The 98461-nt window shown below is 39.5% G+C and carries 95 protein-coding genes, 6 tRNA genes, 1 other RNA gene and 1 riboswitch; of the genes, 38 read left to right on the top strand and 64 right to left on the bottom strand.

Annotated features, from left to right (window positions below; all coding sequences use genetic code 11):
* The 5 genes from J582_RS0104600 to coaD form a co-directional block, all read right to left on the bottom strand.
* A partial coding sequence (locus J582_RS0104600) for a porin (protein WP_228131708.1) occupies positions 1–614 on the bottom strand: 614 nt, incomplete at its 3' end.
* Between the two features lie 148 nt (positions 615–762).
* Positions 763–839 (bottom strand) — tRNA-Met (locus J582_RS11290).
* 64 nt (positions 840–903) lie between these two features.
* Positions 904–1258, bottom strand: an RNA gene (gene rnpB / locus J582_RS11295) — RNase P RNA component class A.
* Positions 1259–1285: 27 nt separating this feature from the next.
* On the bottom strand, positions 1286–1549 hold the full coding sequence (locus tag J582_RS0104595; RefSeq protein WP_001979799.1) for a YfhL family 4Fe-4S dicluster ferredoxin: 264 nt from the start codon (positions 1547–1549) through the stop codon (positions 1286–1288).
* 1 nt (position 1550) lies between these two features.
* Positions 1551–2042: a pantetheine-phosphate adenylyltransferase gene (coaD, locus tag J582_RS11285; protein WP_000047853.1), complete on the bottom strand. Its 492-nt coding sequence runs from the start codon at positions 2040–2042 to the stop codon at positions 1551–1553.
* Positions 2043–2177: 135 nt separating this feature from the next.
* Here coaD and smpB point away from each other — a divergent pair, with 135 nt between their 5' ends.
* On the top strand, positions 2178–2654 hold the full coding sequence (gene smpB / locus J582_RS11280; protein WP_001029798.1) for an SsrA-binding protein SmpB: 477 nt from the start codon (positions 2178–2180) through the stop codon (positions 2652–2654).
* A 41-nt stretch (positions 2655–2695) separates the two neighbouring features.
* Here the strand turns inward: smpB and J582_RS11275 are convergent, their stop codons facing one another.
* The 3 genes from J582_RS11275 to rluD form a co-directional block, all read right to left on the bottom strand.
* Positions 2696–3247: a flavodoxin family protein gene (locus tag J582_RS11275; protein WP_019456634.1), complete on the bottom strand. Its 552-nt coding sequence runs from the start codon at positions 3245–3247 to the stop codon at positions 2696–2698.
* A 221-nt stretch (positions 3248–3468) separates the two neighbouring features.
* Complete coding sequence (pgeF, locus tag J582_RS11270; RefSeq protein WP_032047889.1) at positions 3469–4206, bottom strand: peptidoglycan editing factor PgeF; 738 nt, start codon at positions 4204–4206, stop codon at positions 3469–3471.
* Positions 4207–4216: 10 nt separating this feature from the next.
* A complete protein-coding gene (gene rluD / locus J582_RS11265) occupies positions 4217–5269 on the bottom strand; it encodes a 23S rRNA pseudouridine(1911/1915/1917) synthase RluD (protein ID WP_032047888.1) in 1053 nt (350 codons plus the stop codon).
* Between the two features lie 71 nt (positions 5270–5340).
* On the opposite strand from rluD, the gene J582_RS11260 reads away from it, so the two are divergent.
* Together J582_RS11260 and J582_RS11255 are read left to right on the top strand one after the other, a co-directional pair.
* Positions 5341–6462, top strand: coding sequence for an outer membrane protein assembly factor BamD (locus J582_RS11260; protein WP_004888487.1), 1122 nt, complete (start codon positions 5341–5343; stop codon positions 6460–6462).
* Between the two features lie 158 nt (positions 6463–6620).
* Positions 6621–8486 (top strand): DNA primase, encoded by a 1866-nt coding sequence (locus J582_RS11255; protein ID WP_002050427.1) that lies wholly within the window; start codon positions 6621–6623, stop codon positions 8484–8486.
* Here the strand turns inward: J582_RS11255 and hemA are convergent.
* The gene (hemA, locus tag J582_RS11250; protein ID WP_002050406.1) at positions 8483–9766 is read right to left on the bottom strand and encodes a glutamyl-tRNA reductase; all 1284 of its coding nucleotides are present in this window, start codon (positions 9764–9766) and stop codon (positions 8483–8485) included. The two genes, J582_RS11255 and hemA, sit on opposite strands and share 4 nt — an antisense overlap.
* A gap of 88 nt (positions 9767–9854) precedes the next feature.
* On the opposite strand from hemA, the gene J582_RS11245 reads away from it, so the two are divergent.
* The 12 genes from J582_RS11245 to panD all read left to right on the top strand — a co-directional run bounded on the left by J582_RS11245 (position 9855) and on the right by panD (position 16097).
* Entirely contained in the window at positions 9855–11564 is a 1710-nt protein-coding gene (locus tag J582_RS11245; RefSeq protein ID WP_004888494.1) for a tetratricopeptide repeat protein, read from the top strand.
* A 4-nt stretch (positions 11565–11568) separates the two neighbouring features.
* Positions 11569–12147 carry a lipoprotein insertase outer membrane protein LolB gene (gene lolB / locus J582_RS11240; RefSeq protein ID WP_002050400.1) on the top strand — a complete coding sequence of 193 codons (579 nt, stop codon included), beginning with the start codon at positions 11569–11571 and terminating at the stop codon, positions 12145–12147.
* A gap of 18 nt (positions 12148–12165) precedes the next feature.
* Positions 12166–12999: a 4-(cytidine 5'-diphospho)-2-C-methyl-D-erythritol kinase gene (gene ispE / locus J582_RS11235; RefSeq protein WP_025466192.1), complete on the top strand. Its 834-nt coding sequence runs from the start codon at positions 12166–12168 to the stop codon at positions 12997–12999.
* Positions 12998–13072: transfer RNA gene (locus tag J582_RS0104590), tRNA-Gln, on the top strand. Before ispE ends, J582_RS0104590 begins: the two co-directional genes overlap by 2 nt.
* Positions 13073–13098: 26 nt before the next feature.
* Positions 13099–13173 (top strand) — tRNA-Gln (locus tag J582_RS11230).
* A gap of 20 nt (positions 13174–13193) precedes the next feature.
* Positions 13194–13268, top strand: a tRNA-Gln gene (locus J582_RS11225).
* Between the two features lie 92 nt (positions 13269–13360).
* Positions 13361–13435: transfer RNA gene (locus tag J582_RS11220), tRNA-Gln, on the top strand.
* Positions 13436–13527: 92 nt separating this feature from the next.
* Positions 13528–13602, top strand: a tRNA-Gln gene (locus tag J582_RS11215).
* A gap of 36 nt (positions 13603–13638) precedes the next feature.
* Positions 13639–14589, top strand: coding sequence for a ribose-phosphate pyrophosphokinase (locus tag J582_RS11210; RefSeq protein ID WP_002050293.1), 951 nt, complete (start codon positions 13639–13641; stop codon positions 14587–14589).
* Between the two features lie 98 nt (positions 14590–14687).
* Entirely contained in the window at positions 14688–14984 is a 297-nt protein-coding gene (gene rplY, locus J582_RS11205; RefSeq protein ID WP_002050375.1) for a 50S ribosomal protein L25, read from the top strand.
* A gap of 20 nt (positions 14985–15004) precedes the next feature.
* Complete coding sequence (pth, locus tag J582_RS11200) at positions 15005–15586, top strand: aminoacyl-tRNA hydrolase (RefSeq protein ID WP_002050315.1); 582 nt, start codon at positions 15005–15007, stop codon at positions 15584–15586.
* Positions 15587–15716: 130 nt separating this feature from the next.
* Entirely contained in the window at positions 15717–16097 is a 381-nt protein-coding gene (panD, locus tag J582_RS11195; protein ID WP_005129474.1) for an aspartate 1-decarboxylase, read from the top strand.
* 52 nt (positions 16098–16149) lie between these two features.
* On the opposite strand, the gene J582_RS11190 is transcribed toward panD, so the two are convergent.
* Both J582_RS11190 and J582_RS11185 read right to left on the bottom strand, forming a co-directional pair.
* Positions 16150–16710 (bottom strand): GDYXXLXY domain-containing protein, encoded by a 561-nt coding sequence (locus tag J582_RS11190; RefSeq protein WP_022575870.1) that lies wholly within the window; start codon positions 16708–16710, stop codon positions 16150–16152.
* Entirely contained in the window at positions 16710–18491 is a 1782-nt protein-coding gene (locus tag J582_RS11185) for a DUF2157 domain-containing protein (RefSeq protein WP_032047887.1), read from the bottom strand. Before J582_RS11185 ends, J582_RS11190 begins: the two co-directional genes overlap by 1 nt.
* Before the next feature lie 176 nt (positions 18492–18667).
* Positions 18668–18818, top strand: a riboswitch (FMN riboswitch).
* Positions 18819–18908: 90 nt separating this feature from the next.
* On the opposite strand from J582_RS11185, the gene ribB reads away from it, so the two are divergent.
* Positions 18909–19568, top strand: a complete 660-nt coding sequence (gene ribB / locus J582_RS11180; RefSeq protein ID WP_004710300.1) for a 3,4-dihydroxy-2-butanone-4-phosphate synthase — start codon at positions 18909–18911, stop codon at positions 19566–19568.
* 60 nt (positions 19569–19628) lie between these two features.
* On the opposite strand, the gene J582_RS11175 is transcribed toward ribB, so the two are convergent.
* Positions 19629–20303, bottom strand: a complete 675-nt coding sequence (locus J582_RS11175; protein ID WP_032047885.1) for an HAD-IA family hydrolase — start codon at positions 20301–20303, stop codon at positions 19629–19631.
* 97 nt (positions 20304–20400) lie between these two features.
* Here J582_RS11175 and J582_RS11170 point away from each other — a divergent pair, with 97 nt between their 5' ends.
* The gene (locus J582_RS11170; RefSeq protein WP_032047883.1) at positions 20401–21168 is read left to right on the top strand and encodes a hydroxymethylpyrimidine/phosphomethylpyrimidine kinase; all 768 of its coding nucleotides are present in this window, start codon (positions 20401–20403) and stop codon (positions 21166–21168) included.
* 45 nt (positions 21169–21213) lie between these two features.
* On the opposite strand, the gene lysM is transcribed toward J582_RS11170, so the two are convergent.
* From lysM to J582_RS11140, 6 genes are all read right to left on the bottom strand, one after another.
* Entirely contained in the window at positions 21214–21687 is a 474-nt protein-coding gene (gene lysM / locus J582_RS11165) for a peptidoglycan-binding protein LysM (RefSeq protein ID WP_002050305.1), read from the bottom strand.
* Positions 21688–21875: 188 nt separating this feature from the next.
* Entirely contained in the window at positions 21876–22112 is a 237-nt protein-coding gene (gene acpP, locus J582_RS11160) for an acyl carrier protein (RefSeq protein ID WP_001279871.1), read from the bottom strand.
* A gap of 84 nt (positions 22113–22196) precedes the next feature.
* Entirely contained in the window at positions 22197–22931 is a 735-nt protein-coding gene (fabG, locus tag J582_RS11155) for a 3-oxoacyl-ACP reductase FabG (RefSeq protein ID WP_032047882.1), read from the bottom strand.
* The gene (fabD, locus tag J582_RS11150; RefSeq protein ID WP_001274818.1) at positions 22928–23914 is read right to left on the bottom strand and encodes an ACP S-malonyltransferase; all 987 of its coding nucleotides are present in this window, start codon (positions 23912–23914) and stop codon (positions 22928–22930) included. The genes fabG and fabD overlap by 4 nt, the downstream gene beginning before the upstream one ends.
* A gap of 152 nt (positions 23915–24066) precedes the next feature.
* The gene (gene rpmF, locus J582_RS11145; RefSeq protein ID WP_000290730.1) at positions 24067–24252 is read right to left on the bottom strand and encodes a 50S ribosomal protein L32; all 186 of its coding nucleotides are present in this window, start codon (positions 24250–24252) and stop codon (positions 24067–24069) included.
* 74 nt (positions 24253–24326) lie between these two features.
* Positions 24327–24887 (bottom strand): YceD family protein, encoded by a 561-nt coding sequence (locus J582_RS11140; RefSeq protein ID WP_002050389.1) that lies wholly within the window; start codon positions 24885–24887, stop codon positions 24327–24329.
* Between the two features lie 96 nt (positions 24888–24983).
* Here J582_RS11140 and J582_RS11135 point away from each other — a divergent pair, with 96 nt between their 5' ends.
* The 5 genes from J582_RS11135 (at position 24984) to rluB (ending at position 28925) form a co-directional block, all read left to right on the top strand.
* Positions 24984–25646, top strand: a complete 663-nt coding sequence (locus J582_RS11135) for an elongation factor P hydroxylase (RefSeq protein ID WP_032047881.1) — start codon at positions 24984–24986, stop codon at positions 25644–25646.
* An 89-nt stretch (positions 25647–25735) separates the two neighbouring features.
* Positions 25736–26353, top strand: a complete 618-nt coding sequence (locus tag J582_RS11130) for an L-threonylcarbamoyladenylate synthase (RefSeq protein WP_002050309.1) — start codon at positions 25736–25738, stop codon at positions 26351–26353.
* A gap of 225 nt (positions 26354–26578) precedes the next feature.
* Positions 26579–27370 (top strand): segregation and condensation protein A, encoded by a 792-nt coding sequence (locus tag J582_RS11125; RefSeq protein WP_016805462.1) that lies wholly within the window; start codon positions 26579–26581, stop codon positions 27368–27370.
* Complete coding sequence (gene scpB, locus J582_RS11120) at positions 27367–27960, top strand: SMC-Scp complex subunit ScpB (RefSeq protein ID WP_002050325.1); 594 nt, start codon at positions 27367–27369, stop codon at positions 27958–27960. Before J582_RS11125 ends, scpB begins: the two co-directional genes overlap by 4 nt.
* Before the next feature lie 41 nt (positions 27961–28001).
* Entirely contained in the window at positions 28002–28925 is a 924-nt protein-coding gene (rluB, locus tag J582_RS11115) for a 23S rRNA pseudouridine(2605) synthase RluB (RefSeq protein ID WP_032047880.1), read from the top strand.
* A gap of 62 nt (positions 28926–28987) precedes the next feature.
* On the opposite strand, the gene bioD is transcribed toward rluB, so the two are convergent.
* The 5 genes from bioD to J582_RS11090 form a co-directional block, all read right to left on the bottom strand.
* Positions 28988–29632: a dethiobiotin synthase gene (gene bioD, locus J582_RS11110; protein WP_032047879.1), complete on the bottom strand. Its 645-nt coding sequence runs from the start codon at positions 29630–29632 to the stop codon at positions 28988–28990.
* Positions 29633–30382, bottom strand: a complete 750-nt coding sequence (gene bioC / locus J582_RS11105) for a malonyl-ACP O-methyltransferase BioC (protein ID WP_032047877.1) — start codon at positions 30380–30382, stop codon at positions 29633–29635.
* Positions 30379–31536, bottom strand: coding sequence for an 8-amino-7-oxononanoate synthase (locus J582_RS11100; protein WP_032047876.1), 1158 nt, complete (start codon positions 31534–31536; stop codon positions 30379–30381). The genes bioC and J582_RS11100 overlap by 4 nt, the downstream gene beginning before the upstream one ends.
* A 1-nt stretch (position 31537) precedes the next feature.
* Positions 31538–32818 carry an adenosylmethionine--8-amino-7-oxononanoate transaminase gene (gene bioA / locus J582_RS11095; protein ID WP_032047875.1) on the bottom strand — a complete coding sequence of 427 codons (1281 nt, stop codon included), beginning with the start codon at positions 32816–32818 and terminating at the stop codon, positions 31538–31540.
* 90 nt (positions 32819–32908) lie between these two features.
* On the bottom strand, positions 32909–33643 hold the full coding sequence (locus J582_RS11090) for a hydrolase (protein ID WP_032047874.1): 735 nt from the start codon (positions 33641–33643) through the stop codon (positions 32909–32911).
* A gap of 354 nt (positions 33644–33997) precedes the next feature.
* Here J582_RS11090 and otsB point away from each other — a divergent pair, with 354 nt between their 5' ends.
* Together otsB and J582_RS11080 are read left to right on the top strand one after the other, a co-directional pair.
* Positions 33998–34849: a trehalose-phosphatase gene (gene otsB, locus J582_RS11085; RefSeq protein ID WP_032047873.1), complete on the top strand. Its 852-nt coding sequence runs from the start codon at positions 33998–34000 to the stop codon at positions 34847–34849.
* Positions 34837–36267: an alpha,alpha-trehalose-phosphate synthase (UDP-forming) gene (locus J582_RS11080; protein WP_032047872.1), complete on the top strand. Its 1431-nt coding sequence runs from the start codon at positions 34837–34839 to the stop codon at positions 36265–36267. The genes otsB and J582_RS11080 overlap by 13 nt, the downstream gene beginning before the upstream one ends.
* A gap of 67 nt (positions 36268–36334) precedes the next feature.
* Here the strand turns inward: J582_RS11080 and J582_RS11075 are convergent, their stop codons facing one another.
* The 7 genes from J582_RS11075 to J582_RS11045 form a co-directional block, all read right to left on the bottom strand.
* On the bottom strand, positions 36335–37528 hold the full coding sequence (locus J582_RS11075) for an MFS transporter (protein ID WP_080746732.1): 1194 nt from the start codon (positions 37526–37528) through the stop codon (positions 36335–36337).
* A gap of 293 nt (positions 37529–37821) precedes the next feature.
* Positions 37822–38286 (bottom strand): heteropolymeric bacterioferritin subunit Ftn, encoded by a 465-nt coding sequence (gene ftn / locus J582_RS11070; protein ID WP_001214863.1) that lies wholly within the window; start codon positions 38284–38286, stop codon positions 37822–37824.
* A 254-nt stretch (positions 38287–38540) separates the two neighbouring features.
* Positions 38541–40577, bottom strand: coding sequence for an NAD-dependent DNA ligase LigA (gene ligA, locus J582_RS11065; protein ID WP_032047870.1), 2037 nt, complete (start codon positions 40575–40577; stop codon positions 38541–38543).
* 94 nt (positions 40578–40671) lie between these two features.
* Positions 40672–41706, bottom strand: a complete 1035-nt coding sequence (locus J582_RS11060) for a cell division protein ZipA C-terminal FtsZ-binding domain-containing protein (protein ID WP_032047869.1) — start codon at positions 41704–41706, stop codon at positions 40672–40674.
* 1 nt (position 41707) lies between these two features.
* Complete coding sequence (gene smc, locus J582_RS11055; RefSeq protein WP_032047868.1) at positions 41708–45157, bottom strand: chromosome segregation protein SMC; 3450 nt, start codon at positions 45155–45157, stop codon at positions 41708–41710.
* A 10-nt stretch (positions 45158–45167) separates the two neighbouring features.
* Entirely contained in the window at positions 45168–45863 is a 696-nt protein-coding gene (locus J582_RS11050) for a GntR family transcriptional regulator (protein WP_022575884.1), read from the bottom strand.
* A gap of 249 nt (positions 45864–46112) precedes the next feature.
* Positions 46113–46916, bottom strand: coding sequence for a sulfite exporter TauE/SafE family protein (locus tag J582_RS11045; RefSeq protein WP_004710335.1), 804 nt, complete (start codon positions 46914–46916; stop codon positions 46113–46115).
* Positions 46917–46946: 30 nt separating this feature from the next.
* On the opposite strand from J582_RS11045, the gene J582_RS11040 reads away from it, so the two are divergent.
* Together J582_RS11040 and J582_RS11035 are read left to right on the top strand one after the other, a co-directional pair.
* The gene (locus J582_RS11040) at positions 46947–47699 is read left to right on the top strand and encodes a biotin--[acetyl-CoA-carboxylase] ligase (RefSeq protein WP_032047867.1); all 753 of its coding nucleotides are present in this window, start codon (positions 46947–46949) and stop codon (positions 47697–47699) included.
* Positions 47700–47714: 15 nt separating this feature from the next.
* Positions 47715–48449: a pantothenate kinase gene (locus J582_RS11035; RefSeq protein WP_032047866.1), complete on the top strand. Its 735-nt coding sequence runs from the start codon at positions 47715–47717 to the stop codon at positions 48447–48449.
* 49 nt (positions 48450–48498) lie between these two features.
* Here the strand turns inward: J582_RS11035 and ffh are convergent, their stop codons facing one another.
* The gene (gene ffh, locus J582_RS11030) at positions 48499–49908 is read right to left on the bottom strand and encodes a signal recognition particle protein (RefSeq protein WP_022575887.1); all 1410 of its coding nucleotides are present in this window, start codon (positions 49906–49908) and stop codon (positions 48499–48501) included.
* Positions 49909–50048: 140 nt separating this feature from the next.
* Between ffh and J582_RS11025 the strand changes: the two genes are divergently transcribed.
* Both J582_RS11025 and J582_RS11020 read left to right on the top strand, forming a co-directional pair.
* Positions 50049–50858 carry a cytochrome C assembly family protein gene (locus J582_RS11025; RefSeq protein ID WP_000624644.1) on the top strand — a complete coding sequence of 270 codons (810 nt, stop codon included), beginning with the start codon at positions 50049–50051 and terminating at the stop codon, positions 50856–50858.
* A gap of 84 nt (positions 50859–50942) precedes the next feature.
* Positions 50943–51887 carry a tRNA dihydrouridine synthase gene (locus J582_RS11020; protein ID WP_032047865.1) on the top strand — a complete coding sequence of 315 codons (945 nt, stop codon included), beginning with the start codon at positions 50943–50945 and terminating at the stop codon, positions 51885–51887.
* 77 nt (positions 51888–51964) lie between these two features.
* Here J582_RS11020 and J582_RS11015 read toward each other — a convergent pair whose 3' ends face one another.
* The 7 genes from J582_RS11015 to J582_RS10985 all read right to left on the bottom strand — a co-directional run bounded on the left by J582_RS11015 (position 51965) and on the right by J582_RS10985 (position 61509).
* A complete protein-coding gene (locus J582_RS11015; RefSeq protein WP_031982382.1) occupies positions 51965–52918 on the bottom strand; it encodes a DUF6160 family protein in 954 nt (317 codons plus the stop codon).
* A gap of 159 nt (positions 52919–53077) precedes the next feature.
* Entirely contained in the window at positions 53078–55489 is a 2412-nt protein-coding gene (locus tag J582_RS11010) for a DUF6160 family protein (RefSeq protein WP_032047864.1), read from the bottom strand.
* Between the two features lie 32 nt (positions 55490–55521).
* Complete coding sequence (locus tag J582_RS11005) at positions 55522–56247, bottom strand: DUF6160 family protein (RefSeq protein ID WP_032047863.1); 726 nt, start codon at positions 56245–56247, stop codon at positions 55522–55524.
* A gap of 15 nt (positions 56248–56262) precedes the next feature.
* Complete coding sequence (locus J582_RS11000) at positions 56263–58395, bottom strand: hypothetical protein (protein WP_032047862.1); 2133 nt, start codon at positions 58393–58395, stop codon at positions 56263–56265.
* Between the two features lie 225 nt (positions 58396–58620).
* Entirely contained in the window at positions 58621–59922 is a 1302-nt protein-coding gene (locus J582_RS10995) for a hypothetical protein (RefSeq protein WP_022575893.1), read from the bottom strand.
* A 310-nt stretch (positions 59923–60232) separates the two neighbouring features.
* The gene (gene dcd, locus J582_RS10990) at positions 60233–60802 is read right to left on the bottom strand and encodes a dCTP deaminase (protein ID WP_002120290.1); all 570 of its coding nucleotides are present in this window, start codon (positions 60800–60802) and stop codon (positions 60233–60235) included.
* Between the two features lie 113 nt (positions 60803–60915).
* Positions 60916–61509: a LysE family translocator gene (locus J582_RS10985; protein WP_022575894.1), complete on the bottom strand. Its 594-nt coding sequence runs from the start codon at positions 61507–61509 to the stop codon at positions 60916–60918.
* Between the two features lie 355 nt (positions 61510–61864).
* On the opposite strand from J582_RS10985, the gene J582_RS10980 reads away from it, so the two are divergent.
* Complete coding sequence (locus J582_RS10980; protein ID WP_001979937.1) at positions 61865–62431, top strand: DUF2062 domain-containing protein; 567 nt, start codon at positions 61865–61867, stop codon at positions 62429–62431.
* Between the two features lie 30 nt (positions 62432–62461).
* Here J582_RS10980 and J582_RS10975 read toward each other — a convergent pair whose 3' ends face one another.
* The 3 genes from J582_RS10975 to J582_RS0104585 all read right to left on the bottom strand — a co-directional run bounded on the left by J582_RS10975 (position 62462) and on the right by J582_RS0104585 (position 65473).
* Positions 62462–63334 carry a 5'-methylthioadenosine/S-adenosylhomocysteine nucleosidase gene (locus tag J582_RS10975; protein ID WP_032047861.1) on the bottom strand — a complete coding sequence of 291 codons (873 nt, stop codon included), beginning with the start codon at positions 63332–63334 and terminating at the stop codon, positions 62462–62464.
* Positions 63335–63476: 142 nt separating this feature from the next.
* Complete coding sequence (gene apbC, locus J582_RS10970; protein WP_004888584.1) at positions 63477–64706, bottom strand: iron-sulfur cluster carrier protein ApbC; 1230 nt, start codon at positions 64704–64706, stop codon at positions 63477–63479.
* A gap of 146 nt (positions 64707–64852) precedes the next feature.
* A complete protein-coding gene (locus tag J582_RS0104585; RefSeq protein ID WP_227556609.1) occupies positions 64853–65473 on the bottom strand; it encodes a hypothetical protein in 621 nt (206 codons plus the stop codon).
* A 286-nt stretch (positions 65474–65759) separates the two neighbouring features.
* Between J582_RS0104585 and metG the strand changes: the two genes are divergently transcribed.
* On the top strand, positions 65760–67826 hold the full coding sequence (gene metG, locus J582_RS10965) for a methionine--tRNA ligase (RefSeq protein WP_032047859.1): 2067 nt from the start codon (positions 65760–65762) through the stop codon (positions 67824–67826).
* An 82-nt stretch (positions 67827–67908) separates the two neighbouring features.
* On the opposite strand, the gene J582_RS10960 is transcribed toward metG, so the two are convergent.
* The 3 genes from J582_RS10960 to J582_RS10955 all read right to left on the bottom strand — a co-directional run bounded on the left by J582_RS10960 (position 67909) and on the right by J582_RS10955 (position 69199).
* Positions 67909–68244, bottom strand: coding sequence for a hypothetical protein (locus J582_RS10960; RefSeq protein WP_016804218.1), 336 nt, complete (start codon positions 68242–68244; stop codon positions 67909–67911).
* Positions 68225–68413: an NF038215 family lipoprotein gene (locus J582_RS27075; protein WP_022575896.1), complete on the bottom strand. Its 189-nt coding sequence runs from the start codon at positions 68411–68413 to the stop codon at positions 68225–68227. The genes J582_RS10960 and J582_RS27075 overlap by 20 nt, the downstream gene beginning before the upstream one ends.
* A gap of 162 nt (positions 68414–68575) precedes the next feature.
* On the bottom strand, positions 68576–69199 hold the full coding sequence (locus tag J582_RS10955) for a LysE family translocator (protein ID WP_002050276.1): 624 nt from the start codon (positions 69197–69199) through the stop codon (positions 68576–68578).
* A 177-nt stretch (positions 69200–69376) separates the two neighbouring features.
* On the opposite strand from J582_RS10955, the gene J582_RS10950 reads away from it, so the two are divergent.
* From J582_RS10950 to J582_RS10930, 5 genes are all read left to right on the top strand, one after another.
* The gene (locus tag J582_RS10950; protein ID WP_022575897.1) at positions 69377–69946 is read left to right on the top strand and encodes a TetR/AcrR family transcriptional regulator; all 570 of its coding nucleotides are present in this window, start codon (positions 69377–69379) and stop codon (positions 69944–69946) included.
* Positions 69943–71586 carry an MFS transporter gene (locus tag J582_RS10945; protein ID WP_032047858.1) on the top strand — a complete coding sequence of 548 codons (1644 nt, stop codon included), beginning with the start codon at positions 69943–69945 and terminating at the stop codon, positions 71584–71586. Before J582_RS10950 ends, J582_RS10945 begins: the two co-directional genes overlap by 4 nt.
* Positions 71587–71626: 40 nt before the next feature.
* Entirely contained in the window at positions 71627–72742 is a 1116-nt protein-coding gene (locus tag J582_RS10940) for an HlyD family secretion protein (protein WP_032041318.1), read from the top strand.
* A gap of 65 nt (positions 72743–72807) precedes the next feature.
* Positions 72808–73689 (top strand): 1-aminocyclopropane-1-carboxylate deaminase/D-cysteine desulfhydrase, encoded by an 882-nt coding sequence (locus J582_RS10935; RefSeq protein WP_032047857.1) that lies wholly within the window; start codon positions 72808–72810, stop codon positions 73687–73689.
* Positions 73690–73805: 116 nt separating this feature from the next.
* Positions 73806–75005: an NAD(P)/FAD-dependent oxidoreductase gene (locus J582_RS10930; RefSeq protein ID WP_032047855.1), complete on the top strand. Its 1200-nt coding sequence runs from the start codon at positions 73806–73808 to the stop codon at positions 75003–75005.
* 12 nt (positions 75006–75017) lie between these two features.
* Here J582_RS10930 and J582_RS25900 read toward each other — a convergent pair whose 3' ends face one another.
* From J582_RS25900 to J582_RS10915, 3 genes are all read right to left on the bottom strand, one after another.
* Positions 75018–75188, bottom strand: coding sequence for a hypothetical protein (locus J582_RS25900; RefSeq protein ID WP_000742881.1), 171 nt, complete (start codon positions 75186–75188; stop codon positions 75018–75020).
* A 128-nt stretch (positions 75189–75316) separates the two neighbouring features.
* Positions 75317–76987, bottom strand: coding sequence for a mechanosensitive ion channel (locus J582_RS10920; RefSeq protein WP_032047854.1), 1671 nt, complete (start codon positions 76985–76987; stop codon positions 75317–75319).
* Between the two features lie 227 nt (positions 76988–77214).
* Positions 77215–77442 carry a hypothetical protein gene (locus J582_RS10915; protein ID WP_002050410.1) on the bottom strand — a complete coding sequence of 76 codons (228 nt, stop codon included), beginning with the start codon at positions 77440–77442 and terminating at the stop codon, positions 77215–77217.
* 292 nt (positions 77443–77734) lie between these two features.
* Here J582_RS10915 and J582_RS10910 point away from each other — a divergent pair, with 292 nt between their 5' ends.
* Positions 77735–78154: a hypothetical protein gene (locus tag J582_RS10910; RefSeq protein WP_170318166.1), complete on the top strand. Its 420-nt coding sequence runs from the start codon at positions 77735–77737 to the stop codon at positions 78152–78154.
* A 46-nt stretch (positions 78155–78200) separates the two neighbouring features.
* Here J582_RS10910 and J582_RS10905 read toward each other — a convergent pair whose 3' ends face one another.
* A complete protein-coding gene (locus J582_RS10905; protein ID WP_032047853.1) occupies positions 78201–78962 on the bottom strand; it encodes a ferredoxin--NADP reductase in 762 nt (253 codons plus the stop codon).
* Between the two features lie 85 nt (positions 78963–79047).
* Between J582_RS10905 and gigC the strand changes: the two genes are divergently transcribed.
* On the top strand, positions 79048–79935 hold the full coding sequence (gigC, locus tag J582_RS10900; RefSeq protein WP_002050411.1) for a LysR family transcriptional regulator GigC: 888 nt from the start codon (positions 79048–79050) through the stop codon (positions 79933–79935).
* Positions 79936–79946: 11 nt separating this feature from the next.
* On the opposite strand, the gene J582_RS10895 is transcribed toward gigC, so the two are convergent.
* The 16 genes from J582_RS10895 to ndhC all read right to left on the bottom strand — a co-directional run bounded on the left by J582_RS10895 (position 79947) and on the right by ndhC (position 96772).
* On the bottom strand, positions 79947–80423 hold the full coding sequence (locus tag J582_RS10895) for an excalibur calcium-binding domain-containing protein (RefSeq protein ID WP_227556610.1): 477 nt from the start codon (positions 80421–80423) through the stop codon (positions 79947–79949).
* Between the two features lie 155 nt (positions 80424–80578).
* Positions 80579–80872 (bottom strand): cold shock domain-containing protein, encoded by a 294-nt coding sequence (locus J582_RS10890; protein ID WP_032047851.1) that lies wholly within the window; start codon positions 80870–80872, stop codon positions 80579–80581.
* Between the two features lie 117 nt (positions 80873–80989).
* Positions 80990–81625 carry a uracil phosphoribosyltransferase gene (gene upp, locus J582_RS10885; protein WP_032047849.1) on the bottom strand — a complete coding sequence of 212 codons (636 nt, stop codon included), beginning with the start codon at positions 81623–81625 and terminating at the stop codon, positions 80990–80992.
* Between the two features lie 100 nt (positions 81626–81725).
* A complete protein-coding gene (gene nuoN / locus J582_RS10880; protein ID WP_002050422.1) occupies positions 81726–83222 on the bottom strand; it encodes an NADH-quinone oxidoreductase subunit NuoN in 1497 nt (498 codons plus the stop codon).
* Positions 83223–83224: 2 nt separating this feature from the next.
* A complete protein-coding gene (gene nuoM / locus J582_RS10875; protein WP_019457080.1) occupies positions 83225–84823 on the bottom strand; it encodes an NADH-quinone oxidoreductase subunit M in 1599 nt (532 codons plus the stop codon).
* Between the two features lies 1 nt (position 84824).
* On the bottom strand, positions 84825–86714 hold the full coding sequence (gene nuoL / locus J582_RS10870; RefSeq protein WP_004888613.1) for an NADH-quinone oxidoreductase subunit L: 1890 nt from the start codon (positions 86712–86714) through the stop codon (positions 84825–84827).
* Positions 86711–87019 (bottom strand): NADH-quinone oxidoreductase subunit NuoK, encoded by a 309-nt coding sequence (nuoK, locus tag J582_RS10865; RefSeq protein WP_000529822.1) that lies wholly within the window; start codon positions 87017–87019, stop codon positions 86711–86713. The genes nuoL and nuoK overlap by 4 nt, the downstream gene beginning before the upstream one ends.
* A complete protein-coding gene (gene nuoJ, locus J582_RS10860) occupies positions 87019–87537 on the bottom strand; it encodes an NADH-quinone oxidoreductase subunit J (RefSeq protein ID WP_014205902.1) in 519 nt (172 codons plus the stop codon). Before nuoJ ends, nuoK begins: the two co-directional genes overlap by 1 nt.
* The gene (gene nuoI / locus J582_RS10855; protein ID WP_000276693.1) at positions 87537–88079 is read right to left on the bottom strand and encodes an NADH-quinone oxidoreductase subunit NuoI; all 543 of its coding nucleotides are present in this window, start codon (positions 88077–88079) and stop codon (positions 87537–87539) included. The genes nuoJ and nuoI overlap by 1 nt, the downstream gene beginning before the upstream one ends.
* Positions 88080–88097: 18 nt before the next feature.
* Positions 88098–89114 carry an NADH-quinone oxidoreductase subunit NuoH gene (gene nuoH, locus J582_RS10850; protein WP_002050372.1) on the bottom strand — a complete coding sequence of 339 codons (1017 nt, stop codon included), beginning with the start codon at positions 89112–89114 and terminating at the stop codon, positions 88098–88100.
* A 3-nt stretch (positions 89115–89117) separates the two neighbouring features.
* Entirely contained in the window at positions 89118–91802 is a 2685-nt protein-coding gene (nuoG, locus tag J582_RS10845; protein WP_032047848.1) for an NADH-quinone oxidoreductase subunit NuoG, read from the bottom strand.
* Between the two features lie 11 nt (positions 91803–91813).
* Positions 91814–93145 carry an NADH-quinone oxidoreductase subunit NuoF gene (gene nuoF / locus J582_RS10840; RefSeq protein ID WP_017394179.1) on the bottom strand — a complete coding sequence of 444 codons (1332 nt, stop codon included), beginning with the start codon at positions 93143–93145 and terminating at the stop codon, positions 91814–91816.
* Complete coding sequence (gene nuoE / locus J582_RS10835; protein ID WP_002050341.1) at positions 93142–93651, bottom strand: NADH-quinone oxidoreductase subunit NuoE; 510 nt, start codon at positions 93649–93651, stop codon at positions 93142–93144. The genes nuoF and nuoE overlap by 4 nt, the downstream gene beginning before the upstream one ends.
* A 13-nt stretch (positions 93652–93664) precedes the next feature.
* Positions 93665–95452, bottom strand: a complete 1788-nt coding sequence (gene nuoC, locus J582_RS10830) for an NADH-quinone oxidoreductase subunit C/D (RefSeq protein ID WP_002050296.1) — start codon at positions 95450–95452, stop codon at positions 93665–93667.
* Between the two features lie 84 nt (positions 95453–95536).
* On the bottom strand, positions 95537–96214 hold the full coding sequence (locus tag J582_RS10825) for a NuoB/complex I 20 kDa subunit family protein (protein WP_002050353.1): 678 nt from the start codon (positions 96212–96214) through the stop codon (positions 95537–95539).
* A gap of 6 nt (positions 96215–96220) precedes the next feature.
* The gene (ndhC, locus tag J582_RS10820) at positions 96221–96772 is read right to left on the bottom strand and encodes an NADH-quinone oxidoreductase subunit A (RefSeq protein ID WP_002050273.1); all 552 of its coding nucleotides are present in this window, start codon (positions 96770–96772) and stop codon (positions 96221–96223) included.
* A 427-nt stretch (positions 96773–97199) separates the two neighbouring features.
* On the opposite strand from ndhC, the gene J582_RS10815 reads away from it, so the two are divergent.
* Positions 97200–98461, top strand: a 1262-nt coding sequence (locus J582_RS10815; protein ID WP_032047847.1) for a diguanylate cyclase, incomplete at its 3' end; no start/stop codon positions are given.

Below are 98461 nucleotides of genomic sequence, written 5' to 3'. Positions count from 1 at the left end.
TTTTTTTCTTCAATATTAGTGCCATTGGACAAGTCATCAGCTTCAACAAAATTACCACTATATCGGCTTGAGTCCTTTGAAGTACCCTTATAATTTCCACCATCAGATGGATAAAAACCTAAGGTCAAATTATATTTATCATCTGCAAATTTATATTTAATTCCTAAATTATCAATATCTTCTAAACCAACCGTATTTAAAAGTGTCTCGTAATAACTGCTGCCCCAAAATTCTCCAAAGCCAAAATCAACAGGTTGTAAACCTACTGTAACTCTTTGTTGGTCAGATAGTTTATAACCTGCCCATACTTTTTTGAGAAAAATTGCGTCACACAGGCGATTATATTGGTAACAACGAGCATCTAAGCCCGCAATCCAATCTGGATTTTCGTAACCCAACACTAATTTAATATCTGTGAGTCGCCAGTCATCATTTTGAGAGCCTTCATTGGCCCCAACCACATAGTCCTTATGTAAATAACGGGAACGTACCGCACCAGACACTTTAAATTGACCCGAATCTAAAGTTGGATCACCCCAACTCAAATCAGCCGCAGAGACTTGTGCTCCAGCAGTTAAGCTTAGAATTCCTAAAAATAATAATGACCTTTTCATGTCTTCAACATCCTTGTTAAGTGTTATAAGAACATGAAGAAATTGGGTTAGACAAACAATGCCAGAACTATAAAGTCGGTCTTTACAAACTGTGTTTAATCAAAAAATAAGCATAAAAAAAGACCACGCAGGAGCGTGGTCTGTAAAATGGTGGCTATGACGAGACTTGAACTTGTGACCCCCGCATTATGAGTGCGGTGCTCTAACCAACTGAGCTACATAGCCGTAAACTGTGCGCGCATTATCTTAGCTTCTTTACCGCGCGTCAAGAAAAATTTTAAATAAAATGAGGTGAAGTGAGCCTATAAGCCGGGTTCTGTCGAGGATGGTCATTCCTCTAGGCGTACAATCACTCATACGCTCAAGCGACCTACCCGAATCCAGTACGGGCCGCACCTAGGATTCCTATTTGGTCTTGCTTCTGGTGGGGTTTGCCATGCCGTGAACTGTTACCAGACACGCGGTGCGCTCTTACCGCACCCTTTCACCCTTACCTCACGAATGAGGCGGTCTACTCTCTGCTGCACTTTCCGTCGGCTTTCACCGCCCAGGCGTTACCTGGCACCCTGCCCTATGAAGCCCGGACTTTCCTCTCCTGCTTCAGTCACGGAGACCTCCACAGCAGCGACCATCCGGCTCACTTCGAGGGCGCATATTAACAAATTTATTCACTAATTGCTTGTGCTTTTTTGAGCAATTAATCTTTTATATTTGTCTAATAGCTGTTCTTCCGTTTCCTCATGCTGCGGATCTTTAGGAATACAGTCGACTGGACAAAATAATTGACATTGTGGCTGATCATGGTGACCAACGCACTCGGTACATAAATCTGGATTAATTTCATAAATCACTTCACCCATAAAAATAGCTTCATTTGGGCAAACTGGTTCACAAACATCACAGTTTATGCACTCATCGGTGATATATAACGACACTTTACCAACCTTGTTGATGTTTACGTTCAAAAGCTTCAACCACAGCTTGCGGAACAAACTTGGTTACATCCCCTTTCAAACGTGCAATTTCTCGGATCAACGTCGAAGAAATAAAAGAATACTGTTCCGAAGGTGTTAAAAACACGGCTTCAAAATGTGGGTCCAACTGGCGATTCATATTAGCCAATTGAAACTCATATTCAAAATCAGATACTGCTCTTAAACCACGAAGTACTGCTGTAGCCTTTTGTTCTTTGAAAAAATTAACCAATAAACCATCAAAACCTACAAATTCAACATTTGATAGATGGCCTAATGATGACTGTGCCAGTGCAACTCTCTCTTCTAGACTGAACAAAGGATTTTTATGATGTCCAATTGCAATCGCTACTACGACCTCATCAAACATTCTTGATGCTCTAGTAACTAAATCAACGTGCCCATTTGTGATAGGGTCAAATGTTCCAGGATAAATTACACGCGTTTTAGACATCCGCTAGTACTCTAATTGTATTGTGCACCTATTTTAGCAAAAGTTATACACGAGGCGAAATATTGATATGTGGGAAAAAACTTCACCTTGGCATCAGTTTACGGCACAATAGGGACAATTGTGGAAGTTTGAATTATGGCGAAAGCAACAGTAGTAAAGAAACATAATGGCGGAACCATCGCACAAAATAAACGTGCCCGTCATGATTATTTTATCGAAGAAAAATTTGAAGCTGGCATGTCTTTACTCGGCTGGGAAGTAAAGTCTTTACGTGCTGGTCGTATGAGTTTGACAGAAAGTTATGTCATTTTTAAAAACGGTGAAGCATTTTTATTTGGTGCACAAATTCAACCGCTCCTTTCTGCATCTACACATATCGTGCCGGAAGCTACACGTACACGTAAATTATTATTATCTCGTCGTGAACTTGAAAAGCTTATGGGTGCAGTGAACCAAAAAGGTTATTCGTGCGTTCCATTAGCGTGTTACTGGAAAGGTCATCTGGTCAAGCTTGAAATTGCACTCGTGAAAGGTAAACAACTCCACGATAAACGCGCAACTGAAAAAGAACGTGACTGGCAACGTGATAAAGCCCGTATATTTCATAAATAATAGACTAAAAAGCCTCTATAAAGAGGCTTTTTTATTTTTTACTAATTTAATCTATATAAAAGTCCAGCAATATATTCACCAAACCATTTAGCAGTATCTAAATCACCTTGTGGCGGTGTAATTTCAACTGGTGCATTATCTGATTGAGTCATTAAACCTAAACAGCTCGATAAACGGTTTAAATCAGTTTCGGTATGGCCTGTTGTCATTAAAGGCAAACCAGACCAGAGCATGCCATGCTGCATCGCAAAAATATTAAGTTGTTGCAAAACCGCTAGCTTATCACCACTCAGGCCACCTGAATTTGCAAAACCCGCTGCTAATTTGCCTTGCCATAAACGATTTTTCCAGCGTTTGGAGGTACTATCCATAAACTTTTTAAAGTCGGCAGTTACACTCCCCATATATGTTGGAGAACCAAAAATAATACCCTGTGAGGCATCTAAAACATCCCAGTCAATGTGCTCAATATTCATCACATGTACTTTAACCCCCATCACCTCTGCACCAGCAGCAATAGCAGATGCTACCTTTGCGGTATGACCATAGGGGCTGTGATAGACAATAGAGAGATGTTTTTCAGGCAAAGACATAAGCTTAATTTTTTGAGCGATTTTTTGTATTTTATCATTTTATTAAAACTTGCTAAACCATGATCTATAAATATCAAAGACTAGCTTTTTAACGAATTATTTTAGTAAGTACTGAAAATACAAAAATAAAAAACTCTCTTATGTCATTTTAAAATCTAAATAACATAAGAGAGTGATAACACAACAATCGTACTTCTAAAATGAAATACGATTTTTATAAACTAAATAAAAACAAAAGTTGCCATACGTCCCGTTTTAGCATCACGGCGATAAGAAAAATACTCATCACCCTGTTGATATGAGCATTGATCGCCGCCTAAAACTTGCTTAACACCAAGGCCTTGCAAAATAAAACGAGCAATCGCGTATAAATCTGCATGAAATTTATCTGGAGCTGCTCCATCAATAAATGCAGTTTCCAATTCAGGATATTTACTACAAAAAGCAGTTTTTACTTCGGCTCCAATTTCAAAGCAAGGTTGACTAATCGCAGCTCCTAACCACGCCCAAGTTGGAGGGCTTTGCATTGCAGCAACTGTATTTTCAATAATACCACCCGCCAAACCTCGCCACCCTGCATGTAAGTTGGCAACTTCAGTGCCCTCTGCGTTACCAAGTACTACAGGCAAACAATCGGCTGTCATCATCATTAACGCATGACCTTTGGTTTGAGTAACCAATCCATCGCCAATTAATGCTGTAAAGGAAATTTGTTCATTTACCGTATGACAAATCGTACTATGCGTTTGGGTCATCCATGTCATTTTCTTAACACCAAACTGAGCAAATTCGTCTAAAAGCATCATTCGATGCTGCTGAACGCGTGCAGCTTCGTCTTTAACGTGTAAAGCAAGATTAAACCCAGTTAATTCGGTTTGGTCTGTTGGCAAAGCCAAAGGATGTTGAACACGTGTCTGCCCTACAAATACGCCTTGCGGTAAACCTTGAACAAATTCCATATGCATGTCCTTAATATGCAGCGTTTTCTGAACGTAGCACATTAACCAACTGAGTAAAATCTTCAGGCCAAGGTGCTTCAAATAACATTTCTTCACCAGTACGCGGATGTTTTAAACCCAACTTAGCTGCATGCAATGCTTGACGTTTGAAACCACGTAAAGTTTCAATGAGTAATTCAGATGCACCAGCAGGTACACGTATACGGTTCATATAAACCTGATCACCAATCAAGCCGTAACCAATATAACTAAAATGCACACGAATCTGATGAGTTCGGCCTGTTTCAAGACGAGCTTGCACACGAGTAAAATCTTTAAAACGCTCTTTTACGTTGTAATGCGTCACTGCATCACGCCCACCCGGTAAAATCGCCATTTTCACACGGTCAACTGGGTGACGTTTAATTGGCTCATCAATCGTACCGCCAGCAATAATATTTCCATAAACAACTAAGTCATATACACGATAAACCGACTTATTTGCCAATTGTTTACTTAAAGAAAATTGCGCTTCTAGTGTTTTAGCAACAACTAATAGTCCACTGGTGTCTTTATCAATACGATGTACTAAACCAGCACGAGAAAGTTCTGCCAATTTTGGAAAATGATAAAGCAAGGCATTCACTAAAGTTCCAGAGGTATTACCTGCTCCTGGATGCACTACCATCCCTACTGGTTTATTAATGACTAAAATATCATCATCTTCATAAACAATATTAAGTGGAATGTTTTCAGGTTGACTCGTCGTCTGAGCTTCAAGCTCAACTTCGAGCGTAAGTAGCTCTGTCCCTTCACAACGATGCTTAGGTTTAACAATGTTACCATTCACCAACAGATGGCCATCCTTCAACCATTGCTTGAGCTTTTCACGCGAAAACTCACTCCACACCATGGCTGCAACTTGGTCGATACGTTGCCCTAAGTAGCTTTCATCTAACTGAACTTGCAACGATAAACGTGTTGCAGTTGTATCAGAAGTATGGTTATCTGCATCCTCAGAATCTTCAAGTAAATTGAAGTCGGTTTCAGAGAAGTTTGTGTTTGAAGATTGTGCTGAAGTCATTTGATCATTGAGATAAAAGTGGTTTAATAGCGCAATTGTAGCTCATTGCCCAACATAACAGAGGAGTTTTTATGTCGCTACCACGTTATAAAATTACGATGCTTGCCTTATCTCTAGGTGTAGCGTCTGCATTTGTGGGCTGTAGCAGCAATCCAAGTAAAAAAGAAGTGGTCGATACTGGCCCGCAATCTAGTGAACAAGCATATTTTGAAAAGGCCCAAAAATCTCTTGATCGTGGTCAATATCTTGAAGCTACTAAATCTTTAGAAGCGATTGACACCTATTATCCAACTGGACAATACGCGCAACAAGCACAACTCGAACTTCTCTATTCAAAATTTAAACAAAAAGATTATGAAGGGGCGATTGCTCTAGCTGAACGCTTTATTCGTTTAAATCCTCAGCATCCAAATGTAGATTATGCTTACTATGTACGTGGCGTATCTAACATGGAGCTGAACTATGACAGTTTATTGCGCTACACGTCTTTGCAACAATCACACCGTGACATCAGTTATTTAAAAGTTGCTTATCAAAACTTTGTTGATCTGATTCGCCGCTTCCCAAGCAGCCAATATTCTGTCGATGCAGCACAGCGTATGAAATTTATTGGTCAAGAGCTTGCTGAAAGCGAAATGAATGCCGCACGCTTTAACGTTAAACGTAAAGCATGGGTTGCAGCAGCTGAGCGTTCACAATGGGTAATTGAACACTATCCACAAACACCTCAAATACCAGAAGCATTAGCAACTTTGGCATATAGCTATGACCAGTTGGGTGACAAAGCAACTTCACAACAATACATTGAAGTTTTAAAGCTTAATTATCCTAGCCTTGTTAATAAAAATGGCACAGTAAACATGCGTGCTGCCCGTAAAGAAGGCAACTGGATTAACCGTGCTACCTTGGGTATTCTTGGCCGTGAATCTAAGTCTACAACACCTGATACTACGACTACTGAAACAGAACCTAAACGTAGTCTACTGAACCGTGTAAGCTTTGGTTTAATAGGTAATTCTGGCAAAGAAGAAGCTCAAGAAACAACAAAAGCACCGGTTGAGACTCCAAAAACTGAACGTAGCTGGACTAACCGTTTAAGCTTCGGTTTACTTGATAAGCCTGAAAAAGCAGCAGAAGGTGCAACCACTGCACCTGCAGCATCTTCAACTGAACCGGACGACGCTGCTCAATAAGTCATAACAGCTTAAAAATAACCAACAAACAGGCAAGTGATATGACTTGCCTGTTTGTTTTTATAAAATAGTAAAATATTTATCGGGCATATCTCGTTTCATCATGTCAGAATAATCTGACCTATCGCATCATTAGTTTAAACACGGTTATCTGAATTATGGCAATTCCACAGCATACGATTGATCAGATTCTAGATCGGACAGATATTGTCGATCTGATTGGTCAACGTGTGAAATTGAAAAAGACCGGACGAACATATTCTGGTTGTTGCCCTTTTCATCAAGAGAAAACCCCTTCTTTCCATGTTTATCGCGATAAACAGTACTATCATTGCTTCGGTTGCCAAGCAAACGGCAATGCCATCCGTTTCCTAATGGATATTGATAACCGAAACTTTATCGATGTAATGAAAGAGTTATCGAGCAATGCAGGTGTCGAATTACCCAAAGATAATACCGATAATAAAAAACTGTCTTATACACGCCAGGTTACCAAACCACCAGTTCCAGCAAAAACAGTTGTTGAACCCAGTACTCAAGCACCTGTAGATGATCAGTACAATACACTTGAACCAGTGTATTTTGATGATCCTTTTGCCCAGTTCGAACAGCCATTTAATTTTGAGGAACCTGTACAAGAAGGTAATTTATACGACCTTCTAGAAAATGTTGCCCAGTTTTATGAGCATCAATTACCGACTAGTCAAAAAGCCAAAAATTACTTTAAGCAACGTGGTTTAAGTGACCAGACTATTCAGTTCTGGCGTTTAGGTTATGCACCAGAAGACTGGCAGCATCTAGAAAAAGCTTTTCCTTATGATATTGAGGGCTTAAAGCAACTTGGCCTCATCCGTTCAAGCGATAGTGGTCGTGACTTTGACCTTTTACGTGATCGTGTCATTTTTCCAATTCGAGACCCGAAGGGTCGTGTAGTTGGTTTTGGTGGTCGTGCACTCAATGACGAAATTAAACCTAAATACATCAACTCACCAGACTCAGAAGTTTTCCATAAAAACCAATTACTTTATGGTTTATATGAAGGTAGAAAATTAAAGTCTAACGACTGGTTAATGGTTGAAGGATATATGGATGTTATTGCTTTACAGCAATATGGTATTACAGGCGCTGTCGCGACTTTAGGAACGGCAAGTAATACAGAACACCTTAATATTTTATTTAAACAAAATAATCGAATTACAATTGCCTTTGACGGCGATATAGCAGGTCAAAAAGCAGCACGTCGAACTTTAGAAATTGCGTTACCACTTCTAAATGATGGACGTGAGCTTAAGTTCTTTGTATTACCAAATGATCATGATCCAGACTCATTAATTCGACGTGAAGGCCTCGAAAACTTCCAAAGACTTTTACAGCAAGCGCCCCTGCTCTCTGACTTTGTTTTTGCCCATCTTACTGGCCAACATGACATTAGTACGCCTGAGGGCAAAAGTCTTGTCATGGGCGAACTAAGAGAACTTACCGAGTTATTACCCAAACAGGGATCTTTCCGTTATCTATTAACCCAATCTTTCCGTGAAAAGTTAGGGTTAGGTAAGCGCTTTACCCCACAAATTAGTCATGATGCATCGTTATCTTTTAATATACAGACAAAAGATGAAGACTTTGCTGTCGCAATTTTGATGCACCATCCGTTTCTTTATATTCATTTTGAAGGATTACGGGCTTATATTCCACAAGATGAATTATTGGCTAAAATATTAGCAATTCTAAATCGTATATTTGATGAATTGCCTGATGACCAAGAGTTAGCGACATATTATGTGTTAGGTGCATGTAGCAGTTATTGCCATGAAATTGCAGATATTATGCAAAGAACTAATATTCAGGCATTAACTCAAGCACCAGAAGTAGCAGATAAACTCGCTAAAGAATATGCATTAGGCTTACAAGAAAGATATTTACGTCAAAAGCTAAAATCTAAAATTTCTTTAGTTGAGTCAAGAAACTTAAGACAACAACTCAATGAGCTCACCAAACAAATTAGCTTAAGATTATTGTCTTAACGTTTCGGTTTTCGCTCATGATCAAATACATCCTGTAGATGCTGTTGGAGCCACTCGAAATAATCAGGACTTTCTGCTTTAGCAGCTTCACGTAACAACATAGACGTTGGATGCATTAACTTTTGTGTTAAGCGGTGAGCAAATTCTTTGAGTACTTGCTCTGGATTGCCGCCATGGTGCAATGCATCTAAAGCATGAGCAAGTTCTTGCTGACTAATTTCTTCACTATGGTGGCGGTAAGCATGGATTGTACTGCCTGCTTCTTTGACTTTTTGATGTGTAATCAGTTGGGTGGCTAATTGATTCACCATCACCTCAGCTTCAACAGCTGCTTGACGGCGTTGGGCTAGGTTTTCATCAATTACACTTTGTAAGTCATCAACTCCGTATAGATATACGCCATCAAGTGATTCCACTTTAGGGTCAATATCGCGCGGTACAGCTAAATCAACCATTAACATTTGTTGATAACGGCGCTTTTTTAATGCCGTTTTAACATCTGCATACGCAATAACTTGATGCAAACTACCTGTGCAACTTGAAACAACATCTGCACGGTATAAATTTTCTGATAAAGCTGAAAAATCAATAATCTCAACTTCAACTTGATGGGCAATTTCTTGAGCGAGCAGGTCAGCACGTTCACGGCTACGATTACAGATAATAATCTTGGCAACACCCATTTCCGCTAAGTGCTTGGCCACCAGACTATTCATTTCACCTGCTGCAACCACCATAACAGTGAGTTTTTCAGGTTTACTAAAGACTTGTAAGGCTAATTGTGCAACAGCATAACCCATTGAAACTGCATGACTACCTACAGCTGTTTCTGTACGCACACGTTTTGCCGCATAAAAAGCGTATTCAAATACACTGTTTAACTCAGGAGAAACCGTCTGCGCTTCTTTAGACAATGCTAGAGCATTTTTTACCTGCCCTAAAATTTGTGGTTCACCTAACATTAAGGAATCTAAACCACTTGCAACACGCATTAAATGTGTGATCGCTTGAGCATTCTCGTAACGATAAACATGATGAATTAACTGCTTTACATCAATATTATTGGCATCGGCTAACCATTTCAGAAGGCTTTCGGCATCTTCCGCCATGGCGTAGACTTCTGTACGGTTACAGGTTGAGACAACCACTAAGTCTTTTAAAGACTCATGATGGCGTTGCTCGGCAAGCAAATTACTTAATCGCTCTGCATTGAAAGCAATTTGCTCGCGGAGTTCTACAGAAGCTGTTTGATGGTTGACACCCAATGCAAAGAAAGACATATCAGATCATCATTTCGCTAAATTTATGCTATTGTGCAACATCGGTGTCATAAAAAGCATTACTTTGGATCAATAAAAATTGCGTCAAATGAATAGCCGTATTAATTTTAACGGTGCTTCGATAAGACAGTATTCTACCACATTCTTATTGTTAGGTAGCATGTCCTCATATGTCTATGCACGTCCGTTGCAAGAGACCTATGCCGTGCATTCATTTGATCAGGCTCTACAACAGAGTATGGTCGCTGAATTTGCCTTAGCTTATGACGATATTCCTACGGCACTGCATAATTACACCGTACTTGCAATTAGAAGCAACTCAACAACCATTAAACAGCGTGCTTTAGATGTTGCACTTGAATACAACGACTTACAAGCTGCACTAAATATCGCAACACATTGGGTCGTTCAAGAGCCTAAAGACGTCCCTGCTTTGTTTTATTTATCGCATATTGCATTAAAGACACATGAATATCAGCTTGCTGCTGAAACTTTGGATAAAATTTTAAAAATAGATCCAACTGCCGATCTTGAACAAATTTTGGCAAGTATTGCACCCGAAAATGCACAAGACCGAGAAGTTTTATTAACCGCTTTACGTTCAAGTGCAGAAAAGGAAAATCCTTCTATTTTAGCGCTTATCGCTAATCTGGAAGCACAAAATGGCCAATTAGAACCAGCACTAAACACCATTAATCGTGCACTACGCCGTCGTCCTAAAGTAACCAGTTTTATCTTGATGAAAGCCAACCTGTTGATTGCCCTAAGTGATCAAGAAGGTGCTTTAAAATGGTATGCAAAATCCAGCCGTAAATATAAGAAAAATCTAGATATTCGATTAGCTGAAGTGCGATATCTCATTCAGATTAATCAGCCCCAGCTTGCTCTTGAAAAATTAGAAAAAATTATTGAGAGCAATCCTCGTGCTGAAGAAGCATTATTTATTGCGGGCTTAACCAGTATTGACCTGAAGCAATATGATAAAGCTGAACAATATTTGGTTGATTTACGCAACTCTGCAAAGTATCAAAATGAAGCGTATTACTACCTAGCAATCAATGCTGAACGAAAACAGCACTATGAGACTGCTAAAGCCTATTACCGTTTAGTAGATGGTAGTCTTTACATTGTTTCCAGACGTAATCTTATTGCGATTTATGATAAGCAAGAAAATTTACATGATGCATTACGTTTTTTAACTCAAGAGCGAGTCAATTATCCGCAGCATGCAAGCTTTCTCTATCAAGCTCAAGCTGAAATTTTAAAGAAGATGGGCAATAAAAAAGCTGCATTAAATTTATTAGATGAAGCGATCAAAAACTTACCAGATGATCCAGAACTCATCTATGCAGAAGTTTTATTATTAGACCCTTATACCGACCGCGACAAACTAGATAAAACACTGAAGCAATTATTACAGTTAGAACCGAATAGCCCGACTTATCTAAATGCTTATGCGTATACGTTGGCTTTACAAAACCGTAGATTAAAAGAAGCACGACAATATGCTGAACAGGCATTGGAATATGCACCTGAGCAAGCCTCAATTCTTGATACGCTGGGCTATATTGCATTTTTACAAAATGATTATGAAGCAGCAGCGGAAGCTTTAGGCAAAGCATATGAACTCAGCCATAACATAAATATTGGCATTCGTTACGCTAAAGCATTGTATATGCAAGGATCGTTAACTCAATTTAGTACCGTGTTACAACAACTGAAACAAAAGCACGCGAATGATCCACAATTGCATCAGCTTGATGCGTTAATTTTACCTACATCTGTAAAAAAGAGTTAAATTTATGAGCAAACTTGCCCAACTGTGCACAGCGATCTGTGGATCAAGTGTATTATTCTTAACCGGTTGTCAGCATTTTACTCAGCCTAAACCCGCAGTTACCCACCAAGTACAAGATGAAAAACACTTCAATTTGCAAGGTAAAATTGGAGTACGTACTCCCCAACAAAGTGGTAGTGCTTTTTTCACATGGGTTCAACAGCAAGATAATTTTGATATCGAGTTAAGTGGAATTTTAGGTGTTGGAAAAACACAAATTCAAGGAAAACCGGGTGAAGTCACTCTAAACAGCGCTAAAACTGGCGTTATTACAGCAGCTTCCCCTGAAGAGCTTTTAGAGCGTGCAACTGGTTGGCAAGCCCCCATTACTCATTTAACCAGCTGGATTTTAGCGAAACCTGCAACTTTAAATGCCCAAATTAGCAAAGATAATGCAAACCGTGTGAGCCAACTCATCGAAGATGGTTGGACGGTTAATTTTAGTTATGATGGTGAACAAACTTTACCAAATAAACTGGTTTTAAAGCAGGCGCTTGCTGAAGATAAAGAAAACCGTATTACAATGGTTATCCAAAACCGTTAAGTCTAACTATATAAATCTATGATTCGAGTTCCTTCTCCAGCCAAGCTCAACCTGTTTTTACATATAACGGGACGTCGTGAAAATGGTTACCATGAATTACAAACCATTTTTCAACTCATTGATTTATATGACTGGATGACTTTTTCCCCTATTGAGAAAGATGAAATCCAGATTGAAGGTTTAGGTGAGGTTCAACTTGAGCAGAATCTGATTTATCGGGCTGCTCAAATATTAAAACCGCATGCAAAAAAATTGTGTGGCCTACACATTAACATTGAAAAAAATATTCCAATGGGTGCAGGTCTAGGCGGAGGTTCTTCGAATGCCGCCACAACGCTCATTGTTTTAAATCAGTTATGGCAATGTGGCCTAACTCAGACAGAGCTTGCTGACTATGGTGTAAAACTTGGTGCCGACGTTCCTATTTTTATTTATGGTAAAAATGCATGGGCTGAAGGTATTGGTGAACATTTAACATTCATAGACTTAGATCAAAAACAGTTCATTATTTTAAAACCTGATTGTTTTATCAGCACTCAATTGCTTTTTTCACAAAAAACATTGACAAGAGACACTAAGACCACTAAATTTTGCGCCTATCAGTTAGAACCTTCTAATTTTGGAAATAACTTTGAGCCTTTGGCTAGAAAGTTATACCCTGAAGTTGAAGAAGCAATGCAATATCTTGATCAATTTGGTCATGCAAAGCTTACAGGTACAGGTGCTTGTGTTTTTACTGAAGTAACTGATGAAATGAATGTTGATGACATTCTTAAACGTGCACCATGTAAAGCTTACTTGGTACATAGTTTAAAAGAATCTCCTTTACATCATTTTAAAGTTGCAAGTTAGGGGCGTCGCCAAGTGGTAAGGCAGCGGGTTTTGATCTCGCCATCCGTTGGTTCGAATCCAGCCGCCCCTGCCAATTTCACCTGTAATGATGATTATATTAGGGGCGTCGCCAAGTGGTAAGGCAGCGGGTTTTGATCTCGCCATCCGTTGGTTCGAATCCAGCCGCCCCTGCCATCATATATATCATCGAATTTAGGGGCGTCGCCAAGTGGTAAGGCAGCGGGTTTTGATCTCGCCATCCGTTGGTTCGAATCCAGCCGCCCCTGCCATTCTTCTTATTTTAAAGACAGACTTAATTGCCTTGCTTTTTGTTGATTATTCTTGACATTGCATTGCAAAAATATTAAAGTTCTGCCGCATTAGGGGCGTCGCCAAGTGGTAAGGCAGCGGGTTTTGATCTCGCCATCCGTTGGTTCGAATCCAGCCGCCCCTGCCATTCTTCTTATTTTAAAGACAGACTTAATTGCCTTGCTTTTTGTTGATTATTCTTGACATTGCATTGCAAAAATATTAAAGTTCTGCCGCATTAGGGGCGTCGCCAAGTGGTAAGGCAGCGGGTTTTGATCTCGCCATCCGTTGGTTCGAATCCAGCCGCCCCTGCCATCTATTTCATTACATACCAACCGCCAAGGGTGCTTCATGCCCAATCTTGTCGTTTTTAGTGGAAATGCTCATCCACAGTTCGCTCAAAAAGTCGTAAGTCACTTACATATCCCTCTAGGTGCTGCATCAGTCGGTCACTTTTCTGATGGAGAAATTTCAGTAGAAATTACTGAAAATGTTCGTGGTAAAGACGTATTTATCGTTCAGCCTACTTGTGCGCCTACCAATGATAACCTTATGGAAATCTTGGTTATGGCAGATGCTTTGCGTCGTGCAAGTGCTGGTCGTATTACCGCTGTTATTCCTTATTTTGGTTATGCTCGCCAAGACCGTCGTCCACGTTCTGCACGTGTGCCGATTACAGCTAAAGTTGTTGCAGACATGCTTACCACTGTTGGTATTGATCGTGTCGTAATGATTGATTTACATGCTGACCAAATCCAAGGTTTCTTCGATATTCCAGTCGACAACATCTACGGTACTCCTGCTTTGCTTGCTGACTTACGTCAACAACAACATGATAACCTTATGGTGGTTTCTCCTGACGTTGGTGGTGTAGTACGTGCTCGTGCTGTAGCCAAACAGATGGGTGACATCGATTTAGCAATTATTGACAAACGTCGTCAAAAAGCCAACGAATCGCAAGTTATGCATTTGATTGGTGATGTAAAAGATCGTGATTGCGTTATTGTAGATGACATGGTTGATACTGCTGGTACATTGTGTAAAGCAGCTGATGCACTTAAGCAATTCGGTGCACGTCGTGTTGTTGCATATGCAACTCACCCTGTACTTTCAGGTAAAGCAATTGAGAACTTACGTAACTCAGTAATTGATGAGTTAGTCGTAACTGACACAATTCCTCTTTCTGAAGAAGCATTGAACTTGGGCAAAATCCGTCAAGTTTCTGTTGCTAGCATGGTTGCTGAAACGATTCGTCGTATTAATAACGAAGAGTCTATCAGCGCGATGTTCGATAGTTTATAATATTGCAGCTTTTTCTTAACCCTGGCTTTGGCTGGGGTTTTCTATCACTAAACTGGTCGCAAGTTTAGTTTATTTAATCTTTAATGAGGATTTATCTCATGGCAAACTTCGTATTCAACGCTCAAGCGCGTGCTGAAGACAAACAAGGGAAAGGTGCGAGCCGCCGCCTTCGTCGCGAATCTTTAGTTCCAGCTATCATCTACGGTGGTAACGCTGAACCTGTAAGTGTTACTTTAGAACTTCGTGAGCTTGTAAAAGCTTTAGAAAGCAATGCTTTCTTTGAAGAAGTTGTAGAAATTAAAGTGGGCGATAAAGTTGAAAACGTTAAAATTCAAGCGTTACAACGTCATCCATCTAAAAACACTCCTATGCACGCTGACTTCAAACGCGCATAAGTGTTTAAAGGCGTAAATTAGTGTCAAATATTTCGCTAATTGTTGGTTTGGGCAATCCTGGTTCAGAATATGCCCAAACCCGCCATAATGCAGGTTTTTGGTTCGTTGAACAGCTTGCAGATAAATATGGCATTACATTAAAAAATGATCCAAAATTTCACGGAATTAGTGGTCGTGGTAATATAGAAGGGCACGATGTTCGTTTACTTCTACCAACGACTTATATGAATCGTTCCGGACAAAGTGTTGTTCCTTTCTCAAAGTTCTATCAAATTGCTCCTGAAGCAATTCTGATTGCTCATGATGAACTTGATATGAACCCTGGTGTAATTCGTCTTAAAACAGGCGGTGGGCACGGCGGTCATAACGGTTTACGTGATATTGTCCCACATATTGGTCCAAATTTTCATCGTTTACGAATTGGTATTGGACATCCAGGTTCAAAAGAAAGAGTTTCTGGGCATGTACTCGGAAAAGCGCCAAGTAGTGAACAAAGCCTGATGGATGGAGCAATTGATCACGCTCTTTCTAAAGTGAAGTTACTTGTTCAAGGACAAGTATCACAGGCCATGAACCAAATTAATGCGTATAAACCAGCTTAAATTGTTGAACAATCAAGCTTGCTATCTTGCTTTTTTAGGAGCAAAATGCGCATCAGCCACATTGCCAGAACGGCAAAGGCAAAAGATTTCACTATAAGATCTTCTTAGGTCTACTCAGGAGACGCTAGCCATGCTATCTCGTTTATTAAAATGCAAAATTCACCGTGCAGTTGTAACCCATGCTGAACTTCACTATGAAGGTTCTTGTGCAATTGATGGCGTATTAATGGATTTAGCTGGTATTCGTGAATACGAAGAAATCCACGTTTGGAACGTAACTAATGGCAAGCGCTTCACAACTTACGCGATTCGTGGTGAAGATAACTCTGGCATTATTTCAGTAAATGGTGGTGCTGCTCACCAAGCAGATGTTGGCGATCTTGTAATTATTGCTACGTTTGGTGATTTCACCGAAGCTGAAGCAAATACTCACAAACCACGTTTGGTATATGCAAACCCAGACAATACAGTCAATCACACAGCGAACTGCATTCCTGTGCAAGTTGCCTAATTAAAGATTTAAAAGTAAAAAAGCCCGTAAATACGGGCTTTTTTATACGCCTTTATAAACTTCTAGCAGTCCCCTTCCACCAACTGTGCTGTTGCTTACAGTTTAAAGGCTGTAGCTCTTCTCCACGTAAATCAAATAAAATCGCCTCTCCTTTTGTATTTACCTTAAATTCAGCATACTTTGCTTTCTCATAGCATTGAGCTAGACCTTCGGCAAATAAGAAGCTTCGAGAAGCTGGATATAAAGCCTGTAAACGATTTTCAGGATTTTTTAAAATTAAACGCTGCCCAGCAAATGAATTGTGAGTATCTAAAATGGTACGAACTACTCGATTTTGTGAATCTAAAATAACTTTTGCTGAAACAGAAGCATGATTAAAAATCACTTGATCTAAAGCCTCACTTTCACTTCCCGAAAGCGCTTTGAGAGATTGTAAATTTAATTCATATGCGAGCGCCATATAGTCCCCCTGTAAAATAGAGCGAGGGTCAACCGGCTTAAGCTTAATAAAAATACTTTTACTCTGATGCTGGTGCCATTCATTTTTCGCAACCAAACCTGCAAAAAATAATACAGTGGCTACTGCAAGCATAAGGGAGAAATACTTTTTCATTACTTTTCCCCCTCAATAAAATTGCTTTTAGCTTCCTTCAGAAGCAATCCATATAAAGCCAGCAATATAATGCCCGACACCAAGATTGATGCACTTTTAGCTAAAAAACTTAATTGTAAACTGTAATAAAGTTGCCAGAGCACAAAGGCAAATACTATGAGCGTAACACCATAAACAATACGATCTTTAGTTTTTAAAGCCCATGTCAAAATAACAAATAAAATGAATACTTCAAAATAGCCGAGTGCAATAAGTAATATGCCAAAAATTAAAAAGGCAAAAAAAGTTAGACCGTGGAGTTGTCGATAGAGATAGAAAAAACCAAAGTATAATAACCATACGCACGGCAATGCATAAAGGAACCATAGTGACTGATCAGCCGAATCAACAAGTGCTAATCCTATAAAGGTATCAAAGAATGAACTCACCAAAATTACAACGAGCGTATATAAGAAGATACTCCGCTTATACGATACGACCGCTTTACTTCCTATCAGTAGTACCGAGCTAAAAACCAAATAGTTAAGTAAGACTAAATTGAAATAAGTCTGACTAGAGTTTAAGGACCATAATGAATGATCCATTTGTAGTAGATAGATAACTGCTATGCCATAAGTTGCAAGCATTTGAATTAAAATAAAGAACCAGTGAGGCTTAAGAAAATAACTGATACATAAAATAAAGATCTGAGCAATTAATACCCATAAAATTTGATCCATTTCAGAACCAAGATGGAATAAAAAAGCAGTCTGTCCACTCACAAATAAACAATATGCAAACTGTCGGATGAAATAGCTTTGCGATTTTGTTAGTAAAGTTATAGCTATAGCAACAAAGATGATTCCAATAACTAAGGAAATAGTCTCCCAAAACACCAAAGTAAATGCTGCAAGCGCTAGACCTGCAAGCCAAGCACCAATTGCTAAAGGAATGATATAAAAACGGCTTTGACGGAAAATCTTGATTAAGAAATAACTAATGAGTGCAAACCAAGTAAAAATAATCCCTGCGATCAATAAAAAGATAAACTCATTAGAATCTTTAAATAGATGATTAATACCATCCACAAGCCATATGGTAGCCGTCACGCCAAGAACAGCAGCCATTAAACTGGCACACAACTGATCATTTTTATTAAAAAAATAATAAAAAGCCATGATTCCTAGAAAAAAAGCCGAGATCAGATAAGATAAATTTTCACTTGATAAGAATTGAATCATCCCTGTTATTGAAATAACAGCAAACCAAGCAATAAAAATAAAACGTAAGGCTATATATTTCTTTTGACAGATCCAGAACTGTACAAGACTTAATAAATTTAGTGCAAAAAGATAAAGATAGGGAAACTTTTCTGCCCAGAAAGTCTGTTTAAAAAATAAAAAAAGGGCGAGTTGGCTTGTGATACAAATTAAAGCAAAGATTCCAATATTTGGGCGATATAGCCACGGCAATAAAAGCAAAGTCCAAATCAAGAAAAGTAAATAACTGTCTGCACCAGTTTGATAAACTTGCCCAATTACAGCCAAACTCAAACCGACCATTAAGCCGCAAATGCCATGTAAAGTCTGCCGTATTCCCTCGCTTAAGGTATCGTTTATGCTCACCCAAGCTGTGATAAGCAATATAACAGGTGGAATAATGAGTTGAATGCTATCAGGAAGCATCAACCAATTAGCAGCAATTAAATAAAGAATACTGAGCGCCATAAATACATAACTGAAAATATGGAGATGCTGAATAAATAAAGTATTCCTAAATGGATAATAGTCTCTTATCTGCATGAAACACCTGTTTTATTTATAATTTTCTATAAAAAACATAGCATTCCCTTTTAAAGCCAACAAGTAAGCGCTTGTTAAAAAACCTATTTCGTTTTATGAAAATGCTTATTCATAATGAGACTTAGCATTCTACAAAAGCATCTAGCCAATTTTGCCAAGCGCGCTATAATAAAACCCATCGCTTCAGGGCGGGGTGTAATTCCCCACCGGTGGTAAAGTTAATTTTCATATATAAATTAACAAGCCCACGAGCTTAAATTGTGTAATTTGAGCAGATTTGGTGAAACTCCAAAGCCGACGGTATAGTCCGGATGAAAGAAGACGACGAACTGGGATAAATCCGTTTTATTTCAGTGCCAGCCTGTTTTTACATCAGTCCTGAAATGTTCAACCGTATTTTTACGAGAGCGTTTCATTATGTCTAGCTTAATTCAACCAGAACTTTTTTTCTCAGCCCTCTCTCCTGCTGAACAGCGCATTCAACAAGCATTAGAAGATATCCGTCAAGGTAAACCTGTATTGGTGATGGATGACTTTGATCGTGAAAATGAAGCAGATTTAATTGTTGCAGCCGAAACCCTAACTGTTGAGACCATGGCACGTATGATTCGTGATGGCTCAGGTATTGTATGTTTATGCCTGACAGAAGAATTAGCAGATCATTTAGATCTTCCACCAATGGTTTCTCAAAACTCAAGTCAGTTTCACACTGCATTTACAGTGACCATTGAAGCTGCTCAAGGTGTTACCACTGGTGTTTCTGCTAAAGACCGTGTAACAACGATTAAAACTGCTATTAAAGATGGTGCTGTTGCAAGTGACTTAAATCGTCCTGGTCACGTTTTCCCATTACGTGCACGTAATGGTGGCGTGCTTACTCGACGTGGTCATACTGAGGGAACAATTGATCTAGCAAGATTAGCAGGTTTAAAACCTGCTGGTGTGTTATGTGAATTAACTAATCCGGATGGCACTATGGCATCCGGCATTCAAGTTTTGGCTTATGCACAAACTCATCACTTGACAGTGATTACAATTGAAGAACTTGTTCAATACCGTCAACAACACGGTATTTAAATAAAAAAGGTTTGACTTGTTTACTTACAAGTCAAACCTCTCAATTATAATTTTTGAAATTTAAGAAACTTTCTTTTGTACTGCCTGTTGTTCAACATAATCTAAAAGCTCAGAAAATTTCGTAATCGTTGCTTTTGGCTGTGCTTGATCAAGTTCCTCTGCTGTTCCATAACCATAAGTCACAGCTACCGCCTCAATACCATTGTGGCGAGCACCTAAAATATCATATTGACGATCACCCACCATTAAACATTCTTCTGGATTTAATTGCTCACGTTCAAGAATATAATGGATAAGCTCAGCTTTATTGGTGCGTTCACCGGTTAATTCACTGCCATAAATATGTACAAAATATTGGCTTAATTCAAAATGGTCTAAAATTCGTTTTGCATAAATCGTTGGTTTAGCAGTAGCAACGAACAAACGATATCCTTCTGCTTTTAAAGCTTTAAGGGTTTCTGCAACAGATGGATATACTTCATTTTCAAATAAGCCAATCACCGAAAAACGCTCACGGTAAGCAAGTAAAGCTTGCTCAGCTAAAGCATCATCTTGGGTAGCTAATAATTTTGCTAATGATGCTTTTAATGGCGGTCCAATTGTCCAATCAATATTTAAATCGGCAGCTAAAGGATAACCAAGCTTCTCCATTGCATAACGAATTGATGTATGGATGCCAACTTTAGGGTCTGTTAAGGTTCCATCTAAATCAATCAAAATATGTTTTATAGCCATTCAATCACTAACCCAGTAAAGTATTTAATTCAATTGGTCGAGAGTTTAATTAAACTCTCTTATACTAACGTAAATTTAAATTGAAAAGGAAATAACCGTGCGTCCAACCGTACTTTGTTTCTCGGGTTTAGACCCTTCAGGTGGTGCAGGTTTACAAGCCGATATTGAAGCGATTGGACAAAGTGGCGCCCATGCAGCAATTGCATGTACAGCTCTTACCATTCAAAACTCACAACAAGTATTTGGCTTTGAAGCAACCTCAAAAGAACTATTATTAGCCCAAGCAAATGCTGTTGTAGGCGATTTACCGATTAAATGTGTTAAGTCCGGTATGCTTGGCACAACAGATAATATTGCGGCTCTAGCCGAATTTTTACATGCCCATCCTGACTATCAGTATGTATTAGACCCAGTATTAGTTGCTAATAGCGGTGGTTCTTTAGGAGATCAGGCAACTTTAGTTAAAGCATTTGTTGAGCTGATTCCCCTCGCGACGCTTATTACCCCAAATACAGTTGAATTACGTGCATTAACAGGTATTGATGACTTAGAAGAAGCGACTCACAAGCTCTTTGAAATGGGTGCTAAAGCCGTATTAGTAAAGGGTGGACATGAAGATACCCCTAACTTCATTAAAAATAGTTTATATATTGATGGTGAACTTGCAGCGAGTAGTACTTGCCCTCGCCTTGAAGGTGAATATCATGGCTCAGGGTGTTCATTAGCAAGTTTTATTGCAGGTCGCTTAGCTTTAGGTGATTCTCTAAAAATTGCAGTACAACATGCAGAAACATGGTTGTTTGGTGTTTTAAAAAATGCCGAAACACCTGTACCTAATGGACAAAAGATTCCAAAACGATTTTAACTATCAAATAAAAAGGCGCTTTAAGCGCCTTTTTATTTATTCCAATTACTGTGGAATACGTAAAACTTGCCCAGGGAAAATCTCATCCGGATCTTTGAGCATTGGTTTATTTGCTTCAAAGATTTTCGGATACTGGTTGGCATCACCATAAAATTCTTTCGCAATTTTTGAAAGATTATCACCAGATTTTACCGTATAAAATTTGCTTTCCGGTTCAGGCGTAGCAACGGTCATCTGGTCATCTACATGTGCAACATGATCGACGTTACCAACAATAAGAATAATCTTTTCTTTATCCGCTTGGCTTTGTACTTGACCATTAATAGTCGCAGTATCAGTTGAACCATTATATGTTACAGATAAGCCTTCCACCCCGAGGCCTAAACTTTTAATTAATCCTAATAATTTATTCGCTACTTCTTGTGCAGAAGGTTCTGCTGGCGTTGCTGGAGCTGGTTGTGGTTCTGCTGGTGCGGTATTTTTCTTACCAATACCTTTTACAAAATCAAAAAGACCCATTTTTAGTCCTCATCTTATTGTTTATAGTAAAGTCATTAAACTGACCCTTATTGTTATACTTGAAAAAAGAGACACCTCTGCTATCAATTGAGGTTGATCTTGTAAAAATATGTATCTCTCTCAATTATTTTACTCAAATAAAAAAAGCCACCTTACGGTGGCCTTCTTTTTAATCAGCAATATGCGAATTAACCAAGTTTTTTAGTTACATAGTCAATTGCAGATTGAACTGTAGTGATTTCGTTTGAATCTTCATCAGGGATAGTGATGTCGAAGTCATTTTCGAAAGACATAACAAGTTCAACTAAATCTAAAGAGTCAGCACCCAAGTCATCCATGAAAGATGCTTCGTTTTTAATCTCTTCAGCTTTAAGACCAAGTTGTTCTGCAACCGCTTGTTTAACGCGTTGTTCGATATCGCTCACAGGAATTCTCCTCATTGCTTGTGGCGTTTGATTTGCCACTAGTTTAATTGAATATAAAAATTTTTAAAAGTTTATACATCGGCGTTAGGCCATGTATAAACCACCATTTACATGTAATACCGTACCGGTAATGTAACCTGCTTTATCACTTGCAAGGAAACTCACCGCATTTGCGATATCTTGTGGCTCACCTAAGCGATTTAAAGCCACTTGATCACTCATTTTTTTGCGAATGTCTTCACTAAGTGCATCTGTCATTTCTGTTGCAATAAAACCTGGTGCCACACTATTTACAGTAATTTGGCGGCTACCCATCTCTTTTGCAAGGCTGCGGCTAAATGCTTCAATACCTGCTTTAGCAGCAGAGTAGTTTGCTTGGCCTGGGTTTGCAAAATGAGCAACAACAGAACTGATATTAATAATTCGACCAAAACGTGCTTTTGTCATACCCTTAAGTACGCGTTTACATAAACGATAAACGGCTTTAAGGTGGATATTGAGAATGTCATCCCAATCATCTTCAGACATACGAAGCAACAAATTGTCTTTCGTAATACCTGCATTGTTAACAAGAACAAGTACAGGACCATAGTTCTGTTCAATATGAGACACGACTGCTTCAATCTCATCGAGATTACGCACGTCGAGCGCCAAACCTGCACCTTGTTCACCAAAGCTATCAGTTAACTTTTGTGCACCAGATTCAGAAGTCGCAGTACCTACGACAAAATAACCGTCTTGAATAAGTTGCTGGGCAATTGCAGCGCCAATGCCCCGACTCGCGCCCGTTACTAATGCAACTTTGCGTTCTTGTGTCATGCAATTTTTCCTTCTGCCACTAAAACAGCATTTAGGGCATCTTCCATTTTGCTCTTACTATCAATAGAAAAAGCTTTTTCAATATTTGGTAAACGCTTTGCGAGATTACTCAATACTGTACCTGGACCACACTCAACAATGTACTGAATACCTTGGTCTTGTAGAGACTGCATGGTACGTGTCCATTGTACAGACTGGTACAATTGTGCCGTTAAAGCCTGACGTAATTGAGCAACATCGGTAGCAATTCCCGCGTTGACATTTTGTATTACAGGAATGGTAGGTAGCTCAATGGCAGTTTGTTCCAAAGCTTCTGCAAATTTTTCTGCTGCCGGCTTCATCAATGAACAATGCGATGGAACAGAAACCGGTAAAGCAATTGCTTTAGCAGATTGTTCTTTTGCAAGTGCCATAACTTGCTGTACAGATGCAGTACTACCAGCAATCACAACTTGACCTTGTGAATTATAGTTTGCTGCTTCAACTGAACCTTGACCTGATGCAGATACGCTCTGGCACAATTCAACTACTTTATCATCAGCTAAACCAAGAATAGCAGCCATAGCGCCTTCCCCTTGAGGAACAGCATTTTGCATGAGTTTTCCACGCAAATTAACTAATTTAACTGCATCCGCCAAACTCATTGAACCTGCTGCAACTAAAGCGCTGTATTCACCTAAAGAGTGACCTGCAAGGTATTTAGGGGCTAAACCACCTAAATCTAACCATAAACGCCATAAAGCAATACTGGCAGTTAATAATACAGGTTGGGTATTTTCTGTTTGGTCTAAACCTTCACCACTTTGTGCAATGTGCCAAAGATCAAATCCTAGCGCGTCTGAAGCTTCGGCAAAAGTTTGCCCAACTCCACTAAACTGTTCTGCGAGTTCAGCGAGCATACCAACTTTTTGTGAACCTTGACCTGGAAACACAAATGCAGTTTTTGTGGCTAAAGCTACTTGTTCAAGACGTTTAGCAGACATAAGAAATCCTTTTTGGGTTTTCACTCATTTCTCTGGAGCGGAAATTTAACATTTAATTTGTATATTTATAATTGCGAAAAACAACAAAAAAAGGGAGCTTTCGCTCCCATTTTTTCTATACTTAAGCATCACGCTTAATGCATATCATGCAATTATTCAGCATCAGCTGCTTTAGCGAATAATTGGCGACCACGGTAGAAACCGTCTTTAGTCACGTGGTGACGACGATGAGTTTCACCAGTTGCTTGGTCTACTGTTAATGCATTCTCGGTTAAAGCGTCATGTGAACGGCGCATGTCACGGCGAGAGCGACTTTTACGGTTTTGCTGAACGGCCATGATGGCTCCTTACAAAGATCGAAAAAATGGATCAGAACAAATTCAGTTGTCTTATCCCATAATCATAACACAAATTATGAGTTAAGTTTACCCTTCAAACCTGCCAAAACATCAAACGGATTATCCCGTTTCTCTTCGACAACGTTCTGAATGGTAGGTTGATGTTTATGTTCACAAGCATCATGCTTGGGAGATAAAGGCATCAACAATAACAGTTCATCTTCTAGTAATGCGAGTAAGTTGATCGAGGCAGGTGTATCAAAATCACCTTTTGTCGAAGACTCACTTTCACCTAAAACGATGAAATCAGCATCCTCATCCAAGCGCTCTATCAGTGACTCATCATCTACAAGTGCAATATGAAAGTCGGAAACAATTGGCATTTCAACAGGTTCCAAACAACGTTGGCACTCCATTGGAACTTTTGTTTCCATGTGACCATCTAACCACACAATGCGATGATAGGCATCCATTGATAGCTTACAGTCTATGTTGATCAATTGATTATCAATTGACCCAACAGCTTCACGAGCAATACGAGCAAGACGAGACAATGGCAGTTGACCTGACCATGTAAAGCCTTGTTCAGCCCATTTAAACGGCTCAATCTGTGCCGGAAAGGTATTTGCTGACATAATTAAGGCGGCAATTCTACAAATTCATCGGTACTCTGTCAAAGATTAAGATACAATTTTGTACTTCTTTAGACAGAACTCGGGGTAAATTAAGCAATGCACCTGTTGCAGCCGCAACCTGAAGTTAACACTTCATTACTCGTTTGCACCCATTCAACTCACCAAAACACTCTTTTACCTGACATGGTGCAACTCTCACCATGGCCAAGCTCAAAATTAGAGTCTGAGCAAGTTGATTGGCTTATTTTACACTTTAATCACTGGTTTTCCCACCATAATGTGACATTAGTTCGAGGAGAATTTGAACCAGAATATTTCCCAGCAAATGAACATGAGCCAGCTAAAATCCAATTTGCTCATGGTTTTTTCAATAGCGCTTTGCATGAAATTAGCCATTGGACAATTGCAGGTGCAAAACGACGTCTGTTGCCCGATTTAGGTTATTGGTATGCGCCAGATGGCCGAACTAAAGAACAGCAGGATTTATTTGAACAAGTAGAAATTAAACCTCAAGCCATTGAATGGTTATTTGCCCAATCTTTTGGCAGAAAATTTAGAGTATCTCTAGATAACCTGACAGGTGATGGCGGAGATGGCAAAAAGTTTAAAGATAATGTTTATATCCAAGTTCAACGTTACTTTTCTGGTGAAGCTAAACTACCTGCCGATGCAGCAAGATTCATTGAATGTATTTGCCAATGTACGCGAGCAGGTGCAGCATTACAATTAAATGAATTTAAACGTGAACTCCTTGATTAAATGACAAAAAAACTACGTAAGTTACTTGCTTCCGAAGTTTGAAATGTCTAATACTATTTTTAATAATGGCGTGATGGAGTCTCTAAAATATGCTGCATTTACATGTACATCCTGAAAATCCACAGCAACGCCTCATTGATCAAGCGGTTGAGCGTATTCGTGCAGGCGATGTTGTGGTCTACCCGACCGATGCTGCCTATGCAATCGGATGTCAGATTGGTAATAAGAATGCGATGGAACGTATTGCCCAGATTCGTGATTTAGGCCCTAAGCATCAATACGCAATTATGTGTTGTGATTTATCAGATATCGCAACTTATGCAAAAGTTGATAATGCGACGTATCGGTTATTAAAAGCAAATACACCTGCCATTACGACTTTCATTTTACCTGCAACAAGTGAAGTTCCACGCAGGTTAATGCATCCTAAAAAGAAAACGATTGGTTTACGCATTCCAAGTAACCCGATTTGTCAGGCTTTATTAAAAGAACTTGGTGAGCCTTTACTTACAAGTACATTAATTTTACCCGGACAAGAAGACCCACTTGATGATCCTTACGATATTGAAAGTCAGTTGTCTAAACGTATTGATGTCTTTATCGATGGTGGTTTTGGTACTTTAACAACAACTAGTATTGTTGATTTATCGGGTGAACATCCGGAAATTATACGTCACGGTGCTGGAGATGTAAGTGCTTTCGAATAAGCACTTATTCTCCTTTTTACCAATAGTTAAAAAAAAAGTATTATCAAGAAAAAAAATACTCTTTATTTAGTTTGGATTTTTTTTACACTTTAGTCGTTAAGCAATTTATTAAAAGCCACAATTCCTTTAGAATGTTTTTCACTATCTGCTGTTCTTCTGCTACAGCTCTTATTGACTTGAAAACAAGTCTCATGCTTTTGAAAATTCGCGTGGCTTATAATCGTAATGAACCAATCACTTCATCAATCCATGGAAGACGTTCCACACATCCGTGTTTTAGATGAGTGGCACGACACGATTCCTGAAGATCTTTATATTCCTCCGGCTGCTTTTGAGATTTTACTCGAACAGTTTGAAGGACCACTCGACTTTTTAATTTATCTGATTCAGAAAAACGGTTTTGATTTAATTCAGCTCGATATTGCACCTATTGCAACTCAATATTTAGCTTATATGGATAGCATGAAATCCTTAAATATTGAGTTGACTGCCGACTATATGGTGATGGCTGCTCTATTGGCTGATTTAAAGTCTCGCTTACTCTTACCTAAACCTACAGTAGTGAGTATCGAAAAAGATCCAAAACAGGATCTTATTGATCGACTTGAAACTTATTTACGCATTAAACAAGCGGCTGAACGTTTAGGTCAAATGCCAGTTCTTGACCGTGATACATTTAGTGCCAATGTAAGCTTAGGTCATATTGCACCTGTTTACGAAGGTTATGATGTTTCAGCATTACATGATGCTTTATTTTGCGTATTTAATCGTCCTGAACCCGTAACACACACAATTGCGCAAGAGCCTGTACTGTTAGAAGAACGTATTGCTTATATTGAAGAGAAATTAGAGTCAGGCGACGTGTTAAGTTTTAAAGAATTACTTAATCCCCAACAAGGCCGTATGGGAATGGTTGTAACTTTTATGGCTGTTTTAGAATTGACCCGACAACAAAAGATTAAAATTATTGCTACAGGTGTTGAAGCTCCATTGGCTATTCAAGGGTCTGCGGCATGAGTTTTGAACAAAATAATAATGATTTGTCATTAGCTGACATTCATCACGAAGTTTTATTGCAACTTGAAGCGATTATTTTTGCCAGTGAAGCACCTGTTTCGATTGCTCGTTTAAAAGAAGCTTTTAATAATCAATATAATAAACAACAGCTTCGTCAGCTTTTACAACAACTTGCCCTCTTACAACATGGCCGCTCTATTGAGTTGATTGAAACCGCGCAAGGCTTCCGTTTTCAGGTAAGATCCAAATATCGCAATATTATTGCGCAAATTTGGCCAGAGCGACCAACAAAACTGTCGCCATCTTTACTAGAAACCTTGGCTGTCATTGCGTATCATCAACCAGTCACGCGTGCTGATATTGAACAAATTCGTGGTGTATCTAATAATAGTCAGATTCTCAGAACACTATTTGACTGGAACTGGATTAAAGAAGCCGGTTTTAGAGATTTACCCGGAAGACCTGCGTTGCTAATTACAACGCCTCAATTTCTGAATGCTTTTGGTCTAGCCTCTTTAGGCCAATTGCCTCCCCTACAGAACGCCAAGGAAGCATTTATGGCTCTCGATGCGAATGCACCGAAATCATAAAGAGGTGGACTGTTGATCATTATGTCTAAGGTTGTGCTGTCATGAGTGAAAAATTGCAAAAAGTATTAGCGCGAATCGGATTAGGTTCTCGCCGATATATGGAAGAGGTTATTGCCGCAGGACGCGTGAGTGTAAACGGCCGCGTTGCCCAAGTGGGTGAGCGCATTGAACCAGGCGATGAATTACGCATTGATGGCCGTAAAGTTCAGTTCCAGATCGAAGATGAAATTCGTCGTCGTGTACTGATTTATTATAAACCAGAGGGTGAGATCTGTTCACGTAATGACCCAGAAAAACGGCCAACTGTATTTGATCATTTGCCACAAATTGCAAATGACCGTTGGGTAATGGTAGGTCGTCTGGATATTAACAGTACAGGTTTATTACTATTTACAAACGATGGTGAGCTTGCTAACCGCTTAATGCATCCATCTAATGAAATTGAACGTGAATACGCTGTACGTGTAATGGGTGAAGTAACACCACAATTACGCCAAAACATGGTCAATGGTGTAGAGCTTGAAGATGGCACAGCCAAGTTCGAATCTTTCTCTGAAATTGGTGGTGAAGGTATTAACCGCTGGTATCAAGTTGTAGTGAAAGAAGGCCGTAACCGTGAGGTTCGCCGTATTTTCGAATCGCAAGGTCTTAAAGTAAGCCGCTTATTACGTACTCGCTACGGTACTGTTATTTTACCACGCGAATTACGTACTGGTCGTTGGATGGAACTCGATAAAACTGATATCGACAACTTAGCTAAATCTGTTGAGTTGAAACCACGTCAAGGTACAGGTTTATTTGGTATGGCAAAACGTCGTACTGATCGTATGACAGAAAAACCAATGGCAGCACGTCGTGGTGGTTATTTACGTCAACAACGTCGTGATGATGAAAAAGAAGCACCAGCTAACACAGGTAATCAGCGTAAATCGACTGGTTTTAACCGTGGATTTAAAAAGTTCTAAGTAAAACTTTTAAATCAAAAAAACCGCTCTAAATTGAGCGGTTTTTTATTATTTAATTTCAATTAATTCATTTTTGCTAGTTCAATCCACTCAGCTTCTGGAAAATGAATGGCTAAATAGTTCTTTAAATAATTTGATGTATCCTGCGAAATTAATGGATCTTTTGATTCATCTTTTAAGTTATAAACCAAAGCTTTTAATTTCAGACCGCGTGACTTAAGTGCCTCGAGACTAAGCAAAGTATGATTAATACTTCCTAGACGACCAGATGTCACTAAAATAACAGGAAACTGATGCTGAGCAACATAATCAATGGTGAGTAAACTGGTGGCTAAGGGCACCATTAAGCCACCCGCCCCTTCTAATAATACAATTTCAAAACGCTCAGCTAATGTTTGAGTCGCATTTTCAATTTTTTGAAAATCGATTTCTCGATTATCAAGACGCGTTGCTAAATGAGGTGAAGCAGGATAACTAAAGATTTCGGGCATAGTCAGCTTATCGTGATCTTCTTGAAACCAACCTTGCCCCATAATTTCACGATGCTTTTCAATATCTTCAGAAATATCAACATTACCTGTTTGAATGAGTTTTTGGGTAATTACTTTTTTACCCTCCTCAGTCCATAATTTTGCTAAAAAACCTGTCGCGTAGGTTTTACCAATTTCGGTATCAATCCCACTGACAAAATAGATCTGACCACTCATTTACTTCATTCTCCGGGCAATACAATAAATTGGGTGATATGTTAGGGCATATCCCTCAGCGTGCTTATACCGATCATAATCTTGATAAAACTGCTGTAAAGTTTGCTTGGTCCAACGGTGCTGCGCTGTCGCTGTTACACCAGTCGCTTTTAAATGTTGTAATACAGCTTTAGGTAAATCGAAATAGAGCTGAGTTTCTGACTCAGATAGATACAGAACTTCAAAACCAGCCTGAGTTAAGGCGCTGTTCCAACTTTCAAGATTCCAATAATTTAAACCTTGTCCGGTTAGCTCTTTAATTTCAATTAGGTTCTTAGGGCCAAATGTTGAAAAGCATAGCCAACCACTGTCAGTTAAAACATCATTACAACGCTTAAGCAAAAGGGGCAAATCCTGCATCCATTGCAAGGCAGAACCTGAAACAATCATATCGAGCTGCTGAGGGAGTTCTAAGGTTTCAACATCTCCAATTAACCATTTTAAATGCTCTTCATGATTGAAGTGCTCCTGCACCTCTGAGTACAGATCATTCAAAATTAAATCTTCAATTTGAAAAGCTTCAACAAGCAGACGAGTTAAATTACCAGAACCACAACCAATTTCAAAAACACGTCGTATCTTGCTTGGGCAAAACTGCTTGAGTAAGCTTGTTAAATTTTGACAAATTTGTTTTTGAACAACTGCGTGCTCTAAATAGCTTTGACCTGCTTTAGCAAAACGCTCGGCAACTAAATTTTTATTCAGACTCACAGAAAACTCACCAGTGCTTCAAGCTCGTGTTGCTCGACCATTGACGTTAAAGAAATACGTAAACGCGAACTATTTTTAGGTACTGTTGGTGGGCGTACAGGCATGGCATAAAAGCCGCTTTCCTGAACCTGTTTCGCCTTATCGATAGCAGCCTGACTTTCTCCCACAATCACGGGAATAATATGGCTGGTCGATGGACTCAGATAACCCTTTTGTACCACTGCTTGTTGAAGATATTGGCTAATATTTTTTAAGTGTTCACGCTGAGGTTGAGCCACTAATACTTTTTGAAAAATAAAATTTGCCCAAGCCATAACAATCGGAGGTTGAGCGGTACTAAAAATAAGCGGGCGCATTTTATTAATGAGATAATCTTTAATAATTGGATCGCAAATAATGTAACCACCGACTGCTGCTAATGCTTTACCAAAGGTACCTACCAAAAAATCAATTTCCTGAATGACATTATATTGTTCAGCACACCCCAAACCTTGCTGACCACGTACACCAATTGAGTGTGCCTCATCGACATAAAGCATGGTTTTAGCAAAACGTTTTTTAAGCTGGACTAATGCAGCTAAATCCGTTTCATCACCATCCATACTAAAAATACTTTCTGTGACCACAATGATTCGTTCAATCTTGTCATCATCATGATACTTTTGTAGAAGCTGTTCTAAGTGCTCTAAATCATTATGTCGATACCGCACATACTGGGCACCAGACAAACGGATCCCATCAATCATACTGGCATGAACTAACTTATCTGCCAAAATTAAAGTTTTACTATCAGCAACAGCGGGCAAAATACCAATATTCATATGGTAGCCACTATTGAATAATAGAGCTGCCCTTCCACCAAATGCTTGGCTTAGGCTATTTTCCAACTGTTCATATTCATCAAAATTACCCGTCAATAAACGGGCCGATGAAGAACTAAAATAGCTGCGTTCTAATGGTAAGCTATCTAAAAACTCTTGGCGAAGATTAAGATCAGCCGCCAGTCCAAGATAGTCATTTGAAGCTAAGTTGAGCATTGTTTTATTTTTAATTGTAATAAAACGACCATGCTGCACATTTTGGGTAAATTGTCTGAAATTACCTTGTTGTTTTAACTCATCTAACTCGGTAGCAAAATGATCAAGCAATGACATTTTAATGTGCCCCCTGCATCGTTTTAACTACTTCAACCAACTGTTCAAGCAAGTCACTTAACTCTTGTTGAGTAATAACATAAGGTGGCATCACATAAACCAGTTTGCCAAAAGGACGAATCCAGATTCCACGCTCTACAAATTGTTGCTGTAAAGTTTTCATATCGACATTAAAGGTGAGTTCTACCACACCAATTGCACCGAGCACTCTTACATCAGCAACATAATCAAGCTGGCTTAAAGGTGCTAGATATTGGCTAAGCTGTTGCTCAATTCGCTTAATATTGGCCTGCCAATCTTGCTCAATTAATAATTGCGTACTTTTTAAAGCAACGGCACAAGCGAGTGGATTGGCCATAAAAGTTGGGCCGTGCATAAATATCCCAGCCTCACCGCGACTAATGGTTTCAGCAACATGCTTTGTCGTTAAAGTTGCAGACAAAGTCATATAACCGCCCGTTAGCCCTTTACCTAGACACATAATATCTGGCTCGACTTGAGCATGTTCCCAAGCAAAAAGCTTACCTGTACGACCAAAACCGGTAGCAATTTCATCGAAAATTAACAACAGATGATATTTTTCACAAAGCGCTTTAGCCTGACGTAAATATTCAGGATGATAAAAGCGCATGCCCCCTGCACCTTGAACAATCGGCTCAATAATGAGTGCAGCAAGGTTTTCATGATTTTGCTGAATAGCTTGTTCTAGCTCGGCAATATCTTCTTGGTTCCATTCTTCATTAAATTTAGTTTGTGGTGCTGCTACAAAAAGACGATTCGGTAAGCTGGTACCAAAAATCTGATGCATACCTGTCACAGGATCACACACAGACATCGCATTCCATGTATCGCCGTGGTAACCGGACCGTGTGGTAATAAAGTTTGTTTTTTGTGGTTTTCCCTGTGCTGTCCAGAATTGCACAGCCATTTTTAAAGCAACCTCAACAGCGACCGAACCTGAATCTGCATAGAAAATTTTATCGAGACTTGGTGGGGTAATTTTTAAAAGAATTTTACCAAGCTCAATAGCAGGATCGTGAGTCAAACCACCAAACATGATATGTGACATGTTCTGTAATTGATCGGTCACTGCTTGATTAAGTTCAGGGTGGTTATAGCCATGAATTGCACACCACCAAGAAGACATACCATCAATTAAAGTTCTACCATCATCGAGTTCAATCGTCGCACCATAAGCACGCTTAACTTTAAATGTGGGTAACGGTTGGGTCATTGAAGTATATGGATGCCAAATATGTTCCAAATCAAAATTATCGGTCATCCTCTATACCCTTTTACAGCAATCAAATCTTTCATTTAGCACATGTTAAACCTGTTAAGAATGAAAGAAAATTGCGAGATCAACCAAAGCTTATGAACTTTGCTGATGAATTGTTAAAAATTGGCAGATTTCTTCAATTGTTCTTTCCACCTTTAAGTAGGGAAAAGCATGTGTAGCGTCTTTTAGCAACTTATAAGTCATGTTTTCTGTAGCGAAGTCCTTAAAATTCTCGATAATTTTGCAAGGAATGACATTGTCTTGCTCAGCAAACAGGTGAAGCTGTAGACCTGAATAGTTTTTCAAGTTATCTACCAAGTTTAACTGTTCTAACATTTTTAAACCGTCTACCAGTATTTCCTTTGCGGGTGGATTTGCGATGTTTTGTACGCTCATCCAATCTTGTTTCGCTTGAGATGAGCCAAGTGTAATCAAATAATAAAAACGCTTTAAAGTGGCTTGCGGGTTCTGTAAAAAAGAACCTTTAAATTGACTAAATACATCAGCAGGCATTGCGGTTTGCCAATTATCATGAGCAACAAAACAAGGGTTTGAAGCGAGTGTAATTAATATTTTTGTTTGCCCTGTTTGCTTGTAAAAAATATCAACCAATTGAGTTGCTAACTGCCCGCCTAAGGACCAGCCTATTACCACATCAACTTCAGCCACTAAATCAAGCTGTGCTTGAAAGCTACTATCTAAAAGATTAAAAATATTAATCAGTTGTGTGTCATAGCCAAATTTATTTAAACCTAATTTTAATGATTGCAGAGGTTCTATACCTACTCCCCACCCTGTAATCAATAAAATTTTATTTTGTAACTTCATGTGCCTATCCACAGTCAACTTTAGGAAGATTATATATGAAGTTCAATTCTAAATATCTTTTAAAATCAACAGAACGCTTGAATTTCAAAAAGTAAAATCAGTCATTTATAGTAGATAAATATTCTGAAATATATTGATATACAAGAGCTAAAATATTTATATGAAATATACAAAAATTTAATTATCTAAACATTGAAGCAAATCAAAAAACAACATAATCCACACTTCCCCCATAAATCCATTGTGCAATGTAATTAATGTTAATAGTTATGTTTTTTTATTAAAAAAAATGACTCATCAATTCATTTTAATGTTAGAAGATTAATTAATGATCAAAATAATGGGCGGATTAATATGAATACTCAAAGTGAAATATCTGACGGGAGAGAAAAAGATACATATTTTGTTACACCCAACGATATTATAAATACCTTACCTATAGATAAAAATTATTGTTTATTTCTGGATATTGATGGAACATTAGCTCCATTTCAAATTCATCCTGAGCATAGTTTTATACCTAATACTACATTAGAAGTTATAAAAAAAATTATTGAATTAAATATACCAGTGATTGCTGTAACAGGACGTGATGTTGAAACAGCTAATAAGCTATTTCAGTCTATTGAAATTCCTATAGCTGGCTTACATGGCTTAGATATTTATTTTGATTCCGACAATTATATTCGTCCAGATTTAAGCAATATTAATTTCAAAAAACTAAAAGAAGATATTATAAAATCTTGTGAAAAATATCCCGATTTATTAATTGAGGATAAAGGATATTCTATTGCTTTACATTATCGAAAAAAACCAGAATTAGAAGATAATGCAATTTATATTATGCAACAAATTAAATATTTCTATCCTCAATTAAAATTAAATAGAGGTAAATTTGTCATTGAGTTATTACCTAAACAGGCAGATAAAGGTAAAGCAATTCAAACAATATTAGACCATCTTAATTTACCATTAATTCACCCAATATTTATTGGAGATGATTTAACGGATGAATCGGGTTTCACTTTTATTAATCAACAATTTGGCACTTCAATTAAAGTAGGTTCTGGTGAAACAGAAGCTCAATATAGATTAAAAGATATTAACAGCGTTTCTAATTTTCTTTTTTTCTTTCTAGAAAAAATAAAAAAGTTATACGTCAAAAATAGTCAAGATCAGAATGGAGAACAAATATGTCTAAATTAATCGTGTTATCGAATCGAATAAGTATGCCATCAGGTAAGGCCTCAGCAGGTGGCCTTGCAGTAGCTGTACAAGACGCATTAAATGACAGTAACGGCATTTGGTTAGGCTGGAACGGTCAGCAAATTACCGATACTGAAGCGCCTGAATTCGATCAGGCATATTCTCATGGAATTGACTACATTACCTGCCCTCTTACACATCAGCAATATGCACAGTACTACTGCGGTTTTGCTAACAAAGTTTTATGGCCTGCCATGCATGATCGAGATGAACTGATCGAATATGATGCTGAAGAATATAATACTTACCAAAGGGTTAACCGTTTATTTGCTGAAAAATTAAAAGAGATTGCTCAGCCTGATGATCTGATTTGGGTACATGACTATCACTTTTTTAGTGTAGCTCGTCATTGTCGTGAATTAGGTATGCAAAATAAAATCGGTTTCTTTTTGCATATTCCTTTCGCAAGCTTAAACATTTGGCGCAAAATTCCAGTTGCACTGCAGTTGGTACAAGACCTTTGCCAATATGATGTAGTTGGCCTACAAACCCAAGCCGATCAAAACACCTGTATGCAAACGTGTATGGGCTTACTTGAAGCTCAAAAAATACTAAGTGACCGAATCAGCTATAAAAAACGTCAAGTACTCATAAAGTCCTACCCTATTGGCGTGCAACCAGAACTTATTCAGCGCCAAGCACAACATGCATTTCATACTCCCTATGTATTTAACTTTGAAGATATACCACGTCAAAAAACCATTATTGGCGTTGACCGGATTGATTATTCAAAAGGTCTGCTTGAACGCTTCAATGCATTTGCGACCTTCTTGGAAACTAACCCTGAATATCATGGACTGGTACGCCACCTTCAAGTTGCAACACCTTCACGTACAGATATTCCGGCTTATCAACGCCTATACCAACGTTTTAAAACTAAGTTAGAACTGATTAATGAAGAGTTTGCTCACGAAGACTGGCGTCCAATTGATTGTTGCTACGACACTGTTCAACATGACAGTCTCATGCATATTTATCGTCGCTCTGATATTTGCTGGATTAGCTCATTACGGGATGGTATGAACTTGGTCGCAAAAGAATATATTGCGGCTCAAGATCCAGAGAACCCAGGTGTGCTGATCTTATCTAAATATGCCGGTGCTGCTGAGCAAATGACTCAGGCCTTAATTGTTGACCCATTAGATCGGGCAGCGATGATGGATACTCTAAAAACCGCTCTAGAGATGCCTAAAGCTGAACGTATTAATCGTTATGAACAGTTAATAGAAGGTCTGGCAGCCACTGACCTTAGCGATTGGAGAAATAATTTCTTGAAAGATCTTGAAAATGCTCCAACCTTTACGAAGACTAAGTTGTCATTACAAGACAAGTATCAACCCACTTATCATTTTTTGTAATGATTTAAGCTCATAGAACATCGAGAAGTTTTTCTCGATGTTCTATCGGTTGGTAAATTGACTTAAGTTATTTTGCCTTTACAAGAGTAAGGCGATTGAGTATGGCAATCATAGTTAATAAAACCGCTACCCCAGATAACACTGTGGTTAGACTGGTCCACTGGCCAATCAAGCCAATTAAGGCGGGACCACTTAATGAACCTGTATAAGCAATCGTTGACACTAAAGATAGTGCCGCAGCCTTCGGCATATCATTTTGGCGTCCAACACGAGAGAACATGACTGGTACAATATTAGAACAGCCTAAACCCAAAAGTGCATAACCCAATACGACAACTTGCCAAACAGGTGCCATCACAATAGTAACCATAGCAAGGGCAGCAACAATTGCACTATAAGTCACAATAGTTTTCTCACCCCATTGTTTTAACAAGAGATGCCCTGCAAAACGACCACTTGTCATACTAAGCGCGAAGAAAGTATAGGCCAGCCCAGCAAAAGCAGGGTTAAGATGATATTTACTGGTCAAATAAATACCCCCCCAGTCCATTGCTGCACCTTCTGACAAGAAAGCAATAAAACACATCATTCCAATCAACAGGATCGCACCATTCGGGCGCGAAGTTTTTTTAGGTGCGTCAGTTATTTCAGCTGCACCTTGTTCATCTTGCTCAAATGTTGTTAAAGCAGATGGAATAGCAACAAAGCTCACGACCATTAAAATCATGACCACAGATAGCGTACTCATGAGTGGTGAAAGGCCAATTGCTAGTAGCGTGGTGACGAGCATGGCGCCTATTAAACCACCAAGGCTGCACATACCATGGAAACTAGACATGAGCGCACGTAAGCTGTGTTTTTCCACCACAACTGCCTGCAAATTAATAGCAACGCCAAGGCTGCCTGCTGCTGTACCAAAAATAAATAACGCCACAGCCATCGATACAAGACTATGCCAGATCGTTAAACTTGGTAGTAATACCATTAAGAGTATGGTCGCCACAGCAATTAATGGACGACATCCCCAACGCTTAACTAAAGCCCCTGTCGCAGGCATAGCAATCATTGAGCCGATTCCCATACAAAGCAGCAATAAACCAAAATTTGCATGATTTAGGTTTAAACGTTGCTGTGCATAAGGAATGAGTGGTGCCCAAGCAGATATCGCAAAGCCCAAGCTAAAAAAGCTAAGACGAGTTGCTAATCGTTGTGTGCTTAAGAGAGTAGCTGTATCTAAAACAGCAGGTTTGGAAAATAACATATACGCGAAGCTCACCATAAAACCATTGGCGATCCATACCAACCGATTCCCCATAGAAAAACCCCTGCCTTATTAAGTTCCAGGCAAGGGTTTTTGTTGGCGAAATTATATCCAATTCCACAAAAAAAACATGGGGTCTGATACAAATTTTCTGACTTTTTTGTAACTGCCAAAGCCTTATGTAGTAAGGCTTTGAATATATTCAATTTGGCAGAATTAACATTTAAACGGTGACTTCATTTAATTAAAATAAGCAAATAAAAAACCCAGCTTAAGCTGGGTTTTTCACATCATTAAATTTGAGACTGAATATAATTTTGCAGGCCAATCAGTTCAATTAAACGCAACTGTTTTTCAAGCCAATAAGTATGGTCTTCTTCAGTATCTGATAATTGTTGACGTAACATGTCACGACTAATGTAGTCGCCTTTTTCTTCACAAAGTTTAATACCTGTCGCTAATTTTTCACGCACATGATATTCAAGTGCTAAATCAGCTTTTAAGCAAGATACAACGTCTGTACCAACATTGATATCTTCACGGTGCATATTTGGTTTAGCACCTAAAAACAATACACGACGAATGATTGCATCGGCATGAGAAGCTTCTTCTTGCATCTCATGGTCAATACGCTCATAAATCTTGTTTAGACCCCAATCTTCATACATACGAGAATGGATTAAATATTGATCACGGGCAGCCAACTCTCCGCCAATGAGCATATTTAAATAGTCTATGACTTCTGGATTGCCACGCATAATAAATCTCCTATCGTATGAGTCTATTATGGGCAAACTTAAAAATGATTGCAAAATAAAAAATAGTTAAGTTTATGATTTTTATCAAATTAAAATGAGAAACATACGCATTTGCAGTTTAAGTTATTTAAATTTCCTTTGCAAAAAGAAACGCTTGTCCGATTTATAAGCTCAGACAAGCGTTCAAATATGGCATAAACCATCAATTTATAAATTTGTAACTAAAATCAATGGTTCTTATTTCGCTAAGTCTTTTAGCTCAAAGTCTGCCCATAACTCGCCATGAGTGATAAGAAATCTGTTTCATTCATGACAGGAATACCTAATTTCGCAGCTTTTTCTAATTTTGAACCGGCCTTTTCACCTGCAACCACACACTTCGTTTTGCTTGATACGCTACCGCTTACGCGCGCCCCTAATGCTTGTAGCATTTGAGTGGCCTGATCACGGGTTATTTGCTCTAATGTGCCTGTAAGTACCCAGCTTTCACCATTTAAGGGTTGGCGTGTTGGTGCAGTTGGCGCATCCCAATGAATACCCGCGGCAATTAAACGATCGAGCACTTCAATGTTATGCGGTGCCAAGAAAAAGTCAGCAATCCACTCTGCTGTAATATCCCCTACATCCGGGGTTTTCTTTAAAGCTTCTACATTCGCAGCTTTAAGGGCCTCAAGCGTTTGGAAGGTATTTGCTAACATTCTAGCCGTTGTTTCACCTACTCCACGAATACCTAAGGCATAAATAAAACGTGCTAGAGTTGTTTTCTTACTTGCTTCGATCGCATCTATTAAGTTCTGTACTGACTTTTCTCCCATTTTTTCAATGCCCAACAGTGTTTCTCTGTGTTCATGCAAATGGTAAATATCAGCCACATCTTTAAGTAAATCGAGACGTAATAAAGATTCTACCCAACGATCTCCCAAGCCCTCGATATCCATCGCTTTACGCGATACGAAGTGGCGAATGGCTTCAATACGCTGTGCAGCACAATATAAACCGCCTGAACAACGTGCGAGAGCCTCACCTTCAGGCATCACTACAGGAGATGCACATACTGGGCAAGACTCTGGTAAATGAACAACTTCTGCTTCAACAGGACGGAACTCTGGCCAAACTTTTTCTACTTTAGGAATTACGTCACCCGTACGGTAAACACTTACAGTATCTCCAACGCGTACATCTAGACGGTGAATTTCTCCAATATTATGCAAAGTCACGTTAGAGACAGTCACACCACCCACAAAAACAGGGTTTAAGCGTGCTACAGGCGTTAAAGTCCCTGTACGCCCTACTTGCCAGTCAATTTGCTCAACAGTCGTAAGAGCGGCTTGTGCAGGGAATTTATAAGCGGTTGCCCAGCGTGGTTCTCGGCTTAAGAAACCAAGCTGCTGTTGTTGTTTTAAGTCATCGACCTTTACGACCATGCCATCAATTTCAACTTGGAGGCTTGGACGTTCTTGCTGAATTTGCTCATAACGCTGCTGTACTTCTTGAATTGAATTACACAAGTACTGACGCTCAGCAATTTGGAATCCAAGTTCCGTTAACCATTGCAAGCTATCATGCATAGTTGTGAGACCATGATTTGGTTCACATTGTGCAATTCCATACGCGTAAAATGCCAAAGGTCGGCCAGCAGCAATATTTGGATCAAGTTGTCTTAAACTTCCTGCGGCTGCGTTTCGAGGGTTAGCGAAGGTTTTTTCCCCTTTTGCTTCCTGATCGGCATTCAGTTTTTCAAAACCAGACTTAGGCATGAGTACTTCGCCCCGTACTTCAAGTAGACGAGGTATTTCATATTTTTCTGAATGCAGAACTTTAGGTAAGTTACGAATGGTTTTAACGTTTTGAGTAATATCTTCGCCAGTTTCACCATCCCCACGAGTTACACCACGAACCAGTACGCCATTTTCATACCATAGTGAAATCGCAAGACCATCGAGTTTTAACTCAACTTCATATTGTACTTTCTGGTTTGGTAGTCGCTCTTCTACACGGCGTGCAAATGCAAATAAATCTTCTTGGTTAAATACGTTACCAAGTGAAAGCATTGGCACCACATGCGTCACACTCTCAAATTTTGAAAGCGCTTGACCACCTACTTTCGTAGTTGGTGAATCGGTTTGTACAAGTTCCGGATATTGCTCTTCTAAAGCTTTTAACTGATGAAATAAATGATCATATTCACTGTCCGAGATTGTCGGCTGATCCATAACATAGTAGGCATGGTTATGCTTTGCAATCAGTTGAATAAGCTGACGCATCTGTTCGATCACGGAAGTTATTGCCATTATTTTATTCACCATAAAAAAGGGTGGAAATTTCTCCACCCTGAGCTGCGACTAGATATTTTGCAATTATCGCAACCTATACCAAAAATTTAAACTAGGCTGTTGCCTGTGCTGGACGATAATCAATCACATGATGGCGCCAATGTTCTTTTAACTGTGGCGTAAACTCAAGGTTATTTTCATCATACACCTTGCCATCAATTTCACGAGCAATCAGGCCTGCAATACTGGTCATCATGTCAAAGCCTGTCACGGCTTTACTGTTTGGAAGTGCAAGGAAAAATGCCAAGCCTTGAACTTGTTCAGCAGATAAAGTTTCTAAATCGAAACCAGCAGGACCATTATCAGTCATACGAAGTACAGAGAACATGAGTGCACTTGGTTCATCTGTATTTTCATAACGATGGAAACAAGACATTTCACCGTAACGTAAACCATATTTTAAAAGTACTTTCAGTGCTTTATCGCCCGATAATGCACGGCGCGGATTTGGATAAACATTTAATGCAATAATCTGTTCAGCCATTGCCAACGCACTTTCGTCGTCAAAACGTTGTTGCTCATGTAGATGTACATCCAGAATATTACTTTCACCTTCAAACTCGGCAATTTCAGCCGTTTCAATATTTGGGTTTAAACTTAATTCTGGCTCAGTTTTCGGTTGCTCTTCTGCAACTTTTTGTTCTGATGAGCTAACAACTTCTGGTTCAGTAGAAACGGTATCAACTAACTCAACTGAACTATTTTCACTTACAGTTGGGCTAACAGTATTTTCTTCAGCTTTAACTTCTACTTCTACTGGCGTATTTTCAACGGGTACTTGTGTCTGGACTATTTGAGCTTGGGAAGCCTGTTCTACTTCTTTTGTTTCCTTTTCTTTTGGCTGTTCCTGCTCGCTTAAAGTTGGTTCCACGCGTTCAGCAACGGCTGCTGACGTAACAGCAACTTCTGGCTGTTCAAGTTGATCTCGCACATGACGAGGGATAACTGGTTGATTACTTTCAGGATTAATATGTAAATCACTGTCTAGCGAGGGTTCAGCATGGTTCGGCTTTTTTAAAATCATTCTTAAGCCAATTAGCATGATAATAATGGCAACAACGATGCCAATAATCGTATTGATTTCCATTCTATGACTCCGAAACTAACCCGTATTCTTTTGCCTGTTCTAAATTGACAGTGACTAATTTTGATGTACCCGGTTCAGGCATGGTTACACCCAACAAGTCAGTTGCCATGGTCATCGCCAGCTTATTATGTGTAATGTAAATGAATTGTACATGTTCAGAAAGCTCTTTTACCAAATTACAATATCTCTGTACATTCGCATCGTCGAGTGGAGCGTCCACTTCATCGAGTACACAAAACGGTGCTGGATTTAACCTGAAAATAGCAAATACTAATGCTAACGCTGTTAACGCTTTTTCTCCACCGGAAAGTAATGCTAGAGAACTGTTTTTCTTACCCGGTGGCCTTGCCATGAGCTTAACCCCAGATTGCCAATCATCTTCCAGACTTAAACTGGCTTCACCACCATTAAAAACTTTTGGAAATAGATTTTGTAACTCTTGATTAATCTGATCAAAAGTCGACATAAACAACTTACGGGTTTCTTGGTCAATGCTCTTCATCGCATCTTTTAACTGAGTTACCGTATTTTCCAAGTCTTGAATTTGGTGGCTCAACTCATCAAAACGCTGAGAAACTTCTTCAAACTCTTGTGAGGCTGCCAAGTTAACCGCACCGATTTTTTCAAACTGCTTTTGTACCTTTTCCAGTTTTTGCTGGTGCTCAGTTAAATCTATTTTCAAGCCCGTTTGAAGCTCAGCATTTAGCTCTTTTAGCTGCTCTTGATAGTGCTCGCGGTCTGATTTAGCTGCTTGCCATGCTAAACGTTTGGCTTCAAGCTGCTCTCTGAGTTTTTCATCTTGCTGTTGGTATTGATGGCGTTGGTCTGTGAGTGTTTGTTGCTTCTCTTGCACACTATTAAGCTCAAGCTGCCATTCATTCCACGTCTTTTGCAACTTCTCGGTTTGAGCAAATTGTTGTTGAAATTCCGACTCAAGGTTTGGTAGCTCTAACTGAATAGGGTCAACAAACTTTTTCGCCTGTTCCATTTGAGCTGCAATTTGTTGATATTGACTCTGCAAGAACGAAATATCTTTTTCAAGCAGCTCGATTTGTTGAGTTGTCTGCGTACTGTTCCGACGTAAAATCTCGCGTTCTTGCTGCTGCTGTTGCAAGACTTGTTGCTGTTCTTCAAGCTGCTCTGTTAATTCTTCTACCCGAAATTGCAAAGTTTTATAGTCAGGTAAAATAGTTTCTAGCTTCATCGCAAGCGCATGCAAATCAATTTCAAGATCGTCTTTTTGCATTGCATCTTCTTCAAGCTGCATGTCTAACTGAGCTAACTGATCTTTCAATTGCTGTTTTTGCAGTAAAAATGCTTGTGCCGCAGTTTGCTGTTTAGCAATTTGCACGTCTAGCTGCTGCAAGTCTTTTTGTTTTTGTTTAATAACCTGTTGTTTCTGCTGTAAGTCAGCTTGGACCTGTGCAAGTTTTTCTTTTTGCTGAACTGTAATTTGATCTAATGCTTGTAGTTCAGGTTGCTGCTTTTGAAGAACTTGTTCAATTTCATCTAGACGAATACGATGACTGAGCATACCTTGTGCACTTTGACTTTCGTCATCATACATAAGAGCAATGACCCAATCCTGCCCAACATGATAACCATCCAAGGTCAAGATAGACTGGCCATGTTGTAGTTGCTTTTGCTCATTTAAAGCATCAGATAAATTTTGCGCAATCGCTACATTTGAAAATATTGAAAGCTGTGGTGACGCAATCCAGTCATTTAAACAGGCCAAATTTCCTTTAAATTTGCTTGTTTGTTCTGACGGTTTTAACTGGCGAGCAATTCCTTCCTGAAAGACTTGTTCGGTTTCAACAATATGTGCCTGCAACCATTTTGCTAAAAACTTTTCAATAATTTGTGCATGTGGCTTGCCCTGCTCCGTTAACTCTAGAGCCTGCATTAAACGTAGCGTATCTTGGTTTTGCTTTGGACTTTGTTTAGCAACAAGTTGGCTTAAGTTTTTCTGCTCAGATAATAAAACCTGTATTTCTGTTTTTAGTGTTTGTTGCTGATTTTTGGTTGTCTGATGTGCTTGTTGAGACTGTTCAATCTGTTGCACATACTGCTCAATTTCAGTCTCTAACGTCGAAATTTCAAGACGTAATTGCTGCTGTAGTTGCTCAAATTCGCCCTGCTCATCTTCATGAACATGCGATTGAATCTGACTTGCTTGATGTTGCAACGTTTCTTTTTGCTGTTCAATCCGTTGAACATTTTTACCTAACTGCTCAATTTGAGCAGACATTTGCATTTTTTGCTGCTGTTGTTTTTCAACCTGAGCTTTTATTTGTTCAAACTGTTGCTGTGCTTGTTTTTGCTGAGATTGTAAATCAGCAAAGTTTTGTTCAGCTTCCGTTGCTGTATGCTCAATTCCAGTTAATGATTCAGTTTGTTCATCTAACTGATTATTCAGTGTTTCAAGTTGCAATTCAGAAAGTTGTAAACGTTCTTTAGTTTGGAATTTTTGCTGTTCTAACTGAACGAGAGTCATACTATTTTGCTGGTATAAACTCTGTTTTTGTTCCAGAGTCATTTTCAGTTCAGATAGTTTTTTCTCAGCTTGTTGCCACTCTTGTTGTAGTGGTGAAGATTGCTGAATAAGTCTCTGAAATAAAGCACTGGTTGCTTCTAAATCATGTTCAATCGTACTTAACTCTGAGCGAACCAATTTAAAAGTTTCGCCCAGTTCATTCATTTGAACTGTATATTCTTCTTGTAAGCGTACGCTTTTATCTGCCTGAAAAGACAAAATTTCAATTTTTAGGGTACGAATCTGACTTTCCAGAGTTTTATATTGAACCGCTGCTTCGGATTGACGTTTAAGCGTCTTAAGCTGCGATTTTAACTCAAGGGCAATATCTTCTAAACGTGAAAGGTTTTGCTCAGTATGTTCAAGATGTTGCAAGGTTTCGCGTCGACGAGCTTGATAGCGTGAAACACCTGCTGCCTCTTCAATAAAGATGCGCATTTCTTCAGGTTTGGCATCAACCAGACGGTTAATCATGCCTTGTTCAATCACTGCATAAGAACGCGGCCCTAACCCTGTTCCTAAGAAAATATCGGTGATATCACGACGGCGGCAACGTGTGCCATTTAAGAAATATTCGGACTTACCTTCACGGGTGACCTGACGGCGAACCGCTAGCTCATTATAGGCATTATATGACCCGCCCAATTTGCCATAGGTATTGTCAAAACGTAGCTCAACACTCGCCACACCCACTGGCTTACGCTTGGAGGTTCCTGTAAAAATAACATCTTGCATGCTACCACCACGTAGCTGACGAGCATTTGACTCACCCATCACCCAACGAATGGCATCAATTACATTTGATTTGCCACAACCATTTGGACCAACCACTGCTGTGCGGTTCGCCTTAAAATTTAAAGTTGTACTATCTGCAAAAGATTTAAAGCCGGAAAGTTTTAAACTGCTTAAACGCATAATGCCCTAACTAGCGGCGTGAGCGTCTTGCCCAAGCCAATTCAATCTGTTTCATTCGTGTCAGCGATTCCAACACAAGGTTACGTAAGTGTCGACAAAAATCTTCCATAAATAAAGCGGCTTGTTGTGATTTTCGGATCAAAATTGCATCAGTCACGAGTTTAAATAATGCAAACGCTTCTTGCAGTTCTCTTTTAGAGGTATTTAGGGTCAAAAAATAACTACGACGTAAAGAAGGTAATAATTCTTTATAAAATTTCATTAGGTAAGGATTACCCACCATATCTTGCTGTTCAGCCAGATATTGGAAAATGGCATCGTAGAATTTTTCGATATCGCCTGCTTTTACATGCTCAAGAAGTTGTTCTAATAAGAGCTGTAATTGATCAGCTTCGTGCGCACGCCATGTTTCACTGATGCGTTGTACAATATGTCCTAATAGCATCACGTTTGTATCAAACAGTGCTTTCACTTGTTGTGCAGACATTTCTGAGACAATTGCGCCCCGACGCGGAAAAATTTCAATTAAATGCGTACGTTCGAGTAATAATAATGCTTCACGAACTGACCCCCTGCTTACATCGAGCTCTTTCGCAATACGAAGCTCTTGTATGCGTTCACCTTCGACCAATTCGCCGCTAATAATCTGTTCGCTAATATATTTGACAATTTGCTCAGAAAGACTCTCTGTCTCTTCGAGATTCATAAATCACCCGCTACTTTTTATATGCATTAATCCATGCTTTTCTTTCGCATCCTTGTTTTTAACTGATCCCATCCATTAAAAACTATGTCATTGTCTGACAATTTTATTGCATTTTAAGCCAACCCGCCCAAAATCCATACAGAAATCGGATGAAAAACTCAGCTTTAGTCTGTTTAAATCTTTAAATAAAAAAAAGCTTAAACTGTGAGAGTCTAAGCTTGCTTTTCTATATTTTTTAATAAAACGTTTTTAATTCATAAAACCTTTATAAATAAAATAACTGCCTACCACGACTAACAAACAAGCAAAGCATTTTTTTAGCATTTGTGGTGACAATGCGTGTGCAACCTTGGCCCCAAGTTTAGCGGTCACAAAACTCATGACACTAATACCAATAAAAGCATAGATGTGCACATACCCAATCGTATTAGGTACAGAAATGTGCTCTTTAGCACCAAACCACATAAAGCCAATTGCACCCGCTACAGCAATAGGTAAACCACAAGCGGCAGAAGTCGCGACTGCTTTTTGCATGACTACACCATGACGGTTTAAATATGGAACAGTTAAGCTACCGCCTCCAATACCAAAAATTGCAGAGGCAATACCAATACCACCACCTGCCATAAACTGCATAGGTGTTGAAGGAAGCTGACGTGTTGGGTCAACAACCACATTTGCGCCTTTAAACATACGATAGGCCATCACAACTGCAAACACACCAATCAGAAGCTGTAAATGCTGACCAGATAAAAGATCGGCAATGCCTGCGCCTAAAAATGAGCCCAGCACAAGACCGGGTGCTAGATTACGAAAAACAGGCCAAAGAACTGCACCTTTTTTATGATGGGCAGAAACAGAACTAAAAGACGTCACAATAATGGTTGCTAAGGAGGTTCCGACTGCAATATGCATGATTACTGCCGGGTCATAGTGCAACTGGGTAAAAACGACATAGAGAATTGGTACAATAATTAGTCCACCGCCAACTCCAAACAATCCGGCAGTAAAACCAGCAATTGCGCCAATGAGTAAATATATGATTAACTCCATAAATGTTTTACCACTCTGCTCATATTCAACATGGATTTAGAGACTCGCCAACTACAACAACTTTTAAGCGCAAAAAACCAGCTTCCAGAAGTGGTTTTATTAAAAGCAACCACAACTTCGACCAATGATGATATTCGTGAAATTGCCCAAAAAGGCATTACAACAGGCTTGGTTTGCAGTGCTCAACAAACTCAAGGGCGAGGTCAACATCAACGGCAGTGGATTTCACCTGAAGGAAACATTTATTTAAGCACATTGGTGCAAACTCGAACACCCTTAGATGGTCGCTTAGCACTTGAAGTTGCTCTAAATATTTTGCAAATCCCGCAGTTGCAAGCTTTGAGCTTACAAGTGAAATGGCCAAATGATTTGTACAGTGTGCATGGGAAATGGGGTGGAATTTTGGTCGAACCACTTTCTCAGCATCAGGCTATTGTAGGCGTAGGGATTAATTTAAAAACACCTCCAGTCACTGATAGTGATCAACCGATCACGTCTCTAGAAGATTTAGGCTTAGAACAAAATAGTCGTCTTGAGTTAATTTCAGAACTCTATGTGGCAATTCAAAATGCAGCTCGCTGGTTTGATCATGGTTGCTACAACTTGGCAGGTCGTTTTAACCATCATGCAGCATGGATTAATCAGTTAGTTCAATTCGAACACAGCCAAGGACTAGTATATGGCCGTTTCGTTGGAATCTCTAATGAGGGTGCAGTCATTCTTGAAACTCCAGAACCACAGCAGTTTTATCAAGGTCGTTTAAGACCACAATCAACTCAGTAATCAGGTATTTTCCCCATGAAAAGTTTATGGCTTGATATCGGAAACACACGTTTAAAATACTGGATTACTGAAAATCAGCAAATTATTGAACATGCAGCTGAGTTACATTTGCAGTCCCCTGCCGATTTATTACTTGGATTAATCCAACACTTTAAGCATCAAGGTCTGCATCGCATTGGAATTTCTTCAGTACTCGATACTGAAAACAACCAGCGTATTCAGCAGATTTTAAAATGGCTTGAAATTCCTGTTGTTTTTGCCAAAGTCCATTCGGAATATGCAGGTTTACAATGTGGCTATGAAGTCCCGAGTCAGCTCGGGATTGACCGCTGGTTACAAGTACTTGCTGTTGCTGAGGAACAAGAAAACTATTGTATTATTGGTTGCGGAACAGCGCTCACGATTGATTTAACCAAGGGCAAACAGCATTTAGGCGGTTATATTCTACCTAATTTGTATTTGCAACGTGACGCACTGATTCAAAATACCAAAGGTATTAAAATTCCAGATTCGGCTTTTGATAATCTAAACCCGGGCAATAACACAGTCGATGCAGTGCATCACGGCATTTTGTTAGGCCTTATTAGTACAATTGAAAGCATCATGCAGCAATCTCCTAAAAAGCTGCTCCTCACAGGTGGAGATGCTCCTCTTTTTGCTAAATTTCTACAGAAGTACCAGCCAACTGTTGAAAAAGATCTTTTGCTTAAAGGGCTACAACAATATATTGCCTATTATCCTAAAGATTAAAATGTGCAGCAAAATAAAAGGCGCTCTAGGCGCCTTTTATTTTATGGTTTTATTTCTTTTGGTCGTTGTTACCAAACAGTGGCCCCATACCGCCGCCACCGCCAAATTGTTTTTGCATATTGCCTAATGAACGCATCATTTTGCTCATACCAGATGGATTCGCAAACTTCTTCATCATTTTAGCCATTTGCGCTTGTTGCTTAATGAGCTTATTCACTTCAGCAACATCCATACCACAACCTGCCGCAATACGTTTTTTACGACTTGGGTTCATCAGGTCTGGGTTACGGCGTTCTTTAACAGTCATTGACTGGATAATTGCTTCCATTTTTTTGACTTGTTTTTCAGGATTCGCTTGCTCAATCGCTTGCTGGATTCCTGCACCGCTCATGCCAGGCAACTTGTCTAAGAAGCCCATCATGCCGCCCATTTTTTTCATTTGCTCAAATTGCATCAGCATATCTTCAAAGTTGAAGCTACCACCTTTTTGCAATTTTTTCGCCATTTTTTCGGCTTTTTCTTTGTCGATTTTACGTTCAACTTCTTCGACTAAAGAAAGTACGTCACCCATACCTAAAATACGTTGAGCAACACGATCCGGATGGAATGGCTCTAAGGCATCAAGCTTTTCGCCCATACCCAAGAACTTGATTGGCTTACCAGTAATAGCACGAACAGAAAGCGCTGCACCACCACGTGCATCACCATCAGTTTTAGTAAGAATCACGCCCGTAAGTGCCAAAGCATCGTTAAATGCTTTAGCAGTATTTGCAGCATCCTGACCTGTCATAGCATCAACCACGAACAGAGTTTCAGTCGGCTTAACTGCTGCATGCAATTCTTTAATTTCGTCCATCATGTCTTCATCGACATGTAAACGACCTGCTGTATCGACAATTAACACATCGGCAAACTGGATTTTTGCCTGCTCAATTGCACGGTTAACGATATCAATAGGCTTTTCAGAAGGATCTGAAGGAATAAAGCCTGCGCCAACTTCTGTTGACACAGTTTCTAACTGTTTAATTGCTGCCGGACGATAAACGTCGGCAGAAACGGTCATTACTTTTTTCTTTTGACGTTCTTTTAAGAAACGTGCCAGCTTGGCAGCAGTTGTAGTTTTACCTGCACCTTGTAAACCAGCAAGCAATACAACCACTGGAGGCTTAGCACTTAAATCCAGTGTTTCATTTGCCTCACCCATCATCTTGGTGAGTTCGTCATAGACAATTTTTACAAATGCCTGGCCTGGAGATAACTGGGTCATCACTTCTTGGCCCAATGCCTCTTCCTTAACTTTCGCGATAAATTCACGAGTTACAGGTAACGCGACATCGGCTTCAAGAAGAGCCATACGTACTTCACGTAAGGTATCTTTAATATTGTCTTCGGTCAGCTGCCCTGAGCCAGTAACATTTCTTAAACTCTGCGTGAGTCGTTCTGTTAAGGTATCAAACATTGCAAAATCCGCTTAAAATGGCTAGTTGCAAAAAAATCTTTCTCGAAATAGAAAATTTATGCATAGAATGCTATAGGATACTTTAGTTCGCAGCGAATTTATATCTTATCTAGATGAATTAATCCTGAAAAAGGTTTGACATGATTAGCCTCCCCTTGGTTTACACAATTTTGGCACTCATCGCATATACCACTTCTTTCTGGTATCTGTTCATACGTTTAATGTCAAAACGTGAACCAAACCCATGGTTATTTGCTCTTGTTACGACCTTGGCACTGCTACTGCACGGCACAGTTTTATGCCATGCAATGCTCACGCCTTTAGGAATTAACTATGATGTTTTTAATTTAGTCTCTTTTACATCATGGCTTATGTTGTTGTTAAGTTTAATTTTTAGTACTTTTCGTCCGATTGTACCTTTAAACTTATTAGGCATTCCTGTAGCGGCTATTGGTCTTATTTTAGGTTTTGCATTTAGTAAACCAAATCAGTTTATTGAGCAGCACTCATTAGGCTTAGATACGCATATTATTCTTTCACTTTCGGCCTATGCGGTTCTACTCATGGCAACCATACATGCAATCTTGATATGGTTCCAAAACCGTGAACTCAAAAAGAAACAAAAAAAACGCTTCTGGGTCAATTTACTCCCGCCCATTCAGGCCATGGAGTCCTTGTTATTTGACTTAATCATTACCGGTTTTATTTTATTAACCATTGCTCTGGCGTTTGGTTTCTTAACTGTTGATAGTTTCTTTGCTCAGCATCTCGCTCATAAAACCGTATTTAGTATTATTTCATGGATTATTTATGGCTCATTACTCATTGGCCATTACAAACTCGGATGGCGTGGTCAAAAAGCGATTCGTTTTACCCTAATTGGTTTTGCCCTTTTAGCGATCGGCTTTATTGGCAGTAAATTTGTGCTTGAGATGATATTGGGCCGATAAAACAATTAAAATTTCAGCACTACTAGACAGCGTTATACATATCCCGTATAACGCTGTTTTTGTTTTGCTCAGGTGACGCAGACTGTGAAACTCATACTCGCTCCAATGGAAGGTTTAACTGACCCGATCATGCGGGATACACTCACATCTGTTGGTCACTTCGACTGGTGTGTAACCGAGTTTATTCGCGTTACAGACAGTATTTTGCCAGACCACATTTACTATAGCTTTTGCCCTGAACTTAAAAATGATGGTAAAACAGCTGCTGGAACACCTGTGCATATTCAGTTCTTAGGGAACAACCCAGATATGCTGGCTGCAAATGCAGCAAAAGTGGTTGAACTAGGTGCTCCAGCGATCGACCTTAATTTTGGTTGTCCAGCCAAAACAGTTAATCGTCATAGAGGTGGTTCGGTACTTCTTGATGAACCAGACGTGGTACATATGCTCATTAAAGCAGTCCGTGATGCTGTACCAGCGCATATTCCTGTATCAGCAAAAATGCGTTTGGGTTATCTCGATGAAAACCACACCATGGAAAATGCCCATGCGGTCGAAGATGCTGGCGCAAGCTGGTTAACAGTACATGCGCGAACGAAAGCAGATGGCTATACGCCACCAGCTTATTGGGAAAAAATTCTACCGATTAAAGAAGCTTTAAAAATTAATGTGATTGCTAACGGAGAAATTTGGACAAATGCCGATGCTAAAGCCTGCCAACAACAATCTGGTTGTGAAGATTTAATGATTGGCCGTGGTGCTGTGACGACTCCAGATTTAACACAATGCATTCGTAATAATATGGATGAGGCATTATTTAGTTGGGAGCAACTGGTTGACTTACAAATTCGGTTTTTAAATGGTCAAGCAAAAACAGAAATTGGTATGGTTGGTCGTTATAAGCAATGGCTAGGTATGATGACCAAAGCCTACCCTCAAGCCAAAGAACTGTGGGACCAAGTTAAACGTATTAAAGCTTTAGATGAAATTGTTCAAAAGTTAGAACAAACCAGTTCATCACATAACTAATTACTTAAAATTTATAAAAGAGGGCGGTTGTTTAGACAATCACCCTCTTTTTTGTATTTCAGGTTCAGTGATTATTTTTAAAACCCGCTTACTTTCATTTTAAAGTCGGTTACCGAAGCACCCGTGACTCCAAAACTCCCCATAGACCCATTAGGTAAATTATTAAAGGTTGTTGGACTTTGTATTCCCGCATTTCCTAAAGTTATATTGTTAAGCGACGCATCAAATTTACTAGAGACACCTGTATTGCCAAAAGTTAGCCCTGTTGGGTCAACTCCAGCATAAAACCCATCAAGAACAAATCCTGTAGATGAATTTGTTCCCGCAAATTTAAATCCAAAATTCGCACCGGTATTATCAGACACTAAAGTAATTGGACAACCAGATGCAGCAGAACAAATCGATTGAATAGCTCCACCAAATTTGACCATGACAGACTGGGCAGCATGACCCAATTGAATGTTTAAACGGGGCTTATTGGTCTGTACAAAGTTAATATCCAAATTTCCGGTAGAGCGAATAAGTTCTTTCACTCCTGTATTTACCGTGGTTCCCGAGCTAAAAATTGATTTGGGTGCATAACTAGTCACCGCATAATCCGAAGGACTAGAAACTGATGTATTAGGCGCTAAATAAACTGAAAATGGTGTAAGCCGAATACCATTGACGTCACTTCCCATTGTGACAGCCAAGTTCACAAAAGGCTTACCTGCACCTGCATCGGTATCTATAGCAATATTGAAAGACGGATTGGTCGATACAGCTGCTTTAATAAATTCTATACTTGGAACAGGATTAGTAGAGTTCCCCGCAATGACGAGACCAGCTTTGCTGTTGTAAGACGTAGACGCAATACCATTGGTATCAATCAAGGCGACTTGATTAAATTTAACTTTATCGGCCTGAATGCCTAGCGTTAAACCATTTTGACCCGTCGTTGCTGAAAGACTTTGGTCGTCTAAAGGCTGCATCGCAAAAACACTTGAACTACTGGCAAATAATAACCAGCAGGCTATATTTTTATTTTTCATGTTGCTCTAATCCTTAAGAGACAAACGTTTATTATTTGTTCAGATTATCAGAATAATAGATGAGTACAAAACAATTATCCCTATAACCCGACGAATGCAAATCCAATCACATTCAAAAATTAAATTTTAAAAAAGTGGCGATATCGCCACTTTTATTTATTAGTTAAAAGCACCATTTCTCGGCACAATGCTAAAGTTACTATTTAAACGTCCACCAGTAATTGCAAGTTCACCTAAACGTGCGCCTGCCCCTGTTGAAGGTGGATAGAAATTAATATCTTTAACACGTAAAGCACCATCAATATTCTTATCAGGGTTAAAGTACACTGCGGTATTTACACCCACTTTGCCTAGTCCGCTCGCACTGTCTTTTCCAACAACTAATGCTGTGTTGAACGCAAGCTTTCCAGTCACGTTCTCCAGACCAATTGCAGAGCCATCAATCGGGTCACTAATTTGAACTGAGTTTCCGGTTGCTGTGGCAGGCATTGTAAAATCACCCAAAACGGTGAGCGCACTACCATCGGCAATTGAACTGTTTGGCACTATTGATAAATTAAGATCTCCGCCTAAACGCAGCTTTAAACCAAATAAAACATCGTTATTTCGAGTAAAGTTATCAATTGGTGAGGTACAAGATCCTGTTGCTGGACAAGATTTATATTTAGCCCCAGGTAAATAACCCGCTGCAATTTCAGTTGATAAGGCAAGTAACATATCTTTTAAACCGATATTTAAACTGCCATTTTCTAAACCGATAGTGCCATTACCTTTTAAGAACATATCGATATTACGTAAGCCCATATAGTAGTCGGTAGGATTACCCGCATTATTGGCATTTGGAGAACCATCAATTAATAAAATTGAAGTTGTTTTTGTACCGCCTGAGTCACGTCCTGTTGTGCCAACAGCAACACCAAATCCTAAACGCGAAGTCGTTCCCGAGGTACCTACAACATTCTGAACAGGTCTACCATTAGCATCTTTTGTATAGTAAAAAGCACTATTCGCTGGTGCATCTACCCCATAAACTGCGGCATTGGCATTTAAGTTATAAAAAGGTAACGCCAAGCCCCATTGGTTACTTAAGCCATTATCTGCAAATTGATTAGCTGCAGCGACATTGGCACTGGTAGTAAAGCGACCACGTCTAGAAAATGCCTGAAACTCTGCTCCACGCATCGCAAGAATTAGACTAAATGGATTAGTCACCGTATCCCGGTGAATATTATGTTGATAATCGGCAGCAGTTGTTAAAGTACCAGATCCTAAACGAATTGCATTTAACGTTGCGTTATTCGGCATTAATAAGGTTTTTGTATCAGCAAGATTTAAATAAATATTTCCGCTATCAAAGTAACCACGTGTAGCTGAGTTCAGCCCAGTTAAATTACCAAACTCAAAACCATAAGCATTCAGCCCAGCCCCACCAATTTCTAAAGTCGTGGCTTTGCCATCGGCGCCTAGCATAGAATCGTTATCTTTAGTGAACTCACCTTTCATACGAAAGGTAATTCCAGTATTACCCAAAATACTATTACTTGAGGTAGTGCCTGAAGCAGTATTTGCTGTACCTAAGATTGCCGTGTCCGAAGAGCCATCCATACCACGGACTTGTAAATAACTATTTACCATACGTCCGCTTGCGCCTACACGAATTAAACCTTTTGAATTTTGCGGTGTATTCGTAGCATCCAGCCCATAAGGATTGGTTTTATCTACATTAGAACTGAGCATTACTTCAATGTTTAGACCTGAATTAGTCACTTTGCCATTGCTATCAACATAAGTACCTGCAGTTAAACCCGAAGCTGAGTCTGCCACCCGATTAAAGTCGACATAGCCATATGTACTATTTGGTGTTTGTCCTATAGCAGCCACATTTGACCCAGTATTAGTTTGTAAAACTAAGCCACGGATAGGGTCAATAAACATGACACCTTTACCCACAAAATTAAAGTTAAAATTCTTTAAAATTAGTTGGTTGAGTTGACTACGAGCATCTAACTGTCCTAAATAAATATTTGCGTTATTTATACCCAATGTCATATTTGACTGGCTATTTGGACTAAACAGGCCATCTTGAGTAGTCAATGCTAAATTTAAAGGTGAAGTTGTTTGGATAGCCAACTGCCCTAATGTAGGTGAGCATGTAGCAGAATTATTACAAACTTTAACGCTATTTACCGTAATGAGGGATGGACTACTTTGCATAGAAAAATCAACACCAGCTTTACCTGTAGTCGTATTACTCCCCACATCTAAACGGTAGTTCGTTCCTAAAGCTTGTGTAGAGGCATTACTTTTTTGTATTTTTACACCGCTCGCTTGAGCTCTTAAAACCTGATCAGCACTTGTTGGCGTGCCCGCATGATCATCCCAATAAGCATTATCAACATTAATTTCGTTGAAAGTCGTTTGAATTGAGATCCCATCTTGACCATTGACTGCACTCAGATCGGCATCGGTTAACGCTTCTAAAGCAAAAACTTGTCCACTCACTAACAACATGCTGGCTGTTAATGTATTTAAAATAAACTTTGAGCCGTGACTTTCTTTATTTTTGTTCATCACTTCAGTTCCTTTGAAATCTACATTAACCGTTAACAACGGGGATGGCTACCATCACAGCTAAACACCATGACTTTTCCTTGAATAGCCAAGTTGCCGTTCATCATTAAACCCATAAAACCTGTTTCACGTCCATAGTCATAGGCTGAAGGCGTTGCTGTGGCCACTTGCTGAGTCGCACTGTTTGCAGTTGCAGCATACGTTGGTTTTTTGAAATATGCATAATCATACATATTCGTACTCGAGCCTTGGGTCGTTGTTGAACTTGTAAAGTTATCTTGCTCAATGGATAACGCATTAAAACCAAAGTTACGAATTAAAATGGGTTGTGCTGCACTAAAACTAAGTTGAATAGCAGGTTTTATAATTTCGGTATTAGATTTATCAAGATACTTCAAATCAGCACCATCCAAACCCATTTTTTGAATGTTTAAAGTTCCTTGAACACCTTTAAACACTAACCAAAGCTTATTACCACTATCACTATTTTCGGCCCAACCGCTTGGCTTAGACGCATCTGCTTGCACAAAACGTTTATTAATCGCTAAACCAATGTGGCAGAACTCTACGTTTTCACAAACGCCGCCACTGCCATTATCAAATATGCTGTTACTGGTCTGGTTTAAATTGAGCATTAAAGACAAATCAGCACCAGCTTGGCCGTTAATCGCCTGTAAAGCATCGTTGTCCAAAGTTTGTAATTCTGCATGAGTCGCAGTTGCACAAAGACTAAGGAGTAAAGCAGTTATTTTTTTCATCGCATTATCCTCCTCTTATAGACCTTTTGTGGTGAGTTTTAAATGCTGAATGAGCAAGCCATCCACCACAGCAGAACCTAAATTATTGAGAGGAGTAATGTTATTTAATGCAGGTGCCTGATTGGCAGTTGGAATTACATAGCCAGTGGTACCATTACTGCTTCCAATAAAATCGTTGACGATTGCATTTCTTGATGTGAGCCATGGAATAGCAGAATTACTCCAGTCACGGTTTGAAACCGTTCCATACATTGGAGTTGAACCAGATGTACTTGTACATCCTAGCACACCAGAACAAGTTGCTGCATCAGCAGGTTTTGCTGTTGGGTTTGTAATCACCCAAGTACCTGTACCTTGGTTATATTCCCACTGATATAAATAACCAGCTGTTTTATAACCGCAGTTTGAATTAAACAAACCACAACTATAAGTTTGATTCCATATTTGAGTATTCTGTTGTCTTTGTTTGTAGCGGACTTCTGTCATGGTTGCAGATGTTGTTCCAGACACTGAGTTGGTCAATGACACTAGGCTACCAGCAGAGGTTCCAGAAACTTGTGTACCAGCTGAAATTAAGCGGCCAAAGGAGACTCCAATTGCACCTTCACTCGTATCTGCTAACAGAGTTTTTCCATTATCAGGACTGTAAACTGTCCCGATTGCGATACTGCTGTGTGTTGGATTAGCACAAGAATAAACGTTACAAGTGGCACCTTTATATGTGGTGTCAGCTCCAGTGTAATCGGTATAAATCTGCTTATATATTTCTGGCTTATTGGCAATTCGCGCAATTTCTATACTAAAGTTTTTGCCATCAGAACCCAAAATAAGGGGTTGATATAAATTACCTAGTACTAAGTTAATATTTGGATTGTATAGATATAAACCTTCAGTATCAGCAAACTTCGGTGCGATAGCACCAGTTGCATCTAATGCTGGTGTATATAGATTATTGGATGCATTTGGTGAATCTGAAGTTTCACGAGTACTCAATCGTAAAACTTTACTAGTATCATTAAAATCACTTCGTGTCTTACTTGATGTTTTTGTGTCTGTTCTTGTGCGATTTTCTACGTAATAGCGACATCCACGTAGTGTACTAAAACTTCCTGTACCACTATTACCACAGTCGCCACTACTGCTTGTACTTAAGGTTGAATTTGCACCAGCATGTACTGTTTGCCAACCATTATTCGCACTCGTTGCATAGGTTTGGGTTTGGCTCGTAACATTTTCAGTCACAATACTCGTATTTTTACTATCGCCCGTATTTAAGCGCACTAAACCAGACATTCCCAAAGTATTGTTATAAAAAGGACTCATACCACCAGCAGAGGTTGCTCCTCCTAGCGTTTGGAACATGCTAATCTGGCTGCCATTGAGACTAAAACCATTTAGAATACCTTGTAAACGTAAACGGTTCGCACGACTTGTATCAATACTGGTACCAATTAATCCATTACTATCACCATATTGAAATTGTGCTAAAGAACCATTTGTCGTTGCTACAATATTAGGGTTCCGTACAAATGCATCTGCCCATAAACCTAATTTTAAATTATATGCGTCTGCTCCGGCTGCACCATCAATTGTGGGTTGGTATAAAGGAGCTTCTAAAGATAAATATGTAACAGGATAAACACCACTATCGGTAGTACTAAAGTTAGGAACATTGTTCGCAGTTTTTACTTTAAATACCCAAGGGTTCGCACCTGTTCCCCAGCTTGAAATCGCTGCTGCTGTTGCAGTATTGGCAATACGTGAGTTGGCATCACCATCTGACTTAGAAAGTGCTAAACCATAAAGAAAGATATCCGCTTTCCCGACTGCTTTATCTTCGGGTCCAACAGTACCATTGCCACTTGTGTCTGCAGCGGCCACACTCAAAGGCCCAACAGGTACATAGTTAATGTAACCTGTATCTTTACTACGATCAGTAATTATTTGATTTACAGATTCATTTGGACCAGCACCACGAAATACCATGAATGCATTTTGAGGTAATATTGCAATACCCTCTCCCGTAGTTTCACTTAAACCGGCATCAGAAAGCTCTTCAAGAGCAAAACTCGATTGACTTAAACAGAGGCCAATTAAGCTTGCTAAAACGGTTTTTTGAAAACTGACCGTATAATTAAGTGTAGTCATCGTGACCTTCCTGTTTTATACGATGCCGCGCACCATATTTCTTTTTCTTTAACAGTCCTTGAAGTGTGATGAAATTATTTCCTTTTCCATCTCACAAGGGGCAAACTTCAAAATTGCCAACCTTTCCACATTTCCATTATGCTGAATATTTATTCAAATGCAAAATTAAATCAGCAAAAATGCATTTTTCCGATGAATGAAAAATGGTTAAAACACACAAATTAATCAGCAGAATTTTAAAGAACCATAACAGTTAGCAGAAAAACTCTGTTTTTGTAAAACAACATTGGTTAGGGTCATGGAAGCAGGTGTTTTACCAGTTAAGTCAACCGTCCCCACAGGAAGATTTCCTGCAATTAAACAACTACTTGCTAATAAACCACAATCTACAGGATTTTTATCTAAATACTTGCTTACCTGTCCTAAAGCATCAACAATTGTAGAAAGTGCAATATCAACACTACCAGCAGGAGTGATTTGACCAATATCAATCGGATTTGTAAGCTCTAGCCACCATCCAGTTTGTGCAGTAGAGGCAGCTTCTGGCCATAGAATATTCACGCCCTGTACAGATAAATAACCAGCAGATCCATTTAATTGCGCAGCATGGAAATAGCCCAGACTTTGTTTAATTGCTACATTTACATCTAAATTATTTACTGTCCCGGTTACATTACCTGAAATGGGAATAGGAAGTCCTAGTACAGTGGCCGTTGCATCTAAAGTTCCAGTAATAGCTAAACCACCAACTGTTGCTTTTGCATTTAAATTGGCCGTATTTATACGTTTACCCGTAATAACCTGCTGTCCCATAGACAGTGTTCCACTGCCTGCTCCCAAATTCAGATTATACCCAGTAGATGTAAATGGAACTGTATATAGTTTACCTATAACTGTTGCCTGACCAGTAATTGCCGTGTTTGTCTCATCTTGAGTAATACCATAGTATGGGTTGGTGGTTACCGTGCCTCCCGTTGGTTTAGTTACCATATATCCACTCAAAGAGTTAATACCACTCGCAGCATCCCCATTTTGTAAACCAAAAGTAAGTAGTCCAGAAAGAGATTTAGCACTTAATCGGAAACCTTGTATTTCACGTGTAGATGCAGAATTTGGGTTTTTAACCGCGAACTCTAAAAATGGATTGGTAATAACGGCGGAGGACGCAGCTCGTTCCGCACTAGTACTATCAACAGTGCCCCCACTTAGGCTCAAATAATCGATATCAATATCACAAGCCCCTGCTCCATTAACGCCACCACAACCTAATTGTAATTTTTTAATATTAGCATTCAGTTCTAACTGGGCATCTAGGGCAAGTCGATAAAAACCCATGTTTCCGTTAGTGCTGGAGTTACTTGCAGCATCGGTAGGTGCGATATAAGACATACTCATCAAGGCTTGGCCACGAGTAGCTGACAACTCAGCATCTGACATTGGAACTAAGGTAGAACCAGCATAAGCTGAAGAAAAGCATAAACTTCCAAGTGCTAAAATAGCTAAATGAAGAGACTTAAACTGTCGCATGACCGACCTCCGTATCCTTGGGGGCATAATCTAATTTAATTTCTTTTTATTTGGCTTTCCTTTCTTTAATCTAATCTTAAATTGAATAAACAAAGAAATGCCTATAGCTGATTTTTATGATTTAAGTCCATTTAAATTGTGTGATACAACTCAAAGAAACAAATCAATTATTGATCATTTTATATCATTTTTTACAAAAGAAAACGTTCATTTATAAATATTCCGATGAATGCCACTTTCTTTATTTTTCAACAAAAATGGGCCACTTCAAGTGACCCATTTTTTAGAATTTAATCTACGTTAGAATAACTTAGGTTTTAGGAAGTGTAACACCAGTTTGTCCTTGGTATTTACCACCACGGTCTTTATAAGATGTTTCACAAACTTCATCGCTTTCAAAGAACAACATTTGTGCAACACCTTCACCCGCATAAATACGTGCAGGTAAGTTCGTCGTATTTGAAAACTCTAAAGTAACGTGACCTTCCCACTCTGGTTCCAAAGGCGTCACATTTACAATAATTCCGCAACGTGCATAAGTTGATTTACCCAAGCATACAGTTAAAACATTACGTGGAATGCGGAAATATTCAATTGTGCGCGCCAAGGCAAATGAGTTTGGCGGAATAATACAAACGTCAGACTCAATATCGATAAAACTTTTATCATCAAAATTTTTCGGATCAACAATTGCAGAATGTACGTTGGTGAAAACTTTAAATTCACGTGCACAGCGTACGTCATAACCATAGCTAGAGACCCCGTACGAAATCAATTTTTCGCCATTCTTATCAAAACGGACTTGATTCTCTGCATAAGGTTCAATCATGCCGTGTTTTTCGCTCATTTCGCGAATCCAACGATCAGACTTAATAGCCATGTATTTTCTATCCAAAAGGTAATTTCATTGATTGCGACGTACTTTAACGTAAAAAAGCAATTATGAAAACAATGGTGGCTACTCTTCGTGACAAGAAGAGCCCAGCAAGACTTTTAAAGGTTTAATAAAGCAGAATAGCTAATCGGAATTGAGAAGCTGACCAAAACCAGCGAAGCTGTTTTTTGTAAATTCGTCTGATTTAACCAACTTACTTTATTAGCTGCCAAGATTGATCCTAAAAAAATCCAAAATAAAGCAATCGGTGTAATTAAAGCCAAATAAGCCAGCATATGAATGAGATAAATATGAAAATCAGTCCATGCTGTAACAGGAAAAATTGCAGAAGCAAAAAGTAATGCTTTAGGGTTCAATAGAGTTGCACAAAACAATTCACGTGGTCGAATAGTTGGCTGATCTAACTCAAATTGTTGATTTGCTGTGTGCCATAACTTAATCGCTAAAAAAATAATGTAACAAGCACTTAGCAATTTAAGCATAGGAGGTAAGAAAGGAAGTGTTGCAGAAACTTTCCCGATTAACATGCCCCAAGCGGAAATCGAAATAATATATCCAAGAACTTCTGCTGGAATTAACTTAGCAGACTTCCTAAAACCAACTTGTACACCAGATGATGCCAGTAAAGTATTGGTTGGGCCTGGGGTAAGTAAAATTGTGGCAACTAAGCCAATAAAAAGCCATGAAATCATTTAATGACCTCACAATGTAGTCATCTCAGATTAATAGATATCTTTTATGAAGGCAAAATCTAATTGTAAGACGATTTTTTAAAACACTAACACGGTAAAAGTAAATATTATTATTAAACAAATAGATACAAAAAATTAAAGAAGCTTAAGCTAAAAAACTTTAGAGTCAGTTGTCGAGCTTTGCGTGCCAAATTGTATTAAGTAATATAAGTATTTTTATTTTAAATCTATTTTTAAGTTGAAAAGATCTATAATGAATTATTACAGCAGTAAGTTTAATTTTTAAGCTTTTAATAAGTTTCAATTAATATATTGTTTTTTTGTGTTTATATGAGTCACCAGGCTCTACTATTCTATGATTATGGCAAAGCAATTTTTTCAGTCTTGGCTTCCTTCTCCAGAGAAAGTTTCAAATATGAAATTTTTAAGGATTTTTGGGCAAAAAACCCTTAATCCAGTGCTTTGGTATGTCAACCGTAAATCGATTACAAGAGCGGTTTTTGTAGGAACATTTTTTGGTTTACTGCCTATTCCATTTCATAGCGTTTTTATTGTGATGGCCGTATTGCTGTTTGAGGTGAATTTACCCATCAGCCTAATGCTTGCTTGGCTTAGTAACCCTCTCACATTAGTTCCTATTTTATATGTTGGATTCTGGTTTGGTTCACATATTTATCATGTACATATGATCAATAAAAAGATGCTCCTAGGCGTACTTCATCAGATTTCTAGATGGATTACTCATTTTGGTCATGGTCATATAGATTTCAGCCTCGCTAAAATTTTAATGACCGGGCTTATAGTTGAAGCTTTTGTCTTTGCAATCATACTGTACATAGTGACTGAAGTTTTCTGGCGTTGGATGGTCATCCGAAATTGGAAAAGTAGACCTGGTCATAAAAGACAAGAAGATGCCCTATAAGAACCCATCTTCTTGCCTATAGTTAAATTATTATTTTGGTAGTTTAGATTTCATATATTCTTCTGCTACATTAAGCACATAGTCTTGGCAAGCCTCTCCTGTACCAGGATCATACGCTCCATTATTAGTAATATTATTAGATAAAATCCGAATTCCTAAGAAAGGAACATTAAACTGACTTGCGATTTGTGCAACAGATGCTGCTTCCATTTCCTCAACAGAAGTACCATAACGCTGATGGAAAAATTGAATTCGGTCAAGCTCATTATTCCACACATCTGCCGAGCCAATCGTTCCTTCGACTACCTCACCTTTATCATAACGGACTTTATGCGCCGCCATTAATAGCTCTTGATCACCTTCAAATTTGCGTATTGCGATCGGTTCTGGGTCAGATTCATCTGTTGGCAAAACATCAAAGGCCTCAACCCATGTAAGTGAGTTTGAACCGCCACCTAATGGCTGTTTAGGCGTTCTAAACGCACCAATATTGGTTGCATATTTTCCTAAAACAATGTCATAAACGTGTAGATCTGGGTCATGACCACCTGCCGTCCCCTGATTAATAATTGCAATCGGCTTATAGCGCTCAATGGCCAAAGCTGTTGCAGCAGCAGAGTTACTCATGCCCATGCGTGTTTTAGAAATCACCATTGGGTAACCATTGTAAGTTCCTTTCCAGAATGTCCACCCACCTACTGTTTCAACAGTCACATTCTGTAATTTAGAAGCCATCTGTTTTGACTCTACAGGCAAGGCGCCTTGAATAATAATCGGCTGTAATTTCTGTTTTTGCTCTTCAACTGGCGTTGTTTGGGACACTGTTGAAAGATCGTCGTTGCATCCAACCAAAAATAAAGCGCTACATAAACTGATAACGCCAAAAGTATATTTAAATTGCATTTCTCACCTATTTCTTTTTAAAAGCGTAAAGTAGCAATCTATATGCCAATTTCAAGTTCAGCTTTGTTATTTAGATTCAGTAATTTAATTTTTTCTTTTAACCAACCAATAAAAAACCCAGCTTAAAGCTGGGTCAGTTGAATCAAAAGATTCGTTTATCATCACGCGTGCGTTGAGGAATTTTTTCAATTTGTTGCCACACAGCTTTAGCAATATCAATGTAGCTATCAGCTGCGTCATCCATTGCTATAACACTTGGTTTACCCTCATCAGCGTGTTCACGTATTTGAGCATTTAAAGGCAAACGACCTAATAATGGAATATGGTATTGCTCGGAAAGCTTATCACCACCACCAATGCCGAAAATTTGTTCTTCATGTCCACAATTCGAGCAAATATGAGTCGACATATTTTCAACTACACCCAATACAGGTATGCCAACTTTATTAAACAGCTCAATTCCTTTGGTCGCATCCAGTAAAGCAACATTTTGCGGTGTAGTAACAATAATTGACCCTGTAACCGGAATACGCTGTGCAAGCGTAAGTTGAATATCACCGGTACCCGGCGGCATATCAATCATGAGTACATCTAAATCTGGCCAAAGTGTTTGGTTAAACAATTGCATTAAAGCACCGGTTGCTTTTGGTCCACGCCATGCAACAGGAGTATTGTTGTCGCCTGTTAAATGTCCAATAGAAAGCACAGCCATACCATATGCCTCCAAAGGTACAAAATTTTCACTTTCAATAAGAGGTGTTTTGCCTGCATTACCCAGCATGGTTGGAATACTTGGGCCATAGATATCGGCATCTAATACCCCAACCTTAAGCCCCATTTTCTGTAAGGCAAGTGCTAAATTGACAGTAGTTGTTGACTTACCAACTCCACCTTTCCCAGATGAAACTAAAATGACGTTTTTAATCCGAGGATGAAGTGGAACATCTCTTTGTTGTGGAGCAGCTTTTTGAATCGGAGGATTGTTTGGATCTGGCTCAGATTTAGGTGAGGCATCAAGCACAGGAGGTAAGTTCGCACTTTCTTTAGGCGCTTTAGATGAGCAGCCTTGGCCTGAACTTTCTTGAGCAGGACGTTTTTGTTGAACTACATGTAAGTTAAGTTCTTCAATACCACACTTTTGCAAAGCTCCAGCCAAATCATCATGAATTTGTTGCAAATACTCTTTTTCATCTGGAAAGGTATTAATGGTGAGTTGTAAAACTCGGCCTTGTACCTGAAGCTGACTAATGCGCTCTTTTAAGGCATCTTTTGAATGAGGTAGTAAATAGTTTTGGAGTACGGTTTGGATTTCATCTTCTTTCACTTCTTGTGCGGGTGAAAAAACAGACTTTAATGAAGAAAGCCAAGACATATTGTTTACTCCAAAAACAGATCATTACAGCTTGTTGGAGCTAGTGTAACAGTATTGATCCGCACTCGCTCAACTCGAAATGAATAATTGCTAATTTTAAAGCCTCATCATTTGAGTGAGGAGCACGAATTTTTGTTTAAATCAGCTTATTCAGCAGAATCGTGATTTTTCAATTTATTGAGTTTATCTGTTGCCGTTTTCTTCAATTCATCAAACTTTGCAGTTGCTTGAGTTTTTAACTCATCTAATTTTGATGCAGCCTCTTCCTTTAATTCTGCTGCTTTTGCTTTAGCATCATCAAGTTTATGAGCTGCTTCAGTTCGCAGGTGATCAAATTTGTCTTGCAGACTATGCTGAGCATCATCAAGTTTGCTCTTCAAATCACTGGCTTTCTCTTCCACTGCTTCTTTTGTAGCCGCCTGTTTCTCTTTTACATTATCCTTCAAATTATCTAAGGCTTTTTCACCTTGGGCTTTTGCATCTGCTGCTTTTGCCTTTAGTTCATCTACTTTATCTTCAACAGCTTCTTTACCAGCGGCCTGTTTCTCTTTTACATTTTCCTTTAAATCTTCCCAGGCTTTTTCACCTTGTGCTTTTGCATCTGCTGCTTTCGCTTTCAATTCATCTACTTTATCTTCAACAGCTTCTTTGCCAGCAGCTTGTTTCTCTTTTACATTTTCTTTTAAATCTTCCAAAGCTTTTTCACCTTGTACTTTTGCATCAGCCGCTTTTGCCTTTAATTCATCTAATTTATTTTCAGTAGTCATCGTTGTTATCCTCATCGTTAATTAAAAAAATTACCTGAATAAGTTATTAGTTATACATCGTTATGGCTTGTTTTCTGACCGTAACTGCAATTTGAAACAAAGACAATACAGGAAGATTCAAATATTTTTTGATTTGTTTATCTGTTCTAAAGAGAAATCCTTTCTGGCTTTATGCCCATTTCTGTAGCTACCTCTTATGTTTAGACAAAGATTATTAATCTTTGCTTATCTCCCTGCATCAGTTAAAATCTTCCACCTTATAAATACGAATGAGAGAATGAGATCCGTGCGTAAAATTTTAGTCACCAATGCCCTCCCTTATGCCAATGGCCCAATTCATATGGGTCATTTACTCGGTTATATCCAGGCAGACATCTGGGTTCGTGCCATGCGGGCAATGGGTCATGACGTGACTTATGTATGTGCGGATGATGCTCACGGTACAGCGATTATGCTACGTGCCGAAGCAAATGGTATTAGCCCAGAAGAGCAAATTGCGAATGTTCAAAAAGAGCACATTCGTGATTTTGACGGTTTTGGCGTTCATTTCGATCATTATGATTCAACTCATAGTGATGCAAACAAAGCTCGTTCAACAGATATCTATATTAAAAACCGTGAAGCTGGAAATATTGCAGTTCGCCCTGTAACTCAATTATTTGATCCAGAAAAAGGTATGTTCTTGTCTGACCGTTTCATTAAAGGCACATGCCCGAAATGTAAATCAGAAGATCAATACGGCGACTCATGTGAAGTGTGTGGTACAACTTATAACGCAACCGAATTACTTAACCCGCGTTCGACTTTAAGTGGTGCAACACCTGTTGAAAAATCATCAGATCACTATTTCTTTAAACTACCAAACTTCTCTGAATATTTACAGAAATGGACGCGTGATGAAGGTCGTCTACCTCTTTCAATTGCCAATAAATTAGACGAATGGTTTGAAGCGGGTTTAGCAGACTGGGACATTTCTCGTGATGCACCATATTTTGGCTTTGAAATTCCAGACGCCCCAAATAAATATTTCTATGTGTGGGTAGACGCCCCAATCGGCTATATGTCTAGTTTTGAAAACTATATTAAAACTAAACGTCCAGACTTAAACTTTGATGATTTCTGGAAAAAAGATAGTCAAAATGAGGTTTACCATTTTATTGGTAAAGATATTGTTTACTTCCATGCTTTATTCTGGCCTGCAATGCTTGAAGGTGCGAACTATCGCACTCCAACTGGATTGTTCGTAAATGGTTTCTTGACTGTAAATGGACAAAAAATGTCTAAGTCTCGCGGTACTTTCATTAAGGCCGAGACGTATTTACAGCATTTAAACCCAGAGTATTTACGTTACTACTTCGCTTCTAAACTTTCAGATAAAGTTGAAGACTCTGACTTGAACCTTGATGACTTTGTTCAGAAAGTAAATTCAGATCTAGTTGGTAAAGTCGTCAATATTGCAAGTCGCTGTGCAAAGTTCATTAATAGTAGCTTTAACAATACGCTATCAAGTACATGTGCTGAATCTGAGTTAGTACAAAGCTTTATTGATGCCGGTGATTCAATTGCTAAAGCATATGAAGCACGTGAATTCTCTACAGCCATTCGTGAAATTATGGCGCTTGCTGACCGCGCAAACCAATATATTGATGAGAAAAAGCCTTGGGCTCTTGCTAAACAAGAAGGTCAAGAACAACAAGTTCTTGATGTCTGCTCTGTTGGTATCAACTTATTCCGTCAACTCGCAGTGTACTTGGCGCCAGTTCTTCCAACCTTGGCGAAGCAAGTTCAAGATTTCTTAAAACTTGAAAGCTTCGATTTCGAATCACGCAAACAAATTCTTGTAAGCCATGAAATTGCGCAGTTCCAGCCTCTTATGCAGCGTGTTGATCCAAAAGCTGTTGCGGCTATGGTTGATGCTTCTAAAGAGTCTTTAGGTGCTCCTGCTCCACAAGCAACTAAAGCAACAGCAAAAAAAGAGAAATCTGCCGAGAAAAAAGCAACCCCTACTCCAGCAGTGGGTGAAGCTGAAATTATCGGTATTGAAGATTTCTTAAAAGTTGACTTACGTGTTGCTCAAGTCGTTGAAGCAGGTACAGTTGAAGGTTCAGATAAATTGCTACAACTGACGTTAGACGTAGGTGAAGCTGAACCACGTAATGTATTTAGTGGTATTCGTAGCCAATATGCTCCAGAAGACCTCAAAGGCAAATTAGTCGTGATGGTTGCTAATCTCGCACCACGTAAAATGCGTTTTGGTATTTCAAATGGTATGGTACTTGCTGCTGGAAATGGTGAAGGTATTTTCATTATTTCTCCAGATAGTGGTGCAAAACCTGGCGATAAAGTGTCTTAATTTGCCTTCATAAAAAAGCTCCCTAATTTGGGGGCTTTTTTTAACTATAAATTTTCTAGAAACATCTATAAGAAGATTTAAATTATGTCCATGGCCGCCCTTCACAAGGGTTACTAAGTAAAACGTGTATATTCCCCAATTCCTCATTTGTTAAATAACCATTCTTATTTTTATCTAAATAATGAAATAGTTCTGTTTGCTTATTCTCTCCCTGAAAACGCTTATCCGTAGGCCAACGATAAGGATAGAAATCTTGTACCTGTTGAAACTCTTTTAAGCTGTACAAACCATCATGATTTACATCATATTTTTCTTGAAAAAGCTTCCAATCTAAAGATGCAGGCTCACAGGCACTTACCACATTTAAAATGCAGTAAGTGATGCAGCCTATGAGTAACTTAATAGTTAGATTGTTCATGATTGTTGGCTTGTAAATCAGAAATTTTGTAATCTTTTTCATGAACAGGCGTACCAACTATGCTCATAGTCCGCTCATTGGCTGGCTGTTGCTTGCTCATTGTTCTCATCTCACATCCTGTCGTTAAGATAAGAAAAGCTACAGAAATGCTCACTATTAATTTTTTCATAGCGTGACCCTCATTTCTTTTTGTTTTATTTATTAAGTTACCACTTTTTAAATGGTTAAGAACTAAAAAAGATATTTCAATTTGTATATATTTTACTCAAAAATAAAGCCAGTCTATAAATAGCTGGCTCTGCATTTTTTAGATATTTTAATTAAAGACTTATCATTTGAAGAAAATTAACTTTAAGCCCAATATACTCACAATACTTCCAGCTACCCGGTCAACGCCAGTTTTTGCTTTTAGGTACATTGTTCTTGGCTTCTCTGAAGATAGCAGCATTGCAACACATGAATACCACCCCGCATCGATCATAAAACAAATCACTGGCAATGCAACATAGTAATAATTTGGGATTTCTTTGGGCAATAAAGCAGTAAATACACTCGCCAATACAACAGCAATTTTCGGGTTACTTAACTGTGTAATCAGGCCATATCGATATGCCTGTTTATAGGTCATTTTTGATTTGCCATCATTTTCCATGGCAATTGGTTCTTTGGCATGTTTGATAATTTTAAAAGCAAGCCAAAGTAAATACAGTCCACCACCAATTTTTAAAATTAGATAAGCTGAAGGCACTGCCAACAAAACTGCCTGCAATCCCATGACAGCTAAAAAACCAAAAAGAGCAGCCCCCGTACCTGTACCTAAAGCAGTAAACAAACCATGTTTACGTGATTTAGAAATTGAATTTTGTGCTACATAAATAAAGCTCGGCCCAGGGCTTATTGCTCCAAGCATCAATGCCATCGCAATTGAAAAAAGAGGAATAAGGGACTCAAACATTGTATTGACCTAGCATCATGCAATTTGGCGATATTCTAGCAGCTTTTTATGACACATATAAAAATGGAAAAATATAAATGATAAAAATTGAATTTTCATGTTTTTACAATTTATCTCTTCACAACGGACAAAAATGTCCGTTAAATATATCATCTTTAAATCTCCCCAATCCATGACATGAGTAAGCGTCAAAAAATTGCAGCCCATAATCGGGATGAATTACTCACTGCAGCCGAAGAATGTTTCCGTATTCATGGCATTAATGTGCCTTTACAAGTTGTCATTGACCATGCAGGTGTAGGTAGAGCAACCTTTTACCGAAACTTTTGTGATCGTAAGGCTTTAATTAGCGCTCTTTTAGAGCGCGCGATTACACAGCTAGAGCAAAAAGCTGCTCATTTTCAACAATTCGAGGATGGATTATTTCGTTTAATTGAAGGACATATTGCACAGCTTCCCAAACTCGCAATTTTGCAAGATTTTTGGAGAGTGATTGATCGACAAGATCCAATTATGTTAAAAATTTATGAAAGGCGAAATAATGCACTTAAACCACTGATTGAAAATGCGATAGAACAAAAATTGTGTCGAGCTGATCTGACTGCTAATGACTATGCAATGGTCACTGCAATGTTAGGTTCTTCATTTCAAGGACATGAGCCAGAAGAACAGACTCGCTTAGCAAAACGAGCAATTGAATTACTATTTAATGGTATTCAAATACAAAAAATTCGAGGGATAGAATGAGTAAAACGCCTCGTTATTTAGAAACACCACCTGACTGGACACCAGAGGAACAACCGACTCTACCTGGTTCACCAGCAGCGATTGCACATTCTGTACCTAAACGTTTTATCTATTTTTTCATTGGCCTATTCGTTGCTCTTTCGGCAAGCTTAAGTAATGGCTTTATCACGGCAAATTTGCCTTTAATTCAAGGTGAGTATGGCCTAACCCCTTCCGAAGCTGCATGGCTGCCTGCTGCATATGTTATGGCAAATGTCAGTTCAAACCTGATTTTGTTTAAGGCCCGTCAACAATATGGTCTGAGAGTATTTTCAGAAATAGGTCTCGTCATTTTTATTGCGGTTCTTGTTTTACATATTTTTGTACATACCTATGAAATGGCGCTGTTCGCACGGGTTGTAGCTGGTTTAGCAGGTGCACCACTAAGCTCCTTAGGTATGTATTACACCATGCAAGCTTTTAAAAAAGCTGACATGGCAAAAGGTATATACATTGCCTTTGGTTTTCAGCAGTTAGGTGTTCCTCTCGCCTGGATTATTTCTCCATTTCTTGTTAATACAGACAGTTGGTCTGTTCTATATACCTTTGAGCTTGGTTTAGCACTTTGTTGTTTAGCCATGGTTGTTTCATTGAAACTACCACGCAGCTTACGTATTTATGTGTTTGAGAAGCAGGATTTCTTTACCTTTGCTTTACTGGCTCCTGGTTTTGCATGCTTATGTATTGTGCTTACACAAGGCCCAATTCTGTGGTGGTTTAATAGCGAATGGCTTGCTTATATATTAATTGCAGGTTTTAGCTTAGTTGTTTTAGGTTTACTTTACGAACACTACCGTGCCAATCCATTAATTATGACACGTTGGTTAGGTACTGCTTCGACACTACGTTTTATTTTTGGTGCTTTTGCGATTCGGCTTTTAATGTCAGAGCAAAGCTATGCTGCTGTTAACTTCTTAAAAGCCATGGGAATGGGGCCTGATCAGTTTGTGCCTCTTTATGTTGTGATATTTATCGGGATTTTAAGCGGAACATTATTTAGTGCACTGACTTTTTCACGCGAACGAATTATCTTCCACTTACTTTTTGCAGAGTTCTTGATTCTGGTTGCCTGTGGACTAGATTATCACTTAACCAGTGATGTTCGACCTGTGAACTTTTTTGCAAGTCAATTCTTAGTGGGTTTTGCAGGTGGTTTATTTATTGGGCCATTACTGCTTATTGGCTTTGCTCAAACTTTAGCAAAAGGTCCTTCATATGTAGTGACTTTTATTGTGCTGTTCTCTGCAACTCAAACCTTTGGTGGTCTGGTCGGGTCTTCTTTCTTCTCGACCTATCAACAACACCGCACGCAAAACTATCAAGTCGAGATTATTAAAGATTTAGAACAATCCGACCCGTTAGTTTCTCAAAGGCTCTCCACTTATCAACGTAGTGCAGCCATCACAACAAATGACCCGGCATTACAAACGGCTCAGGCCATGCGCACACTCAATCAAGTGGTCACCCGTGAAGCACAAGTGCGTGCCTACAATGATGTTATTGCGTTAAACGGTATTTTTGCTATCGCATTGCTCTTATGGGGTGGATTTAATATTGCGCGTAGTAAATATCTACAACGCAGAGGAATTAGCCGTCCTTAATGGCTTTCGTTATTGATGAAACAGAAATTGAGATTGATATATGTCAGATGATCAAAATAAACCGGAACAAAGCCCTGCTCAAACATCTAATAATGAGCCAACACCTGCACCTGCAAGCAAACTGATTCCAACAAAACGCTCAACCCTCTTATGGATGTTAGGTGTTCTTATTATTGGTATTTTAGTGATTTTATGGGCATGGAGAATTGGGCCTTTTGCAACGAGTGTACAGCAAACAGACAATAGTTATGTCAAAGGTAAAACCACTGTTTTATCTTCACAAATTAATGGCTATGTTAAAGATGTATTAGTGAAAGACTTTGACCATGTTAAAAAGGGTCAAGTATTAATGCATATTGATGCCACTACTTACGATCAAAAAGTAGCACAAGCGGCTTCAGGCGTTGAACAGGCTAAAAATACTTTAGCTAATCAAACCCAATCCATCGCACAAAAACAAGCTGATATTGTTGCGGCGCAAGCCAAAGTAGATCAGGTGAAGGCTCAATACGAACTCTCTTTAGCACAGCTTAGACGCTATCAGCAGTTAGGAAATAGTGGTGCAGCCTCTAAATCTGAGCAAGATAAAGCCGCAGCAGACGCCGAAAATAATCTCGCAGCCCTTAAGCAAGCAGAAGCGAATGTTTTAGTTGCAAAAGAGGCTTTAAAAACCGCACAGGTCGCAGAAGCTGGCTTAGAAGCACAAGTTTCCAGCGCTAAAGCACAGTTAGACCAAGCGCAAACCACCAAAGACTACAGTGTCATTGTTGCTCCAATGGATGGTCAACTTGGTGAAGTAAACCCTCGCGTTGGGCAATATGTAGCAGCAGGCTCACAGTTACTCTACTTAATTCCACAGCAAACTTGGGTGATTGCTAACTTTAAAGAAACCCAAATTGCCAATATGCGAATTGGTCAAAAAGCATGGTTTACAGTCGATGCTATGAACCACAAAAAATTTACAGGCCATGTTGAGCAAATCTCGCCTGCTGCGGGTTCCGAGTTTAGTGTTTTAAAGCCAGACAATGCGACAGGAAACTTTACCAAAGTTGTTCAACGTATTGCAGTGCGTATCACCATAGACCCAAATCAGGAAGGAATGGAACACTTACGCCCTGGCATGTCAGTGATTACTTCTGTCGACACAAGTTCTTAATCAGCTTTTTAAAGTTCTTTGTAAAAAGCTACAATGTGATCATTCATTATTTTTCTCAATTTCTAATGTTTGATCACATTGCCCAACCTATTTCCTATCAGCACATTGAACTCCCCTCATCTGTTCATCTCGATATTAAAAGGATAGATCTAATTCATCCTCAAATTTCGGGCAATAAATTTTTCAAACTAAAATACAATCTGCTTGCCGCAAAACAACAAGGTCTATCAACTATTTTGACTTTTGGTGGGGCTTACTCAAATCATATTGCTGCAACTGCTTATGCAGCTCACCTTTTTGGCTTACACAGTATAGGAATTATTCGCGGTGAAGAGTTAGCGAGTAAGCCTCTCAACCCCACCTTGGCAAAAGCTCAAAGTTTAGGAATGCAGCTACATTTTGTCTCACGCAATGAATATCGTTTGAGAGATGATGAAAACTTTCTTCAACAGTTAATTCAACAGTTTCCTGAAACATACATAATCCCTGAAGGCGGCACCAATAAGTTAGCAGTTCAAGGTTGTCAGGAAATTCTTAGTCAGAGTGATTTAGAGAAATATGATGTGATTTGCTGTGCGGTAGGAACTGGCGGAACAATTTCAGGTCTTATTGAAAAAAGTTCAACACATCAAAAAGTCTTAGGATTTTCAGCTTTAAAAGGCGACTTTTTACAACAAGAGATTCGTCGGTGGACTAAAAAACAAAATTGGTCGCTAACAGATGCTTATTGCTGCGGTGGTTATGCCAAAACGTCACCTGAACTATTTGCATTTATTAAAGGTTTTGAAGCGCAATATGCTGTGCATCTTGAACCGATCTATACGGGAAAAATGATGTTCGGTTTATCCGACCTTATAAAAAATAATTACTTTTCCGAAGGAACTCGTATTCTCGCTATTCATTCTGGTGGTTTACAGGCAGATATAAGAAATAAAACGGACCAATAATTCACTCTTTTTTAGTTAACGTTTTCTCTACCATCATAAATGTCTTTAGCACGAGTAAGGGCTGACATGGTAGTATATGCCCCTTTTTAATTTTCACGATTAATCGAGAATCTCTTATGTCTAACAGTCATGTCGATGTCATTGTCTTAGGTGCAGGCGCTTCTGGACTCATGTTGGCTGCACATGCTGCTAAACGAGGACGCTCGGTTTTAATTTTAGAAAAAGCCAATAAAATTGGTAAAAAGATTTTAATGTCGGGTGGAGGTAAATGTAACTTTACCAACCTGTATGTAGAGCCTGACAACTATATTTCTCATAATCCACACTTTGTCATTTCTGCCCTGTCACGCTATAGCAACTGGGACTTTATTGGTCTGGTATGTGATTATGGAATTGCCTATGAAGAACGTAAACACGGCCAATTATTTACCCTAAACGGCGCTAAAGAAATTTTAGAGATGTTGGTGAGTGAGTGTAATAAAACCAACAATGTTGAAATCCAGACCCATTGTGAAGTTGGGCAGATTGATCCATTAGAACAAGGCGGTTTTTCTGTACACACCAACCAAGGTCGATTTAACTGTGAGTCATTAGTCGTTGCTACAGGCGGTTTATCTATTCCGACTTTGGGTGGGTCTGGTTTTGGCTATGAATTGGCACAAAAATTTGGGCATACAGTTTTCCCAACCCGCGCTGGTTTAGTCCCCTTTACTTTTTCGGATCATATTAAAGAAGTCACCACACGCTTAAGTGGTAATGCTTTAGATGTCACGTTAAGCAATTCAAAAAATAGCTTTACTGAAGCGTTATTATTTACCCATCGTGGATTAAGTGGGCCAAGTTCTTTACAGCTTTCTAACTACTGGAATACCGGTGAAAGTTTTAAAATTGACTTTTTCCCAAGCCAAGATTTAACGACTTATTTAAAAGATAAAAAGAAAGCACAGCCTAAAGTTTTATTACGTACCCTTCTTAATGAGTTTACTGCGAAAAGTATTGTACAAGAGCTACAACAACTCATATGGCCCGAGCATAGCGAAATGGCAATTGGTAATATGAGTGATGCACAGCTAGAACATATTGCCGAGCAGTTACATGGTTTTTCAGTTAAACCATCAGGCACTGAAGGATATCGTACTGCCGAAGTTACCTTAGGTGGAGTTGATACAACCGAAGTTTCATCTAAAACACTCGAAAGCAAAAAGCAGAAAGGACTGTTCTTTATTGGAGAAGTACTTGATGTGACCGGCCACTTAGGAGGCTATAACTTCCAATGGGCTTGGTCTTCTGCTTATGCAGCAGCACAATATGTTTAACTGTTGAATACGCTAATTTGCTGCTTTCGCATCACTTGATGATTTGTCAGCATCACGTGTATGTGTTGTTGCCTGTTTTGATGAATCAGATTTGCTAAATACAAATTTATAAGCACTTGCTAAAAAACCTACGGTAATCCCAGCAATTACAACAGGTGCTAAAAAACGACCAGGCTTCTTCATCGTATTTTCCTCACTTATTTGTTTTTATAGCTGTCAAAGACAGAACGACCACTCAATATAGAGTGGTCGAACTTATCACAAAAATCAAAGATTTTTTGTACTGTTTATCTGAAAATTAGTTACACCTACTAAATTTCATCATTTTCGCCAGTAGAACCAAACGGTTTATTTACTGGTGGTTGTGATGGATTTACTTGTGCAGAATCAGCTGGTTTTGCATCAGATGAAACTGTTGTTGATGGTGCAGTTGTAGTCGTTGACGGAGTTGAAGCCGAAGACGTACTTGCTGTTGTAGTAGAAGGTGGTTGATATAAAGGATTTGGTTGATTAGCTTCTTTTTTCGCTTTATCAAGCAAGTCAGACAGCAATCTTTCAGCTGGTTGACGACCACCTAAACCAAATGCAAGTGCGAAAGCCACTGCAACTGCACCTAGAGTTAAGCCAAATGCAAGGTTCACAATCGAATCAGCAATACCCATCGCTTTTAAACCAAGCGCAAGGACTAAACCAATAATTAAGACACGAACCAAACTACCTAACCAACGTGAACTATTATATTCACCGCGTTGCACCACATTTGCCACAACATTGGCAAGCCAGAAGCCAATAACCAAAATTACAGCGCCCAATAGAATGTTTGCACCGAAATGGATAAACATTGCAATTAGACCACTAATCTGTTCAAAACCAAGACGGTCAGCAGCTTCTGAAACTGCAAACAGCATCGTAAAGAACACGATTAACCAACCCACAGCGCCAGAAACTTTAGTTTGACCTAAAAAGCGTTGTACATCTAATTTTGCAGGGATTTCATCAACACCTGTTCCCGCAATCAGTTCGGCAACCAAGCGTCCAACAAAACGAGAAACAATATAAGCAACCAGTAAAATTAATCCAGCAGCAATAATGTTTGGAATCGCTTGCAAGATTTCATTGAGCATTGCTGTCGCTGGCTGAGAAATAGTCTCAATACCTAAAGCTTCAAATGCCACAATTAATGTCGTAATGATAATAATGGCAAAAACAAAAGAACCTAAGAATTTGCCTACATTTGAGTTTTTGAAAAGACCAATTTTTTCAGCTTGCGCTTGAACACCCAAGCTATTGATTAGGCCTTCAACAATACCGCGTACAATTTTTGCCAAGATATAACCAACAAAAACGATAACGCCAGCAATAAAGATATTTGGTAAGAAGGCGATTGCCTCATTCACCATATTTTGAACAGGAATAAGTAAACCTGTTAATCCTAAGATTGAGAGAACAATAGGAAGGAAAAGTAATAATACAAGCCAGTAAAGAATTTCACCAATATTCTGGCTAATTCCCCCTACCCCTACTTCACTACTTAACTTGTCATCAAGTTGCGTTCTGGATAGCACATTTGTAATTCCTGCCCGCACCAGTCGAGCAACGATCCAGCCAATGAAACCCACTACCACGGCAGCAATGATATTTGGAATATAGACGAGTACCTGATTCACCATATTGCTAAATGGCCCACTCACTCCACTAATGTTGAGCACATTTAAAGCGGCGACAACAGCAAGAATCAGAATAAACCAAAATATGACTTTGGAGACGAGGCCTTCTATGTTGGGAGTACGTCCTGTAGCTGAAGATAATTTGGCATTCGTATTTAATTTTTGCAGAAGTTTTTTTACCCCTGCCGCAACTAATAAAGCGATTATCCAGCCAACCAGTAAGATGACAATTGCAGCTAAAATAGGATGAAACTGATCCCAGTAATACATCGCATCAAACTGAGCGCCGCGAGGCCCATTAAAAAATTCATTCATATTGTTATGTCCTCAATTGTTATGTTCTTTTCAGTGTTATCAATAAATGAAAAACACCAGTTCGTTGTAAAAAATGACGATAAATGCGGTCTATGTCACCTTATGTTTTGAATATTTTTCAATCAACATTCTTCTGCATAAATACAACAAATTGATGCAAAAGATTGCAAAAAAAGCCTTCAGGGCACATCCTAAAGGCTTTCTATAGATATATACTGGTGAGCTTACTATCCTTTGTAAGTTTTCAAATCAGAATTACCCATCATGACATGTGGTGTAGTCTCATGTTGAAAAGCCGCTTCTTGTTTTGGTGATTGGTTATGTTCAGCAACCATATAAACAATAAGCGCAAGAAGAAAAAGCCCTACAATAATTAAAATATAAACTGGCAATCTTCTTTTTTTTGCAGTCTCTTCAGGACTCGTCACATGAGGTGGTTTTGAAAAATCATGCATCTTCTTTCCCCTCTTCTATTATCATTAACTTTATATTCATCATAACAATTTGATTTGTTGCATTGTGTGAAAAAGCATTATGCGAAGGTGACTAGGTTTGCAAAACTCTACTTTAAAAAAAATAATTTTAGTATAAAATTTAGCCACTCTATTTTTGACTATATAAAAAATATTCTGACTTTATTCAAATTCTTTTGCGAAGTTGGATTTGTAATACAATATGTTTTAGCGCTTACTTTTTATAAAATAGGCTATAATAAGCCCCCTTGTTTTAAAGCTACTCAATTTTATGATGTATCGTCAGCAAAGCGTAACTCTTGATCTCGACACTGACGTCACACATCAATGTTATTTGCATCAGACAAGAGATGACCATCTCATTGGTATTATTGAATTTAATAAGCCAAGCTATGAGCTCAAATGGGGTGATCTTGAGTATTTCCGTCGCCGTACCGAAGAGTTCTCGGTCATGCCATTCCCTGAATGTGTTAATGCGATGATTGTTGATATTCGTAATATCAATGTATTTCTGGACAACGAAGTGCCTATTTTACCATGGCGTTTACTTGAAGAAGACTGCCCTGTTCGTTTGGTTGTTCCTCAAGATCGTCTTGAATATTATGCGGGGCTTTTTGAGCCAACTTGGCTTTCAACAGATGTAGACAGTGCAATTTCAGAAATTCGTGAATTTATGGATATGTTTGTCCATTAATAAACATATCCATAAAAATTCTCTAAAATATTTTTACTTTCGGTTTTTACCAATAATTCTCTACTGCAATATTTCCCTCACCACGACGATTCATCGTCAAACCGCGGCGTTTTAAAGCCTCTTTGGTATCGTCAACCATTTGTGGGTTTCCGCATAGCATGACATGACTGGTTGCTGAATTAAGTTCCAGACTTGCTGCTTTTTCTAACTCACCATTTTCAATTAATATCGGTAAACGTTCATGCAACGGCGCAGATGGATCTCGGGTAATAATTGGAATAAATTTAAAACCTACATGCCCTTCGCCAAAAGTTTCGGCAATCTCTTGAATACGGTCAACATAAGCCAATTCATCTGTTGTACGTACACTGTAGACCAAATTAATCTTTTGATAATTAGACCAAGTTTCAAAGTCTTGTAACATTGACAAAAATGGAGCCAAACCAGTACCTGTTGCCAATAACCATAAATCATGCGGTAAAGGTTGCTGATAACGCGCCAAAGTCAGATAGCCATATGGAATTTTTTCTAAATATAGCTCATCACCGACTTTCAAATGCTGTAGATTCGAGGTGAAGGCACCGTCTGGTACAACAATTGAGAAGAACTCTAGCGTTTCATCAAATGGAGAAGACACCACCGAATAAGCACGAACAACCAGTTCCTCCCCCACCTTTAAACCTATACGCGCAAACTGACCTGCGGTAAATTTAAAATGTGAAGGGCGAGTCATGGTAAAGCTGAAAAGTGTTGGGGTCCAACGATGAACAGATAAAACTTTTTCTACGCTAAATTTTTCAATTGACATGATTTCAACGTGGCATGAAATAGTGCGCTCATGTTAGCATGACAGCCGAAATAATGAATACTTTTAAACGTTAAGGCTTTTAAACATGCGGATGACATTACGCCAGTTGGCTGTTTTTGTAGCAGTCGCCCAAGAAGGAACCGTTACTAAAGCCAGTGATGCGGTCAGACTGACGCAAAGTGCAGCAAGTATGGCTTTAGCTGATTTAGAAGACGGTTTAGGTGCTCCTTTGTTTGATCGTTTAGGGAAGCGCTTACAACTAAATGATCTTGGACGTTTTTTACTTCCACAAGCATTAGAGATATTAGGGCGCTGTGAAGCTTTTGAACAAGCTGCAAAAGGTGAGTTACAAAGCATTGACCTTCGTATTGGGGCGACCCTAACTATCAGTGACTATTTAATGCCTGATTTAATGGCTAACTTTTTACAGCGTCATCCGCAAGCACATTTACAACTTCAAGTAGGTAACACACGCCAAATGATTGAAGCTGTGAATCAGTTCCAATTAGATTTAGCTTTAATTGAAGGTTCTTGTCACTTACCTCAACTCCAATGTATTCATTGGCGCGATGATGAATTAGCAGTGTGCTGTTCACCAGATCATCCTTTAACACGTTTAAATCGCCCACTTACACCTCAAGATTTTCATGACATAGAATGGATATTACGTGAGGAAGGTTCTGGTACTCGAGAAGTCTTTGATAATGCTATTTTGCAAGATCTACCCGATGCCAACATTCGCTTAACGCTTGGTCACAATGAAGCAATCTTAAAAATAGTGGCAGGTGGTTTAGGAATGTCTTGTATTTCTAGATTAGCAATTGAACCTTTAAGTGAAAAAGGTCAGCTCGTCATTTTAGATACACCATTTTGGCAACTGACCCGTCCGCTTTATATGCTGGTGCATCGCCAAAAATATCAAGGTCCGGGCCTTAAAGCATTTTTAAAATTCTGCGATGAAGATCAGGCTTAAAGCCTGATTTTCTAATGCCATCGTGAGTCATTTTCACACGGCTCACCGTCATGATCACCATCCATTTTAGTGTTGGGACAATTTCTTACAAACCAACGTGCTTCTTCTAAAGAATGCATTTGCGAACAATACTCACGCCCATCACAATGAAAAACTAATGTTTCATCATTTACTCGTTCCGGGGCTGGAGCTGTTTGAGAAGCAACTGTTTGAGGAGTAAATGCTAAAGCCTTTTTCGTTTTCTCAGTAAGTTGAACATCCGGTAATTTACCCAAAGCTGCACGCTGTTCCTTAATAATCTGCTTCTGTTGCTGTATTAATAATTTCACTTTCTCATGTGATGCACGTTGTTGAGCCTCCTGACGATAGTGCAATACCATAAAACTTACACACGCAACAATGACTAAGACAATAACGGTAAATATACTGATGTATTCACTTGGACTCAGCTTGAATTTGCTGCGTTTGATTTTTCCCCGTTGATTCATATTTCCCCTTTTTTTAATTTTATTATTCGTTTTAAGAAAATTAAGGGAAACTTATATCTCCCTTAATGCTAAATCTCTTAATTTTTTTAAACACCAACCAAAGTAATTGCTTAATACATTATTTAAGTAATTTTAATGCATAAGACTTAGTTCACCTAGCGTCGGAAATTTGACAATAACTCACTGGTGATCGCTTTATTGTGTTCCGAAATTTTATTTTTTTTAGTTTTTGCAGGGTTTGGGTCAACACGCTCAATTTTGATCGCTTTAAATTTCCCCTGATTATCCGCTGCAAGAAATCTTACTTTTTCATTTCTTTTCGGCTCACCTTCTGATGCAGGGAAATCAGAAATATGAAAGAAAATATCTCCTTCAATGGTTGAAATAAAACCAAATCCCTTATCGGCGTTATATTGTTTTACTCTTCCAACATAAAACTCTTGCTTCATGATCTTTCCCCTATTTTTTCCCATCCAATCGTTGCGGTAAATAAAAAGAGACTTTCAATTCCGCTCTTAAAAAAATATACGGTTTGATGAAGTCTCTTTTTATTGCTATGTCAAAAATTAATCTTTTTGAACACTACCAAAAATCTTGTCGCCAGCATCGCCTAAACCAGGAACAATATAACCTTGTTCATTTAAGCCATCATCAATAGATGCAGTATAAAGCTGAATATCAGGATGTGCTGCTTCTACTTTTGCAATTCCTTCAGGAGCTGCAACTAACACCATAACACGAATATCTTTACAACCACTTGCCTTTAGCACATCAATGGCAGCAACTAAAGAATTACCCGTTGCTAACATTGGGTCAATAATCATCGCAATACGGTTAGCCACATCTGGAACTAACTTCTTATAGTAAGTACGTACTTCTAAAGTAGCCTCATCACGTTCAAGACCTAACACACTGACTTTGGCACTTGGAATCAGGTTAAGTACGCCATCAAGCATACCAATACCTGCACGTAGAATTGGTACAATCGTTATTTTTTTACCAGCAATACGCTGAGTAGTAACATTGCCAGCCCAACCTTCAATCTCACAATCCACAACTGGTAAATCTTTGGTTGCTTCATATGTCAATAACATAGTCACTTCTTGAGCAAGCTCACGGAAATTCTTAGTACTGATGTCAGCACGACGTAATAAACCTAATTTATGACGAATAAGTGGGTGACGAATTTCTTGAATGGCCACAGATGTTACCTAAAAATATAAAAACGTATTTATTATAATCTTTTTTTAACTATCAATAAAAAAAAGCCTCCATATTTGGAGGCTTTTTTGTACACAAGAATTATTGCTGTTGTGAAAGCATGAAATGTAATGGAGATAAAATTTCTGCTTTTAACGCCAAATTAATCATTGGATCTGGATATACACCCAAAATAATTACTAATGCAGCAGCAGCCAACACCATTAAACCACCCACTTTTTGTCCCCAATGTGCATCAGCATCAATACGAGGAGTTTCAGGTGGAGTCATATACATAACAACCATCACACGTAAGTAGTAATACAAACCAATACCACTACCTACAATAATCATTGCAGCTAAGAACCAGTGTTGAGTCGTTACAGCAGCCATAACAACCAAGAACTTACCAATGAAGCCTGCTGTTAATGGAATACCAGCCAAAGATAACATCATGACTGTTAATGTCGCTGTAAGTACTGGACGACGCCAGAACAAACCACGGTAGTCTGCAAGGCTTTGTGCTTCATCTACGTTGTTATATGGGCTAGACATTAACGCTACTGCACCAAAGGCACCAATAGTTGTTAAGACATAAGTCACCACATACACAGTTACGCTACCTAAGCTTGCATATGTCATGCTGATTAAGGCAATTAACAAATAACCAAAGTGAGCAATAGATGAATAACCCAAAATACGTTTTAAGTTCACTTGACGAACAGCGAGCAAGTTACCGACTAAAATTGACAATACAGCGATGATTGTCAAAACAGTCACTAGCGAGTTCACCATGATTGCGCCAGAAGCAAGCAAATAACGTACGAACAAACCAATTGTCGCAACCTTAGCAGCAGTCGCTAAGAAAGTTGCCATTGGAGCTGGAGCGCCTGCATATACATCTGGTGTCCATTTGTGGAACGGTGCAAGCGATAATTTGAATGCAACAGCAAAGATAATGAGTGCTAAACCTAATAACACCATTGGCTGTTTGATTGCACCAAATAAAGCTTGAACAGAATCATAGAATGAAAGCGAACCAGTATAAGCGTAGATATACGCCATACCCATCAACAACATTGCAGAAGCTGTTGCAGAAAGCACAAGGTACTTAATGCCCGCTTCAAGCGATTGACTACGTTGATATGTATAAGCAAGTAAGCCATATACAGGAATCGACATTAACTCAAGGCTAATGAAGAAAGATGCATAATGAGAACTTGCAACCATCAACATTGCACCAGCTACAGAAGCAAGTAACAGAAGATAGAGTTCTTCGCGGTTGTCTTTATAAGTCTCGATATAAGCATGAGACAAAGTACAACAAGCCAATGATGCAACTAGAATCATGAACTGATAGAACAAAGTAAATGGATCAACCATAAACATGCCCATCACATTTGCCGGTACAAATTTACCGCCAAATAGTTCTAGCAAGATATAAAGTGCAGCAAGGTTTAAACCGACAACAGAAGTTGTTGCGATTAAATTATGGTTACGTTTAATTGAAATTAACAACATGACGACGACTGTTGTCAAAGCAACAATCATCACCGGTGCTAAAGGCATAAGCGTAGAGAATGATACTGTGAAGTTCATGATTATTGGATCTCCACATGGTCAAGTTGAGTAGCTGTTTGCTGAACAGTTTCAACGACTTCTTGTACTGGCACATAACTATTGACCAACCACTGCATACTTGAATGAGATACATCCAAGAATGTTTGTGGGAAGATACCAAGCCAAACGAGACCAATCGCACAAATCATCAAAATAACAACTTCACGAGCAGATAAGTCTTTTAATGGACTAGTGTAGTGTTGCTTTTGTTCAGGGTTTGGCTCACCAAATAAAGCACGGTGAATCAAGATCAAGCCATATAAACCTGCAAATACAAGGCTGATAGAAGCAAGAATCGTGAAGGCAGGATATTTATTAAATGAACCCATCAAAATCAGGAATTCACCAATAAAGTTACCTAAACCAGGCACACCAACAAGAGCAGCTACGAAGAACATTAAGAAGAATGGTAAGTATTGGAGTTGACCACGAAGACCACCCATCAAACGCAAATCACGTGTATGCAAGCGCTCGTAGATTTGACCAGACATAATGAATAATGCAGCAGATGACAAACCATGTGCCAACATCATGATCATTAGACCTTGGAAGGTCAAAATATTACCTGCATAGATTGCAAGTAAGATGAAACCCATGTGTGAAATCGACGTATACGCAAGTAAACGTTTCATGTCAGTTTGCTGGTAAGCACACCAAGCGCCGTAGAAAATACCAATCAAACCGAAAATAATCGCAATATCTGCAAACTGTGCAGAAGCTGCCGGGAAGAATGGAATTACAAAACGGAGCAAACCGTATGCTGCTGTTTTAATCAAGATACCAGCCAAGTCTACAGAACCTGCTGTAGGAGCTTGAGCATGGGCATCTGGTAACCAGCCATGCAATGGGAAAACTGGTAACTTCACTGCAAAACCAATAAAGAAGCAGATCATGAAACCATATGCGAAGCCAGCAGGTAAACGATTCGCTACAGCTAATAAATAGTTGTAATCAAAACCGATCATACCTGTCATCATGTAACCATAGACCACAAGGCCAAGGATACCGATTAACATCACTAAACCAGCGATTTGCGTATATAAGAAGAACTTAGTTGCAGCGTAAACACGTGAACGGCCGTTTGAACCTTTATGACCCCATAACGCAATCAAGAAGTAGATTGGTACAAGCATCATCTCCCAGAAGAAGAAGAATAGGAACAAATCGATTGCCAAGAACACGCCAATAACGCCACCTAAACTCCATAATAAGTTTAAGTGGAAGAAACCAACGTTCTTTTGAATCTCACCCCATGAACAACCAACAGCAAGTACACCAAGTAAAGCTGTTAACAAAACCATGAGTAAAGACAAGCCATCCACTGCTAAGTGAATGCCAATACCGAGAGATTTAATCCACGGTAAATAAAACTCAGCTGACCAAGTTGGGACTTTTGAGCCCAACTCATAGGTATAAGTACCACTTTGCCAAAGTGCAAGACCTAGGCCCAAAGTAATGAGCATACCAATTAAGGCGATCCAGCGTGGCAAAGTTTTGTCGAGTTTATCGACTAACCAACAAGTAAAACCTGCAATGAACGGAACAAGGATCAGCGCGGGTAAAATTAAATTGTTTTCCATTTTATTTCCCCACTACCTGAATAACGATCAAGATCATCAATAACACCACTACACCGAGTGACATGCTTGATGCGTATTCACGCAATGAACCTGTTTGACGTGAGCTTGTAAAACTGTTTCCGCCTTTAACAAGCGCAGGAAGCACAAGCCACAAGCTATCAATTGGATCACGACCAAATAGTTTGGCGAAGAATAAATAAGGTTTAACAAAAACGATGTCATACAACGCATCGAAACCAAATGCAGTACGACAAATATGAGCTAAGCCAGCACCAAGACTTGTTTGAGCAAACGATTTCACTGCACCGTAAGCAAATGCAAATAGACCAATACCAACAGCTAAACCAACAAGCGCAATGCCTACAGCTAAATGCTCTGCCCCATGCATGCCTTCTACAAATTGTTCAGCAACATGGAATTCAGGAATTTTTGCTGTATTTAAAATACCAGCTACTGGACCTTTTAATGCAGCACCCACAAAAGTAGACAATACTGCCAAGATACCTAATGGCGCCCAGTAAGTTGCACCTTTAATCTCATGATAATGCGTATTTTCTTTACCGAAGAATACAACCCAGATTAAACGGAAGGTATAAATTGAAGTCAGGAATGCACCTGCTACACCAGCCCAATATAAAGTGTGGTATAGAGCAATTGATTGACCTTGTACCCAAACTTCACCAAGAATCGCATCTTTTGAGAAGAAGCCGATTGTTAAGAATGGAATCGCTGCTAATGCACCGCCACCAATCGCGAAACATGCAAATAGGAATTTGTTTTTGTAGAACAAACCGCCCATTTTGAAAATGTTCTGTTCGTGATGGTAAGCAAGAATAACTGCACCAGAAGACAAGAATAATAATGCTTTGAAGAATGCGTGAGCTAACATGTGGAACAGGCCAGCTTGATACGCTTCTGCACCTACAGCCATAAACATATAACCAAGCTGACTCATTGTTGAGTAAGCCAAAATACGTTTGATATCTGTTTGCACGAGAGCAGCAAAACCTGCAACTAATAAAGTTACAGCGCCTGTTACCGAAATGAATTGCATCACTTCAGGTGCAAGCTCAAATACGCTAAATAGACGGCAGCATAAGTACACACCAGCCGTTACCATTGTTGCTGCGTGGATTAATGCAGAAACAGGTGTTGGACCTGCCATCGCATCTGCCAACCATGTTTGCAATGGAATTTGAGCAGATTTACCAGCAGCACCTAAGAACAACATTAATGCAGTCCAGATAGTAAGTGACGAACTCTTCGTCATGACTTCTGCTGCGTGTTCAACGATGTACTGAGTATTAAGCGTACCAAATTGTTGGTAAAGCAAGAATAAAGCGATAAGTAGGAATACATCACCTACACGGGTAACTGTAAATGCTTTGATCGCTGCCCAACCATTTGCAGGGTTTGCATAATAGAAACCAATCAGCAAGTAAGAGCATAGACCTACGCCTTCCCAACCTAAGAATAACAACGCTAAGTTGTCACCCAATACAAGCACAAGCATGCTTGCAACGAATAGGTTGAAATAAGAGAAGAAGCGCGCATAACCTTCTTCACCACGCATGTACCATGATGCAAAGATGTGGATTAGGAAACCAACACCTGTGATCATGCCCATCATGAGTAAAGATAAGCCATCTAAATGTAAGCTAATGCCAGGAGCGAAACCACCAACATTGAACCATGTCCAAAGGTTTTGAACAAAAACCTGTTGGCCGCTGTTGGTAAATGCCATACCAGCAATCAATGCAAATAATGCAGATAAACCTACAGAACCCACACCGATAATTGCTGCAACATTTTCAGAGAGCTTATCACGCCCTGCCGCCAATAAAATAAAACCGATTAGCGGAAATAATACTGTTAGATATAAATAACTCATCCGCGCATCTCACTAGCAGCATCCACATCCAAATGATGGAAGCGATGATAGAACTGAAGGACAATCGCAAGACCGATACACGCCTCTGCCGCAGCAAGGGTTAAAATCAGAATGAACATGACTTGTCCATCTGGTTGTGCCCATACGCTACCCGCAAGAACGAATGCTAACGCAGCAGCATTCATCATGATTTCAAGGCTCATTAACATAAATAGTAGGTTGCGTCGCACCATTACACCGTAAAAACCGAGTGCAAAAAGAATGGTTGCAACAATCAAACCATGTTCTAAAGGGATCTGGCCCATTATTCTTTTTCCTCTTCTGCACCTGGTTCACGTTTACCTAAGTGGTATGCTGCAACAAGGGCTGCTAGCAATAACATCGCGGCAACTTCAACCAATAATAAGTAGTGAGTAAAGAGCGCTTGACCAACAACTTTTGGTCCAATTACTTGTGCTCCAAGTGGTGCAGAGATGGTTGTATATTCACCACCAAGCATCCAAACTAAAAGCAAGCCAAGTAAAAAGCTCATGAGTGCTGGATATGCCCAAGCATCTGAAGAAAGCCATTTACGCTCTTGTTCCACAGTGTGTTGCCCTAAGTTAAGCATCATCACAACGAATACGAACAAGACCATAATCGCGCCAGCATAAACAATGATTTCGAGGGCGCCAGCAAACGGCGCACCTACGATCATGAAAATACCAGCAACAGCTAGTAATGAAACAATCAGACTAAGCAATGCATGTACAGGGTTCGTGTTAGTCACTACACGAACCGTAGAAACGATGGCCACGAGCGCCATCAAATAAAACGGCCACATCATGGTAATAGACTCCGTACATCGATTGGTGCACTTTCTTTTTGTGCTTGACCTTTCTCTTTACCGTTAATTGCCATACCAGTTACACGGTAGAAGTTGTAGTCTGGATATTTACCTGGACCTGAAATGAGTAAGTTTTCTTTCTCATATACGAGGTCTTGACGTACGTATTCGCCCAACTCGAAATCTGGAGTTAACTGAATCGCTGTCGTTGGACATGCTTCTTCACACATACCGCAGAAGATACAACGAGAGAAGTTGATACGGAAAAACTCCGGATACCAACGACCGTCTTCTTTTTCAGCTTTTTGCAGTGAAATACAGCCAACTGGACATGCAACCGCACAAAGGTTACATGCCACACAACGCTCTTCCCCATCTGGGTCACGCGTCAAGATAATACGACCACGATAGCGAGGTGGTACAATTTCCTCTGCTGGTACTTCTGGATAAAGAATTGTGTCACGTTTACGGAAACCATGGGTAAATACCATGAATAACGTCCGAACGATTGACCCAACTCCAGCTAGAATTTTATACATTTTGTACTCCCTGCTGTCTTAGGCCTGATTCATCAGAATCACAGCACCAGTTACCAATAGGTTAACCAACGCCAGCGGCAAACAAATTTTCCAACCGAAGTTCATGACTTGGTCGTAACGTGGACGCATTAAAGAACCACGTGCCAATACAAACATCATTACGAAGAATGCTGTTTTAATCACAAACCAGAACACTGGTGGAATAAATGGAATTTCTAAATTGAATGGCGCTAACCAGCCACCAAAGAATAAAGTCACGATCAATGCAGAGATAAGTACGACGTTTACATATTCAGCAACGAAGAACATACCCCATTTCATACCGCCATATTCAACATGGTAACCTTCAGCCAATTCTTGTTCTGCTTCAGGTTGGTCAAATGGGTGACGGTGAGTTACCGCAACACCAGCAACCACGAAAATCAAGAAACCTAAGAATTGTGGAATGATGAACCAAACGTCACGTTGAGCTTCAACAATTTCACGAAGGTTAAATGAACCAGCGATTGCAACTACGCCCATTAACGAGATGCCCAAGAACACTTCATAAGAAATTGTTTGAGCAGCTGAACGCAAACCACCGAGTAATGAATATTTGTTATTTGATGACCAACCACCGAATAACACTGCATAAACCGCAATACCAGCCATAGCCATAAAGAACAACAGACCGATGCTCATGTCTGCAACACCCAATGCAGGGCTTACAGGAATAACCATGAACGAAAGCACCGCAGTTGCCATCGCAACTGCCGGAGCTAAACGGAAAGTTAATTTATCGGCAAATTTTGGTGTCCAGTCTTCTTTGAACATGATCTTAAGCATGTCGGCAACGATCTGGAACATACCACCAGGACCAACACGGTTTGGACCATAACGGTCTTGCCACCAAGCAAGTAAACGACGCTCAATAAAAGACATCAATGCAGCAACAAGTACAACGACAAGCAAAATCACAACTGCTTGAACCACTGCATAAGCAATTGGCCAGTTCTCAGCCCAAAGTGGCGTTTGACGTATAATTTCTTGATTCATGAATTACACTCCTAATGCCACTGAAACAGGCTCAGCTAAGGATACTGTCGGTGCTAAACCAACTGGGTAACCGATATAACCTGTAGGTAAATATTCAATTACTTGTACAGGTAAGCTCACTGTAGTTTCGCCTGCTTTAACTGTAATACGTTGACCTTCTTGTAGGTTCAAACGCGTTGCGTCTTGTTCGCCTACAGCAAATACAGCTTCAGGAATACGAGTTTCCATTGCAGGTGTTTTAATCGTGAATTCACCAGAACCAAAAATATGGTGCATTGGTACAAGACGGAAGCTTTCAGGGTTTGCAACTACTGCAGTTGGAGCAACATAGCTACGTGCTGGACGTTTTGCTAAACGGTCAAATAAACGAACGCCTGAATCACCACCTTTTAAGTGACCACCCACTTCATCTTGGTATTTGTTCCAAGATTGTGGAGAGTTCCAACCTGGCGCCCACGCAAATGGTACAAGCGAAGAAGCTTTTTGCGGACCTACATAACCTTCCATAGAGAATGTTAATGCTGAATCTGGGTCTGTCGGTTGCTTAGGTTCATGAACCGATAAAGGTGCACGAATTGCTGTACGACCAGAATAGCGACGTGGTTCACGAGCAATTTTCAAACCATGTACACGGTAGCCTGCATCTGGTGCAACATCTTGAATTGCTTCAAGTACCGGAACATTTTTAACGATACTTTCAATCACGTCATCAAGCAATGTCCAATCAACTGGCTTACCTTTAAGACCAGTTTCAATGGCATGCAACCAACGCCAAGATTCTTTAATCGCGTATTCAGGTTTGTAGTAGCTTGGATCGTAAACTTGATAGAAGCGCTGAGCACGACCTTCTTGGCTTACAACAGTACCATCACCTTCGGCAAAGCTTGCTGCTGAAAGCACAATATCCGCCTGTTTCACAGTTTCTGTTTCGCTGTGATCAAGCACGATTACTGTTTCAGCTTTATCAAGTGCTGCTTTAACTTGAGCAGCTGGTAAACGACGGAACAAGTCATTTTCAACAATAACAAGTGTGTCGTAGTCTTGAGCAAATGCTTGTTCAAGGCTTAAGCCACCAAACAATGCCAAGCCCATAGAGTTCACTTCAGGAACTACAAGGCTTAAACCAGCTTTTGAGCCAAGGTTTTGCGTTAACTCTGCTGCAGCTTCCATAATTGAAGCATCTTGCAAGCTCGTACCCGCAATAATTAACGGTTTGTTTGCTGCTTTTAAAGTGTCTGCAATAGTTTGAGCAAATGCTTTTGCATCGTCATCTAAACCATTAACTGTTTCACCTTTAACTGCCGCAGCAACTGCAAAACCTAAACGCGCAATGTCATTTGGAGAGGCAACAACTTCACCAGTTGCAACATCAGCAAGACGAGTTTGAGTTGCAGCCAAAATATAGATCGGAGATTTCGCTTCCTGACCAATACGTTGTACTGGTTCAGCCAACCAATCTGGCGTACGTGTTTTTGCAGCCATTTCGCGAGCTTTGTTTTTCGCAGCTTGACGAACTGACAAAGCCATACGTGGTGCAGTTTGGGTTAAATCTTCACCCAAAATTAATACTGCATCATAGCTTTCAATTTCACGCATGTTCGGGTTGTAAACACCTTCTGTTTGCATGATTGAAGCAGCAAGTTCAACAAGTTTTTGCTCTTTTTGTGCAACACCTGTTGAGTAGTTTGCCTGGCCTACAAGTTCACGTAATGCATAGTTTGATTCTAAGCTTGCACGTGGTGAACCGATACCTAAAACTTTTTTACCTTCAAGTTTCGCAATTGCTTGATCTAAAGCTTGGTCAACAGAAACAGTTGCTACTGTTTCGCCATTACGGAACTGAGGTTGACATGGACGATCTGCACGGTTTACATAACCTGTGCCAAAACGGCCTTTGTCACAAAGGAAGTATTGGTTAACCGAACCATTGAAACGGTTTTCTACACGACGGATTTCGCCATAACGCTCACCCGGAGAGATGTTACAACCTGAAGAACAGCCATGACACACGCTTGGTGCATATTGCATATCCCATTTACGGTTATAGCGCTCTGAATGAGTCTTATCGGTAAATACACCTGTTGGACATACTTCAGTCAAGTTACCAGAGAATTCAGATTCTAAAGTGCCTGATTCTGGACGACCAAAGTAAACACGCGATGCATTGGCAAACACACCAAAGTCTGTACCGCCCGCATAGTCTTTGTAGTAACGAACACAACGGTAACAAGCAATACAACGGTTCATTTCATGCGCAATGAATGAGCCTAGTTCTTGGTTGTAATGTGTACGCTTAGTAAAACGATAGCGACGACGGTCATGACCAGTCATTACAGTCATATCTTGTAAATGACAGTGACCACCCTCTTCACACACCGGACAGTCATGTGGGTGGTTGGTCATTAAGAACTCAACGATAGATTCACGAAAATCCGTTGCTTCTTTGTCTTCAATCGAGATATAGGTATTGTCAGATGCTGGTGTCATACATGACATCACAAGACGTCCGCGCGTATCTTCAGGATTTGCATACTGAGTTACAGCACATTGACGACATGAACCAACAGAACCTAAGGATGGGTGCCAACAAAAATACGGAATATCAATGCCAAGGGATAAACATGCTTGTAGCAAGTTTTCTGATCCATTGACTTCGTACGATTTTCCATCGACATGAATTGTAGCCATAGTCGAATCCCTTAAGCTTGTTCTACGTTGCTAGTTTGCACGACAGGACGATTCGTCACTTTCGCTTCAAACTCGCTACGGAAATGTTTGAGTGCGCCCATAAGCGGCTCCATCGCACCTGGTGCGTGGGCACAGAAAGTTTTACCAATCCATAACTTACGAGTAAGTTCTTGTAAATGATCGATATCTTCTTTCTTACCTTCACCTGTTTCAAGTGCTTTAAGCGCTTTAACAGCCCATGGCAAACCATCACGGCACGGTGTACAGAAACCGCATGATTCACGCGCAAAGAATTCTTCAAGATTACGGGTCAACGACACCATACATTGAGTCTCGTCTACCACCATCAATAAACATGTTCCTAAACGAGAACCTGCTTTCATAATGGTTTCAGCATCCATTGGTAAATCAATGGTATCTGCAGGTAAAAAGTCAGTTGACGCACCACCTGGTAACCATGCTTTAAGCTTTAAGCCTTCACGCATACCACCGGCATGATCTTCGATTACTTCACGTGCAGTCGTACCAAATGGTAGTTCCCAAAGACCAGGGAATTTAACTTTACCTGACGCACCATAAATCTTAGTGCCTGGATCTTTTGATTTACCAGCTGATAAACCGATATACCACTCTGGACCACGAAGCATGATTGCTGGCAAGTTGTTATAAGTTTCAACGTTGTTCACAATCGTAGGACGCCCCCATGCACCAGCAACTTGCGGGAATGGCGGTTTAGTACGTGGGTTAGCACGACGACCTTCAAGTGAGTTAATCAATGCAGTTTCTTCACCGCAGATATAACGACCTGCACCAGTATGCACGTGTAACTCGAAGTTCCAGCCAGAACCTAAAATGTTGTCACCTAAGTAACCTTTAGCGCGAATTTGCTCAAGCGCCTCATTTAGATATTGAGCAGCTTCGATGTATTCGCCACGAATGAAGATATAGCCTTGAGTTGCTTCTAAGGTATAACCTGCAATTAACATACCTTCGATCAATTGGTGAGGAAGTTTTTCCATCAACAAACGGTCTTTAAAGGTACCTGGTTCCATCTCATCGGCGTTACAGATCAAGTAACGTGGGCCACCATCGTTTGGCGCCATAAGAGACCATTTGATCCCTGCTGGGAAGCCTGCACCACCACGACCTTTTACAGTTGCAGCTTTAATGACTTCAAGCACTTCAGCAGGTTTCATGCCTAATGCTTTTTTAAAGCCAGCATAACCTTCAAGTGCTTCATAGTCGTCAGCGCTATGTACGGCATCTTGTTTGCTTAAACGCCAAGTCAGTGGATGAGTTTCCGGATTACCGTCGCCATAAATTGGTTTTGGTTCAGTATTCATACATACTTCTCCAATAACTGTTTGACTGATGTCACTTCAACTAAACCGTGAGTATCTTCATCAATCATTAACGTTGGGCCTTTGTCACAGTTGCCTAGGCAGCAAATTGGGAGCAGTGTAAAACGACCATCTTGTGTCGTTTGACCAAACTGAATACCTAATTCACGCTGGAATGCTTCAGCTAATGTTTCAGCACCCATTAAGAAGCAAGCAATTGAGTCACAAAGCAAAATTACGTGACGACCTACAGGCTGGCGATAGATACGGTTGTAGAACGTTGCTACACCTTCTAAATCTGCCACACTAATCGTCAATAATTGTGCGATGGCGTTCATTTGAGCATCATCTACCCAACCGTTACGGCGCTGTACGCACTTTAATGCATCTAAAGAAGCTGCACGTGGGTATGGATAGTGACCAATGTGATGTTCAATTTCATGGATTTCTTCAGCAGTCAAAATCCCTTCAACATTCACACGTGGTTTTTTATCAGTCAGAATCATCATTTTGCGTTACCTCTTAGCGATCCACGTCAGCCATAACCACGTCAATGGTCGCCAGATAAATGATTAAGTCAGACACTAAACTGCCGTTAATCACTGAAGGAATTTGCTGTAAGTGAGTAAACGTCGGTGTACGGATACGAGTACGATAACTCATCGTTGCCTTATCCGAAGTCAAGTAATAAGTACTTGCACCTTTCACAACTTCAGTCATGAATGACGCTTCACCAGCAGGCATGACAGGACCCCATGACACGCTCAAGAAGTGCGTAATCAAAGTTTCAATATCTTGTAACGTCTTATCTTTTGGTGGTGGAACAGCCAATGGGTGATCCGCTTTATATGGACCAGAAGGCATGTTATCCAAACACTGTTTGATAATTTTGAGTGACTCAGTAATTTCACGGAAGTGAACAAGAACACGAGCGTAAGCATCGCCTTCATACTCAACTGGCACATCAAAATCAAAGTTTTCATAGCCACTGTATGGACGATATTTACGAACGTCGAAATCAATACCTGTTGCACGTAAACCAGTACCAGTTACACCCCATGCAAGCGCAGATTTTGCATCGTATTGAGCAACATTACGTGTACGACCAATAAACACAGAGTTTTTAAGCGCAGCTGTGTAGTATTCGTTGAGACGTTTTGGCATCCACTCTAGCAATTCTTTAACAAGTTTTTGCCAGTTATTTGGAAGGTCGTGTGCTGTACCACCAATACGGAACCATGCTGGGTGCATACGGTAACCCGTAATTGCTTCAACAATGTCGTATACTTTTTGACGGTCTGCGAACATATAGAATACTGGTGTCATACCACCGGCATCCTGAATTGCCGTACCACAGTAAAGTAAGTGGTTATTAATACGGAACAATTCGTTCAACATGACACGAATCACTTGTGCACGCTCAGGAACTTTAATTCCTGCAAGCTGTTCAACTGCCATTACATATGGCATGTTTTGCGCACAACCACCCAAGTAGTCAACACGGTCAGTATAAGGAATGAAAGAGTGCCATGTTTGACGCTCAGCCATCTTTTCCACACCGCGGTGGTGATAACCGATATCAGGAACACAGTCTTTCACTTCTTCGCCATCTAACTGCAATACAATACGGAACGCACCGTGTGCAGATGGATGGTTAGGACCCAAGTTCAAGAACATGAAGTCTTCATCAGCGTTACCACGCTTAAGACCCCAGTCTTCAGGTACAAAGCGTAAATGTTCCTGTTCGAAATCTTGCTTCGCTTTGTCTTGCATATACGGCGTATATTCTGTCGCACGTGCTGAATATTCTTTACGAAGCGGGTGACCTTCCCAATAAGTTGGCAACAAGATACGACGGAGCATTGGATGCCCTTCGAAATTGATACCGAACATATCGTAAGCTTCACGTTCATACCAGTTGGCATTTGGCCAGATATTTGTCGCTGTCGGGAGGCTAAGATCATTTTCGTTCAAGGCAACCTTGATACGAATGTCACTATTACGCTCAAGCGATAATAAATGATAGAACACAGTGAAGTCAGATGCTGGTAAACCATCACGATGTTGACGTAAACGCTCATCCATCGCTGATAAGTCAAACAGCATTACATAAGGACGTTCCACTTTACGCAGGAACATGAGGACTTCTTGCACGCGTGCGCGCTCAACCCAGACTGTTGGAAACTCTTCAAAAGTCGCCTGCACATAGAAGTTCTCACCAAACTTGGTTTTGAGCTCTTCTACGATTGCAAATGCTGGGCGTGAATCAACTGGTGTTGATTCTGGCATAGCAATGTCAGTTTCAGCCATTGGCTTGGCTTCCTATTTAATACAAATTCTGTCAATTTTCTCGATGAACATATCGGTCAGATATGTCAAAACACCGTCAAAAAATTATTTAATCTCATCCATAGAGCGTAAGTTTTTAACGGCAATACGCTGCGCATTCTTACGATCACGTTCTGGCATCATCTTTGGCTTATACACTGGCTGAAGATCATCACCAATCACGGCAGAAAGCGGGCGTCGCTCTAATTGAATCTGGTCTTGCAAAAGCATTAACGCTTGAATTAATGCTTCAGGACGAGGCGGACAACCTGGGACGTACACGTCAACAGGAATAATTTTGTCTACACCTTGTACTACTGAATAGATGTCGTACATACCTCCAGAGTTTGCACAAGCACCCATTGAAATAACCCATTTAGGTTCTAACATTTGTTCATACAAACGTTGAATAACCGGAGCCATTTTTACAAAGCAGGTACCTGCAACAATCATCAAGTCAGCCTGACGAGGTGAAGCACGGATAACCTCTGCACCGAAACGGGACAAGTCATGCACGCCTGTTAAAGTCGTTGCATATTCAACGTAACAACATGAGGTACCAAAGTTAAATGGCCACAAAGAGTTTTTACGTCCCCAGTTTACTGCTGTATGCAAGACATCCTCTAAACGAGTCATGAATACGTTTTTATTCACTTCCTCTTCAAGCGGATCAGTCACAATTTGGCGTTCTTGCAATGGGTATTGATCAGCATCCGGATTCGCGCGGGTCAGAGTATATTTCATCCCGACTTACTCCTTTTCAGATGACAATGCAGGTGTAGTTTTTGACTTAACACGACCTGATGATTGGGCTGGAATCTGGCCAGTAGGGTCAGTTACGAGCTCTTCAATAGAGTTAAAGCGTGTAATTTCAGCAATGTCCATTGTTGGTGAACCGACTTTAATCTTCTCACCAGCTAATTTACGGCGATCTGCCGGTGCCCAACTTAAAGCACCTACAGAGAAGGCATAAACAAGCGCAATTAATAGATCAACGACAAAGATTACAACAGTGGTATATCCCAACCACCCTACTTCACGCACAGAAGTAGACCATGCATAGAGGTAAAGGGCCTCTAAGTCGAAAACCACGAAGAAAATTGCAACTAGATAGAACTTTGCAGACAGGCGAATGCGAGCGCCACCAGCACTCACGACACCTGATTCAAACTGCTCTTGCTTAGCACGTCCCCACGATTTTCCCCCGAGGAGTAAGGGAACTGTGAGCATAAAGACGCAAAGAAATGTAACGCCGATCACGAAGGCGATAATCGCCCAGTCGTATGGAGTAATGGCACTCATGCGGGGATAACTCCTGGCAGGCCTATTATTTAACAAAGAATGTATGTATTGGCCTTTGAATACACCAAACACAAAATTAATCCCGCCAATTGTACCTGATTTCTAATTTCGCATGCTAGTTGAAGCGTCTTAGTCTTTTGGATGATTTTCCAATCAAAAGTATTGTTCTATGTCTTGTAGAGGGGGTTTCACCGCTTATAATCGGTTTATTTGATAGTTTTCTTAGTTGTAATGATTTTTTTCATTTTTTGATTTTTAATATTATTTGCACAATTGCTCAATCGGTCAAAATAAACACCTTACTTTTTTATAATATTAGACTGTTTTTTATTGTATTCATCTTCCCCTCTGAATTATGATGAATGTTTAATCATGCATTAATATTTTATTACTCTTGGATAAGAGTGTTTATCATTAAGGGCAGCTGATGCCATACTCACTTCGTGAATTTTCATTTTCTTCTTCCCTGAAGTTTTTTTTCCTATTTACTCTCATTATTTCAATATGCTGCTTTATTGGAATTGCATCTCGCCCCCTTAGTTTTCTTGCATTTTTCTGGCCTGCTAACTCCGTATTTTTAGGTCTACTCATTCGATTTCCACAAACACGACAAGTCGGTAGTTTTGCAGGAGCTTTTATCGGTTACATGATTGCCGATTTAGTTAAGGGCACTCCTCTTTTTCTCACCCTTATTTTAACTGCCTCAAATTACCTATATGTCGTCATGACATTAGCACTTGCAATGTTATTTGGCCGTTATATAAAAGCTGCCTATCGAGGCTATTCTTACTTGGTTTTATTTGCTCTGTGCGGTATTGGTAGCATAACCGGTGCTTTTTTTGCAGCAACTTTTGTACCGATGTTTAATACCAAATTTATGATTGGCAGTTTTTGGGCTGAATTTGGTTATTGGGTCACATCAGAACTTCAAAATGCCTTACTGTTATTGCCAATCATTTTAAATTCCCCTCCTTACCTTAAAATAAAAAACTACATTAAAGGTAATCAAGTATATGTAAAGGCTGTTGATTTTCTGCCTTTATTGGCTGTCCTCATTTCAATAGCTGTCAGTTATTATGACTCAGGTCCAGGTTCCCTACTCTATCCAATTGCCGCATTAATCTGGTGCGCTATACGCTATAAACCCATCATTGTGGCTCTCATTACCTCTTTTACGAGTGCGTATATTATTTATCATGTCTCTGGTCATTATTTATTACTGTATCCACAAGATTATTTAAGCAATACTATTTCTATCCGTATAGGGCTAATCATGATGACCATTGCACCACTTACTGTTTCCAGTATTAGTGCACTTCATTCTGAATTAATTCAAAAATTACAACATGCTATTGCCCATGATGAACTCACATCGAGTTTAACTCGACGTCAGTTTTTACAATCGGTTCGTTTACTCCAAGAAAAAGTACAAAAAGAACATAAAACCTCTGCATTTTTTATGTTGGATGTCGACCATTTTAAAAAGGTGAATGACAGTTATGGTCACTTGATTGGTGATAGAGCCTTACAAACCTGTGTAACCACTATACAAAATATTCTGCACCCTCATGACTTACTGGGTCGTTTTGGAGGTGAGGAATTCGCAATTTTCATTCCTGACACGACTAAAGAAGCTGCTTTTGAACTTGCAGAAAGAATACGCATTAAAATTAGTCAGCAACCAATATA

Source organism: Acinetobacter sp. 1566109 (genome assembly GCF_000582255.1).
GTDB classification, from domain to species: domain Bacteria; phylum Pseudomonadota; class Gammaproteobacteria; order Pseudomonadales; family Moraxellaceae; genus Acinetobacter; species Acinetobacter nosocomialis.
The sequence above is the reverse complement of the archived record's forward strand: the minus strand, read 5'-3'. Positions and strand labels throughout refer to the sequence as shown.

Bases quoted from the DNA above. Each gene is read 5' to 3' on its own strand.
- nuoK (WP_000529822.1), bottom strand. From the start codon at position 87,019: ATGGGCCAGATCCCTTTAGAACATGGTTTGATTGTTGCAACCATTCTT.
- J582_RS11210 (WP_002050293.1), top strand. From the start codon at position 13,639: ATGCCCAATCTTGTCGTTTTTAGTGGAAATGCTCATCCACAGTTCGCT.
- bioA (WP_032047875.1), bottom strand. From the start codon at position 32,818: ATGACCGATAATTTTGATTTGGAACATATTTGGCATCCATATACTTCA.
- nuoN (WP_002050422.1), bottom strand. From the start codon at position 83,222: ATGAACTTCACAGTATCATTCTCTACGCTTATGCCTTTAGCACCGGTG.
- scpB (WP_002050325.1), top strand. From the start codon at position 27,367: ATGAGTTTTGAACAAAATAATAATGATTTGTCATTAGCTGACATTCAT.
- ribB (WP_004710300.1), top strand. From the start codon at position 18,909: ATGTCTAGCTTAATTCAACCAGAACTTTTTTTCTCAGCCCTCTCTCCT.
- J582_RS11035 (WP_032047866.1), top strand. From the start codon at position 47,715: ATGAAAAGTTTATGGCTTGATATCGGAAACACACGTTTAAAATACTGG.
- fabD (WP_001274818.1), bottom strand. From the start codon at position 23,914: ATGTCTGCTAAACGTCTTGAACAAGTAGCTTTAGCCACAAAAACTGCA.
- nuoL (WP_004888613.1), bottom strand. From the start codon at position 86,714: ATGAGTTATTTATATCTAACAGTATTATTTCCGCTAATCGGTTTTATT.
- smc (WP_032047868.1), bottom strand. From the start codon at position 45,157: ATGCGTTTAAGCAGTTTAAAACTTTCCGGCTTTAAATCTTTTGCAGAT.
- J582_RS11100 (WP_032047876.1), bottom strand. From the start codon at position 31,536: ATGTCATTGCTTGATCATTTTGCTACCGAGTTAGATGAGTTAAAACAA.
- fabG (WP_032047882.1), bottom strand. From the start codon at position 22,931: ATGACACAAGAACGCAAAGTTGCATTAGTAACGGGCGCGAGTCGGGGC.
- J582_RS10920 (WP_032047854.1), bottom strand. From the start codon at position 76,987: ATGAATGAATTTTTTAATGGGCCTCGCGGCGCTCAGTTTGATGCGATG.
- J582_RS11185 (WP_032047887.1), bottom strand. From the start codon at position 18,491: ATGCAGATAAGAGACTATTATCCATTTAGGAATACTTTATTTATTCAG.
- ffh (WP_022575887.1), bottom strand. From the start codon at position 49,908: ATGTTTGATACCTTAACAGAACGACTCACGCAGAGTTTAAGAAATGTT.
- J582_RS11135 (WP_032047881.1), top strand. From the start codon at position 24,984: ATGCACCTGTTGCAGCCGCAACCTGAAGTTAACACTTCATTACTCGTT.
- J582_RS10915 (WP_002050410.1), bottom strand. From the start codon at position 77,442: ATGCATGATTTTTCAAAACCACCTCATGTGACGAGTCCTGAAGAGACT.
- coaD (WP_000047853.1), bottom strand. From the start codon at position 2,042: ATGTCTAAAACGCGTGTAATTTATCCTGGAACATTTGACCCTATCACA.
- J582_RS11130 (WP_002050309.1), top strand. From the start codon at position 25,736: ATGCTGCATTTACATGTACATCCTGAAAATCCACAGCAACGCCTCATT.
- J582_RS11040 (WP_032047867.1), top strand. From the start codon at position 46,947: ATGGATTTAGAGACTCGCCAACTACAACAACTTTTAAGCGCAAAAAAC.
- lolB (WP_002050400.1), top strand. From the start codon at position 11,569: ATGAGCAAACTTGCCCAACTGTGCACAGCGATCTGTGGATCAAGTGTA.
- J582_RS10985 (WP_022575894.1), bottom strand. From the start codon at position 61,509: ATGATTTCATGGCTTTTTATTGGCTTAGTTGCCACAATTTTACTTACC.
- rpmF (WP_000290730.1), bottom strand. From the start codon at position 24,252: ATGGCCGTTCAGCAAAACCGTAAAAGTCGCTCTCGCCGTGACATGCGC.
- J582_RS11025 (WP_000624644.1), top strand. From the start codon at position 50,049: ATGATTAGCCTCCCCTTGGTTTACACAATTTTGGCACTCATCGCATAT.
- J582_RS10980 (WP_001979937.1), top strand. From the start codon at position 61,865: ATGATTATGGCAAAGCAATTTTTTCAGTCTTGGCTTCCTTCTCCAGAG.
- J582_RS10910 (WP_170318166.1), top strand. From the start codon at position 77,735: ATGTATCGTCAGCAAAGCGTAACTCTTGATCTCGACACTGACGTCACA.
- pgeF (WP_032047889.1), bottom strand. From the start codon at position 4,206: ATGGAATTTGTTCAAGGTTTACCGCAAGGCGTATTTGTAGGGCAGACA.
- nuoJ (WP_014205902.1), bottom strand. From the start codon at position 87,537: ATGTGGCCGTTTTATTTGATGGCGCTCGTGGCCATCGTTTCTACGGTT.
- J582_RS11260 (WP_004888487.1), top strand. From the start codon at position 5,341: ATGTCGCTACCACGTTATAAAATTACGATGCTTGCCTTATCTCTAGGT.
- apbC (WP_004888584.1), bottom strand. From the start codon at position 64,706: ATGTCTTGGCTTTCTTCATTAAAGTCTGTTTTTTCACCCGCACAAGAA.
- nuoH (WP_002050372.1), bottom strand. From the start codon at position 89,114: ATGAATCAAGAAATTATACGTCAAACGCCACTTTGGGCTGAGAACTGG.
- J582_RS10825 (WP_002050353.1), bottom strand. From the start codon at position 96,214: ATGAAATATACTCTGACCCGCGCGAATCCGGATGCTGATCAATACCCA.
- J582_RS11275 (WP_019456634.1), bottom strand. From the start codon at position 3,247: ATGTCTTTGCCTGAAAAACATCTCTCTATTGTCTATCACAGCCCCTAT.
- J582_RS10955 (WP_002050276.1), bottom strand. From the start codon at position 69,199: ATGTTTGAGTCCCTTATTCCTCTTTTTTCAATTGCGATGGCATTGATG.
- gigC (WP_002050411.1), top strand. From the start codon at position 79,048: ATGCGGATGACATTACGCCAGTTGGCTGTTTTTGTAGCAGTCGCCCAA.
- J582_RS11005 (WP_032047863.1), bottom strand. From the start codon at position 56,247: ATGAAAAAAATAACTGCTTTACTCCTTAGTCTTTGTGCAACTGCGACT.
- J582_RS11080 (WP_032047872.1), top strand. From the start codon at position 34,837: ATGTCTAAATTAATCGTGTTATCGAATCGAATAAGTATGCCATCAGGT.
- J582_RS11245 (WP_004888494.1), top strand. From the start codon at position 9,855: ATGAATAGCCGTATTAATTTTAACGGTGCTTCGATAAGACAGTATTCT.
- J582_RS10890 (WP_032047851.1), bottom strand. From the start codon at position 80,872: ATGAAGCAAGAGTTTTATGTTGGAAGAGTAAAACAATATAACGCCGAT.
- J582_RS11140 (WP_002050389.1), bottom strand. From the start codon at position 24,887: ATGTCAGCAAATACCTTTCCGGCACAGATTGAGCCGTTTAAATGGGCT.
- J582_RS27075 (WP_022575896.1), bottom strand. From the start codon at position 68,413: ATGAAAAAATTAATAGTGAGCATTTCTGTAGCTTTTCTTATCTTAACG.
- hemA (WP_002050406.1), bottom strand. From the start codon at position 9,766: ATGTCTTTCTTTGCATTGGGTGTCAACCATCAAACAGCTTCTGTAGAA.
- J582_RS11015 (WP_031982382.1), bottom strand. From the start codon at position 52,918: ATGAAAAATAAAAATATAGCCTGCTGGTTATTATTTGCCAGTAGTTCA.
- J582_RS11255 (WP_002050427.1), top strand. From the start codon at position 6,621: ATGGCAATTCCACAGCATACGATTGATCAGATTCTAGATCGGACAGAT.
- J582_RS25900 (WP_000742881.1), bottom strand. From the start codon at position 75,188: ATGAAGAAGCCTGGTCGTTTTTTAGCACCTGTTGTAATTGCTGGGATT.
- J582_RS11090 (WP_032047874.1), bottom strand. From the start codon at position 33,643: ATGAAGTTACAAAATAAAATTTTATTGATTACAGGGTGGGGAGTAGGT.
- nuoG (WP_032047848.1), bottom strand. From the start codon at position 91,802: ATGGCTACAATTCATGTCGATGGAAAATCGTACGAAGTCAATGGATCA.
- J582_RS10995 (WP_022575893.1), bottom strand. From the start codon at position 59,922: ATGCGACAGTTTAAGTCTCTTCATTTAGCTATTTTAGCACTTGGAAGT.
- smpB (WP_001029798.1), top strand. From the start codon at position 2,178: ATGGCGAAAGCAACAGTAGTAAAGAAACATAATGGCGGAACCATCGCA.
- nuoI (WP_000276693.1), bottom strand. From the start codon at position 88,079: ATGTATAAAATTCTAGCTGGAGTTGGGTCAATCGTTCGGACGTTATTC.
- J582_RS11075 (WP_080746732.1), bottom strand. From the start codon at position 37,528: ATGTTATTTTCCAAACCTGCTGTTTTAGATACAGCTACTCTCTTAAGC.
- J582_RS0104585 (WP_227556609.1), bottom strand. From the start codon at position 65,473: ATGACTACTGAAAATAAATTAGATGAATTAAAGGCAAAAGCGGCTGAT.
- J582_RS11190 (WP_022575870.1), bottom strand. From the start codon at position 16,710: ATGAAAAAGTATTTCTCCCTTATGCTTGCAGTAGCCACTGTATTATTT.
- J582_RS11050 (WP_022575884.1), bottom strand. From the start codon at position 45,863: ATGAATCTCGAAGAGACAGAGAGTCTTTCTGAGCAAATTGTCAAATAT.
- nuoM (WP_019457080.1), bottom strand. From the start codon at position 84,823: ATGGAAAACAATTTAATTTTACCCGCGCTGATCCTTGTTCCGTTCATT.
- J582_RS11000 (WP_032047862.1), bottom strand. From the start codon at position 58,395: ATGACTACACTTAATTATACGGTCAGTTTTCAAAAAACCGTTTTAGCA.
- J582_RS11010 (WP_032047864.1), bottom strand. From the start codon at position 55,489: ATGAACAAAAATAAAGAAAGTCACGGCTCAAAGTTTATTTTAAATACA.
- nuoF (WP_017394179.1), bottom strand. From the start codon at position 93,145: ATGAATACTGAACCAAAACCAATTTATGGCGACGGTAATCCGGAAACT.
- ftn (WP_001214863.1), bottom strand. From the start codon at position 38,286: ATGCGTGGCAATCCAGAAGTCATAGACTATTTAAATATGCTCATTGGC.
- J582_RS11060 (WP_032047869.1), bottom strand. From the start codon at position 41,706: ATGGAAATCAATACGATTATTGGCATCGTTGTTGCCATTATTATCATG.
- J582_RS10895 (WP_227556610.1), bottom strand. From the start codon at position 80,423: ATGAATCAACGGGGAAAAATCAAACGCAGCAAATTCAAGCTGAGTCCA.
- J582_RS10905 (WP_032047853.1), bottom strand. From the start codon at position 78,962: ATGTCAATTGAAAAATTTAGCGTAGAAAAAGTTTTATCTGTTCATCGT.
- rplY (WP_002050375.1), top strand. From the start codon at position 14,688: ATGGCAAACTTCGTATTCAACGCTCAAGCGCGTGCTGAAGACAAACAA.
- panD (WP_005129474.1), top strand. From the start codon at position 15,717: ATGCTATCTCGTTTATTAAAATGCAAAATTCACCGTGCAGTTGTAACC.
- J582_RS10940 (WP_032041318.1), top strand. From the start codon at position 71,627: ATGTCAGATGATCAAAATAAACCGGAACAAAGCCCTGCTCAAACATCT.
- bioD (WP_032047879.1), bottom strand. From the start codon at position 29,632: ATGAGTGGTCAGATCTATTTTGTCAGTGGGATTGATACCGAAATTGGT.
- rluD (WP_032047888.1), bottom strand. From the start codon at position 5,269: ATGACTTCAGCACAATCTTCAAACACAAACTTCTCTGAAACCGACTTC.
- nuoE (WP_002050341.1), bottom strand. From the start codon at position 93,651: ATGATGATTCTGACTGATAAAAAACCACGTGTGAATGTTGAAGGGATT.
- J582_RS10930 (WP_032047855.1), top strand. From the start codon at position 73,806: ATGTCTAACAGTCATGTCGATGTCATTGTCTTAGGTGCAGGCGCTTCT.
- J582_RS11125 (WP_016805462.1), top strand. From the start codon at position 26,579: ATGAACCAATCACTTCATCAATCCATGGAAGACGTTCCACACATCCGT.
- lysM (WP_002050305.1), bottom strand. From the start codon at position 21,687: ATGGGTCTTTTTGATTTTGTAAAAGGTATTGGTAAGAAAAATACCGCA.
- nuoC (WP_002050296.1), bottom strand. From the start codon at position 95,452: ATGGCTGAAACTGACATTGCTATGCCAGAATCAACACCAGTTGATTCA.
- ndhC (WP_002050273.1), bottom strand. From the start codon at position 96,772: ATGAGTGCCATTACTCCATACGACTGGGCGATTATCGCCTTCGTGATC.
- J582_RS10960 (WP_016804218.1), bottom strand. From the start codon at position 68,244: ATGAACAATCTAACTATTAAGTTACTCATAGGCTGCATCACTTACTGC.
- J582_RS11045 (WP_004710335.1), bottom strand. From the start codon at position 46,916: ATGGAGTTAATCATATATTTACTCATTGGCGCAATTGCTGGTTTTACT.
- otsB (WP_032047873.1), top strand. From the start codon at position 33,998: ATGAATACTCAAAGTGAAATATCTGACGGGAGAGAAAAAGATACATAT.
- J582_RS11175 (WP_032047885.1), bottom strand. From the start codon at position 20,303: ATGGCTATAAAACATATTTTGATTGATTTAGATGGAACCTTAACAGAC.
- J582_RS10975 (WP_032047861.1), bottom strand. From the start codon at position 63,334: ATGCAATTTAAATATACTTTTGGCGTTATCAGTTTATGTAGCGCTTTA.
- ispE (WP_025466192.1), top strand. From the start codon at position 12,166: ATGATTCGAGTTCCTTCTCCAGCCAAGCTCAACCTGTTTTTACATATA.
- dcd (WP_002120290.1), bottom strand. From the start codon at position 60,802: ATGGCTATTAAGTCTGATCGTTGGATTCGCGAAATGAGCGAAAAACAC.
- ligA (WP_032047870.1), bottom strand. From the start codon at position 40,577: ATGGCAATAACTTCCGTGATCGAACAGATGCGTCAGCTTATTCAACTG.
- J582_RS10935 (WP_032047857.1), top strand. From the start codon at position 72,808: ATGTTTGATCACATTGCCCAACCTATTTCCTATCAGCACATTGAACTC.
- J582_RS10950 (WP_022575897.1), top strand. From the start codon at position 69,377: ATGAGTAAGCGTCAAAAAATTGCAGCCCATAATCGGGATGAATTACTC.
- J582_RS10945 (WP_032047858.1), top strand. From the start codon at position 69,943: ATGAGTAAAACGCCTCGTTATTTAGAAACACCACCTGACTGGACACCA.
- rluB (WP_032047880.1), top strand. From the start codon at position 28,002: ATGAGTGAAAAATTGCAAAAAGTATTAGCGCGAATCGGATTAGGTTCT.